Origin of the sequence: Micromonospora sp. NPDC047187 (genome assembly GCF_040643355.1) — a bacterium.
Classification (GTDB): Bacteria; Actinomycetota; Actinomycetes; order Mycobacteriales; family Micromonosporaceae; genus Micromonospora; species Micromonospora salmantinae.
In genome coordinates this window covers 229,688-323,204 of the sequence record NZ_JBEYUF010000006.1, presented here as the reverse complement: position 1 = coordinate 323,204, position 93,517 = coordinate 229,688, and the positions used below count along the sequence as shown (strand labels likewise).

Sequence of the window (93,517 nt, the reverse complement as noted above, 5' to 3'; positions counted from 1 at the left end):
CCTACATCACCTCCCGACCTCACACAATCTACAGCTCGCCGCGCGCCTCCTTAACCCCCCCGCCCCCCACCCCCCCCGCCCCCCCGGCGCGCGGGGCGGGGCGCCGGGTCTCTGTCCGCCCGGCGCGCCGGAGGCGACGGGGGCGCCGCGAGGTCGGCGGTCCAACTGGCCGTCCTCGACCGGTTCGTACCCGGTCGGGCACCGCATGGTCGGTCACCTGCCGGTTGGGCGCTCCTCGGCAGGCTCGCGACGGTCGTCACCCTTCCGCGCGGCTCATCCCCATTCCGGCCACTCCGGGCCGGTCCCTGCCGCACAATCCCACGTTTGCCGAGCGTGTGCCAGGGAAGCAAGCACCGTGACGGACATCTCGGACACCCTGGCCAGCATGCCCAGCCCGGTCGATCCGGAGCCGACCGGCATCGAGCTGGAACAGACCCTCTTCGAGGTCAAACGCGTGATCGTCGGGCAGGATCGCCTCGTCGAACGCCTGCTCACCGCCCTGGTCGCCAACGGACACTGCCTCCTGGAGGGGGTACCCGGCGTGGCCAAGACACTGGCCGCGCAGACCCTCGCGACAGTGGTCGGCGGCACCTTCTCCCGGATCCAGTTCACCCCGGACCTGGTGCCCTCCGACATCGTCGGCACCCGGATCTACCGGGCGTCCAAGGAGACCTTCGACATCGAGCTGGGCCCGATCATGGCCAACCTGGTGCTGGCCGACGAGATCAACCGGGCCCCGGCCAAGGTCCAGTCGGCGCTGCTGGAGGCGATGGCCGAACGGCAGGTCTCGATCGGCGGGCGCAGCTGGCCGGTGCCGGAGCCGTTCCTGGTGCTGGCCACCCAGAACCCGATCGAGTCCGAGGGGGTCTACCAGCTCCCGGAGGCACAGCGTGACCGGTTCCTGATGAAGGTGGTGGTCGACTACCCCAGCGACGCCGACGAGCTGGCCATCCTCTACCGGATGAGCACCGACCGGCCCACCCCGCGTCCGGTGCTCGACGCGCAACGGCTGCGGGACCTCCAGATCCACGCCGAGCGGGTCTTCGTCCACCACGCGTTGGCCGAGTACGTGGTGCGGCTGATCCTCGCCACCCGCGACCCGGGCCGGTTCGGGCTGCCGGAGATCGCCCCGCTGTTGGCGTACGGGGCCAGCCCCCGGGCCACCCTGGGCCTGGTCGCCGCCGCCCGGGCACAGGCCCTGCTGCGGGGACGGGAGTACGTGCTGCCCGAGGACGTCCGCGAGCTTGCCGTCGACGTCCTCGCCCACCGGCTGGTGCTCTCCTTCGACGCGGTGGCCGACGGGGTGTCGGCCGAGAGCGTGGTGCGACGGCTCGTCGAGGCGGTGCCGCCGCCCCGGCTGGCCACCGGGCACCCGCAGCAGACACCGGATCTGGCGGCGGCATGAGACGCGCCGCCGTCGCGCCCGCCGACCCCGGCCTGGCCGAGCTGGCCCCGGACCAGCGCCTGCGCCGCCTGGAGCTGACCGTCACGCGCCGACTGAACGGCCTGCTGCACGGCCAGTACCGTGGTCTGCTGCCCGGTCCCGGCAGCGAACCGTCCGGCAGTCGCGAATACCGGCCGGGCGAGGACGAGGTCCGGCGGATGGACTGGGCGGTGACCGCCCGGACCGCAGTGCCGCACGTCCGGCAGGTCGACGCCGACCGGGAACTGACCACCTGGCTGCTCGTCGACGGCAGCGCCAGCATGGAGTTCGGCACCGCCGAGCTGGACAAACGGGAACTGGCGGTGGCCGCCGTCGCGGCGGTCGGCTTCCTGACCGCGGGCGTCGGCAACCGCCTCGGCGCCCAGGTACTGCGCGCCGACGGGGTACGCCGCTTCCCGGCCCGCAGCGGGCGTACCCATCTGCTCTCCCTGCTCCGCGCGCTGCTCGCCGCCCCCCGGGCCACCGCGCCCACCGACCGGCCGGGGCGTGGGCCGGAAACCCCACCGCCCGACCTGGCCGACGGCCTCGACGCTCTGCACCGCATCGCCAACCGGCGTGGGCTGGTCGTGGTGGTCTCCGACTTCCTCGACGGCCTGCCCGACGACCCCGGCCAGACAGCGCCCTGGGAGCGGACCATGCGCCGGCTGGCCGTCCGGCACCAGGTGCTGGCGATCGAGGTGACCGACCCGCGTGAGCTGGAACTACCGGACGTCGGCCTGATCACGCTCGTCGACCCGGAGACCGGTCGGCACCGCGAGGTGTGCACATCGGACAGTGGGCTGCGCGAGCGGTACGCCGAGGCCGCCACGGCCCAGCGCGAACAGGTCCACCAGGCGCTGCGCCGCAGCGGGGCCACCCACCTGCCGCTGCGCACCGACGGCGACTGGAGCGCGGACATCGTCCGGCACGTGCACGCCCAGCGTCGGCTGGCCGCCGCGCCGGTCGGCCGCCCCCGGGGAGGTGCCGCGTGATCTGGCAGTCGCCGTTGCGGCTCTGGCTGCTGCTCGGCGTGCTCGCCCTGGTCGTCGCGTACCTGGTGCTGCAACGCCGACGCAGCCGGTACGCGGTCCGCTTCACCAACCTGCGGCTGCTGGACCGGGTGGCGCCGGAGCGGCCCGCCTGGCGTCGACACGTACCGGCCGGGCTCTTCCTGGCCATGCTGGCGCTGCTCGTGGTCGGCTTCGCCCGACCGAGCGCCGAGGTCCGGGTGCCCCGGGAACGGGCCACTGTGATGGTGGCGGTGGACGTCTCCACGTCGATGCTCGCCACCGACGTCGAACCGGACCGGTTGGCCGCGGCGAAGGAGGCCGCCCGGCGCTTCGTCGAGGGCCTGCCCGACGAGTTCAACGTGGGTCTCGTCGCGTTCGCCGGCAGCGCCGCCGTGCTGGTGCCCCCGGGCATCGACCGGGACGCGCTCGACGAGGGGATCGACCGGCTCGCCGAGGGCATCACCGGTGTCCAGGGCACCGCGATCGGCGAGGCCATCAACACCTCACTCGGCGCGGTCAAGAGCCTGGACAGCGAGGCCGCGAAGGAGACCCCACCCGCCCGGGTCATCCTGCTCTCCGACGGCGCCAACACCTCCGGGATGGACCCCATGGAGGCGGCCGCGGAAGCGGTGAAGGCGGAGGTGCCGGTGCACTCGATCTCGTTCGGCACCCCGTCCGGGTTCGTCGACCGAGGTGGACGACCCATCCAGGTGCCGGTGGACGGACAAACCCTCAAGGCGGTCGCCGAGGAGACCGGCGGCATGTTCCACGAGGCCAGCACCACCGACGAGCTGCGAGCCGTCTACGACGACATCGGCAGTTCGGTCGGCTACCGCACCGAGCGGCAGGACATCTCGGCCCGGTTCATCGGCCTCGGACTGGTGTTCGCGATGGGTGCCGCCGCCGGGTCGATGCGCTGGTTCTCCCGGCTGCCCTGACCGCCGCGCACAACCGACGTCGACAGTGAGGAGTACGCATGGCAGTGCAGACCGGACTGGGCGAACCGCGCGGTCCCTGGTTCATCTCACCGGAACTCGACCCGGACGGGCGCGGGTGGTGGGACACGCCCGAGCGGGACCCGGGAGGGCGACGGCCTGGGCGGCTGCTCGCCGTGTTGGCAGTGGTGGCGGTCTCGGCCGTCTCCGGTGCTCTCGCCGGCGGCGTGGTGGCCAGCCGGGACGGGGCTGGGGGCCCGGCAGCGGCGTCCGCCGCCCCGGTGCCGGCCGAGCTGGTCACCGCGGCCGAGCGGACCGTACCCGGGGTGGTGTCGGTGCTGGCCGGCGGCACGACCGGCGGATCCGCGACCGGCGGGTCCGCGACCGGTTCCGGCTTCGCGGTGGACGACCAGCAGCACCTGATCACCAACGACCACATCCTGGCCAAGGGGGGTGGCGGGCCGGTGACAGTGGAGCTGCCCGACGGCCGCCGGTTCGCCGCCGAGGTGGTCGGACGGGAGCCGCGCAGCGACCTGGCGGTGCTGAAGGTGCCGGCATCGGCCGGTCTCACCCCGCTGCCCCTGGCCAAGCCCGGCGCGACCCGGGTCGGTGAGCCGGTGCTCGCTGTGGGGTCGCCGCTCGGTCTGGCCGGAACGGTCACCGCGGGCATCGTCAGCGCGCTCGACCGGCAGGTGCGGCTCGGCAACAACCGGCACACCGCGGTGCAGACCGACGCGTCCATCAACCCCGGCAACTCCGGTGGGCCACTGGTCAACGCGCGCGGGGAGGTGGTCGGGGTGAACACCGCCATCGCCACCATCGACGGAAACGGCTCGATCGGCATCGGGTTCGCCATCCCGATCGACCAGGTGCAGCAGACCGCCGACACGATCATCGGCAAGGGCGGCTGAGCTGCCCGAACGCCCTGACTGGGGCCACCACTGTCAGATATCCGGCCGGACGGCATCGGATCATGGAAATATTACGCTCGGTATGGATACTGGCGGAGGTGGAGCGTCCTCTTCTCACGGTCCTCCTGCTGGTGGGCCTGGTCATCGGATGTGCAGTGGGGTCGGCGTACGCCCGGGCACGACGCGGGTGGAACGATTACCAGACCGTCAAGAAATCGGTGCCAGGCGCCCGCCGGGGCGCCTGGTCGCTGATCCGCGGCGTCGTCGTGAAGGCCGCGGTGATCGGGGTGCTTCTCTTCGGCGCGGTGGCGTACGCGGCCGTCGGCTCCGACGAGGAGACCGCCGGGCCGGCACCCAGCCAGTCCCCGACGCAGAGTGAGCCTCCGCACCGATGACCCCCGGCGGGTCGTCGCGGGTTAGCCTCGGGGCGTGGACGACGGACTGCGGGTGACCGACCGGTGGGTCGTCCCCGCCGGGGAGCTACGGGAGCGCTTCTCCCGCTCGTCGGGGCCGGGCGGGCAGGGTGTGAACACCGCGGACTCCCGGGTCGAGCTGAGCTACGACGTGGCCAACTCGCCGGCCGTGCCCGAGTGGCTGCGGCCGCGGGCGCTGGCCCGGCTGGCCAACCGCCTGGTCGACGGGGTGCTGACGATCGCCGCCAGCGAGCACCGGGCCCAGCTGGCCAACCGGGAGGCGGCCCGGGCCCGGATGACCGCCCTGCTGCGGGAGGCCGCCGCGCCCCCACCGCCGACCCGCCGAGCGACCCGCCCGTCCCGTGGGGCCAAGGAACGCCGGCTGGCCGAGAAGAAACGCCAGTCCCAGCGCAAGCGGGACCGCCGCGCCGACGACGACTAGGCCGGGACGGCGACTAGGCCGGGACGACGACCAGGCCGGGACGACGACCAGGCCGGGACTACGACCAGGCCGGGACTACGCCTAGTCCGGGACGACTAGTCCGGGACGGCGGCGAGCAGCCGGTCGCGCAGCACGGCGGCCCGCTCGGCGAACCCGCGCTGGGCCGCCGCGTACTCCGCCCGGCCGTCCGGAGTCTCCACGCGCACCGGCGGGTAGCCCAATGCCGCCAGGTCGTACGGGCTGGCCCGCATGTCCAGCGTGCGGATGTCCCGGGCCAGGTCGAACGCGTCGGCCACCAGTTCCGAGGAGACCAACGGCGACAACTTGTACGCCCACTTGTACAGATCCATGTTGGCGTGCAGGCAGCCCGGCTGCTCGTGCGCGTGCTGCGTCTCCCGGGTCGGGGTGAGCAGGTTCAACGGGCGGGCCGGCGGGGTGAAGAACCGGAACGCGTCGAAGTGGCTGCACCGCACGCCCCGCTCCTCGACGATCCCGGCGGTGCGTTCCGCGCTGAGCCGCAGCGGCCAGGCGTTGTGCCGCAGCTCCTCCCGGGTCTGCCGGTAGACCATCGCCCACTCGTGCATCCCGAAGCAGCCGAAGTGCGGCGCACGTCCACGCGTCGCCTCGAGCAGGGAGCGGATCCAGGCGATCGAGTCGCCGCGCCGGGCGCGTACCCCAGCGGTGTCGAGGGTGACCCCGGCGGTGCCGGCGCGGTAGTCGCGGCCGAACTCGGCCGGATCGGCGTCCCGCAGCTCGACCCCGGGCCCCGGATGCCAGCGCCGCAGCTGGGCCGGGCGGTGCGAGTAGTAGGTGAACAGGAAGTCGGCCACCGGATGCCGCTCACCGCGCCGTCGCCGGGCCAGGTGCGGGGTCAGCCAGACGTCCACCCGCTCCTCGTGGGCCCGTCGGCGGGCCTGCCACTGCGTCGCGTCGAGCACGGCGGGGGCGAGGGCGGCGGTCACGCACCCAGGGTACGACCGCCGCCCGCACACCGATCAGGGCATCTGCACCCGGACCCCGGCGGAGAACACCCCGCTGCGCAGCTCCAGCTGCTGGGGCGGATCCCGCCCGTCCACGGTGAAGACCAGCGGGAGCACCATCCGGGTGCCCGCCGCCATCGGGTCGGCGAAGACGTCCCGACCCAGGTTCGCCGTCCGGGTGGCCGACTCGTCGGTGCTCACCCAGCGCCCGCCGGGCAGGTACGCCCGTTGCAGCTCGCTGTGCCAGGGCTGGTGGTCGCCGGTGACGTTGCGCACACCGACGGTGGCCTCGCAGCGTCGCCCGTTGGCCGGTGCGGCACCGCCGCCGTCGGCCTTCCCGGCGGTGCCGGGCGCGCCGCAGGTCATCCGGTACACGGTGAACTCGAACGCCGACTCGCGCAACGGCACGCCCAGCGACCCGTTGACCCCGGTGCCCACCCACGCGCCGCTGGTGGGCTGCTTCTGCGTGTCGATCGCGGCGACCTGCCGGGTCGCCGTCCAACCCGCGGTGCCGACCACACCGGCCAGCACCACGACGGCGGCGCCCACCAACATCCAGACCGGCGGGGTACGCCGACGCCGTACCGGACTCGGCGCTGCCGGGCGCGGGTAGACCGTCCCGCGGTCACCCTCGGCGCCGCCGCCGGTGGACAGCGCGGCGGCCGTCACCCGACGCCCGCGCCGACGTCGCCACACCCACACCAGGGCGGCGCTGATCAGCAGCAGGACCGCCAAGCCGGCGAGCAGCACCGGGTAGCGGCGCCACGGCGGCGCCTCGCCCACCTCGGCCGCCGGTGCCGCTGCCGCCTGCCAGGTGGCAGTGGCGCAGTCGTACGGCCGGCTGCCGTCACTGGTGAACGCGCAGGTCGGCGCGGTCAGTGGCCGGCCCGGCGCGGTCGCCGCGAGCGCGGTGCCCAGGGTGGTGGTGCTGTGCGCGGGCAGCCGCAACCGCCAGGTCACCTCGGTGGCCGATCCGCCGGCCGGGGTGGACCGGCCACCACCGCTGATCGCGGTCGTCGACGAGCCGGGCGGCAGTTCCTGACGCACTGTGGTCTCCAGCGGCGAGTTGCTCACGTTGCGCACCTGGATCCGGTACCTCGGTGCCGGGCTGCTCTCCGTCGCGACCGCCACAGTGACCTGTTGCGGGGGCGCCGACGCCGGCGCCCGGGCCGATGGTGCCATCGCCGGTGGCGCCGAGGGCGGGGTGGGCTCGGTCACCCGCGCGACCATCGCCACCGGCGGCCGGGTTCCCGCTGGTGCTGCTGTGGCGGCCGGTGGTGCTGGCGTGGCGGCCGTTGGTTGCGGCGTGGCGGCCGGTGGTCGTGGCGTGGCCGCCGTTGGTTGTGGCGTGGCGGCCGGTGGTCGTGGCGTGGCCGCCGCCTCCGGAGCCGCCGTCGGCAGGGCCGGCACGGCGGCGAGGATGCCGAGGCAGTGCACGAACACTGCTAGGGCTCTGTGGTGTCGTGTCGATGCAGGCATACGAACGAACCTCCGGAGCCGACGCTAGGGGCGAGCCACCTCCGTGCGGGTACGAAGTCGAGAAGTCCGCCCGGGTCACCTCCAGCTCCGATAGGGTGCCGCGCGCTGACGGGTTGAGCACACCCGAGTGCCGGTCCTGGCCGGTTGGGGCGTCGGCGGCGCTAGATTGGCCGGGTGCGTATCGCTCGTTTCGCCCATGCCAAGGGAATGTCGTTCGGTGCCGTCGAAGGCGAAGCGGAGGCCGGGCCGCAGGGCCTGACCATCGCCGAGATCGAGGGCCACCCGTTCGGCAATCTCTCCTTCAGTGGGGCCCGCTGGGCCCTCTCCGACGTCCGGCTGCTCTCGCCGATCCTGCCCAGCAAGGTCGTCTGCGTCGGCCGCAACTACGCCGACCACGCCGCCGAACTCGGCAACGAGGTGCCCAAGGAGCCGCTGCTCTTCCTCAAGCCGTCCACCTCGGTGATCGGCCCCCGGGACGCCATCCGACTGCCGATCTTCTCCAAGCAGGTCGAGCACGAGGCGGAGCTGGCGGTCGTGATCGGGGCGCCGGGTGCGCGCCGCGCCGACCGCGCCGCCGCCGAACGCGCCATCTTCGGCTACACCTGCGCCAACGACGTCACCGCTCGGGACCTGCAGCGTTCGGACGGGCAGTGGACCCGGGCCAAGGGCTTCGACTCGTTCTGCCCGATCGGCCCGTGGATCACCACCGGGCTGGACGTCTCCGACCTGGAGATCCGGTGTGAGGTGGGTCGCAACCCGGAGGAGATGGAGGTACGCCAACTCGGCCGGACGAAGGACATGGTCTTCGACGTGCCGGGCCTGGTGTCGTACATCTCGCACGTGATGACTCTGCTGCCCGGCGACGTCGTTCTCACCGGCACTCCAGCCGGGGTTAGCCCGCTTGTCGAGGGGGATACGGTCACCGTGCGGATCGACGGCATCGGCGAGCTCACCAACCCGGTGGTGCCCGTCGCCTGATCCGTCTGATGCCCCTGTTTCCGCAGCTCACGGGTGGTTCGGGGGGATCGGATTTGGCCTGCCGGCACCGGGAGGGTAAAGTTCACTCCCGGCGCCGCAAGGGGCCAATGGGGTATGGGGTAATTGGCAGCCCGACTGATTCTGGTTCAGTTAGTCTAGGTTCGAGTCCTGGTACCCCAGCGCTGCTGGAATTCGCGAGAATTTCCAGACGCTGGATTCTGACGGAGTTCGACTCCGCCCCTTCGGGGGCGGAGGGTGGTCTTCGGTAGAGTGCAGCTCCTCCACCGGTAAGGTGGGGGAGCAAAAGTTGTTCTGGCCCCGTCGTCTAGCGGCCCAGGACGCCGCCCTCTCAAGGCGGTAGCGCCGGTTCGAATCCGGTCGGGGCTACAGCGTGCACAGCCCGTCTCACCTCGTGAGGCGGGCTGTTTCGTGTCCGCCGCCGGGCCCTCGGGTGAGAGCGCACCCCGCGCTCGTGCCCGGGTGCGGTGCCGCTAGACTACATTCGCACCGCCCGCGAGGGTGGTGAACGGAAAAGTTCTGGCCCCGTCGTCTAGCGGCCCAGGACGCCGCCCTCTCAAGGCGGTAGCGCCGGTTCGAATCCGGTCGGGGCTACAACCAAAGGCTCATCTCGCGACGCGAGATGAGCCTTTCTCGTCCCCACCCACCCCTCGCCTTGGTGATCAAGAGCTTTGCGTCACGACACGCGGCAGGCGGTGACGCAAAGCTCTTGATCACCGGGAGCGGTCGGGTTGGGGCGGGAGGGCGCGGCGCGGGCAGGGTGGGAGGACGGGGGAGGGGCAGGGGTTGGGCAGGGGTGGGGGTTAGAGGCCGGATAGGCGTTGGCCGGCTCTTACTACGGCCATGGCGTGGCGTTCGCCGGGGCGGCGGCCCAGGCGCTCGATCGGGCCGGAGATGCTGACCGAGGCGATGACCCGGCCGGTGCGGTCGCGGATCGGGGCGGAGACGCTCGCCACACCGGCCTCCCGCTCGGCGACGCTCTGCGCCCACCCGCGTCGGCGTACCTCGGCGAGGGTGCGGCCGGTGAACTTGCTGCGCGGCAGCAGCGGCATCACCGCCTCCGGCGGCTCCCAGGCGAGCAGGATCTGGGCTGCGGAGCCGGCGGTCATCGGCAGTACCGAGCCGACCGGAACGGTGTCCCGTAGACCGCTGGCGCGTTCCGCCGCCGCCACGCAGATCCGCTCGTCGGCGCGGCGCAGATAGAGCTGTGCGCTCTCTCCGGTGGCGTCGCGCAGCGCGGCCAGCAGCGGCTCGGCGGCGGTCAGGAGAACGTCCGGCGCGGCGTTGGCCAACTCGCCCAGACGAGGGCCGGGCCGCCATCTGCCCTGGGTGTCACGCACCAGCATTCGGTGGATCTCCAGGGCCTGGGCCAGGCGATGTGCTGTGGCCCGGGGCAGCTTGGTGCGTTCGACGAGTTCGGCCAGGCTGGCGCCGTCCACGCAGGCGGCCAGGATGACCACCGCCTTGTCGAGAACGCCGACACCGCTCATACTGTGTCCCACAAGCCGAAACTTACCTCCCAGAATTTAGGATGTCCAGATGGTGGGAGTCACTCCTGAGCCGAGGACCCTGGCCGAGAAGGTCTGGGACGCGCACGTCGTACGGTCCGCCGCTGGTGAGCCGGACCTGCTCTTCATCGACCTGCACCTGCTGCACGAGGTGACCAGCCCGCAGGCCTTCGACGGGCTGCGGCTCGCCGGGCGCCGGGTGCGTCGTACCGACCTGACCCTCGCGACCGAGGACCACAACACCCCGACCGGGTACGCCGACCCGGCGTTCCGCCTCCGCCGTGGTGACCTGCTCACCATCGCGGACCCCACGTCGCGTACGCAGATCGAGACGTTGCGCCGCAACTGCGCCGAGTTCGGCGTGCGGCTGCACCCGCTCGGCGACGACAACCAGGGCATCGTGCACGTGATCGGCCCGCAGCTCGGTCTCACCCAGCCGGGCCTGACGATCGTCTGTGGCGACTCGCACACCGCCACCCACGGCGCCTTCGGCGCGCTCGCCTTCGGCATCGGCACCAGCGAGGTGGAGCACGTGCTGGCCACCCAGACGCTGCCGCAGAGCCGGCCGAAGACGATGGCCGTGAACGTCACCGGCCGGCTCGCGCCCGGCGTGACCGCCAAGGACCTGGTGCTCGCGCTGATCACGCAGGTCGGCACGGGTGGGGGTCGCGGGCACATCGTCGAGTACCGCGGCGAGGCGATCCGCGCCCTCTCCATGGAGGGGCGGATGACCATCGCCAACATGTCCATCGAGTGGGGCGCCAAGGCCGGCATGATCGCGCCGGACGAGACCACCTTCGCGTACCTCAAGGGTCGACCGAACGCGCCGCAGGGCGCGGACTGGGACGCGGCGGTGGCGTGGTGGCGGACGCTGCCCACCGACGAGGGCGCGCGCTTCGACGCCGAGGTGACCCTGGACGCCAGCCAGATCACCCCGTTCGTCACCTGGGGCACCAACCCCGGGCAGGGGGCGCCGCTGAGCGCCCCGGTGCCGGACCCTGAGGAGTTCACCACCGACTCGGAGCGCACCGCCGCCCGCCGGGCCCTGGAGTACATGGACCTGCGCCCCGGCACCCCGCTACGGGAGCTGCCCATCGACGTGGTCTTCGTGGGGTCCTGCACCAACGGCCGCCTGGAGGACCTACGGGCCGCCGCCGACGTGCTGCGTGGCCACCGGGTCGCCGACGGCGTCCGCATGCTCGTGGTGCCCGGCTCCGCCGCCGTGCGCGAGGCCGCCGAGGCCGAGGGGCTGGACAAGGTCTTCGCCGACGCCGGGGCCGAGTGGCGGTTCGCCGGCTGCTCCATGTGTCTGGGAATGAACCCCGACACGCTGAAGCCGGGCGAGCGCTCCGCCTCCACCTCGAACCGCAACTTCGAGGGCCGTCAGGGCCGGGGCGGGCGTACCCACCTGGTCTCCCCGCCGGTGGCCGCCGCCACCGCAGTGGTCGGCCGGCTGGCCGCCCCCGCCGACCTGTAGAAGGGACCGACGAGATGGACAAGTTCACCACCCACACCGGCACCGCCGTGCCGCTGCGCCGGTCCAACGTGGACACCGATCAGATCATCCCCGCCGTGTACCTCAAGCGGGTGACGCGGACGGGCTTCGCCGACGGGCTGTTCAGCGCCTGGCGGGAAGATCCGGCATTCGTACTCAACGATGAAAACTATTCTGGGGCGTCGATCCTCATCGCCGGCCCGGAGTTCGGCACCGGCTCCTCCCGGGAGCACGCCGTCTGGGCGCTACGGGACTGGGGCTTCCGTGCCGTGGTGGCCCCGCGCTTCGGTGACATCTTCCGCGGCAACGCCCTCAAGGAAGGTCTGTTGCCGGTCGAGTTGGAATTGAAAGCCGTCGAAGAGTTGTGGGACCTGGTCGAGGCGGATCCCACCACTGCGGTGACCGTCGACCTGACCGCCCGCCAGCTCAGGGCGGGGGACGCGAGCTGGTCGTTCCCGCTGGACGACTTCAGCCGTTGGCGGCTCCTGGAAGGCCTCGACGACATTGGACTCACCCTCCGCCACGCCGGCGACATCGACTCCTACGAGGCGCGCAGACTGCCGTTCCTGCCCTCGGTTGCATAGCCGTTAGGCCGCCCGCGCAGCGGATTTCACCCCCATCGGTCCATCCGGTGGGGGTGAATCCGTTACGACACAAGGGCTTTTTTCTACCGAATGTTTGTGTCCCGGCAGCACAGGGCATACCGTGCGCGCAGAATGGCTCGCGACGAGTCAGTTGCACAATCGGGAGGAAGTCGTGAACAAGGCCGAGCTCATCGAGGCGCTCGCCGTTCGCCTGGGGGACCGGAAGATGGCGACGGCCGCGCTCGACGCGGTCCTCACCGAGGTCCAGGCGGCGGTCACCAAGGGCGAGAAGGTGGCGATCACCGGATTCGGAGCATTCGAAAAGCGTGTGCGTGGCGCGCGAACAGCGCGCAACCCGCGTACCGGCGAGGCGGTGAAGGTCAAGAAGACGTCAGTCCCGACCTTCCGCCCCGGCGCCGGGTTCAAGGAGATGGTGGCCAGCGGCAAGGTGCCGAAGGCCACGGTGGCGACGAAGAAGACCGCCACCAGCACCGCCACGGCCAAGGCGGCGGGCACGAAGGCGACCGGCACCAAGGCGGCCACCGCCAAGGCGGCGGGCACCAAGGCGACCACGGCGAAGGCGGCCAGCAAGAAGACCGCCCCGGCCAAGGCGAGCAAGACCGCCACGGCGACCAAGACGGCCGCCAGCAAGAAGACCGCCCCGGCCAAGGCGAGCAAGACCACCACGGCGACCAAGACGGCCGCCAGCAAGAAGACCACCGCGGCGAAGAAGACCACCGCCGCGACCCGGTCGACCGCGGCGAAGAAGACCACCGCGGCGGCGAGCAAGAGCACGGCGGCCAAGAAGGCGCCGGCGAAGAAGGCTCCGGCCAAGAAGGCGGCCAGCAAGCGCTGACCGACCCGTACCGCAAGGGCGTCCACCAGTGGGTGGGCGCCCTTTCGGCGTACCGGGACGGATTTTCGGCGTACGGCGACCCGTTGACCCTGTTGGTTCGCTCGCGCAGAATCGCCGTGCCGGCCACCCCTGGGCCGGCCCGTCGACGGGAAATGGGGCGCCGGTGCGCTACCGCCAGCTCACCACCGGCACGCTCGTGCTGGGCGTGGTCCTCCTCATCGACGTGCTGCGGGTCTGGCTGCCCGGCATCATCACCATCTTCGGTCAGGCGGCGTCCACCCCGGCCGAGCTGATGGGGGCGTTCGCCCTCGGCTGGTTCGTGCTCGCGATGGGCGCACCCGCCGTGGTCCGCCGAGTCGGAGCCCGCCCGGTCACTGTCGTCGCCGCTGTCGCGCTCGCCGTCGCCCGGCTCGCGCTCACCGCCGCTCCCGGCGGGCGTACGCAGCTCTGGTTGGCCACCGCCGGGTTGCTCGCCGGGCTGGTCTGGCTGGTCGGCGTCGCCACCGTCACCGACCGCCCGGTCCCGGGGCTGGCGTTGGGGTTCGCTGTCAACGCGGCAGTGCACGCGGTGCTGGACACCGTCGACCTGGTCTGGCGGGGTGACTGGGTGGCCTGGCTGCTCAGCGCCGTCGCGGTGGCGGTGTTCCTGGTCGGCACGGCGCGATCCGGCCGGCGCGGTGGTGCAGGTGACGCCCTCGCTGGCCCCGCTGACGCCCCTGTCGGCCCCGCTGACGCCGCTGCCGGCCCTGGTGGTGGCCGAGCCTGGCTGCTGGCCGGTCCGGCGCTGCTGCTGGCCGGAATGGTGGCGCTCTCCCCGGCGCTGGCCCGGACCGGTATGTCGTACCTGGTCGCCGGGGACGGGGTGGCTCGTTCGCCGCTGTTCGGCCTGGCGCCGGTGCCGGTGGCGGTCGCCGGGTTCCTGTGCGCCGCGTTGACCCGGCCACCGGTTGGGTGGGGCCGGGCGTACGGTCCGGTGGCGCTGCTCGGCGGCGCCGTGCTGTTCGCCCTCGACCGGGGCGACCTGCTCGTGCCGGCCATCCTCCTCGCCGCGGTCGGCCTCGGCGCCTGCCTCGCGCTGACCGACGACGCCAGCCAGCCAACCAGCGACACCGCCAGCACCAGCGCCTCCCGGCGGGGGCACGCGGTCGCCGCCGGGATGCTCGTCTTCGCGCTGGGAGCGGTCGGCTACTACTCGGCCTACGACCTCGGCTACCCCAACGCGGCGGTGCCGGTGGTGGTGGCCGTGCTGATCGCCGCCGTGGCGTTCACCGCCCGCCCCGTCGTCCACCGGCTTCCCGGGCCGTTTCCGCCGCTCCGGGCCGCCGCCGCGGTCACCGCGCTGGCCCTGCTGGCCCCGGTGCTCGCCGACGAGGTGCCGGTGGCCAGCAACCGGGACGGCCCACCGGAACGGTTGACGGTGGTGGCGTACAACATCCGGATGGGGTTCGGGCTGGACGGCCGCTTCGACCTGACCGGCCTCGCCCAGGTCGTCGACCGGCAACGGCCCGACGTGGTGCTGCTCAGCGAGGTGGACCGGGCGTGGTTGCTCAACGGCGGGCACGACACCCTGGACCTGTTGGCCGACCGGCTCGCCATGCCGTACGTCTTCGGGCCGGCCGCCGACCCGGTCTGGGGTGACGCGGTGCTCAGCCGTTGGCCGGTACGCGATCCGCGAACCCTGCCGCTGGCCGCCGTCGGCGCACCCACCGGAGCGCAGGCCCTCGCCGTCACGCTGGACCTCGGTGACGGTGTCCGTACCGCAGTGGTGAGCACCCACCTGCAACCGCCGCCCGGCAAGGGTCCGGTGGTCCAGGCCCGCGCGGTCGCCGACTTCGCCACCCGGTACGCGGCCGGTCGGCCGTTGGTGGTGGCGGGTGACCTGAACACCGAGCCGGGTGACGAGGCGTTCGCGGAGTTCACCAGGGCCGGCCTGGTCGACGCGCTGGCCGCCGCCCGACCGCTGGCGACCAGCCCGGCGGACGATCCGCGCCAGCAGATCGACCACATCTTCGTCTCGCCCGGCCTGACCCCGACTGATCCGGTCGCGCCGCGCAGCACCGCCAGCGACCACCTGCCGGTCGCGGTGACAGTGACACTGCCGCCCCGCTGACCAGGCCGCGCCCGTCGAACGTGGGCCCTACAGGCGATCGGCGGCGAGCAGCCGGTCGGCGGCGAAGGCGAGCAGCCAGCCGCCGCCCTTCGGGGTGGTGAAGTCCTCATCGGTGCGGCCGGTCAGGCGCTCCAGGGCGCCCGGCAGGACCTTGCCCTGGCCGCACACCGCCGACTGGCCACCGGTGCCGGCCAGCTCCAGCAGTCGGGCGGCGGTGGCCAGGACCTGCTCGTCGCTCTGCTGGCCGGGTTGTGGCTCGTCCAGGTCGCCGCAGACCTCGATCGGCAGGTCGAGCAACGCGGCGGTCGGGTCGAGTGTCTGCACGCACCGTCGCGGCGACGCCGACACCAGTCGGGCCGGCCGGATCAGGGCGATCAGCTCGGCCAGCGTGCTCGCCTGGGCCCACCCCTCGGCGTCCAGCGGCCGCCCGACGTCCGGGCCGGACCAGGTGGCCCGCTTACCGGCGTGCGCGTGCCGGACCAGCGCGACCGTCGCCGTGACCGACGGCAGCGCGGCGAACGCCGCCAGCACCTCGGCGTCGTGCGGGTAGCTGACCAACCGGATCGCGTCGTCCACAGCGAGCCAGCGAATGTCGTCCACCTCGGTGTCCGGTTGGAAACCGCCGCTGGCCACCGCGAGCATCGACCAGTAGTCGACCAGCTTGGGTTGCCCCTCGCTGCGGTACCGCACCGACGGCAGCCGCACCTGCGGCACGCCCCGCACGTCGGCCTCCTCGGCCACCTCACGGACCGCCGCGGCCAGCGCGCGCTCGCCCGGTTCCAGCTTGCCCTTCGGCAGCGTCCAGTCGCCGTAGCGGGGACGGTGCACCACGCAGACGTGGACGCCGTCGTCGGTCGGCCGCCAGGCCACCCCGCCGGCCGCCCGGATGCCCGTCACGGCAGCCAACTGGTGCGCCGTCGCCGGGTGGCCCGGTGCCAGGCAGCCGGCAGCAGTCCCCGCATCCGGCGTACCGACTGGCGTTCCCGCTCGGCCAGCCGTCCGGCGGTGACCGCCAGCTCGTGGTCGTCCGGTCGCTCGGCGGCGATCTCCAACCAGGTGTCCGCCGCCACCGCCGCGTCCTGGTGCTCGCCGAGCACGTCCTGCACCCGGGCGAGCGCGCGGGCCAGCCGCCGTGCGCCCCTGCCGACCGTCGGTGCCACAGCGTTTGCCGCGTACCGGGCCTGCTTGGCCTCCTTGCGGACGGCGTGCCAGCGGTCGTCCGGCGACTGCGGGTCGAGCCCGCCGACGCCGCCCGGCCCGGTCAACCGCTGCCAGGGGCGGGCCACCAGCGCGGGTAGCGCCTGCGCGGCGGGCGCTGCCGCCCGGCGGGTGAACCGGGGCGCGCCGGCGGCCAGCACCAGGGAGTCCACCAGGGCCAGGTAGCGCGCGGAGCCCAGCATCTCGTCGATCGCGGTGAGCGCCCGCCCCTGCCGTTCGGCGAGCACCTCGTCGAGCCGGTTTACAGCGCCACTGTCGAGCGGGCTCAGCGGATCGGCGTCGGCGGTACGGCGCAGCCGCGCGCGAAGCACCTCGGCGTCGCGGGCCGCGCCGAGCACGTCGGCCAGCCAGCGCAACTCGCTGCGCAGCGGGCGGGACCAGGTCTTCCGCAGCAACGGTTTGAAGGTGCGCAGATCACTGCGCAGGCGTCGACAGGCCACCCGCATCTGGTGCACGGCGGTGTCACCACCGGCGGCCGGGGCCCGCAGCCGGACCAGCGGGTCGTGCGCCAACAGCCGGCGGATCTCCTTGCGTAGCGCCTCGGTCACCACGTCACCGGCGCTCGGCTCGGCGGTCAGCCCGGCCGGCGCGACCAGATCAGGATCGGCCTGCGCCGTCGCGCCCAGCGCCCGTACGTGCTTCGGCGTGAACGACCCGCCCTGGGCACCAGCCTCGCGCAGCACCCCGCCGACCAGGTCGAGCAGCTTCCGGTCGCCGGCCCTCAGCTCCACCTCCACCTCGCGGAACGTGTCGGTGGTGGCGCCGGCGTCGTCGAGCACTGTCACCCGGTCGTCCACCACCTCGGCCAGGACAGTCCCGGCCCGGTCGCACACCTCGTACGCGTGCCGCACCGTCCGCACCACCGTCACCGGAGCCAGCGGCGCCCCCCGGTGCAGGACGGTGACCAACTCCACCAGCTCCGCAGGCGGCTGCCCCTTCGGCCCGGGACGGGAGATCTCGTGCCGGACGCCCGGCGTCCCGGTCGGCAGCTTCACCGTCCACGGCAGCTCGTCGCCCCGGCGGTGGCGCAGCGAGGCACCGGCCCGGGCCAGCCGCAGGTCGACAGTGTCGAGGTAGCGGGCGACCAGCGTCACCGGTGGCAGTGCCCGGACCCGACCACCGGCCGGGGCCGTGCCGGCCAGGTCCGGCAGCACGTAGGCGTCGTCCACCTCGTACTTCTGCTCCTCCTCGACCATCAGCTCAGCCTATGCGGTGCGCGGTCAACTGGCCGTGCCACCGACGCGGCGCAGCAGCAGTTCCTGCAGATGGGCTCGGGGGGCGTCGTCACCGCCGGTACGCCGGGTCCAGGTCCCGTCGCCGGCCAGTTCGAACGCGTCCACTTCGGGGCTCATCGCGGCGGTGAGCACATGGTCCAACTCGGCGCGGGCGATCGGGTCGCTCACCCGCACCAGCGCCTCCACCCGCCGGTCCAGGTTGCGGTGCATGAGGTCGGCCGAGCCCATCCAGAACTCGGCCTCACCGTTGTTGCCGAACCGGAAGACCCGGGAGTGTTCCAGGAACCGGCCGAGGATCGAGCGGACCCGGATGTTCTCCGACAATCCCGGCACCCCGGGGCGCAGCGTGCACATGCCCCGGATGAGCAGGTCGACGTGGACGCCGGCCTGGGACGCGCGGTACAGCGCGTCGGTCACCCCCTCGTCGACCAGGGAGTTGACCTTGAACTGGACCAGGCCGGGCATGCCCAGGCGGACGTGCGAGATCTCCCGCTCGATCCGCTCGATGAGGCCGCTGCGGATGCCCTGCGGGGCCACCAGCAACCGCCGGTACGCGGTCTGCCGGCTGTACCCGGTGAGCACGTTGAACAGGTCGGTGAGGTCGGCGCCGATCTCCGGGTCGGCGGTGAGCATGCCGAAGTCCTCGTACAGTCGGGCCGTCTTCGGGTGGTAGTTGCCGGTGCCGATGTGGCAGTAGCGACGGATCTGGTTGCCCTCCTGCCGGACCACCAGTGCGGTCTTGCAGTGCGTCTTCAAGCCGACCAGGCCGTACACCACGTGGCAGCCGGCGCGTTCCAGGGTGCGGGCCCAGCCGATGTTTGCCACCTCGTCGAAGCGGGCCTTCACCTCCACCAGCACCACCACCTGCTTGCCGGCGGCGGCCGCGTCGACGAGCGCGTCGACGATCGGGGAGTCGCCGCTGGTCCGGTAGAGGGTCTGCTTGATGGCCAGCACGTTCGGGTCGGCGGCGGCCTGCTCGATGAAGCGCTGCACGCTGGTGGCGAACGAGTGGTACGGGTGGTGCACCAGGATGTCCCCGTCGCGCAGGGTGGAGAAGACGCTGCGCGGCACCTCGCCCTCGGCGAGCCGGGGATGGGTGGCCGGCACGAACGGCGGGTCCTTCAGGTCCGGCCGGTCCGCCTCGCCGTAGACCTGCCACAGCGCGGACAGGTCCAGCAGGCCGGGCACCCGCAGTACGTCCTGGTCGTCCATGTCCAGCTCGCGGACGAGCAGCTCCAACATGTGGTCGGAGATGGACGCGGCGACCTCCAGGCGGACCGGGGGACCGAACCGCCGACGGGCCAGCTCCCGTTCCAGGGCTTGGAGCAGGTCCTCGTCGCGGTCCTCGTCGACCTCCACCTCGGCGTTGCGGGTGACCCGGAACAGGTGGCACTCGACCACCTGCATGCCGCTGAACAGCTGCCCCAGGTGCACCGAGATCAGGTCCTCCACCGGCAACATCCGGACGCCCGGCTGGTCCCGGTCCACCCGGACGAAGCGGGGGACGTTGTTGGGCACCTTCACCCGGGCGAACAGCTCCGAGCCGCCGTCCGGGTCACGAACCGCGACCGCCAGGTTCAGCGACCGCCCCGAGATGTACGGGAACGGGTGCGCCGGGTCCACCGCGAGCGGGGTCAGCACCGGAAAGATGTGCTCCCGGAAGTAGGTGCGCAGCCGCTCCCGCTCGCCGTCGCCCAGCTCGCCCCAGCGCAGGATGCGGATGCCCTCGTCGGCCAGCCTGGGCAGCACGTCGTCGACGAAGCAGGCGGCGTGCCGGGCGCCCAGCGCTGCGGTCCGCTCGGCGATCAGCTCCAACTGCGTACGCAGGGGCAGCCGGTCTCCGCCGCGCACCGGCAGGCCGGCGGAGAGCCGCCGCTTCAGCCCGGCGATGCGCACCATGTAGAACTCGTCGAGATTGCTGGCGAAGATGGCCAGGAACTTGGCTCGCTCCAGCAGCGGGGTGCGCTGGTCCTCGGCCAGGGTGAGCACCCGGGCGTTGAAGTCGAGCCAGGACAGCTCCCGGTTGAGGAACCGGTCCTCCGGCAGCGGCGGGGCCGCCGGGGGCTCGTCGTCGTCCCCCGGTGCGGCACCGGTCGGCAGGTCGTTGGGCAGGACCGGGTGGACGTCACCGGCGGCCGGGCCGTCCGCTTCGATGTTCGGGGCGGGGTCGATGACCTCGTCCAGCCCGGAGGAGGCGGCACCGGGGTCGTCGGCGAGCGTGTCAGCGCGGGCGGCACTGGCACGTTCGGCGCGGGACGGGCGGAAGCGCCCATCGGTGCCGCGCGTACGGGAGCCATTGCGGAGGTCGGTGGCGGGCGGGTGGGCCGGTTGCTCGCGAGGGGTGCTCACCCGCTCATAATCACCCGATTACGGTAAACGCAAAATGAACTTGGGCTCGCCGGGTCAGATCATCGTCGGCAATGTCACTCGGACAACCTCGCCGTCGGGATCGGTGTCGATGCGAACCCGCTGCCCGAGCCGGAGAAGCCGCAGCCCGGAGGCGTCGAAGGCCCGGGCGGGGAAACGCATCTCGGTGCCGTCGTCGAGCAGCAGGACACCGCTGCGCGTCGCCGCGTCGTAGCTGGCCACCGTGCCTTGCATGCTGGCACCGTACACCCGGCGGTTGGCCCCGTGGCACCAGCTCAGCCCACCGGGCGGCTCAGCCTGCGGCGCGGGCGGGCCGACCGGCGGCCACCAGTGCGGCAGTGCGCGGCCCGAGCCCGAGCCGGGCGGCGGCGGCCAGGTCCGCGGCGGTGTCCACGTCCCGGCGCAGGCTGGGCCAGTCGCCGTCGAGCGGCAGCGCACCACTCGCCGCGTGCGCGACCGCCGAGCCCACCCCGAAACGCGGATCCAGCGGTACACCCGGCCCGGCGGTGAGCAGCACAGTGCCCCCGCCGGGCGCGTCCGGCAGGAACCGGCGTACCCCCTGTCGACCGTTCTGCGCCGCGAGCAGCGCGCCGGCCAACTCGGCCGGACGCAGCGCCGGCACATCCGCGGTGATCCCGGCCACCCATTCGCCGGCGGCAGTGGCCGCCCCGTGCCGGAACGCGGCGTTCAGGCCGGCGTCCGGCTCGTCCGGCAGCACCCGCGCGCCGGCGGCCCGCGCCGCCGCCGCCACCCGGGCGTCGTCGGTCACCACCAGGGCCTCGGCGACCGCCGGGCAGGCCAGCACCGCGCGGAGCGTGTCGGCCGCCAGGGCCAGCGCCAACTCCTCGTGCGGTACGCCGGGCAGCGCGCCCCGCAGCCGGCTCTTGCCCACGGCCAGCCGCTTAACCGGCACCACCACGGCCCACCTCGGCTGAGTCACGTCCGCAATCCTGCCAGCCGGACGGCGGGCCCCTCGCTGGCCGTACCGGGGGCGAGCAGGCATGATTTCCGCTGCGGGCGTCGCGGGCGGGATGTCGCGGCGGGGTTGGGGCGCGAAGAGGAGGCACAGTGGCACGGCGGAGGCTGGGGTTCTGGCAACGGTTCGCCGTGTGGCTGGTGAAGCCGGTGATGACCGTCTGGACCCGGCGTACCTGGCGTGGTCAGGAGCATCTCCACGGCGACGGCGGCATGATCATCGTGGCGAACCACATCTCCCACGCCGACCCGCTGGTGTCGGCGCACTTCATCTACGACTCCGGGCGTTGGCCGCAGTACCTGGGCAAGGCCAGCGTGTTCCGGGTGCCGGTGGTCGGCTGGATCCTGCACCGGTGCCGACAGATCCCGGTCGAGCGGGGCAGCGTGGACGCCGTCCGCTCACTGGACGCACTGGTCGCCGCGCTCGACGAGGGCGGCGCGGTCGTGATCTACCCTGAGGGCACCACCACGCGACAGCCGGAGCTCTGGCCGATGAAGGCCAAGACCGGTGCGGCCCGGCTGGCCCTGGCCACCGGCGCCCCGGTCGTACCGGTGGTGATGTGGGGGCCGGAACGGATCTTCGACCCGCGGACGACCCGTGTCAGCCTGCGACCCCGGATTCCGGTGACCGTTGCCGCCGGGGAGCCGATCGACCTGAGCCGGTGGGCGGACGCCGAGCCGACCCGGGCCACCCTCGAGGAGATGACGGACACCATCATGTTGCGGCTGCGGGACATGCTCGCCGAGATCCGTGGCGGTACCCCGCCGCCACTGTGGGAGCGACCGGCCCGGTCCTCCGTCGGCCGCGAGCAGCGGGACGACGCGGCATGAGCGGTCACGTCGCGGTGCTCGGTGCCGGTTCCTGGGGCACCGCGTTCGCCAAGATCCTCGCGGACGCGGGGCGGGACGTGACGGTGTGGGCCCGCCGGGCGCCGGTCGCCGAGAGCATCCGGACCGAACGCCGCAATCCGGAGTACCTGCCGGACCTGCTGCTCCCGGCCCGCGTCACCGCCACCGCCGACGCCGCCGAGGCGATCACCGGCGCCGAGGTGGTGGTGTTGGCGGTGCCGTCGCAGACCCTGCGCGGCAACCTCGCCGAATGGGCCGGGCACCTGCACCCGGACTCCACCCTGGTGTCGCTGATGAAGGGCATCGAACTGGGCACCACCAAGCGGATGAGCGAGGTCATCGTGGAGACCGCCGGGGTCGCCGCCGACCGGGTGGTCGTCGTGTCCGGCCCGAACCTGGCCCCGGAGATCGCCGCCGAGCAGCCCGCCGCGACAGTGGTCGCCGGGACGAACAGCGCCCGCGCCACGCTCGTCCAGTCGTCGATCCGGACGCCGTACCTGCGCCCCTACACCAACGACGACGTGATCGGTTGTGAGCTGGGCGGGGCGGTCAAGAACGTGATCGCCCTGTCGTACGGCATCGCCACCGCGATGGGTTTCGGCGACAACACCCGGGCCATGCTGATGACCCGTGGGCTGGCCGAGACGGCCCGACTGGGCGTGGCGCTCGGCGCGGACCCGATCACCTTCGCCGGCCTCGCCGGCATGGGCGACCTGGTCGCGTCCTGCTCGTCCCCGCTGGCCCGCAACCGCACCTTCGGCGAGCATCTGGGCCGGGGCGAGACCCTGGAGCAGGCGCAGACCGCCACCCGGCAGACCGCCGAGGGCGTGAAGAGCTGCCTGGCGATCCGCGACCTGGCCCGGGCGCACGGCGTGGAGATGCCGATCACCGAGCACGTCGAGCGGATCTGCCACGAGGGGATGGACCCGCGCCTCGCCGTGGAGACCCTGATGAGCCGCACCGCCAAACCCGAGTCGTACGAGTGAGGAACCCGATGAGCGAGTGGGGGGACGGCACCCGCTGCGTACGTGCCGGCCTGCCCGAGCCGGCACCGGGGGACCCGTTCCTACCCGGCCCGGTCTTCGCCGCGCCGTACCACCTCGACCCGTTCGAGGGTCAGGGCACGTCGCCGAACGGCTACGGTCGCCCCGACAACCCGACCCGCCGGCTGCTGGAGGCGGCGGTGGGCGAGCTGGAGGGCGGTGACTGCCGCGTCTTCGCGACCGGTCAGGCGGCCATCACCGGCCTGCTGCTCACCCTGCTGCGGCCGGGGGACACAGTGGTGCTCCCCACCGACGGATACTTCCCGGTCCGGGCGTTCGCCACCGGTGTGCTGGAGGCGATCGGCGTCCGGGTGCTGTTCGCGCCGACCGCCGGGCCGTACCCGTCGTTCGAGGGCGTCCGGCTGGTGCTGGTGGAGACGCCCGCCAACCCGGGCCTCGACGTGGTCGACGTGGCGGCCCTGGCCGAGCGGGCGCACGCCGCCGGCGCGCTGCTCGCTGTGGACAACACCACCGCCACCCCGCTCGGACAGCGTCCGTTGGATCTCGGTGCCGACCTGGTGGTCGCCTCCGGCACGAAGGCGCTCACCGGCCACTCCGACCTGCTGCTGGGCTACCTGGCCAGCCGGTCCACCGAGCTGATCGACGCGGTGACGACCTGGCGTACCACCACCGGGGCGGTTCCGGGCGCGTTCGACGCCTGGCTGGCCCACCGGTCACTGGCCACTCTCGACCTGCGGCTGGCGCGGCAGAGCGCGAACGCCGCGGCTGTCGTCGACCTGCTCGCCGGCCGGTCGGACGTGACCGGCCTGCGGTGGCCGGGGCGGCCGGACGACCCGGCGTACCCGGTGGCCTCGGCGCAGATGCGCCGGATACCGGGGGTGCTCTCGTTCGACCTGGGCGACGCCGACCGGGTGGGCCGATTCGTCGAGGCCGCCAAGCTGGTGGCGGCGGCGACCTCCTTCGGTGGCCTGCACACCACGGCGGACCGGCGGGCGCAGTGGGGCGACGACACCGCTCCAGGCTTCGTCCGGCTCTCCTGCGGCGCGGAGGACACCGCCGACCTGGTGGCCGACATCGCCGCCGCGTTGGATGTGGCGGGACCGGTCTGACGTCTCCCATGGCGCTTCCTTTCCCCACCGACCAGGCCGCCCTGGTGGGTCGGTTGCGGGCCGCCGGTTGCGTCTACGCCGAGGACGAGGCCGAGCTGCTGGTGGCCGCCGCGCGCAGCCCTGCGGCGTTGGCCGACCTGACCGACCGTCGGGTGGCCGGCGAACCGTTGGAGTACCTGCTCGGGTGGGCGGAGTTCTGCGGCCTGCGGATAGCCGTCGACGGGGGCGTCTTCGTGCCCCGGGCCCGGACCGCTCTGCTGGTCGAGGTGGCGGCCGAACTGACCGGCGCGGCGCCGGCCGTGGTCGACCTGTGCTGCGGCTCCGGGGCCACCACCGTCGCGCTGGCGCACCGGCTCGCGCCGCGCTGGCTGGCCGCCGCCGACATCGATCCGGCGGCCGTGGCGTGTGCGCGTCGCAACGTCGTCGGGTTGGACGCCGAGGTGTACGAGGGCGACCTCTTCGCGCCGCTGCCCCGGCAGTGGTGGGGTCGACTGGACCTGGTGGTCGCCAACGCCCCGTACGTGCCGACCGACGCGGTCGCGCTGATGCCGCCGGAGGCGCGGCTGCACGAGGCCCCGGTGGCGCTCGACGGCGGCCCGGACGGGCTCTCCGTGTTGCGCCGGGTCGGTGCCGACGCCGCCGGGTGGCTGACCCCCGGCGGCCACCTGGTGGTCGAAGCCGGCACCACCCAGGTCGACACGCTCTGCAAAGCGCTCAGCGCGGCCGGCCTGGTACCCACGGTGCGCCACGACGAGGACCTGGACGCCACAGCGGTCATCGCCCGCCGCCCCTGACCCACCCCCACCCCCACCCCGCCCCACCCGCGCGATCTTGCAGTTTCGGTTGTCCGGATGAGTGGGATGCACCTTGTGTCGGGACAGCAAGTGCAAGATCGCGGGGAGGGCGAGGGTCGCCCGGGCATGGCGGGGGAGGGGGGTTGGCACTAGCCTCGGCTCACACTCATGACGGCGGGAGGCGGTTTCGGTGGGCAGCGCAGGGGTGCCGGTGGTCGTCGGGCTGGACAACGGCGGCACCAGCAACAACGCCACAGTGCTGACGGTGGACGGCCGCTTCCTGGTGGACGGGCTGTTGGAGATCCCCAGCGAGGTGCGGGCCGGGCCGGAGGCGGCGATCGAGGCGTTGGCCCTGGCGCTGGACGGTGCCCTGGCGCATACCGGCGTGCCGCGCGACCTGGTCCAGGCGGTCGGGCTGGACACTCCCGGCCCGGCCAGCGCCGACGGCGTCATCTCGTCGCGGGGCTCCACCAACTTTTCCCAGCCGGCCTGGCGCGGCTTCGACGTGCGAGGGGCGCTGGAGCGACGGCTCGGGCTGCCGGTGATCTATCACAACGACGGCAACGCTGCCGCGCTCTACGCCCACCATGTCTACTTCGGCGCCGACGCGATGAACCGCTCCTCGGTGTCCCTGATCGTCGGCACCGGCCTCGGCGGCGGCGTGGTCGAGAGCGGTCGGGTGATCGCCGGCGCGGCCGGGATGGCGGGGGAGTTGGGCCACGTGCACATCCCGCTGAGCGGGCTGCTCGGCCCGGGTCAGCCGGAGCCCACCTGCGCCTGCGGCTTCACCGGAGATGTCGAGAGCGTCGCCTCGCTGACCGGCATCGAACGCAATCTGCTGCCGTACTGGCTGACCCGGTACCCCGACCACCCGCTCGCGGCCGAGTCGGTGGCCCGGGCGGCCAAGCTGGTCCGGGGGTACGGCGAGCGCGGGGACGCCCTCGCGCGGGGTCTCTTCACCCAGCAGGCGATGGCGCTGGGGCGGCTGTTCACCGTCGCCGCGAACTTCACCGACCCGCACGCGTACTTCGTCGGCGGCGGAGTGGTGGAGGCGGCACCGGAGTTCCGCGACTGGTTCCTGGCGACGGTCCGCGAGCACACAGTGCTCCGCGAGGAGCAGGCGGCGGTCGCCACCTTCGCCCTGGTGCCGGATCGGGACATGGCCGGTGCCCGAGGCGTCGCGATCGCCGCGCTGGAGGCGCTACGCGCCGTTCCGGAGCCCCGTCCGCTGGTTGCCTGAGCCGGCGCGGGCCTCGGCCCGCACCGGCTCGGCACCTCTGGTCAGCGCTGGGGTGGCGCCTGGGCGAAGGCGGCCCAGGCCGCCGTTGGGAACAGCAGGGCCGGGCCGGCCGGGTCCTTGGAGTCGCGTACGGCAACGAGCCGCGGGATCGCGGCCACCTCCACGCAGGCGCCTTCGTCGCCGCTGCGGCTGCTCTTGCGCCACCGCGCCGTGGCCAAGGCCGCTGTGATCATCGGGGTCATCGGTCCTACCGTCCCTTCAGGACTGACAGGAGCATCTCGCGGCTGTCCGCCGGGCTGAGCGCCACGCTTCGGAGATGCTCCATGATCTTGGTGCAGGTACGCGTCTCGCCGGCGCGGTCGAGGATCATCTGACCCGCGACGGTCTCCACCGACGCGATGATCGGGTCCTCCGGGTCGGCGAACTCGAGGATGTGCAGGGAACCCCGGGTGCCCCGGTGGTAGCCGGCGGAGAGCGGGATCACCTGGACGCTGATGTTCGGCAGCTCGGCCATCTTGACCAGGTGCCGTAGTTGCCCGTTCATCACCGACTGGTCACCGACCGGCCGGAGCAGGGCGCCCTCGTCGATGATCGCGTCGAGGATGGGCGGCTGGTCGGCGGTGAGCCGCTGTTGTCGGTCGAGCCGGATCTTGACCCGCTGCTCCACCAGGTCGTCGCCGAGGGTGTGCGGCCCGCCGCGCATCACGCCACGGATGTAGTCCGCGGTCTGCAACAGGCCGGGCACCACCGAGGGCTCGAAGTTGGCGATGGCTGTCGCCTCGGCCTCCAGCGCGATGAAGTCGATGGTGCGCGGATCCAGCAGGTAGGAGTACGACACCCACCAGCCGGGCTTGCGGGCGTCCTTGGCGAGCTGCACCGCCGCGGCCACCTCCTCGGCACTCACCCCGTACGACGTGAGCAGGGCGCGCACGGTGGCCGGGCTGATCAGGGTCTGGGCGTTCTCGTAGCGGGACAGGGTGCTGCGGGTGCTGTTGATTTCATCCGCCGCGGTCTCCAGCGTCAGCCCGGCGGCTTCCCGGTGGTGGCGCAGGGCGATGCCGAGCCGGCGGGCGCGGGCGGTCTTCGGAGCCATGCATCGATGGTCGCATACATTTGCGGGAACGTCTGCATGAGAGAACGTCGATGGGAGTTGCATTCACGCCTATACACGTGTCAATCTGTTATCGCGTCCTCACCGCCGGTTGTCGTGGCGACGGTGGTGGTGAGCGACCGGAGGGGATGGGGCGCGCGGCGATCGGGTTTCTCCCCCGTACCCGATCGTCGCGTGCCGCCCCTCCACCCGGCCTGCCGGAAGGAGACGACGTGCGAACCCGCCCGGAGCCCTCCGCCGTACCTTCGGGCGGAGTGCGATGACCCGTTTCCTCGTGGTGCTCACCGACGTGCGTCCCGTCGAGGGCGTCAACCGCAACGAGCGGGTCGCGCCGGAACGGCGCCGGCAGGTCGTCGGCGCCAGCAGCCGGGAGGCCGCCGACCGCATCGCCGGAGCGTTCATGGCGCTGGGCATGGTGCGGGCCGGCCGGCAGCGGGTGAAGGTCATCGCGGTCGGCCGCCGGCACTCCCGGGACTGAGCCGCCCCAGGTCAGCGGGCCGCGACGCCGCCACCGTCCGATCACGCACCGTATATCCTCTCCTGACCGATTGCCGTGTCGTGCCGCGGCTCGCCGGGTATCGCCGCGCCCCTCGGCCACGCACAGTAAGGTCAACCGGGTGAGCGCCACCGGCGAGCACGACCAGCCGCAGTCGCGTACGAAGAGGTGACCGGAGTGACCACCCCAGGCAAGACCCGCGTGGCGATCGTCTTCGGCGGCCGCAGCCCGGAGCACGGCATCTCCTGCGTCAGCGCCGGCAGCGTGTTCGGCGCACTCGACCCGGACGAGTTCGAGGTGGTGCCGGTGGGCATCACCCGGGCCGGCCAGTGGGTGCTGACCAACGGAGACCCCGCCCAGCTCGCGATCAACGCCCGTCAGCTGCCGGAGATCACCGCGGACTCGGGTGACGACATCGTGCTGCGCGCCGACCCCACCGGCAACGGACTGATGGTGCTCGACCCGACCGAGGGCCCCCGGGCGCTGGCCGACGTGGACGTGGTCTTCCCGGTGCTGCACGGCACCTACGGCGAGGACGGCACCATCCAGGGAATGCTGGAGATGGCCGGCATCCCGTACGTCGGGGCGAACGTGTTCGCCTCCGCGGCCGCCATGGACAAGGAGTTCACCAAGAAGCTCTGTGCCGTCGAGGGCATCCCGGTCGGCACGTACGCCGTGCTGCGCAACGGCATGACGCTCAGCGAGCAGGACAAGGAGCGGCTCGGCCTGCCGGTCTTCGTCAAGCCGTCCCGGGCCGGGTCGTCGTTCGGCGTCAGCAAGGTCACCGACTGGGCCGAGCTGGACGCGGCGGTCGCCGCCGCCCGGCAGTTCGACCCGAAGGTCATCGTCGAGGCCGCGATCGTCGGCCGCGAGATCGAGTGCGGTGTGCTGGAGGGCGAGGCCGGCGGCACCCCCGAGGCGTCCGTGTTGGCCGAGGTGCGGGTCGTCGCCGACCACGACTTCTACGACTTCGAGGCGAAGTACCTCGACGACTCCTGCGAGTACGACATCCCCGCCAACCTGCCGGAGAAGGTGACCCGCCAGGTGCAGGAGTACGCGGTCCGCGCGTTCACCGCGCTGGACTGCGCCGGTCTGGCCCGGGCCGACTTCTTCGTCACTCCCGAACTGGACGTCTACCTCAACGAGATCAACACGATGCCCGGCTTCACCCCGACGTCGATGTTCCCGCGGATGTGGGCGGCCTCCGGCCTGGAATACCCGAAGCTGGTCAACCGGCTGATCCGTACCGCCCAGCGGCGCGGCGTCGGCCTGCACTGAACCGTCCGAACCCCGCCCGCGTCGGTCAGCCGGCGCGGGCGGAGTCGGTTCGGGTTCAGCGCTGGCAGCCGGACGGGATCGCGCCGCCGGAGGGCACGCTCGCCACGATCGTGCTGGAGATCGTCGGCAACCACTGCAACGGCTGCTCGTACGAGCGCGGGACGCGCACGGTGATCAGCGTCTCCCGGTCGACAGTCGAGAGGACCGCCGCGTCGGCCTGCTCGGCCAGGTGCCAGCAGACCCGGTTGACCGTCCAGACCTCGTCGGTGCTGGGAAAGGCCGGCTCGGTGCCCCCGCAGGCAACGGTTATCGCGGGGTCGCCGTAGGCGGCGTTCTGCTCCGGGCCGGCGGTGACCGGCCGCTGGGCCAGGTCGCGGATGCTCGCCGGAAGCTGGGAGAGCAGGGCCCGGCAGACCGTGGCCGGCCGGGCGGCCAGCGCCGGGGCGGCCATCTCCACCGGGGTGGTGGACTGCACCCGGGCGGTGGTCGCGGAGGGCGTCGGCGCGGCGGCCGGCGTGTCCGGGCTGAGCTTGCTGAAGGCCAGCACGGCCACCAGCAGCGTGATCGGCAGCGCGATCAACGTGGCCAGCAGGGCGGCGCCACGCATGGTCCGATCGCGGCCGGCCGGCGCGGCGGCGGCCGGATCGGTCGACTCGCGGTTACCGTCAGCCGGCTCGGACGTCCCGTCGGCCGCGTCGCGTGCCCCGTCGTCGTCCAGAGCCGAGGAGGAGGTCGTCATCTCGTCCACTTACAGCCGCACCACCGAACACGTGAGGGTGCGGGTGATGCCGGGCACCATCTGCACCTTGCTGACGATGAGTTTGCCGAGCTCGTCGACGGTGTTCGCCTCGGTGAGGACGACCACGTCGTACGGCCCGGTGACGGCGTCGACGCGTACCACGCCGGGGATGTCCGCGATGAGACCCGCCACGTCACGTGCGCGGCCGACCTCGGTCTGGATGAGGATGTACGCCTGTACCACGACTCGACCTCCGTCCGTCGCCGCCCGGGAGCGGCCCGAAGGGTGAAAGTACCTTACGGACCAGGTCCGATCCCTATCGGTGGTCAAGGAGCAGCGGTGAGCGAGCACGGCGGAGCCGGGCAGCACGGGCGGAACGCCAGCGGTGGCGTCGGCGTGTCCGGGATCGGGGAGTTCGGGCTGATCGGGAAGATCACCGCCCGGCTGTCGTACGGGCCGACGACCCTGCTCGGGCCGGGCGACGACGCGGCGGTGGTGGCCGCGCCGGACGGCCGGGTGGCGGCCTCCACCGACGTGCTGGTCGACGGGCGGCACTTCCGCCGGGACTGGTCCTCGGCCCGCGACGTCGGGCACCGGGCGGCAGCCGCCAACCTGGCGGACATCGCGGCGATGGGTGCCACGCCGACCGCCCTGCTGGTCGCTCTCTGCATGCCGGCGGACCTGGACACCGCCTGGGCGGAGGAGTTGGCCGACGGGCTCTCGGCGGAGGCGGCGACTGTCGGCGCGAGTGTGGTCGGCGGGGACATGTCGGCCAGTCCCACCCTGACCGTCGCGGTCACCGCGCTGGGCGACCTGGCGGGCCGTCCGCCCGTGTTGCGCTCGGGCGCCCGACCGGGGGACGTGCTCGCTCTGGCCGGGCGTACCGGGTTCGCGGCAGCCGGGCTGACCGTGCTGACCCGGGGCTTCCGTACCCCTCGGCTGTTGGTCGAGGCGTACCGGCGGCCGCAGGTGCCCTACCAGGCCGGCCCGCAGGCCGCCCAACTCGGCGCCACCTCGATGATCGACGTGTCGGACGGGCTCCTCGCCGACCTCGGGCACGTCTCGGCGGCCAGCGGGGTGGCGATCGACGTACGCCGCGACGGGTTCGAGGTGCCCCGGCAGATGGCCGACGCGGCGCAGGCACTCGGCGTCGACCCGTACACCTGGATCCTCGCCGGTGGCGACGACCACGCGTTGGCCGCGACCTTCCCCCCGGCGGTGGTGCTGCCACCGGGCTGGCGGCCGATCGGTCTGGTCACCGACGGTGCCGGCGTGACTGTCGACGGCGTCGCCCACGACGGCCCGGCCGGCTGGGACCACTTCCGGTGAGGCCCGCGCGCGGCCGTATCCTGGATACCGTGAGTGAGATCGAGATCCGGGCGGTGCGGTTCGACGCACCGGTGGCGCAGCACCTGATCCGCGCCGCACTGGCCGACCTCGGTGCCCGCTACGGCGGCACCGGCGACGACACCCCGGTGGACGCGGCCGAGTTCGAGCCGCCCGACGGCGCGTTCCTGGTGGCCTACCTGGCCGGCGAGCCGGTCGGCTGCGGTGGCTGGCGCAGCCACGGGGCGGACACCGCGGAGCTGAAGCGGATGTACACGGCCCCGGCGGCACGGGGGCGGGGGGTCGCCCGCGCGGTGCTGGCGGCCGTCGAGCGCTCCGCCCGCGAGCACTGCCGCAAGCGAGTGGTCCTGGAATGCGGCGACAAGCAGCCCGAGGCGATCGCCATGTACGGCTCCGCCGGGTACGAGCGGATCCCGAACTTCGGCTTCTACAAGGACGCGGAGGGCTGCGTCTCCTTCGGCCGCACCCTCTGACCTGTGGATCAGCCCTTGCCGGGCCCGACCGGCCGGTGTGCCAGGTCACGGTGGGCCCGGCCGGGCCTGCGCGCCAGACGTTGACGGGCCGGCGTGCGGCGTCGCCCGCGGACACGACTAAGCCGGCGGACCCTCGGGGTCCGCCGGCTGAGCCGAACGAAAAGGTGGGTGCTACCGCGTCAGGCGCGGGTGACCTTGCCGGCCTTGATGCACGAGGTGCAGACCTTCAACTTCTTGGTGTTGCCGCCACCGGCCGGGGTACGCACCGACTGGATGTTCGGGTTCCAGCGGCGGTTGGTCCGCCGGTGCGAGTGGGACACGTTGTGGCCGAAGCCCGGTCCCTTGCCACAGACGTCGCACACGCTAGCCACGGGATACTCCTGGGATTGATACGTTCATGAGGTCGCCGGCAGGTGCTGCCCGGGCAACCTGGTCAGGTTACCCGATGACTCGCCGACCCGGCCAACCGGCCTGGTCCGGCGCTCGCCCGTGCCCCGGCTCACACCTGGTCGTGGGCCCGTCCGCCCAACGGCGGGCCGGCCCGGCGGCAAGGGTACCGGAGGCGCTCGTTCCCGCCGCGACCAGCGCCGGCCCGGGCCGGCGAGGACACGCCGGACGAGTCCGACGGGTGTCGGTGCGCGCCAGTAGGCTTCTGCCCGTGCTGGACACCCTCGACGCCGCCGCGGTCCGCCGCTGGTGCGCGAGCGGGCTGGCCGCACTGAAGCGTCACCAGGGCGAGATCGACCAGCTCAACGTCTATCCGGTGCCCGACGGCGACACCGGCACCAACCTGGTGCTCACCCTCACCTCGGCGCAGCAGGCCCTCGCCATGGATCTGGACACTCTCCCCGACAGCGGGCCGACGGCGCACGGGCACGCGCTGCGGCTGATGGCCCAGGGCGCGCTGCTCGGCGCGCGGGGCAACTCCGGGGTGATCCTCTCGCAGATCCTGCGTGGTTTCGCCGACCAGGTCGCCGGGGTGCCGACGGTGCGTGGCCGGGAGCTGGCCGCCGCGCTGCGCTCCGGCACCGCCGCCGCGTACACAGCGGTCTCCCGGCCAGTCGAGGGCACAGTGCTCACAGTGGTCGCGGCGGCCGCCGCCGCGGCCGAGGGCGCGGACAGCGACGACCTGCCGACGGTGGCCGGCGTCGCGGCCCGGGCGGCGGCCGAGGCGCTCGCCCGCACCCCGGAACAGCTGCCGGCGCTGGCCCGCGCGGGCGTGGTCGACGCCGGTGGCCGAGGGCTCTGCGTGCTGCTCGACGCCCTGGTCGAGGTGCTGACCGGGGAGCGCACGGTCCGGCCCGCGCCGACGCCGCGCTCCGCCCGCCCGGCGGCCACCGTCGCCCGCGAGACCGGTTCGGATGAGTACGCGTACGAGGTGCAGTTCCTGCTCGACGCCCGAGCCGAGGCCGTCGCCGGGTTGCGGCGGGCGCTCGACGCCCTGGGAGATTCGCTGGTCGTCGTCGGCGACGGGCGTGAACCGGAAGGCACCTGGAACGTGCATGTGCACGTCAACGACGTGGGCGCGGCGGTCGAGGCAGGTGTCGCCGCCGGCCGCCCGTACCGCATCTCGGTGACCCGTTTCGCCGACCACTCGGAGTCGCCCTCCGGCCCGGTGGTGGCCGGCCGGGCCGCGGTGGTGGTGGCCACCGGCGGCGGCATCGCCGACCTGTTCGCCGCGGAGGGCGCCACCGTCGTGCCGGGCAACCCGTCCACGGGCGAGCTGCTGGATGCCGTCCGCAGCACCGGTGCGGCCCGGGTGGTGGTGCTGCCCAACGACGCCAACACCGAGGCGGTGGCGAGCGCGGCCGCCCGCGAGGCCCATCGGCACGGCATCAAGGTGAGCGTGGTGCCGACCCGATCGCCGGTGCAGGCCCTCGCAGCCCTCGCGGTCCGCGACGGTGACCGCCGTTTCGAGGACGACGTCATCGCGATGGCCGAGGCGGCTGGCGCCTGCCGGTACGCCGAGGTCTGCCATGCCAGCCGGGAGGCGCTGACAGTGGCCGGCCCGTGCCGCCCCGGTGACGTGCTGGCGCTGGTGGAGGGGGAGGTGCACCTGATCGGCACCGACCTCACGGACACCTGCGCCGCAGTGGTCGACCGGATGCTCGGTGGTGGCGGCGAGATGGTCACCCTGCTGGCCGGGGTGGACGCTCCGGCCGGGCTCACCGACGCCGTCCGCGCGCACGTCGCGCGACGCTGGCCGTTCGTCGAGGTGCACGCGTACCCGGGCGGCCAGCCGTTTTATCCGCTCCTGGTAGGGATCGAATGAGCGAACCAGCCACTGTGGACACTCCGCTGAAGAAGCTGGTCGGGGACAAGACAGCCAAGGCGCTGGCCTCGCACCTCGACCTGCACACCGCGGGTGACCTGGTCTACCACTTTCCGCGTCGCTACGACGAGCGTGGTGAGCACACCGACATCCGCTCACTGGACGTCGGTGAGCAGGTCACAGTGCTGGCCCAGGTGCAGCGCACCGCGGTGCGCCCGATGCGTCAGCGGCGGGGCAACCTGCTGGAGGTGACCGTCGGCGACGGCTCCGGCGGGGTGCTGACGTTGACCTTCTTCGGCAACCAGGCGTGGCGCGAGCGCGAGTTGCGCCCGGGCCGGTGGGGTCTGTTCGCCGGCAAGGTCACCGAGTTTCGGGGAAAACGGCAGCTCAGCGGCCCGGAGTACGTCCTGCTCGGCGAGGGTGGCGACGGCGAGGCGGCGGTCAGCGACGACATCGAGGAGTTCGCCGGGGCGCTGATCCCGGTCTACCCGGCCGCCGCGGCCGTGCCGACCTGGGTGATCGCGCGCTGCGTGCGCGTCGTACTGGACACGTTCACCCCGCCGGACGATCCACTGCCGAGCGCAGTGCGGGCCAGCCGCAAGCTGGTCGGGCTGGGCGCCGCGCTGACCGAGATCCACCGGCCGTCCAGCAAGGAGGCGCTGCACCAGGCGCGGCGGCGCCTCAAGTGGGACGAGGCCTTCGCCGTCCAGGTGACCCTTGTGCAGCGCAAGCACCGGGCGGCCGACTGGCCGGCCCGGCCCCGCCCGGCGCGCCCGGGTGGGCTGTTGGAGGCCTTCGACGCCCGACTCCCGTACGAGCTGACGGCCGGTCAGCGTGAGGTGGGTGTGGAGATCGCGGCGGACCTGGCCACTCCGCACCCCATGCACCGGCTGTTGCAGGGCGAGGTGGGCTCGGGCAAGACGGTGGTGGCGCTGCGGGCGATGCTTCAGGTGGTCGATGCGGGCGGGCAGGCCGCGCTGCTGGCGCCCACCGAAGTGCTGGCCGCCCAGCACCACCGCGGCATGCTCGACCTGCTCGGGCCGCTCGGGCGGGCCGGTGAGCTGGGCTCCGCCGAACACGCCACCCGGGTCGAGCTGGTCACCGGCTCGTTGGGCGCGGCGGCCCGCCGCCGGGCGCTCGGCGAGGTGGCTAGCGGTGCCGCCGGCATCGTGCTCGGCACCCACGCCCTGCTGTACGAGGGGGTCGACTTCGCCGACCTCGGCCTGGTGGTTGTCGACGAGCAGCACCGCTTCGGCGTGGAGCAGCGCGACGCCCTGCGGGCCAAGGCCGACCAGCCGCCGCACGTGCTGGTGATGACGGCCACCCCGATCCCGCGCACCGTGGCGATGACCGTCTACGGGGACCTGGAGGTCTCCACGCTCTCCCAGCTGCCCCGGGGGCGGTCGCCGATCGCCTCGCACGTGGTGCCGGCCGCCGAGAAGCCGGCCTATCTGGACCGGGCCTGGCGTCGGCTGCGCGAGGAGGTGACCGCCGGCCACCAGGCGTACGTGGTGTGTCCGCGAATAGGTGACGGGCCGACCAGCGACGAGGAACCGCCACCCGAGGACGACAACGGGCGGCGGCCACCGCTGGCGGTGACCGAGGTGGCTCCGTTGCTGGCCGAGGGCCCGCTGCACGGCCTGCGGATCGGGGTGCTGCACGGTCGCCTGCCGGCCGACGAGAAGGACGCGGTGATGCGTTCCTTCGCGGCCGGTGACCTGGACGTGCTGGTGGCGACGACGGTGATCGAGGTCGGCGTGGACGTGCCTAACGCCACCGTGATGATCGTGCTGGACGCCGAACGGTTCGGTGTCTCCCAACTTCACCAGCTGCGGGGCCGGGTCGGTCGGGGTGCTGCCGCCGGGCTGTGCCTGCTGGTCAGCGAGGCGGCCGAGGGTTCGTCGGCGCGGGAACGGTTGGATGCTGTGGCGTCCACCAGCGACGGTTTCAAGCTCGCCGAACTGGATCTGGAGCAACGCCGTGAGGGCGACGTGCTGGGTGCCACCCAGTCCGGGCACCGTTCGCACCTGCGGTTGCTGTCCCTGCGACGCGACGCCGACCTGATCCGTGACGCCCGCGCCGAGGCGATCACCCTGATCGAGGACGACCCGGAGCTGGCCCGCAGCCCGGCACTGGCCGCCTCGGTGGCCGCACTGGTGGACGAGGACCGCGCGGAGTACCTGGAGAAGGGCTGACCACACAGGCCACTACATGGCTGAGGGCGCGCCGACCGGGTGGTCGACGCGCCCTCAACTGTCAGAGCGGGTTGGTTCAGGCGGTGAAGCGAACCCGACGACGACGGGCCACCACGAACAGGGCGGCACCGGCGGCCAGCAGCACCACGGCGCCGGCGATGATGCCGCCGGTGGCAGCACCGGTCAGCGGCAGAGCCGGCTCGTCCTTACCGCCACCCTGACCCGGGGCGCACTCGGCCGGCTGCTCCCAGGCGATCGGCGCGGTGTCGTCGAGGCCCTCGGCGGCCGGCGTGACGACCAGACCCTCGAACGCGTCGAAGGAGACGGAACCGGTCTCGCCCGGCTTCACGACCAGCGTCTTCACCTCGCCCTTGTTCGGGGTCAGGGTGAGCGTGACGGTCTCACCGTCGGCGGGGTTCTCGATCGCGAAGGTGAGCTTGTCGCAGGTCGACTCGACCGAGCCGACCGGCTCCGCCGGAGCCGGGGTGGCGGTCGGGGTCGGGCTCTGGGTCGGGGGCTGGCTCGGCGACGGAGAGACGACAGTGGGGGTCGGGGTGGGGGTCACCGACGGAGTGGCGGTCGGCGTCGGGCTGCTCGGCGAGGGCGTGGGCTCTGCCGCGCAGGTGCCCTTCGGCTCGGCGGCCACGGTCCGCTCCTCGGTCACGATCCGGTCGGAGCGCACCCACCGCGCCTCGACGGTCAGCTCGATCGTCGGCCGCTTCTGGTCGAAGCGGTGGGCCTGGGTGCCGGTGAGGAAACCCTTGCCCTTCGCCGGGAGAGTGGCGTCCTGCGCCAGGCCGCCGGTGAAGTCGCCCGGGACGGTCGACTCGAGCTTGGTGATCTTCGCGTCGATGTTCTCGCTGTTGCCGACCGTCCAGGTCACCTTGACCTGGCCGTCGGAGGTCAGGCAGTAGGTGCCGGAGGGCTCGGGGTGGTGGGCACTCGCGGGGCTCGCGAGGACGCCGACGCCGGCGATGCCGATCAACGCGCCCGCGGCGATGGCCGCGACGCGCCGGAACGGAGACTTGGGAGGGTTCACGCCTGCTCCTGGTGAGGGGGTACGGATCGCGTGGCGGGAGGCCGGGAGACATCGTGACCGGGGGGTCAATTGCTCACCGGGGCGTCGCGCGACGCGGTGGTGTTCCCGCGGCGAAAGCGGGGACAGGGGGAGACTGTACTGATGGGTGGTTAATGAGGGGAGTTCAGATCATTGCCATTCGGCAATGTAGTCGATTCGTGATCTTTGATGGACCGAATGTGTCGGTCCGGTCACTGGGGACGGTTCCGCCGCCGTGGCTCCACGGTGGATACCGCGCCGTCGGGGCTGCTCAGGTGCTCCGCGTCGTCGTCCGCCGGCAACTCCCGGCTCCGCGCCGTGCTGACCGGCTCCGCGCCGCATCGCGTAGCGTCGCGGGCATGAGCAGGAGGAAACGGTGACCCGGATCGTGGCCGGGACGCTCGGTGGCCGGCGGATCGCCGCGCCGCCCGGCGCCGGCACCCGACCCACCTCGGACCGGGTCCGGGAGGCGCTGTTCAGTGCCGTCCAGGCCGAGGTCGATCTCGACGGCGCCCGCTTCGCCGACCTGTACGCCGGCTCCGGCGCGGTCGGCCTGGAGGCGCTCTCCCGAGGTGCCCGGCACGTGTTACTGGTCGAGTCCGACCCGCGGGCGGCCCGGGTGATCCGGGAGAACGTGGCGGCCCTCCGTGCCGGTCCGGCGGCCCGTCTGGTCACCGGCAAGGTGGCGACGGTGCTGGCCGCCGGACCGGACGGCGAGCCGTACGACGTGGTCTTCGCCGACCCGCCGTACGCGCTGCCGGACGAGGAGATCACCGCGCTGTTGGCCGCGCTGGTCGACGGCGGCTGGCTGGCGCCCGACGCGTTGGTGGTGGTGGAGCGGTCCCGCCGCACCAGGGAGTTCGACTGGGTGGAGGGGATCACCGCCGAGCGCAGTCGCCGTTACGGCGAGACCACCCTTTGGTACGGTCGCCGATCATGAGACGTGCGGTGTGCCCCGGTTCGTTCGACCCGGTCACCAACGGACACCTCGACATCATCGGGCGGGCCAGTCGGCTCTTCGATGAGGTGATCGTCGGTGTGCTGGTGAATCAGTCGAAGAGTGGCCTGTTCACCGTCGAGGAGCGCATCGAGATGCTCCGCGAGGTGACCTCGTCGTACGGCAACGTGCGGGTCGAGTCGTTCCGAGGGCTGCTGGTGGACTTCTGCCGGGCCCAGCAGGCCAGTGTGCTGATCAAGGGCCTGCGGGCGGTCAGCGACTTCGACTACGAGCTGCAGATGGCCCAGATGAACATCGGTCTGGCCGGCGTCGAGACGCTGTTCATGCCGACCAACCCGCTCTACTCGTTCCTCTCGTCGAGCCTGGTCAAGGACGTCGCCAAGTGGGGTGGCGACATCTCCGCCCACGTCCCCGACCCGGTCCGCGAAGCCCTCCAGGCCCGCCTGGGCCCCCGCCGCTAAGCCGACCCTGGCTCCCCCTCACCCTCGCGATCTTGCACTTACGGCGCCCGCGTCGCCCCTTTCGCCGTGGTTTGACGCGACCGAAAGTGCAAGATCGGGGCGGTGGGAGCCGGGGGTAACTATGTCGCGACTCGCCGGGTTGGGGTGAGTGGGGCGGCGGTGGGGCCGGCACGACATGATTGGTGGCGCGGGGAACGGCCGTAGCCCGCATCATGGAGGTCGGCCGACGAACGACAGGAGTGAGGTAGCCGGTGGACCCGCTCGATCGCATCGACGAACTGATCGCCATCCTGGAGCAGGCCCGCTCCGTCCCGATGTCGCGCAACAACTGCATGGTCGACCGGGGTGAGATGATCGCTGCCCTCGATGAGATGCGTGCCGATCTCCCCGCCGACCTGCGTCGCGCCGCCGCGCTCCTGGAGGAGCGCGACAAGATCATGGAAGCCGGCAAGCGCGAGGCGGACCGGATCATCAGCGAGGGTGAGGCAGAACACGCCCGCCTGGTCTCGGTGAACGAGATCACCGTGTCGGCCGAGCACGAGGGCGCCCGGATCATCGGCGAGGCCCGCGCCGAGGCGCAGCGCCTGCGTGAGGAGGTCGACGACTACGTCGACACCGCGCTGGCCAACTTCGAGCAGTTCCTCACCAGGGCACTGGCCTCGATAGAGCGCGGCCGGGACAAGATGCACGCGCTGCGGGAGATCGGCACCTTCGCTGGGGATGAGGCGGAACGCCCGCTACCCTTCTGAGCGGCACCTCACCAGCCGACTTCTCAGGCGGGCGTCGCCCCCGGTTCGACGGTCCGGCGGTCGCCCAGGTAACCTTTTTTGTCGGCCTCTCACCGGCCGGAGTCTAACTATGCCCAAGCACTCGCCATCGACACTCAACCCCAGGTCGCCGCTGGTCCTCGACACGAGGGACCTGCCGCGTCGCCCTGGCGCGTTGCGTGAGGTCCAGCGGGTCGTGCCGGCACCGGCGGACCTCGGTGTGGAGTTGATCGGCGTGCCGGAGGGCGCGGACCTCGACCTCGATCTGAGGTTGCAGTCGGTGTCCGAGGGCGTGCTCGTCTCCGGGACCATCACCGGTCCCGTCCGGGGCGAGTGCGGCCGTTGCCTGCGCGAGATCAACGACTCGATGGGCGTGACGATCCAGGAGCTGTACGCGTACGAGGACAGCACCACGGACGCCACGACCGACGAGGACGAGGTGGGCCGGATGCAGGGCGATCTGATCGACCTGGAGCCGGCGCTGCGGGACGCGTTGGTGCTCACGCTGCCGACCAACCCGCTCTGCCGGGAGGACTGCCCAGGACTGTGCCCCGAATGCGGGGCGCACTGGGACGATCTGCCGGCCGACCACAGTCACCAGCAGATCGACCCGCGTTGGGCGGGCCTGTCGCAACTGACCGTTACAGAGGAGTAAGAACCGTGGCCGTCCCGAAGCGCAAGATGTCGCGCAGCAACACCCGGTCTCGCCGGGCGAACTGGAAGGCGACAGTGGTCGCGACCGTTGCGTGCCCGCAGTGCAAGTCCCCGAAGCTGCCGCACGCTGCCTGCTCCGTCTGCGGCACCTACAACGGCCGCCAGGTTCTCGAGGTCTGACCTGGACGCCGAGTGACGCCCCCGACCCCAGGTCGGGCGGCGCGCGCATCCTGGCATTCGCCCGGTGCTCCGGCTCCCTCCGACGCCGGCCGGACCGATCCGGCCGGCGTTCCGGTGGAGCCGGGCGCCGCGCGGATCGCCGTTGACCTCCTCGGCGGGGACGACGCTCCCGCCGTCGTGGTTGACGGCGCTCTGCGGGCCATGCGCGCCGACCCTGACCTGCACCTGCTTCTCGTCGGTCCGACCGAGGTCGCCGACGAGCTGATTGCTGCCCTCGATCCGGCGCAACGCGCCCGGATCACGGTGCGGCCCGTTCGTGATGTCGTCGGCATGGCCGACCATCCCAGCGCCGCCCGCTCCGAGAGCACCGTCCGGGCCGCGGTCACCGCCGTCCGGGACGGGACGGCCGACGCCCTGGTCTCCGCCGGCGCCACCGGTGCCACAGTCACCGCTGCCGTGCTCGGCCTCGGCCGCTCGCCGGAGATCCGCCAACCCGCGCTGGCCGCCACCCTGCCCGCCGTGGCGGGGCCCGTCGTGTTGCTCGACGTCGGCGGCTCCCTGGAACCCCGCCCGGCCACCCTCGCCCGTCACGCCGTGCTCGGCGCCGCGTACGCGGCGGTGGCCCACTCGATCGCCGCACCCCGCGTCGGGCTGCTCTCGGTCGGCACCGAGGCCGGCAAGGGCGACCGGGTCCGCCGCGCCACCGACCCCCTGCTCGCCGTCGAACCGCTGCCCGGCGGGGCGCGCTACGTCGGCCTGGTCGAGGGGTACGACGTGGCCCTCGGCACGCGCGCCGATGTGGTGGTCACCGACGGCTTCACCGGTAACGTGCTGCTCAAGGCCATTGAGGGCGCGTACGCGATGGCCGGCGGCCCACCTGCCCAGGGCGGCGCGCCCCGCGCGGCGGCCCTGCTGGGCGTCGCGGGGACGGTGGTCGTCTGTCACGGGTCCGCCCGCGCCGACGACGTCGCCTCCGGCATAGCTCTCGCCGCCCACCTGTGGCGGCGGCGCGCCACCGATCTGGTCTCCGCGTTGCTCGACCGCGACGCCGCGACGGGTCGCACCGACCGCTCCACCGACACCGAGGTACGCACATGAGCAACGACAAGCGGCGGCGGGCGTCCGTCGGTCACCTGGAAGCCGCCTTCGGAGTGAGCCTGGAACCCGAGCTGCTCCAGCGCGCGTTGACCCACCGGTCGTACGCGTATGAGAACGGCGGGCTGCCGACCAACGAGCGGCTGGAGTTCCTCGGCGACTCGGTGCTCGGCGTGGTGATCACCACGGCGCTCTTCCACAACCACCCTGATCTGCCTGAGGGGCAGTTGGCCAAGCTGCGGGCCAGCGTGGTCAACATGCGGGCGCTCGCCGACGTGGCCCGCGGTCTGGGCCCGGACGGGCTGGGCGCGTACCTGCTGCTCGGCAAGGGTGAGGAGACGACCGGTGGCCGGGACAAGGCGAGCATCCTCGCCGACACGCTGGAGGCGCTCCTCGGCGCGATCTACCTCCAGTACGGCCTGGACACCACGGGGATCGTCATCCACCGGCTCTTCGACCCGCTGATGGCCGAGTCGGCTGGTCGCGGGGCCGCCCTGGACTGGAAGACCAGCCTCCAGGAGTTGACGGCGGCGCTCGGTCTCGGCGTCCCGGAGTACCGGATCGAGGGCACCGGCCCGGATCATCTCAAGACGTTCACCGCCTGGGTGGTGGTGGCCGGCATCCGGTACGGCGGCGCCGAGGGGCGCAGTAAGAAGGAGGCCGAGCAGCGGGCCGCCGAGGCAGCCTGGCGGACGCTCGCCGAGCAGAACGGTCAGAACGGCGACGACGGCAAGGATGGTCGGGCCGGCGACGAGGGCCAGGGTGGTCGGGCCGGCGACGATCGTCAGGACCAACCGATCGGTCGGGACGACTCGGCCGACCGGGACGAGCCGTTCGGGCCGCTGGAGCGCGCCGAGCGGGCGGCTCAGGCCGAGCAGGCCGACCACCTGGCGCAGGCGCTGCCGGCCGGGGGCGCCGACGGTCACGAGACGGGTCGGCCGCGTGCCTGAGCTGCCCGAGGTGGAGACCGTCCGGCAGGGCGTGGCCCAGTGGGTCGTCGGCCGTCGGATCGCCTCGGTCGAGGTTCGTCATCCGCGTGCGGTCCGCCGGCACGCTCCCGGCGACGTGCACTTCGCCGACGTGCTCGCTGGCCGGACGGTGCTGGACGCCCGCCGTCGCGGCAAGTACCTGTGGCTGCCACTGGACAGCGGTGACGCGATCGTCGGGCACCTCGGCATGTCGGGTCAGCTGCTGCTCCAGCCACCCGGGACGACGGACGAGACCCACCTTCGGGTCCGGTTCCGGTTCAGCGACGACGGCCCGGAGCTGCGCTTCGTCGACCAGCGCACGTTCGGCGGGCTCTCGGTGAGCGAGGGCGGCGCCGAGTTGCCCGACGAGATCGCGCACATCGCCCGCGACCCGATGGACCCGGATTTCTCCGACGAGGCGTTCGTCGCGGCGCTGCGCCGCCGGCACACCGAGGTGAAGCGGGCACTGCTCGACCAGACCCTGATCTCCGGAGTGGGCAACATCTACGCCGACGAGGCGCTCTGGCGCGCCAAGCTGCACGGCGGCCGACCCACCGACGCGCTGACCGGCCCGGCCGCGCAGCGCCTGCTCGGCCACGTCCGCGACGTGCTCGCCGAGGCCATCAGCGAGGGCGGCACCAGCTTCGACGCCCTCTACGTGAACGTCAACGGCGAGAGCGGCTACTTCGACCGTGCGCTCAACGCGTACGGCCGCGAGGGCGAGCCGTGCCGGCGGTGTGGCGCGCCGATCCGCCGTGAGGCGTTCATGAACCGGTCCTCGTACAGCTGCCCGCACTGTCAGCCACGCCCCCGGGGTTCCCTTCGGGGATGACCCGGAGCCAGCTCGGGGGCAACGCCGGCGGGTCGCGGCGGGTCACTCCGGGGTGGACCCCGGTGTACGTCCGGATCGGGGTTCGACCCCGGCGAACGCACCCCCGCGCCCGGTCTGCTGGTTCCAGGGTGGGCCCAGGTCGATCCCCGATGTGACCGCCTCGTCACGCACCTAGCGTCAGCACCGTTGACAGGGGGTTGACGTGACAGGGGGACCCGAGATGGGGAGAAGACCGGTGACGGTGCGGCTGGCGCGGTGGAGCGCCGAGCACCCGTGGCGGGCGATCGCACTGTGGGCCGTGTTCGTGGCGGTGTGCTTCGTGGGCGGCAGCGCCGCCGGGCTCAACGAGGCCACCAGCGGTGACCAGGCGATCGGCGAGGCGGGGCGGGCCAGCCTCATCGTGGACGCCGGTGACTTCGACGACCCGGCCGTGGACAACGTCCTCATCACCTCCCGGGGTGGCGCGTTGGACCCGGCGGCGGCGAAGTCGGCGGCCGACGATGCGGCGGCCCGGCTGCGTACGGTCGCCGGGGTGGCCGGGGTCGGCCAGCCGGTCACCGCGCGGGACGGCTCGGCGCTGCTGCTGCCGATCACCATGTCGGGTGACCCGGAGACGGCCTCGGAGCGGGTGCAGCCGTTGCGCGACGCCACCGCCACGGTGCAGGCCGCGCATCCCGGGCTGCGCGTCGAGCAGGTCGGCGGACCGTCGATCGGCCAGGCCCTCGACGACACCCTGGGTAAGGACTTCAAGCGCGCCGAGCTGCTCAGTCTGCCGGTCACCCTGGCGATCCTGATCATCGCGTTCGGCGCGCTGATCGCGGCGAGCGTGCCGGTGCTGCTGGCACTCTCCTCGGTGGCCGCCGCGATGGGTCTGTCCACTCTCGCCTCGCACCTGGTGCCGGCCACCGACACGACGGCGCCGGTGATCCTGCTGATCGGCATGGCGGTCGGCGTCGACTACTCGCTCTTCTACATCCGTCGGGAGCGGGAGGAACGCGCCAAGGGTCGGTCCGGTCTGGACGCGGTGGAGATCGCCGCGGAGACCTCCGGGCACGCCGTGGTGGTCTCCGGCGTCGCGGTGATCATCTCGATGGCCGGGCTGCTGCTCGCCGGCGACGTGGTCTTCTCGTCCCTCGCCATCGGCTCGATCCTCGTGGTGGCCGTCGCGGTGACCGGTTCACTGACCGTCCTGCCCGCCCTGCTGGCCCGGCTCGGCCGTTGGGTGGACCGGCCCCGGGTGCCGCTGCTCTGGCGACTGACCGCACCGCGTACCGGCCGGCACGGCGAGCCCCGTGCGCCCCGGCTGTGGCCGGCGGTGCTCCGGCCCGCGCTGCGCGCGCCGGTGGCGACGCTTGTCATCTCGGTCGGGCTGCTGCTCGCGCTGGCCGCGCCGGCGCTCGGCATGAAGCTGAAGTTCCCCGGCATGGAGGACCTGCCCCGCACGACTCCGGCGATGCAGGCGTACGACCGGCTCACCGCCGCGTTCCCGAGCGCCGGGACCAATCACGTGGTGGCTGTCCGGGCGCCCGCCGACCAGGCCGACCGGGTACGCGCCGCCCTCACCGGCCTGTCCACCCGGGCGGCCGGCGATCCGCTGTTCGCCCCGGCCGAGGCGGACGGCCCGAAAATCGAGGTGTCGGCCGACCGGCGGGTCTCGGTGCTGGACGTCCCCACCCCGTACGCCAGTCGGGACGACCGGTCGGTGCAGTCGTTGGAAAAGCTGCGCGGGGACCTGGTCCCGGCCGAGCTGCGGGGCATTCCCGGCATCGAGTACGCGGTGGGCGGGGGCGTGGCCGACAGCGAGGACTACGCCCAGCACGTCCGGGACAAGTTACCGCTGGTCATGGGCTTCGTGCTGGTGCTGACCTTCCTCGTCATGACGTTCACCTTCCGGTCGGTGGTGATCGCGGCCAGTTCGATCGCGCTGAACCTGCTCTCCGCCGGTGCCGCGTACGGCCTGCTGGTGCTGATCTTCCAGGGCGAGTGGGCGCAGGGACTGCTCGGCTTCACGTCGATGGGTGCGATCGTGTCCTGGCTGCCGCTGTTCCTGTTCGTGGTGCTCTTCGGCCTCTCGATGGACTACCACGTCTTCGTGGTCAGTCGGATCCGCGAGGGCATCCGGTCCGGCCTGTCCAACCGCGACGCCGTGTCGTACGGGATCACCTCGTCGGCCGGGGTGGTGACCAGCGCGGCGATCGTGATGGTCGGGGTCTTTTCGATCTTCGCCACGCTGAGCACGATCGACATGAAGCAACTCGGCATCGGTCTGGCGGCGGCGATCCTGCTGGACGCCACCATCATCCGGGGAGTGGTGCTGCCGGCGTTGATGACGATGCTCGGCGACGCCAACTGGTGGGCCCCGCGCTTCCTGCGTCCCCGCCCAACGCCCGCGCCCACCGACCCGCCAGCCCCCGCCCCAGAGCTGGTCCCGGTCCCCTAACCACCCGAACCCCCTCCGCCCCCGCCCCGTCTGCCCTGCCCTCCGCCCTCCTGCCTGCCGGTCTTGCACTTTCTGTCGCGACGTAGCGGGGTCAACCCGGCAAATCGGGAACCGAAAGTGCAAGATCGCGGGGACGGGGTCAGGGGAGGGGGCAGGGTTCCCGGGAGGCGTCCAGCATGCGGTTCTTGCGGATCGACGCGAAGCCGTAGCCGACGGTGGTGACACAGAAGTCGTCGGTCGAGCCGGTGTACTCGACGTGGAAGACCGGCTTGCCGACGTCGCTGAACGGCAGCAGTTTGGCGCACTGGGCCAGCCGGACGCACTCCTCGTTGACCGCGAAGTCGAAGTCCGGGGCCAGCGCGGCGAGTTGCGGCACGTCGTTGACCAGCCCGGGGGAGAGGCTCAGCGAGCGGGCCAGCTCGGCGAGCCGGCGGTTGAACAGCAGTTGGTCGTCGAAGTCGAGCGGAAAGCCGGTGCGTGCCGTGTACCCGTCGGCGTCGAAGAGTGCCACCGCGCCGAAGCCCTTGCCCCGGCAGAGCCGGAACCGGTCGGCCAGCACCGGCCGGAGCGCGTCCCAACTCCGGACGTCCAGCCACCGGCTGTCGGGTCGACGCCCGCCGGCGCCCCGGACGACGTCCGGAAACCGGCTGGCGTCCGGGTCGTCGGAGCGGACCGATCCCACGTTCACCTGGCAGATCAACCGGCGGTCCCGGGAGCGCAGGTCGGCGGTCTGTGCGGCGGTGGTGGCCACCGGGTCGAGGAGGAAGACGTGGGCGTCCACCGCCGGGTCGAGCGGGCCGCTGAGCTGCCACTGCCACTGCCAGTGCCGGGCCTGCGTCGCCGGCCACGCGGTGGGCGCGCCGGGCGGGGTCAGTGCGGGCCGGCACCCGTACGCCGGCACCAGGAGCACGAGAGCGACGCAGGCGGACAGGAGGCGGCGCAGTGGGCGTACGGCGACGCGTCGCCGCGGCCGGATCCGCATCGGCAGCTCCCGGGTCCCGGGCGGCCGGTCGCCGCCCGCACCGGTACGCGGCCCCCACGCTCCGGCCCGACGTACCTCACCGGGTCAACGAGCGCGGGGGCGGGAACGACGCGCGGTCAGCGCGGCGCGGCGAAGACCTGCGTCCAGTACGGCCCGTTGCTGCTGGCGATGCCGACGCCGATCTCGGTGAACGCGCAGTTCAGGATGTTGGCCCGGTGGCCCGAGCTGTTCATCCACGCGTCCATCACCGCGGCCGGGGTCTTCTGGTTCCAGGCCACGTTCTCGCCGTACGTGCGCCAGGCGTAGCCGACCCGGTCCAGCCGGGCGCCGGCGTTGCTGCCGTCGCTGCCGGTGTGCGACATATCCTGGTTGTCGGCCTGGTCCTGGCTGTGCCGCTGGGCGGCCGTCATCAGCTTGTCGTCGATGCTCAGCGCCTTGCAACCGGCCTTGGCCCGCTCGGCGTTGACCAGGTCCACCACCTCGCGGGCCTGGGCGCTGACGGAGCCGCTGGAGCCGTTGGAACCGGTGGAGCCGCCGGTGTTGCTCGGCGCGCTGCTGCGCTCGACGCTGCGGCGCGACGCGGCGGTGCTCCGCGACGCCGCCGGGGTGGGCTTGACGACCTTGCTCGGCGACGGGCTCGGAGACGCCGGGGTGGGGATCGTTGACGGGGAGGGTGCGGCGAGGGTGTCCAGCGCCGGCTCTCCGGTCGGCGCGGCCGACGTGGCGAAGGTGTCGTCGACGGCTGTCGGCTGCGCGGCCCCGTCGTCACCGCCGGGCAGGGTGAGCGCGCCGACGCCGAAGCTCACCACGAGGGTGGCGGCCGCGGCGGCGCCCCCGATCATCAGCGGCCGGCGCCAGCGGCGTGGGGAGCGGTGCCGTCCCTCGCCGGGCCGCCCGGTCTCGGCGGTGCCGCGCCACTCGTCGGTGGTCTCCGGGTCGGTGTCGGTGTGCCAGCCGCCGGCCGTCTCGGTATGCCAGCCGCCGGTGGCGTCCTGGGCCGGGCGGTTGTCGTCCCAGCCGCCGGTCTGGTCTTCCGGCTGCGGGGCCGGCCAGGCGGCGGTGTGGGCGTCGGCGGGCGTCAAGGGGTCGGACTGCCGGCCGCCGCCGGTGGGCTGCTCCCGGTGCCACTCGTCGCCCGGCTGACCGGGCTCGTCGCCGAAGAGGTAGGCCGAGCGGGGCTCCGGGCGGTCGTGCAGCCAGGCCGGCTCGTCGGTCGGTCCCTCGGCGCGCCGGGGGGCGCCGTTCGGGTCCATCGGATCGGTCCAGCCGTACACGCCTATGCCTCCAGGGGTCGGTTGCGGGCCGGGGTGACGCTACGGCGCGCCTACGACCTGCGGCAACGTGGCTAAGAAAGAGTTAAGGGGAAGTCGGACGCCAGGGTGCGGACTTCCGTGAATCCGGGCGTACAGTAAAGGCGTCCGGACAGAGAGTGTCCGTGCCTTGCGGCAGCCCCCCGACAAGTGGACAGGTCGACGTAGAGATGATCTACGGCCTGCGAGAACTTGACGAAGGAGGGGTTTGCGGCTCAATATATAGGTGTCGCCAGTCGCGCCCGGTCATGCCCAGATACAGCCTGGAATGACAGCCGCGTACAAATGGGCGCGCGTTGGCCGGCCTTTCCGGCAGCGCATATCAAGGAGTCAGCATGGCGAAGGCCCTCTACGGCCACGTAGGTGCAGCGCCCGACCGGCGTCTGCTCGACGAGGTCACCCGACTGCGTGCCAGGGTTCAGGCACTGGAGTTCGAGATCACGCGTCTGCGTGCCGACAATGATCGGCTCGCGGCGGCTGCGGCGGAGGCGGACGATCTGCTCCGTCTGGCCGAGCCGGCGCTGACCTGATCTTCAGGTCGTAAAAACTGAATCGCACCATCGCAAAAATGCGCGCCGACACCTCTGTGCCGGCGCGTAACACTGTCCGGGGGTCTTTTCGGCGCCGACGATTCATGATCTTGCGGCAGATCGTGCGGGAAGCACGCCGCACAGTTACCGAAAAGCGCGTCGGCGGATAAGCCGATCATGAAAGGCGCTTGTCTTTCTCGCGGTCTCCCGGACAACAGCACGCCCACTGTCGACGCGACGCGGGGCGGGTCGCGTGCCGGGCCGCTCCGACCGGCGGGTTAGTCTGCGAGTTCACCCAGGTCCCCACAGCCGGCGACGGTACGGCGGCCACCGGACGAGGATCGAGTAGGTGTATCTCAAGAGCCTGACGGTGAAGGGTTTCAAGTCCTTCGCCTCCGCGACGACGTTGAAGCTGGAGCCCGGGATCACCTGTGTGGTGGGCCCGAACGGCTCGGGCAAGTCCAACGTCGTCGACGCCATCGCCTGGGTCCTCGGCGAGCAGGGCGCCAAGGCCCTCCGCGGCGGCAAGATGGAGGACGTCATCTTCGCCGGCACCGCCGGCCGGGCGCCGCTGGGTCGCGCCGAGGTCACCCTCACCATCGACAACACCGACGGCGCGCTGCCGATCGAGTACACCGAGGTCTCCATCACCCGCCGGATGTTCCGCTCCGGCGAGAGCGAGTACGAGATCAACGGCAACTCGTGCCGGTTGCTCGACATCCAGGAGCTGCTCTCCGACTCCGGCATTGGCCGGGAGATGCACATCATCGTGGGGCAGGGCCGCCTCGACGGCATGCTGCACGCCAAGCCGGAGGACCGCCGGGCGTTCATCGAGGAGGCGGCCGGCGTCCTCAAGCACCGCAAGCGCAAGGAAAAGGCGCTGCGCAAGCTCGACGCGATGCAGGTGAATCTCAATCGCCTGACCGACCTGACGGCCGAACTGCGTCGTCAGCTCAAGCCGTTGGGCCGGCAGGCCGAGGTGGCCCGGCGCGCCGCCGCCATCCAGGCCAACCTGCGCGACGCCCGGCTTCGGCTGCTCGCCGACGACCTCGCCACCCTGCGGACCACCCTCGACCGGGAGATCGCCGACGAGACCGCGCTGCGCGAGCGGCGCGAGCAGATCGAGGGTGAGCACGCCGAGGTGCAGGGCCGGCTCGGCGAGTTGGAGGCCGCCCTCGCGGAGGACGCGCCGCTGCTCGCCGCCGCCCAGGACACCTGGTACAAGCTCTCCGCCCTCCAGGAACGCTTCCGCTCGATCGAGCAGTTGGCCCGGGAACGGCTGCGGCACCTCAGCGCCACCGGCGACGACGAGCGGCCCGGCCGCGACCCGGACCAGCTGGAGGCCGAGGCGGAACGCGTCCGCGAGCAGGAGGAGGAGCTACGCGGCGCGCTCACCGACGACCAGATCCGACTCGCCGAGGCGGTCGAGCACCGCCAGGAGTTGGAGCGGCAGTTGGCCGCCGCCGAGCGTGAGCTGGTCGCCGCGGCCAAGGCCATCGCCGACCGGCGCGAGGGGATGGCCCGGCTCACCGGCCAGGTCAACTCCGCCCGGGCCCGGACCACCAGCGCCGGCGAGGAGATCGAACGCCTCGCCATCGCGCACGCCGACGCGCTGGGCCGCGCCGAGCAGGCGCAGGCCGACCTGGACGCGGTCGCCGCCCAGTCCACCGAGGCCGACCGGGACAACGCGGACCTGGACGCCCGGCACGCCGAGGCGGTCGCCGTGCAGGAACGGGCCCAGGCCACCGTCCGATCGCTGTCCGACGCCGAGCGGGCGGCGGAGAAGGACGCGGCCACCTGGAAGGCCCGCGAGGAGGCTCTCGCCCTGGGGCTGCGGCGCAAGGACGGCGCCGGGGCGCTGCTCGCCCGCGCCGGGGACGTGCCCGGTCTGCTCGGCAGCCTCGCCGGGTTGCTCACCGTCGCGCCCGGTCACGAGGCCGCGCTGGCCGCCGCGCTCGGCGGGCTCGCCGACGCGGTCGCCGTCAGCGGGGTGGACGAGGCCGTCGAGGCGATGCGGCTGTTGAAGATCTCCGACGCCGGCCGGGCCGGCCTGCTGGTCGGCAGTCCGGCCGGTCCCGGTATGACCGGCTCCGCCGACGCGCTGCGCCCGAAGCTGCCGGACGACGCCCGGTGGGCGCCCGACCTGGTGGAGTGCAGCGCCGAGCTGCGTCCGGCGGTGCACCGGGCCCTGCGGGACGTGGCGCTCGTCGACGATCTCGCCGCCGCCGCCGAGCTGGTCGCCAGCAACCCCGAGCTGCGGGCGGTCACCCCGGACGGTGACGTGGTCGGGGCGTACGCGGCGGCGGGCGGGTCGGCCAAGGCCCCCAGCTACATCGAGGTGCAGGCAGCCGTCGAGGAGGCCCGCGCCAACCGGGTCACCGCCGAACGCGCTGGCCTGGAGCTGCGTGATCAGTTGGTCGAGGCGCGCGCCGAGGTGGCGGCAGCCAAGGAGGCCGTGCAGCACGCCGCCGCCGAGAAGCGCGAGGCGGAGAGCCACCGCAACGCCGCCGCTCGCCGGCTGGCCGAGCTGGGCGCGGCGGCCCGTTCCGCGAAGGCCGAGACCGACCGGCTCGGCGACTCCCGCTCCCGCGCCGAGGCCGCCCGGCAACGGGACCTCACGGCGCTCGCCGAGCTGGAGGAGCGGCTACGGCTGGCCGAGGAGACCCCGGTCGACGCCGAGCCCTCGACCGAGGAGCGGGATCAGCTGGCGGCCATGGTGCCGCAGGCCCGGCAGAACGAGATGGAGGTCCGGCTCGCCGTGCGTACCGCCGAGGAGCGGGTCTCCTCGATCGCCGGCCGGGCCGACTCGCTCGCGCGGCAGGCCGCCGCGGAGCGGGCCGCCCGGGAACGCGCGGCGGCCCGCCGGGCCGCCCGCGCCCGGGGCGCGGGCATCGCCCGGTCCGTCGCCGGTGGCGCCCGGGAGGCGCTGACCCGGCTGACCACCTCGATCGCGACGGCAGCGGAGCACCGTGACGCGGTCGCCCTCGAGCGCGCCGCACGGGAGGCGGAGCTTCAGGAGGTACGCGGTGCCGCCAAGCGGCTCGGCGCGGAGTTGGAGCGGCTGACCAGCCAGGTGCACCGCGACGAGGTGGCCCGCGCGGAGCAGCGGCTGCGCATCGAGCAGTTGGAGGCGAAGGCCGCCGAGGACTTCGGGCTGGACGTGGAGACGCTGGTCGCCGAGTACGGTCCGACTCAGCCCGTTCCGCCGACCCAGGTGGACGTCGCGGCGGCCGAACGTGACGGTCTGCCGGTGCCCGAACCGGTGCGCTACGAGCGGCCGGTGCAGGAGAAGCGGGCCGCCAAGGCGGAACGCGAACTCGCCCTGCTCGGCAAGGTCAACCCACTCGCGCTGGAGGAGTTCGCCGCGCTGGAGGAGCGTTTCAAGTTCCTCTCCGAGCAGTTGGAGGACCTCAAGGCCACCCGTCGGGACCTGCTCACAGTGGTCAAGGACGTGGACGAGCGGATCCTGGAGGTCTTCGCCAGCGCCTTCGAGGACACCGCCCGGGAGTTCGAGCAGGTGTTCACAGTCCTCTTCCCCGGTGGCGAGGGACGGCTGATCCTCACCGAACCGGACGACCTGCTCACCACCGGCGTCGAGGTGGAGGCCCGCCCGCCGGGCAAGAAGATCAAGCGGCTGTCACTGCTCTCCGGTGGCGAGCGGTCGCTGACCGCGGTGGCCATGTTGGTGGCGATCTTCCGCGCCCGGCCCAGCCCGTTCTACATCATGGACGAGGTGGAGGCGGCCCTGGACGACGTCAACCTGGGCCGGCTGATCACGTTGCTGGCACAGTTGCGCGAGAAGAGTCAGCTGATCGTCATCACGCACCAGAAGCGGACGATGGAGATCGCCGACGCGCTCTACGGCGTGACCATGCGCAGTGGGGTCACTCAGGTGATCAGCCAACGGCTCAACCGGGCCGACGAGGACGACCAGCGGCACGGCCGCGGCGAGGAGAACGGGTAGTGGCTCGGGAACGCGCGACGGCGCTCCTGCTGGACTTCGACGGCGTACTGCGCCGGTGGGACCCGGCGGTGGCTGCCGTTGTCGAGCGGGAGTACGGCCTCTCCGAGGGCGTGCTCGGTGAGATCGCCATGCAGTGGGGGCGGCTCCAGCCGGTGCTCACCGGCCAGGTCAACCACGCCGAGTGGATGAACAGCGTGGCGGACGCCCTCGCCGAGTCGGTGGGCAGCCCGGAACGGGCCCGCGCCGCTGTGGAGCAGTGGCAGAGCTACCGGGGAGAGGTCGACCAGGAGGTGCTGGCGTTCGTTCGGGAGGTCCGTGCGGCGGGCGTCCGGGTCGGGCTGGGCACCAACGCCACCGACCTGCTCGACGCCGACCTGGCCGCGCTCGGCCTGGTCGGCGAGCTGGACGTGGTGGTCAACTCCTCGGTCATCGGCGTGCACAAGCCGGCTCCGGAATACTTCAAGGCCGCCTGCGTGGCCCTGGCCACCCCGCCGGCCCGGGTCCTCTGCGTCGACGACGAGGACTGGGCCGTGCGGGGTGCCCGGGCCGCCGGGCTGTCGGCGCACCGGTGGGGCGGCCACGCCGACCTGCGTTACCTGCGGGCGGCCCTGGACTATTGAGCGTTCGTCACTCGCCGGTGACGCCGTCGATGCGTTCCCGGATCAGGTCGGCGTGGCCGTTGTGCCGGGCGTACTCCTCGATCATGTGCACGTACACCCAGCGCAGGTTGAAGGTGCGCTTCTTCGCGCCGACCTCGGTGAACGTCTGGTCGAGCGAGTGGCCGGCGGCGGCCTCGCGGGCCAGCGCCACCTCGCGGTGGAAGATGGCGAAGTCGGCAGCGGCGTCGGCGGCGCTGACGTCGTGGTCGGCGTCCGGGTTGTCCGGGGTGAAGTACGGGTAGTCGACAGGCTCGCCGGCGAAGTTCTCCCGGAACCACCAGGCCTCCACCTCGGCCAGGTGCCGGACCAGGCCGAGCAGGGTCAGCCCGGACGGTTCCACGCTCGGCGTCCGCAACTGCTCCTCGGTCAGGCCGGCGCACTTGAGTAGCAGCGTCTGTCGGTGGTAGTCGAGCCAGCCGTCGAGCATGGTGCGCTCGTCGCCGACGTACGGTTCGGGGGTCCGGGTGATCTCCGGCGCGATCCAGGTCATGCCGCGCATCCTGCCCGGCACCTCGGACATGCCGCGACGGGTTATCAGGGCACCACGACTACCGGCCAGCGGCCGGCGCGGACCAGCCGGGTGGCGACCGAGCCGACCAGCCGGTGTCCGGCCTGCTCGGAGGCGCCGACGACCACCATGTCGGCCTGGAACTCGTCGGCCGCCGCGCACAGCTCGCCGTACGCGTCGCCGCGCCGCACCAGCAGGGTCACCGGAATGCCCCACTGCTCGGCCCCACGCCGGCACTCCCGGCGCAGCTCGTCGGCCAACTCGTCGTGGGTGCGCTGGACCGCGCCGGCGTCCATGCCGGGCACCAGGGCGGTCAGCCCGCTCGGCGAGCTGACGAAGACCACCACCAGCGCGGCGCCCTGCCGACGGGCCAGGCCGGCGGCGTAGGAGCCGGCCCGCTCGGAGGTCCGGGTGCCGTCGATGCCCACCATGATCACCCGAGGGCCGTCCGTCCCGCGCTCGAAGGGCAGCGGTCGGGTCCGGGGCCCGTACTCCTCACGGTCCGGTGCTCCCACGCCCATGGCTCTACCTCACCTCTGCTCGCCGGTACGGATCACGGGTGCGCCAGCGCCGGCGGCGACTGTCGATTCCCGCTCGACCTGGTCGGAAACCGGGTCGCCGTTGTGCTGGCGCAGCGGCACCTCCTTGATGAAGGCCACCGCGATCAGCGCGATCAGCGCGAACGGGGCGGCAGCCAGGAAGATGTCACCGGCACCGTGGCCGTACGCGCTCTCCACCACCGCCCGCAGCGGGCCGGGCAGGGTGTGCACGTCGGGCAGGGCACCGCCGCTGCCCGAGCTGGAGGCGGGGATGCCGAGTTGGGCCAGGCCGTCGGCGGTGTAGTCCTTGACCTTGTGGGCGAGCACCGCGCCGAGGGCGGAGACGCCGATCGCGCCACCCAGGCTGCGGAAGAACGCCACCACCGAGCTGGCCGCGCCGAGTTCGTGCGGGCCGACGGTGTTCTGCACGGCGAGGACCAGGTTCTGCATGGTCATGCCCAGGCCGACGCCGATCAGCAGCATGTAGACGCTGAGCAGTGTGAAGCTGGTGTCGGCGCGCAGGGTGCCCATCAGCGCGAAGCCGACGGTGAGCAACGCCGACCCGATCACCAGGTACCGCTTCCAGCGGCCGGTCTTGCTGATGACCCGCCCGATGACGGTGGAGGCGACCAGCAGGCCGAGGATCATCGGCAGGGTCATCAGGCCGGACATGGTGGGGCTCTGCCCGCGGCTGATCTGGAAGTACTGGCCCAGGAAGATCGACGCGCCGAACATGCCCACACCGACCGCGATGCTGGCGACGACGGCGAGGGTGATGGTGCGGTTGCGGAACAGCCGTGGCGGGATCATCGGCTCGGCGGCCCGGGTCTCGACCCGGATCGCCAACGCGCCGAGGACCAGCGCGCCGACGACCATGACGGCGGTCTGCCAGGAGGCCCAGGCGAACTGGTCGCCGGCGAGCGAGACCCAGATCAGCAGCACCGAGACGGCCGCGGTGATCAGGGTGGCGCCCCACCAGTCGATCTCGGCCTTCCGCTTGACCACCGGCAGGTGCAGGGTCTTCTGGAGCACGATCAGCGCGAGGATGGCGAACGGCACGCCGACGTAGAAGCACCAGCGCCAGCCGAGCCAGGAGGTGTCCACGATCACGCCGCCGATCAGCGGGCCACCGATGGTGCCGACGGCCATCACGGCCCCGAGGTAGCCGCTGTAGCGGCCGCGCTCGCGGGGCGCGATCATCGTGGCCATGATCACCTGGGCCAGCGCGGTGAGACCGCCGGCGCCGACGCCCTGGAGCACCCGGCAGGCGATCAGCTCACCGGTGCCCTGGGCGAGGCCGGCCAGCACCGAGCCCAGCACGTAGATCCCCAGGGCGAGCTGGACCAGTGTCTTCTTACTGGTCAGGTCGGCCATCTTGCCCCAGATGGGGGTGGTCGCTGTGGTCGCGAGCAGGGCCGAGGTCACCACCCAGGTGTACGCGGACTGGCCGCCGTGCAGTTCGGTGATGATCCGCGGCAGCGCGTTGGAGATGACGGTGGAGGACAGGATCGCGACGAACAGGCCCAGCAGTAGGCCGGAGAGTGCTTCCAGGATCTGCCGGTGGGTCATGGTCACGGCGGTCGCCTGGGGAGGCACTGTCGCCTGGCTCATCGTGTGTTGCCTCCGAGCGGAGTCGATGTGGAACGGCGGGGCTGGTACGCACGGGCCGCCTGTGAGTTGCCTGAGGCAACCGTATGCCTTGGTTGCCTGAAGCAACAACTTGTCGGACCGGTGCCCTATTCCCCCGCGTTGGGAGCTACTGCCAGGAGTCGTTGAACCGGCCGAGCAGCCGGGCGAACTCCTCGACGTCCCGCTCCGGCCAGCCGTCCAGAGCGCGCAGGAACTCGCCCAGCCGGGCCGCGCGGGCCACGTCGAACCGGCGCTGCCCCTCGTCGGTGAGGCTGATCTGCGCGGCCCGCCGGTCACTCGGATCAGGGTCGCGGTGCACCAGGCCGAGGACTTCCAGGGCGTTGATCTGCCGGCTCAGCGTTCCCTTGCCCACGCCCAGCCGCGCCGCCAACTCGGTCAACCGGATCGACCCGCTACGCCGCAACCAGAGCAGCAACCCGTAGGTGTTCGGCTCCAGGTTCGGGTGCACCTCCCGGGCGATCTCCCAGGAGACCGCCCGGCCGCGGCGCAGCAGAGCGGTCAACTCGTGCTCAACCGCCCGGATCGGCTCCGGCAGGTGCTCGTCCACGGCGTAGAGACTACGGCGCGGCCGGCTCGCCGTCGCCGGAGAGTCGACGCCGCATCACCGGGCGTAGATGCCCGTCCTTGGTGGTGCCCTCGATGACCACGTCGGCCCCGCGCCCGTGATGGGTAAGGGTGGCGACGGCGTTGCCGAAGTACGGGCCGGCCAGCTTGCGCCAGCGCACCCCCGGCCGGCGTACGCCCGCCGAACGGGCCAGCGCCCGGGTGGCCCCGGCCGGACCGGGCGACCAGCCCAGCCGCATCAACGGACGGATGCCCGCCGGGACCTGGTTGTGGATCGGCGAACAGGTGAGCTGGTGCACCGGAGTGACCACCGCCGGATCCGCGAACCGGGCCCGCGCCACGTACGAGTGGTGCACGTCACCGGAGAGCACGCTGATCGACGCCGGTGGGGCGTACGCCGGGCCGGCCCCGATCCGCGCGCCGGACTGTCGCGGCGTGCCGGTGCCGATGCGGGCGAACGTCTCCGCGAGCGCCTCGAAGGACCGCCGGAACGCCGCCCAGTGCTCCAGGTCCAGGGCGCGGCGCAGCTTCTCCGCCCCACGCGCCACCCACGGTCGGCGTGAGTCCGCCAGTTTCTCGTTCCACGCCTCGATGTGGTGGATGCCCTGCGGCAGCAGCCAGGGCAGCGAGGCGCCCACCACCAGGTGGTCGTAGACCCCGTGCGCCTGGTCCAGGAACCAGGCCCACTCGCCGGGCGGCAGCATCGCCCGGCTGTTGGGCTCGAGCACCCGGCTGCACCGGTTGTCCAGCATGACCAGCCGGGTCCGGCCCAGGTCCAGTACGTAGCTCCACTGATACTGCACCGCGCGCCAGCGCTCGGTGTCGTGCGCCAGGTCGGACTCCTGGTCGACCCGGTGGCCGAACTCGCGCAGCACGCTGGTGGCGTCCTCGGCGGCGGCGACCTTCGCGAAGACCGGATCGGCGACGATCTCGTCGGGGGAGAGGTTGCCCAGGTGCTGGTAGACCCAGTAGGAGGCGAGCCCGCTGCCGATCCGCTCCTGCCACCACGGCTGCTCGCGCACCTCGGCCCGCCACGCCGCCGAGGTGTTCCAGTCGTCGATGATCTCGTGATCGTCGAAGATCATCACGCTGGGCACCGTGGAGAGCAGCCAGCGGATCTCCGGATCACGCCAGGACTCCAGGTAGAGCTTGGTGTACTCGTCGAAGCTCACCACCTGATCGGCCGGAGCGCCCTTCGGTCGCCGCCGCCGTCGCCGCAGCAGCCGGCGCACGGTCGGCGAGGTGACGTCGGCGTAGACCTGGTCACCGAGCAGCACCAGCAGGTCGGGCAGCGGGTTCGACTCCGGGTCGGCCATCAACCGCCGGGCGTACGCGTCCAACGCGTCAGGTGGCAGCTTGCGGGTGGTGGCGTGCTGGGTGGTCTCGCGACACGAGCCGAAGATCAGATTGACCGGCTGGTCCCGATCGTCGGCGGCCCGGGTGCGGATCACGCTCGGCGGGAACCCGCTGCTCGGCACCGGCCAGACGATCTCGTCGTCGACCAGCACCTCGTAGGTGGTCTCGCTGTCCGGGGCAAGACCCTCCACCACCACGAGGGCGTAGTGGTGGTCGTACGCCGAGAAGGTGGGCGCGGTGCCGGTGGCGCCGCTGCCGGTGCGGACGGTGACCACGGCGGGTGCCGCCGTCTCCACCCAGATCGTCGCCCGGGTGTCCACCACTCGCCGCAGAAGTGGGCCGATGAGGAGGTGTGCGGCGGGCATGCGGCCGAGCCTACCGCCGGTCCCCGGCACCGGCCGGGCGCGGCGGCTGAGACTCCGGGCACGGCTCGGGGTGCGGTGGCTGGGACGCCGCCGCCGCCATCTGACAGGATTCCGGCATGGCCGAATATCTCGTCCTCGCTCTGGTCCTGCTCGGTGTGCTGATCGCCGGCACGGTCGGGCTGGTCGTGCCGCGATTGCGGCGGCGGCCTGAGCCCCCGCTGCCACGCACCGAGGTCGACACCAGGGCTGAGGAGGATCTCGCCGGCCCGCCGGTCGAGGCACCGGAGTCCGATCTGTCCACCGGCGTCCTGGTCGAGCCGCCGCCGGTGCTCGAACCGCAGGTCGAGGTCCCCGAGCCGACCGCCGGGCGGCTGGTCCGGCTCCGCTCGCGGCTGTCCCGCTCACAGAACGTGTTCGGCAAGAGCCTGCTCGGCCTGCTCGCCCGTGACCACCTCGACGAGGACGTCTGGGAGGAGATCGAGGACAGCCTGATCACCGCCGACGTCGGCGTCGACGCCACCCGCGACATCGTCGACCGGCTCCGCGAGCGCACCCGGGTGCTCGGCACCCGCTCGGCATCCGAGCTGCGGGCACTGCTCGCCGCCGAGCTGGTCAACGCGCTCGACCCGAGCCTGGACCGCTCCTTGCGGACCGCCCCCAAGGACGGCGTGCCGGCGGTCGTCCTGGTCGTCGGCGTCAACGGCGCCGGCAAGACCACCACCTGCGGCAAGATCGCCCGGGTGCTGGTGGCCGACGGTCGCAGCGTGCTGCTCGGCGCGGCGGACACCTTCCGGGCCGCCGCGGCCGACCAACTGGAGACCTGGGGTTCGCGCGTCGGAGCGGAGACCGTGCGGGGGCCCGAGGCCGCCGACCCGGCCAGCGTCGCGTTCGACGCCGTCAAGCGCGGCATCGACACCGGCGTGGACACAGTTCTCATCGACACCGCCGGCCGCCTGCAGAACAAGGTCGGCCTGATGGACGAGCTGGGCAAGGTCAAGCGCGTGGTGGAGAAGCAGGGCCCGATCGACGAGACACTGCTCATCCTGGACGCCACCACCGGGCAGAACGGCCTGGAGCAGGCCCGGGTCTTCACCGAGGTGGTCAACGTGACAGGGGTGGTGCTGACCAAGCTCGACGGCACCGCCAAGGGCGGCATCGTGATCGCCGTGCAGCGCAAGCTCGGCATCCCCGTGAAGCTGGTCGGCCTCGGCGAAGGCAAGGACGACCTGGCCCCGTTCGACCCGGCGCAGTTCGTCGACGCGTTGCTGGGGACCGAGGCCACCGGCCGGGACGCGTAGTCTCGGGTGACCACTGACGATCGCGCGTACGCGGGCTGGCGCGACCCCGGCCATCCTTCGCAGCGCCTCGGGAGGCCGTACGTGACCTCGCAGGAGATCCCGCTGCACGGCGGCAACGTGAGCACCGTTGTCCGCGTGGGTGACACGGTTCGGCGCAACGCCGGGCCGTGGACCCCGTCCGTGCACGCGCTGCTGCGCCACCTGGAGTACGTGGGGTTCACCGGCGCTCCGCGGGCGCTCGGGATGGACGAGCGTAACCGTGAGGTGCTGTCGTACCTGGAGGGGGAGTGCGGAGAATATCCGCTCGCCCCGCACTGGGTGACCGACGAGGCCCTGGTCACCGTCGCCACCATGCTGCGCATGTTCCACGACGCGCAGTACGGCTTCACTCCTCCGCAGGCGGCGGTCTGGCGCTCGTTCGGGCCCCCACCACCGGACACCGAGGTGATCTGCCACCACGACGCCGCGCCGCACAACGTGATCTGGCGTCCGGACGGCACCCTCGGGCTGATCGACTTCGACCTCGCCTCACCCGGAGCACGGATCTACGACGTGGCGTACGCGGCCTGGACCTGGGTGCCGATCTTCGCGGACCGGGACTCGATCACGCTGGGCTGGAAGCACCCGGACCGGCCCCGCCGCCTCCGGCTCTTCGCCGACGCGTACGGGCTGATCCCCCGGGACCGGCACCGGCTGATCCGGACCATCCGCAAACGGATCGTGGACCACGTCGAGGGGATCCGGCGGATGGCCGCCGCCGGCGAGCCGGCGTTCGTCCGGATCGTGCACAAGGGCCATCTGCGTCGACCGATGCGCGATCTGCGGCTGCTCGACTACGAGCGGCACACCCTGGAGAACGCCCTCCGCTGAGCGCCGGTCGGGCGATGCTCGGCCGGGCCCGTCAAGCGCACCGGTCGATGGCGTTGACCGGTCAGCCATCGACGATCGCCGTCCGGCCGATCCACAGTCGTCCATGCTGATGACTGTGCGGAGTTCGTGACACGTCCGAAACAACCCGTCACGAAACGGAAACCCGCACGGGACCCAAAGTGAAACAGCCGGCCGCGAAGCTTCCGCGCAACCGGCCTACGGGCGACGCTGCCCCGGAAAGCCGCGAAGGAGGACTTCACCTTTAGGAGGCCAGCGTGCCTGAAGCACCGACGATCGACGGCGCCAATACCACGTGGCTGCTGGTTTCGACCGCGCTCGTGCTGCTCATGACCCCCGGACTGGCGCTGTTCTACGGCGGCCTCAACCGGGCCAAGGGCGTACTCAACATGATGATGATGAGCTTCTCGGCTATCGGGCTCATCTCTATTCTGTGGTGGTTCTACGGATTCAGCGTCGCCTTCGGGACCGACGTGAACGGCTTCTGGGGCGACCCGGGCGCGTACCTCGGCACCAAGACCTTCCTCGCCGAAACCGACCTGTGGGGTGCCACGGCGGAGAACCCCAGCGGCATCGGCGTCCCGCTCTACGTGTTCATGGCCTTCCAGATGGTCTTCGCGGTGATCACCGTCGCGCTGATCAGCGGTGCCATCGCCGACCGGGCCAAGTTCGCCGGCTGGCTGCTGTTCGCCTTCGGCTGGGCCACCCTGGTCTACTTCCCGGTCGCCCACTGGGTGTGGGGCGGCGGCATCATCGGCGGCGACATCCACGCACTGGACTTCGCCGGTGGCACCGCGGTGCACATCAACGCCGGTGCGGCGGCCCTGGCCGTGGTCCTGGTCCTCGGTAAGCGGCTCGGTTGGCCGCGTGAGGGCATGAAGCCGCACAACATCCCGCTTGTCGCGCTCGGTGCCGGACTGCTGTGGTTCGGCTGGTTCGGGTTCAACGCCGGCTCCGAGCTGACCGTCGACTCGGTCGCCGGCCTCGCCTTCATCAACACCCAGCTCGCCACGGCGGCGGCGGTGCTCGGCTGGATCGCTGTCGAGTGGGTCAAGACCCGGAAGCCGACGATGGTCGGTGCCTCGTCCGGTGCCATCGCCGGCCTGGTCGCCATCACCCCGGCCTGTGGCTTCATCGCACCGTGGGCGTCCGTCCTGCTCGGCATCGTCGCCGGCGCGGTGTGTGCGCTCGCCGTCAGCCTCAAGTACAAGCTCGGCTACGACGACTCGCTCGACGTGGTCGGCGTGCACTTCGTCGGTGGTTGGATCGGGTCGCTCTGGCTCGGCCTCTTCGCCACCAACTCGGTCAACGCCGCGATCACCGACGTGGTGGGCGCCTCCGACGGCCTCTTCTACGGCGGCGGCGCGACCCAGCTCGGGCGGCAGGCCCTCGCCGGCCTGATCGTCACCGCCTGGTCGTTCGGCATCGCCTGGGTGCTCGCCTTCGTCATCGAGAAGACGATCGGCTTCCGCGTCACTGGCGAGGCGGAGGTCGAGGGCATCGACATCGCCGAGCACGCCGAGAGCAGCTACGACCTGTCCCCGGCCGGCGGCGGCACGGGCAGCGCGTTCGCGATGGCCGGCATCGGCACCCCCGGTGGCGGCGCGACGAGTGGTGCCAAGCCGGAGGCGGAGCCCGCCGAGCCGGTCAGCGAAAAGGTCGCCGGTTAACGTTCCTGGGATGGAGGGGTTGGACATGAAGCTGGTGACCGCAGTCATCAAGCCGTACCAGCTGGACGCGGTGAAGGAGGCCCTGCACGCCCTCGGGGTGGCCGGGCTGACCGTCAGCGAGGTTCAGGGGTACGGGCGGCAGAAGGGGCACACCGAGGTCTACCGGGGTGCCGAGTACACGGTCGAGTTCCTGCCCAAGATCAGGGTCGAGGTGCTCACCGACGAGATCGACGTCGACAAGGTGGTGGACGCCATCGTCGGAGCGGCCCGCACGGGCAAGATCGGTGACGGCAAGGTCTGGGTCACCGGTGTCGAAGAGGTCGTCCGGGTACGTACCGGCGAACGCGGCCTCGACGCACTCTGACCTCGACCTCGACTGACATGACCTCGTTGATCAAGAAGAACGCGTCAGGACCCGCCGACGACGGCGACGCGAACCTCTTGATCAACGAGGTCGTCGGCGTTCCCGGGGGGATCGGGGAAGCGGCCCGGCGGGGGCGGGCTGCCGCGTACGACTCGTTCTTGCGGGGGTTGCTGCCTGCGCGGGACGGGGTGGCGCTGCTGGCCGTCGGGGGCTTGGGTCGGCGGCAGTGTGCTCCGTACAGCGACCTCGACCTGGTGCTGCTGCACGCCGGGGTGCCCGGCACTGACGAGTTGGCCGCCTCGGTCTGGTACCCGATCTGGGACGCGGGCCTGCGGCTCGACCATTCGGTACGCACCGTCGCCGAGGCGCTCTCGGTGGCCCAGGACGACGTCAAGGTCGCCCTCGGGCTGCTCGACGCCCGGCTGGTCGTGGGGGACCAGGCGCTGGCCGACGGGCTGATCCGCACCGCCGCCGATCACTGGCGGCGTACCGCCGTCCGGCACCTGCCCGGCCTGCGGGAGGTCACCGAAGCCCGTTGGCAGGCTCACGGCGAGCTGGCGTTCCTGCTGGAGGGTGACCTCAAGGAGGCCGCCGGTGGTCTGCGTGACGTGGGGCTGCTGGGGGCGATCGCCGCCGCCGGCATCACCGACGCGCTGCGCCCTGCCGTACGCGCCGCCCACCTGCGCCTGTTGGACACCCGCGACGCGCTGCACCAGCAGGTCGGCCGACGGGTCGACCGGCTGGTCGCCCAGGAGCGCGACGGAGTGGCCACCCTGCTCAATCTGGAAGACGGCGACGCGTTGCTGCGTCGGGTCGCCGGTGACGCCCGCACGGTCAGCCACGCCCTGGACGACGCCTTCCGGGCCGCCGACCGGCTGCGCTCCGGCCGCTCCCGCGGCGGCAACGGCCGCCCGGCCCGCCGCCCGGTCGCCCGCGACGTCGTCGAACACGACGGCGAGTTGGTGCTCGCCCGCACGGCGATCGGGGCACGCCCCGACCCGAGCCTCTCGCTGCGGGTGGCCGCCGCGTCGGCCACGACCCGAATCCCCATCGCGCGGGCCACCTGCGAGTGGCTGGCGGCGTACTGCCCGCCCCTTCCGGCCCCCTGGCCGGCCGAGGCCCGGGCCGCGCTGATCACCCTGCTCGGCGCCGGTGCCGGCCTGGTGCCGGCCTGGGAGACCTGCGACCGGTACGGGCTCGTCGACGGCTGGCTGCCCGAGTGGACCCGGCTGCGCAGCCTGCCCCAGCACAACCCGGTGCACCGCTTCACCCTCGACCGGCACCTCGTGCAGACCGCGCACGAGGCCAGCCGGCACGCCCGCGAGGTGGAGCGCCCCGACCTGCTGCTCCTCGGCGCTCTCCTGCACGACATCGGCAAGGGCCTCCCCGGTGACCACAGCACCGTCGGTGTGCCGGTTGCCCAGGCGGTGGCCACCAGGGTCGGCCTGCCCACCGCAGAGGTCGAGCTGATCGGCAAGCTGGTCCGGTTGCACCTGCTGCTGCCCGACGTGGCCACCCGCCGGGACCTGAGCGACCCGGTCACCATCGCCTCGGTGGCCGAGGCGGTCGGCGATACCGGCACCCTCGACGTGCTGCACGCGTTGGTCCGCGCCGACGCGGCGGCAACCGGGCCGGCGGCCTGGTCGGACTGGAAGGGCCGGCTCGTCGCCGAGCTGGTGGCCCGGGTTCGCACCGCGCTGGACACCGGCGTACTCCCCGAGCCACCCGCACCGGACCCGGAGCTGCTGGCCGGTCCACTGCCGGTCGTCCACCTGACCGGCGACCGGGTGTCGGTCGCGGCGGCCGACCGGCGGGGTCTGCTCGCCACGGTGGCCGGCTGCCTGGCGCTGCACCGGCTGGAGGTGATCTCCGCGGACGCCTCCGCCGTCGACGGCCGGGCCCTGGTCGAGTGCCGGGTGCAGCCTCGCTACGGCCTCCCGCCGGACCCGGTCCCGCTCCGCGCCGACCTGCGCCGGGCGGTCGCCGGCGACGTGTCGGTCACCCAACGGCTGCGCGGCCGTGCGCTCGCCAGCCGTGGCGGTGGCGCGGCTCCACGAGTGGTCTGGCACCGCGAGGCGGCCACCGACGCCGTACTGCTGGAACTGCGCGCCGCCGACGCCGCCGGGCTGCTCTACCGGGTCGCCTGCGCGCTCGACGAGGCCGGCGCCCTGGTTCGCGCGGCCCGCATCTCCACCCTCGGCGCCGACGTGGTCGACGCCTTCTATCTGGTGGGCGGTTGGCCGGACGACGCGACCCGAGCCCGACTGGAGGCTGCGGTCCTGGCCGCCGTCTGATCTCGCCTCATGCTCCGCATCTCCCAGTGCCGCAGGCGTCAACCCCGCTTCAGCCGCAGCCAATCGGTTCCAGGCCGCGAGCAGCCACCGGTGCGCGGCTGCCAAGCGAACGTCCGCAATCCGACTGAAGCCGATGCTGATCAGTCGTCTATAGGAGCATCAACGCAAACTCGGCCGTCAACACGAGGTATGTCCCGGTGACTGTCTGTCCTGGCTGGGCGAAGTGCCCGGCGGGGTGCCTCAGCGAGCCTCTGCCGGTGCACGTAGGCGCCATCGGCGCTGGCCAGGTCGCCTGGCTGGTAGTCAGCACGAACGAAGAGTTGAACGAGTCGTCCACCGGCAATCTGAGTAATAGACCTGTGTCGAATCACGCACCATGCTGGTGCGCTCGACGCGTGTCTCTGTTTCAACGGCGGAGCCGACCCTCAAGAATCTAGCCGTCGTCTCCTCTGAGGCGCCTTCCCGAAGGGCACGTCAGCCAGATGTCAGCAGAAGCTCAGCGTGGGGCGTTAAGAACATCGGCAAGCACCGAGCCATCAGCGGCAGGGCAGCCAGGGGTCGCAAGACCTGGGGAGGGCCGGATCCAACCCGAGGTGCTCTTCTCGGTGCTCGGTCCCGTGGAGGTACACGTCAGCTCGGACAAGGTGGTCCACCTGACCGGCAAGGCCGCAGCCGTGACGGCGGCCCTTGCGTTGGCCGCGCCTCGTCCTTTGGAGAAGGGGCTCCTTCTCGCATTGGCCTGGGGGGAGCGCCTTACTGATGTCAACGTCGTTGAGTCGACGGTCCGAACGATCCGTAAGAAGGTGGAGCTGAGTCCGGGCCAGGGAATTGTTACGCAGGGGGCGAGGTACCGGCTCGATGCGCCGACAGATCTTGCGCAGTTCAACGCGCGCGACAAGCAGGGCGACATGTGGGTCAACGAGGGCCAGGTTGAAGAGGCTGCCGAGGAGTACGCCGCAGCCCTTCGACTGTGGCGCGCCAAGTTCCCGAAAGAGCTGTATGAGTCCGAGGACCTGAGGCCGTACGTCGACGCGTTCGAGCACACGAGGAGGGGGGTCCAGCTGAAGCACCTGCGGGCGCTTCTGGACACCGACCGCTTTGGTGAGCTGCTCGGTCATGCCGAGCAGTTGCTCGCCGAGGATCCCTTCTGGGAGGAGGCCTTGGAGGTGAGGATTGAGGCGCTGTACCACCAACAGGGTGCACGAACCGCCGGCGAGGCATGCCGTGGCGCGATCGAAATGCTCCGTAATGAGGGCATAGAGCCTTCGGCGCATCTCCAGGAGCTCCATCGCCTCGTCCTCAACAACGAGTGGTTGAGGTCTCCCCAGCGCGTGGAGCGGCGTCGCCTCGCGGGCAAGCCGACGACGGGGGAAATTCCTCGGCAGGCGAGGTCAGCTCTCAGCGCTGAGCTGGAGGTGGTGGCTGAGCCTGAGGAGGTGGCCGGACCGAACACGCTCGACGCCGCGGCGTACAACTCCCTCCGGCCGGATAGCGTCGCCTTCACTGACAACTTGCCTCCCGCGACCTACTCGCACTTCATCATGCGGCACGGACTGTGGAAGCAGATCGCGGAAGCCACCGCGCAACGACTGCCGATCATCGCGTTGATCGGGATCGGCGGCACCGGAAAGTCGTCACTCGCTCGTGAATTCGCGGCAGCACAACGGTTCGCCCAGGAGTCGACGTTCGTCGCGGTGGTCTGGGTCTCTGACCGGGAACGGCCGGGCACCACGACTCTGGGCAGAGTGCTGGATCTCATCGCGTACGTCACCGACCATCGTGGAATCGCGGGCCTCGAGCCGCAGCTCAAGGTTTTCGAGGTGACTCGGATGCTGCGGAACATCCGGACGCTCGTCGTCATCGACAACTATGAAACGATCGAGGACCAGGATCTCGCCAGCTGGCTGCGAACCGTCCCGGAGCCGAGCAAAGTGATCATAACGACGATCGCTCGGCCAAAGAATCTCGGATCCTATTGCGAAGACATTGAGGTGCGCGGCCTCACTGCCGTCGAAGCAGCAACGTTCTACACAGAAGCGGTGCGCCGACTCGGTTTGACGGACATGGCTGAGGATGCTGGAGCGCGAGACACGCTCGTGTCGGCGGCGAACAGCAATCCCCGCCTGATCGAGTGGGCGCTGGGGCAGGTGAAGCGCCGTGGACGCAGCGTGCAGAGTTTGGTCGAGCAGATCTCGGGTCTTGACGACGTCGACCACGTGGGGGAGCGGCGACGCGTTGACGTCGTCCTGCAAGATCTGCTTCGCGGCAGTTGGTCCTCCATGTCCGAGTCCGCTCGGCTGGTACTCGCCACCGCAACCTGTTTCCCGTACGGAGTCGATGCGGACACCATCGATGAGATATGTGCTAGGCCGCCCAATTTCGAGGACGCGCTTGAGGAGTTGTGTGACCTCTATTTCCTGTCACGCCTCACCTATCCGGGCCGCAGCGGTTCGTGGTATCGGGTTGAGCCGCTGGCGGCCAGCCGGTCCGATCCCGAGGGTATGTTTCAGCAGGTCCGCGTCGCCTGGCTCGACTGGTGCGAGCGCTTCACGGAGCGGATTGGATTCTGCCCGGGCGAGATCGAGCGGCTGGCTCTGCTAGATACCCCCGGAATGCGCCTGAACATCGAATATGCACTTGCCTGGGCGATGCACCACGGTCGCTTCGACAGTGTGATCGCCATTGCCAGGAACGTTCGCTATTACTACTACGTTCGGGGGTTCTGGTCGAGTAGTCCGAACGTGCATCTGCTTCGGGCGGAGGCGGCCCGTCACGCGAATGACGCGGAGGCAGAGTTTGACGCTCTGGTGTACCAACTCAACATCGCGTCCAAGCAGGAGAATGCCGCTGCCGTTGAGCAGGCGATGCCTCGGTTGCAGGAACTGCTCGCTCAGGCCGAACGGTTCGACGTGAGGGTGTTGGCCGAATATCGGCACGCGTACTCGCTGTACCTGCTCGCAGAGGGGCGGTTGCAAGAGGCGGAAAGCGGCTGGCGGGCGAACTTGCAGGAGTCGGACGTCCTTGGGCCGGAAAATCACAATGCGAACGTGCGTTGGCTGGCGGTCTGTCTGGCCCGGCAGGGCTCGCACCGGTACGACGAGGCGATGGAGTTGTTCGAATGGGCCAGGGAGCACGCCCGGGAGAAGTCCTATCAGCGGGCAGAGATCCTGATAGATCTGCAGATAGCCGAGCTGCGTCTGAATGATGCCGCAACGAAGAATGACCTCGATAGCGTCAGAGCGAGCCTGGACCGGCTGAGGTGGACGGTGGAGAAAGTTTCGGACCGGCGGTACGAGGCTGACCTTCACCGACTCTGTGGACAGTGCGCGCGCCTCCTGGGGGACACTGCGACGGCCACGGCCGAGTTTTCCCTGGCCGCCGACCTTTATGAGCGCCTCGGACTTGGGCGACGCGCCATCACTCTTCGCGCGGAGGTGGACGCATGAGGTCGCTCGGCCCTCTGGACAGCACCCAGCTGCAGTTGCTGCCCGAACTGAAGCGGACCGAGGAGTTGCTGGGCTGGGCATCGAGTGAGGCCTCGGGCCGTTCGTGCGATGCGGAAATCGTGACGATGCCCGATCTGGGTGTGCCCCATAATGTGCGACGTATTCACGGGGGCTTTCTGACTGGCGCGCTCTACCGCTGGGAGTCCTCGGTTCCGTTCGTGCCGGTCGACACCACCGTCAACCTGTGTGGCGTGAGCATGTTTCGCACGAATGCGGAGTTCGCTGACCGGCAAAGCTTCGCCAACGCCGTCGAACGTGCCAAGGCAATTGTTGAACGTGATTCAAGTTTTAGTTGGAACTTTGACACGGGAAACCATTTCGTCATCCTGGCGGAGGTGCGAGAGGATGGTGCGCTGCCGCGCGGCAGATACCTTGTTCTGCATGCTTCCGCAGCCGAGTTCAAGAAACAGTACAACGGGCTGTACCCTGCGCCGGGAAACTGGTACTCGGACAACATCCGTACTTTTCAGGCGAAGGACGGGCGATACCTGCGATACATCTCTGGCAAATCAGCCGAGAACTTCGGGCGAATCGTCAACATGCTCGAAAGCTACCAGCGGCAGCGACAGCGCATGTGTGCGGAGCTTGTCGTCGGCGGAGCAGGGCTCGGCGAAGAGATACTTTCCGTCCTTCACTACGGCATGCCCGACTCCAACAGCGTGGCGATCGGTTGTCAGTGGTTGCCAGCGATCCAGCCCATCTATCTCCTGCTGACGCGTCCATCCGAGCCAATTTACCTCATTGAGGCATCGAGCGGGGGCGACAATGAGGTCGCTACGCAGCATGGGGCACGGATGCTGACCCCGCATGGTCTCGGCGTGGAAGCCACCGCGCCACTGTCAATTCAGCGAGGTAGGGCCCACCTTGAGATAGCCGGTCGTCGGTACCCCCTCTCGGCCTCTCTTGCGGGTCAGCCATTTTTGTCCATCCGGCAGTTCAACGAAGACCTGACGCTACGCAATGTTCTGCGCGATTGTCCGGGCAGGGTCATCGCGAAGTTGGAGCAAGTGTTCTCGCACCACCGAACAGGAGACATGTGATGGCCGAACTGGATCCGCAGGCCCAAGCCCTGGTTGCTGCCGCCGCATCGAGCGGTCTACCTCCCGTCTACACGCTACCCCCGCAGGAGGCGAGGGAAAGGATGCGGTCCGCCTTCATCAATGGTGAGCCGGAGCCGATCAAACAGATAGTCGATCTGGTGATCCCAGGCCCTCTGGGTGGTCTGCCGGTTCGCGTCTACCGCCCCGACGACCGCGATGACATTCCGGTGGTGCTGTTCTTTCACGGTGGCGGGTGGACGGTCAACGACTTGGACACCCACGATCGGCTCTGTTCCCTCCTCAGCAGGGGCGCCGGAGCCGTCGTCATCTCCGTAGACCACCGTCGCTCGCCGGAGCACAAGTACCCGGCGCCGGTTGAGGACGCCTACGCGGCATTACTCTGGGTCGTTTCCAATTCTGATGAGCTAGGTGTGGATGTAGGAGCGTTGGCAGTCGCGGGGGACAGTTCGGGTGGCACAATTGCGACGGTGCTCGCGATGTTGTCGCGGGATCGTCGTGGACCTGCGATCGCCTGCCAGTTGCTGATGTATCCGGTGACGGATTATCCCGACCCGCTACCTCCCTCGTACATCGAGCGTGGCACCGGCTACTCGCTCAATCACGATTTCATGGACTGGTCCTGGCGGAACTACCTGCCGGCCGAGTGGTCCCGCGACGACGTGTACCTGTGCCCGCTCCGCGGAAACTTGGCCGGCCTGCCGAGAACCTTGCTGCTGACTGCTGAATTTGACCCCTTGCGAGACGAAGGCGCCGCCTACGGTGCGCGCCTTGCCACGTCGGGCGTCAGTGTGGATCACTGGCATTTGGAGGATCAAATGCACGGTTTCGCCATGCAGACTCGCGCTATCACTCGTGCGGCGGCGGTGGTTGGCGAGGCTTCCAGATGGCTGGGTAGAGCACTTGATGGCGCCAAGGCGAAGGTGGTCTGAGGTGGCTGAGTCACGGCAACTCGTATTCTTGAGGCACGCCCCCACGATCAGTAACCATAAACAGGTCTACATGGGCAGTCTGGACGTACCCGCATCGCCGGAAGGGCTACAGCTCGCTGCGGCCAGTGCCGAGGACTGGGATTCGTTCAATTTTACGGTGTGTTACTGCTCGCCTCTGTCCCGGGCCAGTGCGACGGCCGAGATGCTATTTCCGCAGCTGATACCGGTCCCCGATGTGCGACTGTCGGAGCGCCACCTAGGTGAGTGGCAAGGGATGCCAAAGGGTGAGGTCCGGAGCCGATTCCCGCAGGCTTTCCTCGCGAGTGGTCACCTTGATCCCGGTTTCACACCGCCCGGGGGTGAGAGCCTGGAGGCCTTCTCGGCTCGCATCGAGGGATTCCTTGCCGATGCAGGTTCGCGGGGCGAGCCCGAGGTCCCCGCCGTGGTTTGTCACAATGGCTGGATACGGACCGCGCTTCACCTGATCGGCCAGATTCCCCTGCACGAGATCTACGCTGCCGACGTCGAGTTCCTAGTTCCCACGGTTGTAGACATTGTCAGCCCTCGTGGGGCAGGGGCGACGCGGTGAGCTGGGTGCTTCAAGGGCGGCGTGCGCGGCCGTAATGCGAAAGGAAATTCTGCTCTTCGAGGCGGCGTGGGGGCGTGGGGGTCAGCCGTTCTACGTCCTTCATGAGCTCGTCAATCGAATCCGGTTCCTCTGCCTGCGTGTCCTGACGCGCCGGATGCAGGCCGGATCGCACACGTGGCAGATCATCCAGGCGAAACTAGCCAGGACGTCGTCGGTCGGATCGGACCTGCAGATGCGATCGTGGTTCTATGCCAAGACACTCGGGGCCTGCCAAGGGGACCTGTGCGTGTTTCCGGACGTCACAATCTATTATCCGGCGAACGTGTTGGTGGGTCACAATGTCTTCATTAATCGAGGTGTGTTCATCACCGCGCCCACTACGGTCACTATTGGCAGCGCCGTGCTGATCGGTCCCTACTGCGTGATTAATAGTGGTAACCACCGGTACGCGAGGCCTGACGTTCGGATCCGAAATCAGGGCCATGATCTGGCTCCGATCTCGATCGGCGACGACGTGTGGCTGGGTGCGCACTGCTGTGTCTTGGCGGGGGTGAATATTGGCGCTGGCGCGGTCGTCGGTGCGGGGGCCGTCGTGACCCGGGATGTCGAACCGTTCACAGTGGTGGCCGGCGTCCCGGCGAGAGTGATCGGGAGGCGATCGTCAACGGTGCCAGAACAATAGAGTGGGCGCCGACTGGCCAAGCCGGCGCCCACTGGTCAGTTGGCTCCTCGGCTACCCGAAGATCCGGGAGAGAAGGAACCAGTCAAACATGATGACGGTGATGAGCATCGAGGCGCGAAACGCCTTCGGCCAGCTCTGCAGCGCCTGGGTCAGCACCCGCGCGGTGTTCGTGGACGGGGTGCCCGAATTGTTGGCCATTGGTGTCACCTCCTCTCCTTTGCTCGAGGCCGTAATCAACGTCCACAGTGTTGCGGGCAGCGCTGACGTCGGACCTGCTCGTCGATGGTGCCCCTCTGACGTCTGACTGATCGGCTCGCTGACGTCGGTGGCCACAGGGCAGGACGCTGACCTCACGCTGACCGTCCCGGAGCGTGGCAGGCAGGAGTGGTGCTGAGCGGTGAACTGGCCGCGGCGGGTACGTACGAGGACGTAGTGGTGACGCCGCTCGCGAGCGCACGACGGTCCGGCTCGGCGCGGGCAGAATGACGACCATGCGACTCGGCGGGCAGGGGCGGCAGACGGTGAGCGATGCCGCGCTCGCCCTGGTGCTGCTCGGGTTCGGGTTGCTCGCCACCGGTCTGGCCGGGGACAACCAGCCGGGGTCGAGGCCGGTGGACGCCGCCAGTCGGGTGCTGATCGCCGTCGCCGCGCTCGCCCTGCTGGTCCGGCGGCGTGCTCCGGTCGCCGCCCTCGCCGTGGTCACCGTGGCCACCTCGACGTACCTGCTGATCGGCTACCCGTACGGGCCGATTCTGGTCACGTTCCTGGTCGCGGTCTACACCGTGGCCGTGCGGCTGCCGGTGCGACCGGCGGCGCTCGCCACCGGTGGCGCGTTCGCTCTGTTGTTGGCGCACGTCTTCTTCGGGCGGGGGCCGGCGCCGGGTTGGACGGGAGTGCTGCCCGCGTCGGCCTGGGTGGTCGTACCGTTCGCGGTGGGGGTGGTGGTGCGGGTGAGCCGTGAGGCGACCGCGCGTACCCGTGCCGAAGAGGCCCGCGGCCGAGTTGAGCAGGCGCGACGGCAGGCCGACGAGGAGCGGCTGCGCATCGCGCAGGAGGTGCACGACGTGGTGGGGCACGGGTTGGCCGCGATCAGCATGCAGGCGGAGATCGCCCTGCACCTGCTGCCGAAGCGGCCGGAACAGGCGGAGATGGCGCTGACCGCGATCAGCCGGACCAGCCGCGAGGCGCTGGACGAGCTGCGGGTCACCCTGGGCGCGGTGCGGCGGGGTGCCGAGCGCGAACCGGTACCCGGCCTGGCCCGGCTCCCCGCGCTGCGCGACCGGCTCGCCGGGGCGGGGCTCGCCGTCGAGGTGCGCGTGGTCGGCGACCCCCGGGAGGTGCCGGCCGCTGTCGACCTGGCCGCGTACCGGGTGGTGCAGGAGGCGTTGACAAACGTGCTGCGTCACGCGGGGGTGGCGAGCGCGGAGGTGACAGTGGACTACCGCGTCGACGAGGTGACCGTCGAGGTCACCGACCGGGGGGCGGGTGCCGGCCGCGCCGGGACGGCTCCGGCCGACGCCCAGGGTGGCCACGGTCTGGCCGGGATGCGCGAGCGGGTCGCGGCGCTGGGCGGGCGGTTGACCACCGGGCCGCGCGCCGGGGGCGGGTTCCGGGTGTACGCCGGGCTGCCCGTGGAGCCGACGACGTGATCCGGGTGCTGATCGCCGACGACCAGGACCTGGTCCGGCTCGGGCTGCGCGCGCTGGTGGAGAGCGAGGACGACCTGGCGTTGGCCGGCGAGGCGTCCGACGGGCTGCGGGCGGTCGAGTTGGCCCGCCGGGAACGGCCGGACGTGGTGCTGATGGACATCCGGATGCCCGGCATCGACGGCATCGAGGCGACCCGCCGTATCGTCGCCGACCCCGATCTGACCGGCACGCGGGTGGTGGTGCTCACCACCTTCGAGCTGGACGAGTACGTCTTCGACGCGCTGCGGCACGGTGCGAGCGGTTTCCTCACCAAGGACACCAGGCCGGCTGAGCTGCTGCGCGCGATCCGGCTCGTCGCCGAGGGGGAGGCGCTGCTGTCGCCGTCGGTGACCCGTCGGGTGGTGCGGGAGTTCGCCATTCGGCCGTCCCGGGTGCTTCGTCCGCATCCTCGGCTGGAGGCGCTGACCGATCGGGAGCGTCAGGTCGTCGGTCTGGTCGGTGAGGGCCTGAACAACGAGGAGATCGCCGCACAGTTGGTGGTCAGCCCGGCGACCGCGCGGACCCACGTCAGCCGGGCGATGGGCAAGCTGGGAGCCCGGGACCGGGCCCAGCTCGTCGTGTTCGCGTACCAGTCGGGGTTGGTGTCGGGGTGAGGCCCAGGCCGGGCGACAGCGGCCCTACGGTCGGGCGGTTACCCTAGCGGTGGCCGGACTCCGCAGTGCCGGCCGCGTTGTGCCCGCCGGAACACTGACAAACGGGATGTTCGCGTGTTTGACACCTTGAGTGACCGCCTGTCCGGGATCTTCACCAAGCTCCGCGGCAAGGGGCGGCTCACCGACGCCGACATCGACGCCACCGCGCGCGAGATCCGCCTCGCGCTGCTGGAGGCGGACGTCGCGCTGCCGGTGGTCAAGGGGTTCATCGCGGCCGTCAAGGAGCGGGCCCGCAGCTCCGAGGTCTCCCAGGCGCTGAACCCGGCCCAGCAGATCATCAAGATCGTCAACGAAGAGCTGATCAAGGTGCTCGGCGGCGAGGGGCGACGGCTCCAGTTCGCCAAGCAGCCGCCGACGGTGATCATGTTGGCCGGCCTGCAGGGTTCCGGTAAGACGACCCTCGCCGGCAAGCTGGCCCGCTGGCTCAAGGGGCAGGGGCACCAGCCGCTGCTCGTCGCCGCCGACCTCCAGCGCCCCAACGCCGTCGGGCAGCTCCAGGTGCTCGGTGGCCGGGCCGGCGTCGAGGTGTACGCCCCGGAGCCCGGCAACGGCACCGGTGACCCGGTGCAGGTGGCCCGCGCGTCGATCGAGCACGCGAAGCGCGCCGCACGCGACATCGTCATCGTCGACACCGCCGGCCGGCTCGGCATCGACGCCGAGATGATGCAGCAGGCCGCCGACATCCGCGACGCCGTCTCGCCGGACGAGGTCATCTTCGTCATCGACGCGATGGTCGGTCAGGACGCCGTCCGCACCGCCGAGGCGTTCCGCGACGGCGTCGGCATCACCGGTGTGGTGCTCTCCAAGCTCGACGGCGACGCCCGTGGTGGTGCCGCGCTGTCGGTCCGCGAGGTCACCGGGCAGCCGATCCTGTTCGCCAGCACCGGTGAGAAGCTGGAGGACTTCGACGTCTTCCACCCCGACCGGATGGCCAGCCGGATCCTCGGCATGGGCGACGTCCTCACTCTGATCGAGCAGGCCGAGCAGGCCTTCGACTCCGATCAGAAGGAGAAGATGACCGCCAAGCTGATGGGCGGTGAGCAGTTCACCCTGGACGACTTCCTCGACCAGCTCATCGCGGTGCGGCGGATGGGCCCGATCGCCAACGTGCTGGCCATGATGCCCGGCATGGGGCAGATGAAGGACCAGCTCGCCGACCTGGACGACAGTCACTTCGACCGGGTCACCGCGATCATCCGGTCGATGACCCCGGGCGAGCGGACCAACCCGAAGATCATCAACGGTTCCCGCCGGGCGCGCATCGCCAACGGCTCCGGGGTCACCGTGATGGACGTCAACCAGCTGCTGAACCGCTTCGCCGACGCGCAGAAGATGATGAAGCAGATGGGCGGCATGATGGGCCTGCCCGGCGGTGGCCGCCGTAAGGCGACCAAGTCGCCGAAGAACAAGCGCAAGGGCACCAAGGGCGGCGGTCGTCCGCGTACCGGCGCCGGTGCCGGGCTCCCGGGCGGTTTCCCGGGTGGCATGCCGCAGCTCCCGCCGGGAATGGACCCGAACGACCTTGCTGGCGGCCAGGGTCTGCCGCCCGGCTTCAAGCTCCCGAAGATCGACTTCAACAAGCTCGGCAAGGGTGGCGACAACCGCCCTCGCTGACCTCTGTGCTCGTCGAGGACCACCTGCTCGCCCCCGACGGGGAGTGATCGGGTAGGACTGTGCGCATGGCTCAACATGTGCGCGGCGTGCTGCTCCCCGACGACGAGGTGCGGGATCTCTGGCTGGTCGGCGACCGGGTGACCTTCACCCCGGTGCCCGGTGCGGAGACCGTCGTCGACGGCGGTTTCGTGCTGCCGGGGCTTGTCGACGCGCACTGCCACATCGGCATCGCCCGAGGTGGCGCCCCGATCACCTCGCTCGACCAGGCCCGCGCGTTGGCCCACGTCGACCGGGACGCCGGGGTGCTGGCGATCCGGGACGCCGGCTCGCCGTACCCGTACCCCGAACTCGACGACGAGCCGGGCCTGCCGCGACTGGCCCGCGCGGGCCAGCATGTCGCCCCGCCGAAGCGCTACCTGCGCGACATTGGCGTGGAGGTCGACGCGACCGAGGTGGCCGCCAATGTGGCCGCGCAGGCGCGGGCCGGCAACGGCTGGGTCAAGCTGGTCGGCGACTGGATCGACCGGGGCGTCGGTGACCTGGCGCCGGCCTGGGACGCGGACACCCTGACCGCCGCCGTGCGGGCGGCGCACGACGCCGGGGTACGCGCCGCGGTGCACACCTTCTCCGAGTCGGCCGTCGAGATCATGGTGCGCGCCGGGGTGGACTCGGTGGAGCACGGCACCGGGCTCAGCCTCGACCTGATCGACGAGATGGCCCGCCAGGGCACCGCCCTGGTCCCCACAATGATCAACATCGCCACCTTCGGGGGCATCGCCGAGCAGGCGCGGGGCAAGTTCCCCGGGTACGCCGACCACATGCTCGCGCTGCGCGACGGCTTCCCCGAGGTGGTGCGTGCCGCGTACGAGGCTGGGGTGCCCATCTACGTGGGCACCGACGCCGGTGGCGGCATCGATCACGGGCTGGCCGCCGAGGAGATGCTGCTGCTGCACGAACGGGCCGGAATGGCGCCCATCGACGTCCTCGCCGCCGCCTCCTGGGGCGCCCGCGCGTGGCTCGGCTTCACCGGCCTGGTCGAAGGCGGCCTCGCCGACCTGACCGTCTACCCCGAAGACCCCCGTAGTGACCTGCGCGTCGTCCGTGCCCCGTCCCGCACGATCCTCCGCGGCCGCGTCGTCCGCTAACCCCGAGAGCGTCGCCCCGGCCGCGCCGCACCGCGCCGCACCGCCGCGCCGGGCTGTTCCGGGCCGTGCGCGGCGTCGGCGGGTGGGCGGGTGCGCGGCGTCAGGGGGCTGGGCGGGCGGCGGCGCTGAAGAGGCGTACGGCGAGGTCGGCGAGGGCCGTGGCGGTCTGCTGGATCGGTTCACGGGGGAGCACGATGTGGCTGACCACCAGGCGGACGATGGTGTCGGCGGCGAAGGTCAGCGCGGCGTGATTCGCTCCCGGCAGGTGGTCGCCGGCCCAGTCGATCAGAGCGCCGGACGCCTCGGTGAGCACCACCTCGGCCCGGGTGGTGAGGTACGGCAGCAGTTCGTCCGAGCCGCCCCGGGCGCTGGTCAGGATCGCCTTGATCAGCGGATTCTCCGCAGCCGTGGTGAGGGTGTGCGCGATGGCCGCGTACGCGCCGGCCCGTACGTCGGTGCCGTGGGCGAGCAGAGCGGCCCGGACGGCGCCGACGAACCGGTCCACCTCGGCGCGGGCGAGCGCCTCGGCCAGCCCTGCCTTGCTGCCGAACTCGTTGTAGACGGTCTGTCGGCTCACCCCGGCGGCGTTCGCGACGGCACCCATCCGGACGCCGTCCCATCCGGTCGCGACTGTCAGCGCGCGGGCGGCGTCGACGATGCCGGCCCGTACCGGGGTGGGGCCCCTCTGCTCAATCATGGTGGTCGAAGTGTAGGGCTGGCGTGTCGGCCGGACCGGTCGACGATCGGGCTGGTCGGCTGGCGGTGTCGGGTCACCCAGCGCACCCGGTTCGCGGCCGGGTGCGCCAGATCGGGGGTTCGGGGTCGGGGGTGGGAGCCGCTCCGGCGTGCCGATCGAGGAAGGTCTTGACGGCGGACGCCAACGATGCCGCGCCCGAGCGCACCGCCCTGACGGGCGGCGCATAGGATGTGCGGTCATGGCACGCGTGCTCACTCCCCGTGCGGAGGATTTCCCCCGCTGGTACCAGGACCTGATCGCCAAGGCGAAGCTGGCCGACAACGGCCCGGTTCGCGGCACCATGGTCATCCGACCGGCCGCCTACGCGATCTGGGAGCGTATGCAGGCTGAGATGGACGTTCGGATCAAGGCGGCGGGTGCGGAGAACGCGTACTTCCCGCTGTTCATCCCCGAGAGCTACCTCAAGCGCGAGGCGCAGCACGTCGAGGGCTTCTCGCCGGAGTTGGCGGTCGTCACTCACGGTGGTGGCAAGCCCCTGGCCGAGCCGGTGGTGGTGCGCCCGACGAGCGAGACGGTCATCGGCGAGTTCATGGCCAAGTGGATCGACTCGTACCGGGACCTGCCGCTGCTGCTCAACCAGTGGGCGAACGTGGTCCGGTGGGAGCTCCGTCCGCGGATCTTCCTGCGTACCAGCGAGTTCCTCTGGCAGGAGGGGCACACCGCGCACGCCACCCGTGAGGACGCCCGGGCGTACGCGCGGCGGATCCTGCACGAGGCGTACGAGGACCTGATGGTCAACGTGATCGGCATTCCGGTCGTGGTCGGCCTGAAGACGACGCGCGAGCGCTTCGCCGGCGCGACGGCCACGTACACCTGCGAAGGCATGATGGGCGACGGCAAGGCGTTGCAGCTGGGCACCAGCCACGAGCTGGGCCAGAACTTCGCCAAGGCGTTCGACATCAGCTACTCCTCCAAGGAGGGCGGCCGGGAGCACGCCTGGACCACCTCCTGGGGCACGTCCACCCGGATGCTCGGCGGCCTGATCATGGCGCACGGCGACGACAACGGCCTGCGCGTGCCGCCGAGGCTCGCGCCGATCCAGGCGTACGTCATGATCGTGAAGGACGGCGACGGCGTCGGCGAGGCGGCGGCCAAGCTGCGCGACGGCCTGCGCGACGCCGGTGTCCGGGTCGCGCTCGACGACCGGACCGACACCCCGTTCGGCCGCCGGGCCGTCGACGCCGAGCTGCGTGGCTATCCGGTACGCGTCGAGGTCGGCCCCCGTGACCTGGCCGTGGGCAACGCGACGGTGGTGCGTCGGACCGACGGCTCCAAGACCCCGACGCCGGTGGCGGACGTGGTCACCGCGGTGCTGGCCGCCCTCGAGACCGACCAGCAGGTGCTGCACGACCAGGCGCTGGCCAACCGCGAGTCGCGCACCGTGGAGGTGGCCACCCTGGCCGAGGCGATCGAGGCCGCCGCGACCGGCTGGGCGCGGGTGCCGTGGTCGGCGGTCGGCGTGGCCGGCGAGGCGGAGGCGAACGGTCAGGGCGTCACGGTGCGCTGCCTGCTGCGCGCCGACGGCTCGGTACCGGACTCGGAGGACGAGCCGGATCTGGTCGCCATCCTCGCCCGCGCCTACTGAGGTGCGGCCGGGCAACCCCGTCGACCGGTTCGAGCCGGGTCGGCTGATCATGCATCGGAACGTGCGGCACGGCCGGATCGGGTGGGTCCGGCCGGCCCGCGTGGTCAGCGACGACGATCGAGGGTTGTTGGTCTGGATCGCCCGGGACTCGCCGGTGGCCCACGAGGTGACCGAGGCCGGGCTGGGGATGCGGGCGATGCCGTTCGCCGAGTGGATCTCGTCGACGTACCGGTTGGCGGAGGGTCGCTGGGACGGCCCGCCGCTGTTGAAGTTCCTGCCCACGGGGGCGGCGTACTCCGTCTGGTGGTTCCGGGACGCCCAGGGCCGGTTCGCCCACTGGTACGTCAACCTCGAGGAGGCCGGTGTCCGCTGGGACGACGGCCTGGCGGCCGGCGTCGACGTGGTGGACCAGGACCTGGACGTGGTGGTGTGGCCGGACCGCAGCTGGGAGTGGAAGGACGAGGGCGAGTTCGTCGAGCGGCTCGCCTTCGGCGCCGACTACTGGGTGACCGACGAGAAGGCGGTCCGCGCCGAGGGGGAGCGGGCGATCGCGCTCGCCGAGGCCGGCGAGTTCCCCTTCGATGGCACCTGGTGTGACTTCACACCCCCACCAGAGTGGGGCATACCGAACAAATTGCCGCCTGGATGGGATCGTCCACCGGTGCGCTGAGCGGTATCCCCGGTCACCGACAACGCGGTGTACGGGTCCGGTGCGGGAGATCGGCAGCGGATCTGGCAGAATAGGTCGCTGGTATCCGGCGCGCGTCCGGCGCCCTCTAACCCGGGCACGTCGCCAGTCCACCGAGTAGTCTCCGGCCCAACCCCACGGGTCCGGTCGGCGCTCACCCATGCACACCGCCCGCCTGGGCCGGTGAGATCGCAACAGGAGCGAAACAACTGTGGCCGTAAAGATCCGGCTCCTGCGGATGGGCAAGATCCGCAACCCGCAGTACCGCATCGTCATCGCCGACTCGCGCACCAAGCGCGACGGTCGGGCGATCGAGTTCGTCGGGGTTTACCAGCCCAAGGAAGACCCCTCGATCATCGAGGTCAAGTCGGAGCGGGTCCAGTACTGGCTGTCCGTCGGCGCTCAGCCGAGCGAGGCGGTGCAGCGGCTGCTGGAGCTGACCGGTGACTGGCAGAAGTACAAGGGCCTGCCGGCCCCGCCGCCGCTCCTGGTCGCCCCCGAGCGGGCCGACCGCAAGGCGGCGTACGAGGCTGAGGCGAAGGCCGCCGCCGGGCTCGCCCCGGAGACCCCGGCCAAGCCGGCCAAGAAGGCCGCCAAGGCTGCCGAGGCTCCGAAGACCGAGGCTCCGAAGACCGAGGCTCCGGCTGAGGCTCCGGCCGCCGAGGCGCCGAAGACCGAGGCTCCGGCCGAGGCCCCGGCCGCTGCCGACGCCGGTGAGCAGGCCTGACATGCCACTGCGTCCGGCGTTGGAGCACCTGGTCAAGGGCATCGTCGACCACCCGGACGACGTCCGGGTGAGGCTTGTCGATTCCCGTCGGGGCAAGCGGCTCGAAGTCCGCGTGCACCCCGAGGACCTCGGCACTGTGATCGGGCGGTCCGGCCGGACCGCCAAGGCGCTGCGCCAGGTGATCGGCTCCATCGGCGGCCGCGGGGTTCGCGTCGACATCGTCGACTCGTACTGATGCAGCTCGTCGTCGGCAGGATCGGCAAGCCGCACGGTGTCCGCGGTGAGGTCACCGTGGAAGTGCGGACCGACGAGCCCGAGGCACGGTTCGCCCCCGGCACGGTGCTGCGCACCGAGCCGGGGGCGACGCCCCCGACTGCGTCCCCGCGCAGCAGCGGTGTGCTGCGCACCGAGCCGGGGGCGACGCCCCCGACAGCCAGCGATGAGCCCGGGGTGCCGTTCCGGGTTCCCGCCGAGCTGACCATCGAGGAATCCCGCTTCCACCAGGGTCGGGTGCTGATCGCGTTCGAGGGCATCCCGGACCGCAACACCGCCGAGGCGCTACGCGGAACGCTGCTCGTGGTGGACAGCGCCGACGTGACCCCACCGGACGACCCGGAGGAGTTCCACGACCACCAGCTGGTCGGGTTGGCCGTGGTGACCCCGGCCGGCGAACGCCTGGGCGAGGTCGCCCGCATCGACCACGCGCCCTCGTCCGACCTGCTGGTGCTGCGACGCCCCGAGGGGCGTACCGCGTTGATCCCGTTCGTCCGGGCGATCGTTCCGGAGGTCGACCTGGCCGGCGGACGTGTGATCGTCGACCCGCCAGCCGGACTGCTCGACCTTTAGGACCAGCCCGCATGCGCGTCGACGTCGTGTCGATCTTTCCGGAGTACTTCGCCCCGCTGGACCTGTCGCTGATCGGACGGGCGCGGGCCAACGGCGTACTCCAACTCGCCGTGCACGACCTGCGGACCTGGACCCACGACGTGCACCGCACCGTCGACGACACCCCCTACGGTGGCGGGCCGGGAATGGTGATGCGCCCCGAGCCGTGGGGGGAGGCACTGGACGCCCTCGCGCCGCTCGACGCCCCGCCGCCACGGCTGCTGGTGCCGTCGCCGGCCGGTGCCCCCTTCACCCAGGCCATGGCGTACGAGCTCGCGGCCGAGTCGCATCTGCTCTTCGCCTGCGGCCGTTACGAGGGGATCGACCAGCGGGTCCTGGCGCACGCCGCCACCCGGATGCCGGTCACCGAGGTGTCGCTCGGTGACTACGTGCTCTTCGGCGGCGAGGTCGCGGTCCTGGTGATGCTGGAGGCGGTCACCCGGCTGCTGCCGGGGGTGCTGGGCAACGCGGGCTCGTTGGACGAGGAGTCGCACGCGCACGGGCTGCTGGAGGCGCCGATCTACACGAAGCCGCCGAGTTGGCGAGGGCACGACGTGCCGGAGGTGCTCCGCTCCGGTGACCACGGCAAGATCGCCCGCTGGCGGCGCGAGGAGGGTCTGCTGCGCACTGCCGCCCGCCGGCCGGACCTGCTGGCCGCGTTGCCCGCCGACCGGCTCGACAAACGGGACATCGCGGCCCTGGACCAGGCCGGATTTCAACCTCCACCGGGGGATGTGGCAAAGTAGGGGGGTTGCCGCATCCGTCCGCGCCCGCGGTCGGCTGCGAGGATCCCCGACCGGGGTCGGTCCGCCGATCACCACCCGGGAATCAGAATCACCCACCCGCGCACCGAGTGACGGTGCGCCGTGAGCCTTACGAGGACGCAGCGATGAACATCCTGGACGCCCTTGACGCCCAGTCGAAGCGGACCGACCTTCCCGACTTCCGGGCCGGTGACACCGTCAAGGTGCACGCCCGCGTCGTCGAGGGCAACCGGTCCCGTGTCCAGATCTTCCAGGGCGTCGTGATCCGCCGCCAGGGTGACGGTCTGCGCGAGACCTTCTCGGTCCGCAAGGTCAGCTTCGGTGTCGGCGTCGAGCGGACCTACCCGCTCAACGGCCCGGGCATCGACCGGATCGAGATCGTGACCCGCGGTGACGTGCGTCGCGCCAAGCTCTACTACCTGCGCGAGCTGCGCGGCAAGAAGGCCAAGATCAAGGAGAAGCGGGAGAAGCAGCCCAGCTGACTTCCCGCTCGCCACGCCGCCCGAGCTGCGCGTATGCCGTACCGACCAGAGCGCACTACCCTGGTCGATACGGGCGCAGCGAGGCAGCGGTCCCGCCCAGGTGGCGGGTAGTTGTCCACTACCGCCCGTGGAGCCTCGACGAGGCTCCCGGGCGGTGGTGTTTTCTGCGGACCGGGGAGTGGCGTGGTGCAGACGCTTGACGAGGACGGCACCGTCGATCCGTGGCGCCGACGGGCTCGCCGCACCCGCCGGCAGATGCCTCTCTGGCAGGAGTTGCCGCTGCTGCTGGTGGTCGCGTTCTGCCTCGCGGTGCTGATCCGTACCTTCCTGCTCCAGGCCTTCTTCATTCCGTCCGGCTCGATGGAGGACACCCTCCTCGTCGGTGACCGGGTGCTGGTCAACAAGGTCGTCTACGACGTTCGTGACCCGCTGCGCGGCGAGGTGGTGGTCTTCCGGGGCACCGACCGCTGGGCGCCGCAGGTCGACGAGCAGCCGAAGCCCGGCGTCGGCGGCCGGCTCGCCCGCACCGTCGGCGACCTGGTCGGGGTGAGCCGCCCCGGCGAGAAGGACTTCATCAAGCGGGTGATCGGTCTCCCCGGTGACCGGGTCGAGTGCTGCGACAGTCAGGGCCGGGTGACAGTCAACGGCACGCCGCTCAACGAGTCGTACGTCCTGCGGGACTCACCCCTGGACCTGCCACCCAACCCGGCGGAGTGTCGCTCCCGGCGCTTCGACGAGATCGTCGTGCCACCCGGTCAGCTCTTCGTGATGGGTGACCACCGCGAGGTCTCCCAGGACGCGCGTTGCCAGGGGCCGGTGCCGATCGACAACGTGGTCGGCCGGGCCTTCATGGTGGTCTGGCCGTCGTCGCGGTGGAGCGCGCTGTCGGTGCCGTCGACGTTCGAGGACGTCTCCGGGCCAGCCACGGCGTCCCCCGGTGCGACTCCGGCGCGACCGACTCCGCAGGGCGGTGTGCTGCTGATGCTTCCGTTGGCAGTCGCACTAGGCGGTTCCCGCGCGTTCCGGACGGTGCCGTCCAGCCGGGCAACGTAGGCTCCTTGGCGTGATTGACGAGCAGACCGACAAGCCGCGCAGCTCCTTCTGGAAGGAGCTGCCGATCCTGCTGGGTGTGGCGATCCTGGTCGCGGTGCTGGTCCGCGCCTTCGTGCTGCAGACCTTCTTCATCCCCTCCCCGTCCATGGAGAACACTCTCAAGATCGATGACCGGGTGCTGGTCAACAAGCTGGTCTACGACTTCCGGTCACCGCACCGCGGCGAGGTGATCGTGTTCAAGGCTCCGACCGCGTGGAGCGGTAACCCCGACGGTGAGGACTTCATCAAGCGGGTGATCGGCATCCCCGGCGACCACGTGGTCTGCTGCGACCCCGAGGAACGGCTGATGATCAACGGCAAGTCGCTGGACGAGCCGTACATCTTCTCCATGGACGGGATTCGTGACAAGGCCGCCGACCAGGAGTTCGACATCACCGTGCCGGAGGGCCGGCTGTGGGTGATGGGCGACCACCGGTCGGCCTCCGGCGACTCACTGGAGCACTGGCAGCAGTCCCAGCAGAACATCACCGAGGCCACCATCCCCGAGGACGACGTGGTCGGGCGGGCGTTCACAGTCTTCTGGCCGGTCAACCGGGCCACCTGGCTGACGGTGCCCGACGGGTTCGACGGCATTCCCAAACCGTAGGCCGACGGGGCGTGGGCGATCCGTCCTCGGTCTGGCAGGCTGGTGCGGTGACCGTCTACACCCCTCGACGCGCGGCCCGCGTGCTGCTCGTCGACGCGGCCGGCCGGGTCCTGCTGTTCGAGGGCTTCGACCCGGCCCGACCCGGGCACCGATACTGGTTCACCCCCGGCGGTGGGCTCGATCCGTCGGAGTCCCCGGCGGCGGGCGCGGCCCGGGAGTTGGCCGAGGAGACCGGCCTGCGGCTCGACCCGGCCCAGTTGGGCGAGCCGGTCTGGTCCGACGCGACCGAGTTCTCCTTCGACGGCATCTGGTACCGCCAGGAGCAGGATTTCTTCCTCTTCCGGGTGGACTCCTGGCGGGTGGACACCACGGGCTTCAACGACATCGAGCGACGCAGCATCGCCGACCACCGCTGGTGGGTTCCGGACGAGTTGGCGGCCAGCGGTGACCGGTTCTACCCGCCCGAACTGCCCGCCCTGCTGACCCGGCTGGGGCAGTCGACCGCCGCCGGCCAGGGCGAGGCGTCGTGCTGACCCCGCCGCGCACCGTGGTGCGCCGCGAGGCCGGCCTGTACGCCCTGGAGCGGGCGTTGCAGCGGCGTGGCTTCCGGCACGTCGCCGGCGCCGACGAGGCGGGCCGGGGGGCGTGTGCCGGTCCGCTGGTCGCCGCCGCGGCGGTGCTGCCCGAGGGGCGACGCGGCGAGATCGAGGGGCTGGCCGACTCGAAGCTGCTCACCCCGGCCAGCCGGGAACGGGTGTACGCGGAGGTCGTGGACCGGGCGCTCGCGTACGCCGTGGTGGTCATCCCGGCCGAGGAGGTCGACGCCCGGGGTCTGCACGTGTGCAACCTGGCCGCGATGCGCCGGGCGCTCGCCTCGCTCACCACCCGCCCGGAGTACGTGCTGACCGACGGGTTCGGCGTGGACGGCCTGGGTGTGCCCGGGCTGGCGGTGTGGAAGGGCGACCGGGTGGCCGCGTGTGTGGCGGCGGCCAGTGTGCTGGCCAAGGTCACCCGGGACCGGCTCATGGTGGAGTTGGACGGGGTGTTCCCGGCGTACGGCTTCGCCGAGCACAAGGGCTACATCACCCCGGAGCACTCGGCGGCGCTGCGGGAGCACGGGCCGTGCCGGGAGCACCGGTTCTCGTACGTCAATGTCGCAGCGGTCTCCGGCCGCGACGGCCGGCCGCCGCGCGCCCGACGGCCCGGCGGCCACGGCTCGGATGAGCCGATGGAGCGCTCGTGGGCGTCAGGGGGTACCGTCGGCGTGGCGTTGGGCGAGCAGCCTCGGCCTCCGACGCCGGTGGGGGAAGATGTGGCCATGGAAGGCGGAGTGCGATGAGCGCGGAAGATCTCGAGAAGTACGAGACCGAGATGGAGCTGCAGCTCTACCGGGAGTACCGCGACATTGTCCGCCAATTCTCCTACGTGGTGGAGACGGAGCGTCGGTTCTACCTGGCCAACCAGGTCGACCTGCACGTGCGTAACTCCGACGGCGAGGTCTACTTCGAGGTCGAGATGCACGACGCCTGGGTGTGGGACATGTACCGTCCCGCCCGCTTCGTGAAGAACGTCCGGGTGATGACCTTCAAGGACGTCAACGTCGAGGAGCTGGAGAAGCCCGACATCTCACTGCCCGCCGACTCCGGCTTCGGCGGCTGAGCGCACCCGAGCCGCCGGGCCGTGCCACGGGTCCCCCATCCGTGGCGTGACCCCCGCCGCCGATCACTCGGCCGGCACCACGACCTCGACCCGCTGCACCATGTTGTTGGCGAAGCCACCACGGTTCCACTGTTGCTCGACCGGCTGGGTCCGCCCGGACGCGTCGGTCGCCCGCGCGCCGAGCACGTACCGGCAGCCGGGGGTAGCCACCCACTCGTGCCGCCAGCGCCGCCAGGCGAAGTCCCCCGCGTTCGCCGGGTCCAGCTCGGCCGGCGCCCAGCTCTGCCCGCCGTCGGTGGTCACCTCCACAGCGACCACCGGGGCGTGCCCCGACCAGGCCCGACCATCCAGCGTGCACGGGCCGGGTCGCAGCACCCGACGGCGGGACATGAAGTCCGGGAAGCCGGGCGGGCGGACCAGCGCCCGCGGCTCGATGCGGGTGACCGGCACACCCGGGTCGGCGGCGTCGCGGCGTACCCGGTAGGCCACCGCGTTCTGGTACCCCTCGAACGGCTCGGTCCGCAGCTCGATCGAGTGGACCCACTTCACGTGCGCCATGCCGTACCAGCCCGGCACGATCAGCCGCAGCGGCGCACCGTGCTGCGGCAGCAGGGGAGCGCCGTTCATCTCGTACGCCAGCAGCACCTCCTCGCGCAGCGCGTCTGCGACCGGAAGCGCCCGCTGGTAGTCCTGCTCGATCCCACGTTCCACACCGTGATCGGCCCCGGTGAAGACCACGTCCACCGCGTCCGGGTCGACGCCCGCCTCCCGCAGCAGCGGAGCGAGGGGAGTGCCGGTCCACTCCGCGTTGCCGACCGCCTCGACAAGCCAGGGCTGGCTGACCGGCCGGGGGTGCAGCAGGGCCCGCCCGTTGCCGGCGCACTCCAGTGTCACCTGCCGGGTGACGCGGGGCCGTTCGCGCAGGTCGGCGAGGGTGACCGTCAACGGACGGTCCACCGCGCCGCCGATGGTCAACGTGTGCGCCGCCGGGTCGAGCTCCGGGATGTCGTAGTGGATCAGCAGGTAGTGCAGCCCGGCCGGGGTGACGTCGTAGCGCAGCGCCTCCAACGGGATGCCGTGGTTGCGGGCCGCGAGCTGCAACTCCTCGGCGCTGATCGTCTCCTCCGGCTCCGCGAGCCGGGACGGGCCGCTCACCTCGGCCACCGTGGGCCCGGTGGGGGACGACGTCCGGTCATCGAGAGTGGTCATGCGGCCTCCCCGGTACAGACGGCGGCACCCGCCGTACGCGGCCCAGCCTAGGCCCTCGGTGGCGGCCCGAAAACGGCACCGAAGGTACGGCCAGTGCTCGCGCGGCGGGCCGTGGACAGCGTCCCGCCGTCCCGGGGGCATAGCAGATCATCGAGGGCGTCGGGTGGTCGTCCACAGCACCTCCGGTTGTCCACAGCCCCGTCGGCCGGGCCGGCGGAGAACCCCACGTCGGCCGGAGGCTGCCGTCATGCGACAGCCATCCGTCCGTTCAATCCGCCGCACGGTGTTGCTCTGCGCCGCGCTCCCCCTCGCACTGACCGTCCAGCTCTGCGGGCTGGCGGTGCTGCTAGCGGCGGTGCCCGGCCAACCCCCGACCCCGACCGTGCCGGTCGCGGCCCTGGGGGAGCCGGTCGCCGACCCGACCGTGCCGGGCGCGGCCTTGGCCGTGCCGGTCGCCGACCCGCCGCCCGCCGGGCGGTTCCGCTGGCCAGTCGACGGGCCACCCCGTCCGGTGCGCCGGTTCGACAGGCCGCCGCGACCGTGGCTGCCCGGCCATCGCGGCGTCGACCTGGCCGCCCCGGCCGGAGCGGTGATCCGCAGCGCCGGGCCGGGCACAGTGCTCTTCGCCGGCCTGGTGGCCGGTCGACCGGTGGTCACCGTGGGGCACGCCGACGGGCTGCGGACCACCCACGAACCGGTCCAACCCGCCGTGCGCCCCGGTCAGCCGGTCACCGCCGGCGCGCCGCTGGGCGAACTGCTGCCCGGGCATCCGGGTTGCCCGGCCGAGGCGTGCCTGCACTGGGGCCTACGTCGGGGCGATGAGTATCTCGACCCGCTGGCCCTGCTCGGCCTCGGCCCGGTGCGCCTACTCCCGGTCGCTCCGGTCTCGGTGTCCGCTCGCGGCCGGTCCGGTCCCGACGTCCGCTCCCACGCGGCCGGTCAGCGCTGGGCGAGCAGTGCCGGCAGCCGTGCGGCCAGCCGTTCGTACTCGTCGGCGGCGTTGTAGACCTGGCCGGTGAGCCGCAGCCACCCCCGGCCGCTCCAACTCATCACCGCCACCTCGGCGGCGAGCCGCTCACCGATCCGCGCCTGCAACGCCCGCGCCGCGTCGATAGTGGTGCCCGTGCCGGCCGGCAGCGGGATGAGGCGCAACGCCACCCCCGGTCCGCCGGGGTCGGGCAGATCGGCGGGAGCCACCCCCAGGGCGTCCCCCACCACCCGCTGGCCGTACGCGGCGAGCGCCGCGTTGTGCGCCCGCACCCGGTCGACGCCGAGACTGCGCATCGTGAACAGGCCCGCCGGGGCGGCCAGCCAGGGCGTGTAGTCGAGCGTCGCCTGCCACTCGAGCCGGGCCGGGAAACCCGACTCCTGCTCCCAGGACACCACCAACGGCTCGATCCGGTCCCGCCACTGCGGTGCCACCGCCAGCAGGGCGGTCCCGCGCGGGGCGTACGCCCATTTGTGCAGGTTGCCCACCCAGAAGTCCGCGCCGATGCCGGCCACCGGGGTGGGCAGCATGCCCGGGGCGTGCGCGGCGTCCACCAGGACCGGCACGCCGTGCTCGTGGGCCACGCCGACGATGGCGGCGGTCGGAAAGAGCTTGGCGGTGGCCGAGGTGAGCTGGTCGACGACGAGCAGCCGGGTCCGCCCGGGGCGCAGGCCGGCGCGGACGCTCTGCACGATCTGCTCGTCGGTGGCGGCCAGGGGGATCGGCAGGACCCGGCTGACCGCTCCGGTGCGGCGGCACTCGCGCTGGATGGCCAGGCTCACCGCCCCGTACCCGTGGTCGGTGCTCAGCACCTCGTCGCCGGCCTGAAGGCCCACCGACTGGAGCACCACGGCGACGCCGGTGGTGGTGTTGCCCACCAGGGCGCTGCCGTCCGGGTCGGCGCCCAGGAACCCGGCGAGGTGCCGGCGGGTGTGCGCGATCCGGTCGACCAGCCCCTGGGTGAAGAAGCGCAGCGGGTTCGCCTCCATCTCGTCGCGCAGCCGCTGCTGGGCGCGCTGCACGCCGATCGGCACCGCGCCGAACGAGCCGTGGTTGAGGTGGCTGACCGCCGGGTCCAGGGAGAAGAGCAGGCGGGCGCCCGGGATCGGCTCAGGAGGATTCGGGACGCTCACTTGATGATCGTAACCGCCACGCTCGCGCCCTCCGGCCCTTGATCAGGCCCGCGGGTGCGCCTCGCGGTCCTTCATCAGGCGCGCGGGTGCGCCTGCCGGTACGCGGCACGCAGCCGCTCGACCGAGACGTGGGTGTAGATCTGCGTACTCGCCAGCGACGAGTGGCCGAGCAACTCCTGCACGGCGCGCAGGTCGGCGCCTCCCTCCAGGAGGTGGGTGGCCGCGGAATGGCGCAGATCGTGCGGGCTGGTCCGGGGCAGCCCGACGGTCTCGGCGTACGCACCGACGATCTGACGTGCGGTCGTCGGGTTGAGCCGACCACCCCGGGCACCCAGCAGCAGCGCGTCGCCGGAGCGGGCGCCCACCATCACCGGGCGGCCCCGGCGCAGCCAGTCGTCCAACGCCCGCTGGGCGGGCACCCCGTACGGCACCGAGCGCTCCCGCCCGCCCTTGCCGAACACCCGGATCACCCGCCGGCCGTGGTCGACATCCCCGACGTCCAACCCACACGCCTCGCTGACCCGTACGCCGGTGGCGTAGAGCAGCTCCAGCAGCACCCGGTCCCGTAGCGGCACCGCCTCGGCCCCGTCCGTTGCACCCGACGCCGGCCCGGCCGCCGCGTCCGTCCGCTCTGCGTCGGCGCCTGCCTGGTTGGTGAGCGTGGGATCCGTGCGCGCCGGGTTGGTGGGCGGCGCCTGCCGGGACGGTGCCTCGACCAGAGCGGCGGCCTGGTCGGCGCGCAGCACGCTGGGCAGCTCCCGGTGCGCGCGAGGGCTGGCCAGTGCGGCGCCCACGTCGGCGGGGAGCAGACCGGCTCGGTGTGCCCACGCGCTGAACGCCCGCGCCGACGCGGCCCGCCGGGCCAACGACGTGCGGGCCGCACCGGTGGTGCGCTGCTTCGCCAGCCAACTGCGCAGCACCGACAGGTCCAGCTCGGCGAGGTCGACGCAGCCCATCCGGACGGCGTGGTCGAGCAGCGAGACCAGATCGGTGACGTACGCGCGGACGGTGTGCGCCGACCGGTTGCGGACCCGGGACAGGTGCTCGGCGAAGTCGTCGACAGCGTCGCGCAACGCTGGCGGGAGTGCCTGGTGCATGGCCCGGGTGCCCCGGTCCGGTCGGCTCATCGTGGCCGCGCCGACGTACCGGCCGGTTCCTCGGCCCCGGCACCCTCACTGACGGCTGACACGGCACCAGCCTACGGCCGGTCCGCCTCGGCCACCGGACACGACGGTGCCGGTGTCCACCCCCGACTACCGGCGGTTGTTCCTCTTGCTCAGGAACACGACCAGGCCGACAACGAGCACGGCGGTCACGACGAGACAGCAGACCACGCTGATGTGCCACGGCTTGATTGCACCCATGACCGGGCACGGTACCGGCAGTTTCGGATGGCCGGGCTCCCGACCGCGAGCGGCTACGGGCATCCTGGCCGGGCGGCGGTGACAAATCCGCTCAGGCGACAGGTCGACCGGGCGTCTCCGCCGCCGCACGCTTCTGCTTGGCGGGCGGGGCGAGGGCGTAGCCGTCGTCGCGACGCACCACCATGGTCAGCTCCTCCAGCAGCGACAGCTTGCGCAACGCGGTCCGTAGGTCGACGCCGGCGCGGGCGGAGAGCCGGTCCACGCCCATCGCGCCTCGGCGGGGCAGCGCCTCCAGCAGCGACCGCGTGTCGTCGTCCAGCGCGTCGGTGGCCCGCTGCGGTCCACGCGCAGGCGGGGCCAGGTCCGCGCCGATCCGACCCACCTCCTCCAGTACGTGCGCCACCCCGGTGACCAGCCGGGCCTTGTCGGGGAACTCGCGCAGGAACTCGTGGGCCCCGACGGACATCGCCGAGGTCACCGGCCCCGGCACCACCATGGCCACCCGATTGGCGTGGACGGCTCGCCGCGCGGTCTGCGTCGCGCCACTGCGCGCCGACGCCTCCACCACGACGGTGCCCCGGGTGCCTGCGGCGATCACCCGGTTGCGGATCAGGAACCGGGGCCGCAGCGGCTCGGCACCGGGCGGCCACTCGCTGACCAGCAGCCCCGTCTCGGCGATCCGGTCGAAGAGCGCGGCGTTGCCCATCGGGTACGGGCGGTCCAGCCCGCAGGCGAGCACCGCGACGGTCAGACCGCCAGCGGTGAGGGCGCCCCGGTGGGCGGCGGCGTCGATGCCGAACGCCCCACCGGACACGACCGTCCAGTCCCGCTCGGCCAACCCGTACCCGAGCTCGGTCGCGACGTGCTGCCCATAGCCGGTGGCCGCCCGCGCCCCCACCACGGCCACCGAACGATCCAGCGCCTCGCCGAGCGGCCAGCTCCCGCGTACCCAGAAGCAGAGCGGTGGGGCGGTCTCACCGTCCACCCGGCGGCTGACGTCCGGCAGTCGCAACGTGGCCAGGCTGGCGACCTGGGCCGGCCACTCCTCGTCGTCCGGCGTGACCAGCCGGGCACCCAGTCGGTCCGCCCGGTCCAGGGCCTCCGCGGCCACCGCTCGCGCGTCGCCGGCCGCCGAGCGTGCGGCGACAGTGGTGTGCAGCCAGCCGTTCGGGCTGCCGCCGTCGAGCAGCAGATCCAGGGTTTCCACCGGGCCGTGCCGTTCGACCAGGTGATGCACCGCGCGCGTGCCCGGCTCCGCCAACCAGGTCAGGGCGACCCGGGCCAGCCTTCGTTCCTCCTCGGCGCTCATGTCGCCTCCCCCGTCCGTAGTTGAAGCGCTTCCCGGACGTCGTCCTGGTCAGGTCGGTCGCGACCGTCCAGATCAGCGATGGTCCAGGCCATCCGGATCACCCGGTCGAAGCCGCGCGCCGACAGCGAGCCGGAGTCGAGCCGGCCCCGCAACTCCACTGTGACCCCGGCCGGCAGTCGCCACGGCGGTCGGCGCAGGTGCGGCCCTTCCACCTCGGCGTTGAGCCGTCGGCCGAGGCCGGCCCAGCGGGCGGCCGCCGCCTGCCGGGCCGCCGCCACCCGGGCGGCGACCGTTGCCGAGGTCTCGACATCGCCGTCGGTCGCCATCAGCTCGGCCGCCCGCACCGGCATCAGCCGCACCTGGACGTCGATCCGGTCGAGCAGCGGCCCGGAGAGCCTTCCCAGGTAGCGGCGGCGAACCAGCGGCGAACACTCGCAGTGCGCGTCGCCGGCCGGTTTCGCGCACGGACACGGATTGGCCGCCAGCACCAACTGGGTGCGGGCCGGGTACACGGTGCCGCCCCCGCTGCGGCTCAGCTGGATGCGGCCGTGCTCCAGCGGCTGGCGCAGCGCCTCCAGCGCACCCTTGCTGAATTCGGGAGCCTCATCCAGGAAGAGCACCCCGCGATGCGCCAGCGACACCGCGCCGGGTCGGGCCAGCCCTGAGCCGCCCCCGACCAGCGACGGCACGGTCGCGGTGTGGTGCGGCGCCTGGAACGGCGGGCGACGCAGCAGCCGACCACCCGGCGGCAGCAGCCCGGCGACCGAGTGCAGCGCGGTGACCTCAAGCGCCGCGTCGTCGTCCAGCTCCGGCAGGATCGACGGCAGCCGTTCGGCGAGCATCGTCTTGCCGGCGCCCGGTGGGCCGAGCAGTGCCACGTGGTGCCCGCCAGCCGCGGCGACCTCCAGGGCGCGGCGACCCAGCTGCTGCCCGGCGACGTCGGCGAGATCCGGCCCACCGGCCAGCGGCTCCGGGATGTCCGCCGGTGGTTCGATCAGCGGGGTCCCGTCCCGAACGAAGGCGACGAGCCGGTGCAGGTTGTCCACGGCTCGCACCCGTACCCCGGGGATGACGGCGGCCTCGGCGGCGTTGCCGACCGGGACGATCACCCGTGCGACGCCGGCCTGGGCTGCGGCGGCGACCATCGGGAGTACGCCGCGCACCGGCCGGACCGTCCCGTCGAGCCCCAGCTCGCCGAGGACCACCACCCCCTCCAGCGGGAGCAGCGGCAACTCACCCGAGCCGCCCAGCAGCGCTGCGGCGATCGCCAGATCGAAGGCCGACCCGAACTTCGGCAGCGTGGCTGGCAGCAGGTTGAGGGTGATCCGCCGGTTGGGCCAGCGCTGGCCGGAGTTGACCACGGCGGCGCGAACCCGGTCGCGGGCCTCGTGCAGGGCGGTGTCCGGCAGGCCGGAGATCACCACCGCCGGCAGGCCGGCGGCCAGGTCGGCCTCCACTTCGACGAGGTGGCCGGTCACCCCGACCAGCCCCACGCAGAGCACCTTCGCGTAGCTCACGGCGCGTCACCGATCCTCCGGGTACGCATGTCAGAACGCGCCCTTGAGGTGGTCGACCTGCGCCGGACCGGCGTCGGGCAGCCGCACCGACAGCACGTCGAAGCGCACCTCCTCGGCGGTCGTACCGGTCTCGCTCAGCCACCGCGCGGCGAGCCCTCGCAGCCGGCGGGCCTTGGCCGGTACGACCGCCTCGGCCGGGGTGCCGAAGGCCTCACCCCGGCGGGTCTTCACCTCGCAGAAGGCGAGCACGGGCCCGTCCCACGCGATGATGTCGATCTCCCCGGCCGGGCAGCGCCAGTTTCGGGCGATCGGGCGCAGCCCCGCCTCGGTCAGGTGCCGGGCCGCACATTGCTCGCCGTACGCGCCAACCGCCTGGTTCCGCTTCGTCATGGCCGGCACGGTGCCCGCCGGAGGGTGATCGCCGCGACCCGGCGGGGGCCCAGCTGTGGACGACGGGGGTGCTGTGGACAGTCGGACGATCATGCCCCCGGTGTGCTAGCGGCGTTGGGCCTCCGACCGAGGCTGGTAGCGCGGCCGGCTGCGCTCCACCGACGGGCCACCATGATCAGGTGATGAGAAGTAGGTGTCAGGACCGCCGCTGACCTACTTTCCATCACTTGATCACGGTGCAGGGGCCGGCACCGGCGCCACCTCGGCGCGACTCGT

The 93,517-nt window shown here is 71.9% G+C and carries 89 protein-coding genes, 3 tRNA genes and 1 pseudogene; 64 read left to right on the top strand and 29 right to left on the bottom strand.

What is annotated here, in order from left to right:
• Positions 1-355 precede the first annotated feature (355 nt).
• The 6 genes from ABZ794_RS14120 (at position 356) to arfB (ending at position 5,134) form a co-directional block, all read left to right on the top strand.
• Positions 356-1,405 carry a MoxR family ATPase gene (locus ABZ794_RS14120; RefSeq protein WP_210786400.1) on the top strand — a complete coding sequence of 350 codons (1,050 nt, stop codon included), beginning with the start codon at positions 356-358 and terminating at the stop codon, positions 1,403-1,405.
• Positions 1,402-2,415, top strand: coding sequence for a DUF58 domain-containing protein (locus tag ABZ794_RS14115; RefSeq protein WP_210786401.1), 1,014 nt, complete (start codon positions 1,402-1,404; stop codon positions 2,413-2,415). The genes ABZ794_RS14120 and ABZ794_RS14115 overlap by 4 nt, the downstream gene beginning before the upstream one ends.
• On the top strand, positions 2,412-3,371 hold the full coding sequence (locus tag ABZ794_RS14110; protein ID WP_210786402.1) for a VWA domain-containing protein: 960 nt from the start codon (positions 2,412-2,414) through the stop codon (positions 3,369-3,371). Before ABZ794_RS14115 ends, ABZ794_RS14110 begins: the two co-directional genes overlap by 4 nt.
• A gap of 38 nt (positions 3,372-3,409) precedes the next feature.
• Positions 3,410-4,279: a trypsin-like peptidase domain-containing protein gene (locus tag ABZ794_RS14105; RefSeq protein ID WP_210786403.1), complete on the top strand. Its 870-nt coding sequence runs from the start codon at positions 3,410-3,412 to the stop codon at positions 4,277-4,279.
• Between the two features lie 98 nt (positions 4,280-4,377).
• Complete coding sequence (locus ABZ794_RS14100) at positions 4,378-4,674, top strand: hypothetical protein (protein WP_210786404.1); 297 nt, start codon at positions 4,378-4,380, stop codon at positions 4,672-4,674.
• A gap of 34 nt (positions 4,675-4,708) precedes the next feature.
• A complete protein-coding gene (arfB, locus tag ABZ794_RS14095) occupies positions 4,709-5,134 on the top strand; it encodes an alternative ribosome rescue aminoacyl-tRNA hydrolase ArfB (RefSeq protein WP_210786405.1) in 426 nt (141 codons plus the stop codon).
• 95 nt (positions 5,135-5,229) lie between these two features.
• Here the strand turns inward: arfB and ABZ794_RS14090 are convergent, their stop codons facing one another.
• Both ABZ794_RS14090 and ABZ794_RS14085 read right to left on the bottom strand, forming a co-directional pair.
• Positions 5,230-6,096 carry a 3-methyladenine DNA glycosylase gene (locus ABZ794_RS14090; protein WP_357515765.1) on the bottom strand — a complete coding sequence of 289 codons (867 nt, stop codon included), beginning with the start codon at positions 6,094-6,096 and terminating at the stop codon, positions 5,230-5,232.
• A gap of 33 nt (positions 6,097-6,129) precedes the next feature.
• Complete coding sequence (locus ABZ794_RS14085) at positions 6,130-7,593, bottom strand: hypothetical protein (RefSeq protein WP_357515763.1); 1,464 nt, start codon at positions 7,591-7,593, stop codon at positions 6,130-6,132.
• Between the two features lie 174 nt (positions 7,594-7,767).
• Between ABZ794_RS14085 and ABZ794_RS14080 the strand changes: the two genes are divergently transcribed.
• The 4 genes from ABZ794_RS14080 to ABZ794_RS14065 all read left to right on the top strand — a co-directional run bounded on the left by ABZ794_RS14080 (position 7,768) and on the right by ABZ794_RS14065 (position 9,183).
• Positions 7,768-8,571, top strand: coding sequence for a fumarylacetoacetate hydrolase family protein (locus ABZ794_RS14080; protein ID WP_091393135.1), 804 nt, complete (start codon positions 7,768-7,770; stop codon positions 8,569-8,571).
• Positions 8,572-8,679: 108 nt separating this feature from the next.
• Positions 8,680-8,751, top strand: a tRNA-Gln gene (locus tag ABZ794_RS14075).
• 134 nt (positions 8,752-8,885) lie between these two features.
• Positions 8,886-8,958 (top strand) — tRNA-Glu (locus ABZ794_RS14070).
• 152 nt (positions 8,959-9,110) lie between these two features.
• A tRNA-Glu gene (locus ABZ794_RS14065) sits at positions 9,111-9,183 on the top strand.
• Positions 9,184-9,392: 209 nt separating this feature from the next.
• On the opposite strand, the gene ABZ794_RS14060 is transcribed toward ABZ794_RS14065, so the two are convergent.
• Positions 9,393-10,079 carry an IclR family transcriptional regulator gene (locus tag ABZ794_RS14060; RefSeq protein ID WP_007456408.1) on the bottom strand — a complete coding sequence of 229 codons (687 nt, stop codon included), beginning with the start codon at positions 10,077-10,079 and terminating at the stop codon, positions 9,393-9,395.
• A 49-nt stretch (positions 10,080-10,128) separates the two neighbouring features.
• Between ABZ794_RS14060 and leuC the strand changes: the two genes are divergently transcribed.
• The 4 genes from leuC to ABZ794_RS14040 all read left to right on the top strand — a co-directional run bounded on the left by leuC (position 10,129) and on the right by ABZ794_RS14040 (position 15,142).
• Positions 10,129-11,574 carry a 3-isopropylmalate dehydratase large subunit gene (gene leuC, locus ABZ794_RS14055; RefSeq protein ID WP_279516866.1) on the top strand — a complete coding sequence of 482 codons (1,446 nt, stop codon included), beginning with the start codon at positions 10,129-10,131 and terminating at the stop codon, positions 11,572-11,574.
• A gap of 14 nt (positions 11,575-11,588) precedes the next feature.
• A complete protein-coding gene (gene leuD / locus ABZ794_RS14050) occupies positions 11,589-12,176 on the top strand; it encodes a 3-isopropylmalate dehydratase small subunit (protein ID WP_357515761.1) in 588 nt (195 codons plus the stop codon).
• Between the two features lie 172 nt (positions 12,177-12,348).
• Complete coding sequence (locus ABZ794_RS14045) at positions 12,349-13,032, top strand: HU family DNA-binding protein (RefSeq protein ID WP_328650599.1); 684 nt, start codon at positions 12,349-12,351, stop codon at positions 13,030-13,032.
• Positions 13,033-13,195: 163 nt separating this feature from the next.
• A complete protein-coding gene (locus ABZ794_RS14040) occupies positions 13,196-15,142 on the top strand; it encodes an endonuclease/exonuclease/phosphatase family protein (RefSeq protein WP_357515759.1) in 1,947 nt (648 codons plus the stop codon).
• Positions 15,143-15,169: 27 nt separating this feature from the next.
• Here the strand turns inward: ABZ794_RS14040 and ABZ794_RS14035 are convergent, their stop codons facing one another.
• From ABZ794_RS14035 to cofC, 5 genes are read right to left on the bottom strand one after another with little or no spacing between them, the layout of a single operon-like run.
• A complete protein-coding gene (locus ABZ794_RS14035; RefSeq protein WP_210786412.1) occupies positions 15,170-16,048 on the bottom strand; it encodes an NUDIX hydrolase in 879 nt (292 codons plus the stop codon).
• Entirely contained in the window at positions 16,036-17,556 is a 1,521-nt protein-coding gene (locus ABZ794_RS14030) for a CYTH and CHAD domain-containing protein (protein WP_357515757.1), read from the bottom strand. The genes ABZ794_RS14035 and ABZ794_RS14030 overlap by 13 nt, the downstream gene beginning before the upstream one ends.
• A gap of 24 nt (positions 17,557-17,580) precedes the next feature.
• A complete protein-coding gene (locus ABZ794_RS14025; RefSeq protein WP_357515755.1) occupies positions 17,581-19,944 on the bottom strand; it encodes an RNA degradosome polyphosphate kinase in 2,364 nt (787 codons plus the stop codon).
• A 54-nt stretch (positions 19,945-19,998) separates the two neighbouring features.
• The gene (locus ABZ794_RS14020; protein ID WP_030335323.1) at positions 19,999-20,196 is read right to left on the bottom strand and encodes a hypothetical protein; all 198 of its coding nucleotides are present in this window, start codon (positions 20,194-20,196) and stop codon (positions 19,999-20,001) included.
• 58 nt (positions 20,197-20,254) lie between these two features.
• On the bottom strand, positions 20,255-20,902 hold the full coding sequence (gene cofC, locus ABZ794_RS14015; protein ID WP_210786415.1) for a 2-phospho-L-lactate guanylyltransferase: 648 nt from the start codon (positions 20,900-20,902) through the stop codon (positions 20,255-20,257).
• Positions 20,903-21,030: 128 nt separating this feature from the next.
• Here cofC and ABZ794_RS14010 point away from each other — a divergent pair, with 128 nt between their 5' ends.
• From ABZ794_RS14010 to ABZ794_RS13990, 5 genes are all read left to right on the top strand, one after another.
• Positions 21,031-21,768, top strand: coding sequence for a lysophospholipid acyltransferase family protein (locus ABZ794_RS14010; protein ID WP_210786416.1), 738 nt, complete (start codon positions 21,031-21,033; stop codon positions 21,766-21,768).
• Positions 21,765-22,772, top strand: a complete 1,008-nt coding sequence (locus tag ABZ794_RS14005) for an NAD(P)H-dependent glycerol-3-phosphate dehydrogenase (RefSeq protein ID WP_210786417.1) — start codon at positions 21,765-21,767, stop codon at positions 22,770-22,772. The genes ABZ794_RS14010 and ABZ794_RS14005 overlap by 4 nt, the downstream gene beginning before the upstream one ends.
• 8 nt (positions 22,773-22,780) lie before the next feature.
• Positions 22,781-23,899: a cystathionine gamma-lyase gene (locus tag ABZ794_RS14000; protein ID WP_210786418.1), complete on the top strand. Its 1,119-nt coding sequence runs from the start codon at positions 22,781-22,783 to the stop codon at positions 23,897-23,899.
• 8 nt (positions 23,900-23,907) lie between these two features.
• A complete protein-coding gene (locus ABZ794_RS13995) occupies positions 23,908-24,693 on the top strand; it encodes a putative protein N(5)-glutamine methyltransferase (protein ID WP_357515752.1) in 786 nt (261 codons plus the stop codon).
• Positions 24,694-24,883: 190 nt separating this feature from the next.
• Positions 24,884-25,933: an ROK family protein gene (locus ABZ794_RS13990; RefSeq protein WP_210784403.1), complete on the top strand. Its 1,050-nt coding sequence runs from the start codon at positions 24,884-24,886 to the stop codon at positions 25,931-25,933.
• A 41-nt stretch (positions 25,934-25,974) separates the two neighbouring features.
• On the opposite strand, the gene ABZ794_RS13985 is transcribed toward ABZ794_RS13990, so the two are convergent.
• Complete coding sequence (locus tag ABZ794_RS13985; RefSeq protein WP_210784402.1) at positions 25,975-26,175, bottom strand: DUF397 domain-containing protein; 201 nt, start codon at positions 26,173-26,175, stop codon at positions 25,975-25,977.
• A 5-nt stretch (positions 26,176-26,180) separates the two neighbouring features.
• Positions 26,181-27,026, bottom strand: coding sequence for a helix-turn-helix transcriptional regulator (locus ABZ794_RS13980; protein ID WP_091393087.1), 846 nt, complete (start codon positions 27,024-27,026; stop codon positions 26,181-26,183).
• Between the two features lie 277 nt (positions 27,027-27,303).
• Here ABZ794_RS13980 and ABZ794_RS13975 point away from each other — a divergent pair, with 277 nt between their 5' ends.
• Together ABZ794_RS13975 and ABZ794_RS13970 are read left to right on the top strand one after the other, a co-directional pair.
• The gene (locus tag ABZ794_RS13975) at positions 27,304-27,522 is read left to right on the top strand and encodes a hypothetical protein (RefSeq protein ID WP_030335309.1); all 219 of its coding nucleotides are present in this window, start codon (positions 27,304-27,306) and stop codon (positions 27,520-27,522) included.
• Positions 27,523-27,717: 195 nt separating this feature from the next.
• Complete coding sequence (locus tag ABZ794_RS13970; protein ID WP_210784401.1) at positions 27,718-28,818, top strand: D-alanine--D-alanine ligase family protein; 1,101 nt, start codon at positions 27,718-27,720, stop codon at positions 28,816-28,818.
• A gap of 55 nt (positions 28,819-28,873) precedes the next feature.
• On the opposite strand, the gene ABZ794_RS13965 is transcribed toward ABZ794_RS13970, so the two are convergent.
• Together ABZ794_RS13965 and ABZ794_RS13960 are read right to left on the bottom strand one after the other, a co-directional pair.
• Positions 28,874-29,557 carry a DUF3515 family protein gene (locus tag ABZ794_RS13965; RefSeq protein ID WP_210784400.1) on the bottom strand — a complete coding sequence of 228 codons (684 nt, stop codon included), beginning with the start codon at positions 29,555-29,557 and terminating at the stop codon, positions 28,874-28,876.
• 9 nt (positions 29,558-29,566) lie between these two features.
• The gene (locus tag ABZ794_RS13960) at positions 29,567-29,800 is read right to left on the bottom strand and encodes an Lrp/AsnC ligand binding domain-containing protein (RefSeq protein ID WP_030487446.1); all 234 of its coding nucleotides are present in this window, start codon (positions 29,798-29,800) and stop codon (positions 29,567-29,569) included.
• Positions 29,801-29,896: 96 nt separating this feature from the next.
• On the opposite strand from ABZ794_RS13960, the gene ABZ794_RS13955 reads away from it, so the two are divergent.
• Together ABZ794_RS13955 and ABZ794_RS13950 are read left to right on the top strand one after the other, a co-directional pair.
• Complete coding sequence (locus ABZ794_RS13955) at positions 29,897-30,886, top strand: thiamine-phosphate kinase (protein WP_210784399.1); 990 nt, start codon at positions 29,897-29,899, stop codon at positions 30,884-30,886.
• 29 nt (positions 30,887-30,915) lie between these two features.
• Positions 30,916-31,377 carry a GNAT family N-acetyltransferase gene (locus tag ABZ794_RS13950; protein ID WP_210784398.1) on the top strand — a complete coding sequence of 154 codons (462 nt, stop codon included), beginning with the start codon at positions 30,916-30,918 and terminating at the stop codon, positions 31,375-31,377.
• A 179-nt stretch (positions 31,378-31,556) separates the two neighbouring features.
• Here the strand turns inward: ABZ794_RS13950 and rpmB are convergent, their stop codons facing one another.
• Positions 31,557-31,748: a 50S ribosomal protein L28 gene (rpmB, locus tag ABZ794_RS13945; protein ID WP_011905179.1), complete on the bottom strand. Its 192-nt coding sequence runs from the start codon at positions 31,746-31,748 to the stop codon at positions 31,557-31,559.
• A gap of 287 nt (positions 31,749-32,035) precedes the next feature.
• Between rpmB and ABZ794_RS13940 the strand changes: the two genes are divergently transcribed.
• A complete protein-coding gene (locus ABZ794_RS13940; protein WP_210784397.1) occupies positions 32,036-33,649 on the top strand; it encodes a DAK2 domain-containing protein in 1,614 nt (537 codons plus the stop codon).
• On the top strand, positions 33,646-35,844 hold the full coding sequence (gene recG, locus ABZ794_RS13935; protein WP_357515748.1) for an ATP-dependent DNA helicase RecG: 2,199 nt from the start codon (positions 33,646-33,648) through the stop codon (positions 35,842-35,844). Before ABZ794_RS13940 ends, recG begins: the two co-directional genes overlap by 4 nt.
• Before the next feature lie 76 nt (positions 35,845-35,920).
• Here the strand turns inward: recG and ABZ794_RS13930 are convergent, their stop codons facing one another.
• Positions 35,921-36,883 (bottom strand): LPXTG cell wall anchor domain-containing protein, encoded by a 963-nt coding sequence (locus ABZ794_RS13930; RefSeq protein ID WP_210784395.1) that lies wholly within the window; start codon positions 36,881-36,883, stop codon positions 35,921-35,923.
• A 394-nt stretch (positions 36,884-37,277) separates the two neighbouring features.
• Between ABZ794_RS13930 and rsmD the strand changes: the two genes are divergently transcribed.
• From rsmD to ABZ794_RS13885, 9 genes and pseudogenes are all read left to right on the top strand, one after another.
• Positions 37,278-37,841, top strand: a complete 564-nt coding sequence (gene rsmD, locus ABZ794_RS13925; protein ID WP_210784394.1) for a 16S rRNA (guanine(966)-N(2))-methyltransferase RsmD — start codon at positions 37,278-37,280, stop codon at positions 37,839-37,841.
• Positions 37,838-38,320 (top strand): pantetheine-phosphate adenylyltransferase, encoded by a 483-nt coding sequence (coaD, locus tag ABZ794_RS13920; RefSeq protein WP_030335289.1) that lies wholly within the window; start codon positions 37,838-37,840, stop codon positions 38,318-38,320. The genes rsmD and coaD overlap by 4 nt, the downstream gene beginning before the upstream one ends.
• Before the next feature lie 251 nt (positions 38,321-38,571).
• A complete protein-coding gene (locus ABZ794_RS13915) occupies positions 38,572-39,069 on the top strand; it encodes a hypothetical protein (RefSeq protein ID WP_030335287.1) in 498 nt (165 codons plus the stop codon).
• 109 nt (positions 39,070-39,178) lie between these two features.
• Positions 39,179-39,742: a YceD family protein gene (locus ABZ794_RS13910; RefSeq protein ID WP_110562455.1), complete on the top strand. Its 564-nt coding sequence runs from the start codon at positions 39,179-39,181 to the stop codon at positions 39,740-39,742.
• 5 nt (positions 39,743-39,747) lie between these two features.
• On the top strand, positions 39,748-39,921 hold the full coding sequence (gene rpmF, locus ABZ794_RS13905) for a 50S ribosomal protein L32 (RefSeq protein WP_030335284.1): 174 nt from the start codon (positions 39,748-39,750) through the stop codon (positions 39,919-39,921).
• A gap of 114 nt (positions 39,922-40,035) precedes the next feature.
• A complete protein-coding gene (locus ABZ794_RS13900) occupies positions 40,036-41,019 on the top strand; it encodes a phosphate acyltransferase PlsX (protein ID WP_357515746.1) in 984 nt (327 codons plus the stop codon).
• Positions 41,016-41,723, top strand: a pseudogene (gene rnc, locus ABZ794_RS13895) (ribonuclease III); the annotation flags it as partial. The gene ABZ794_RS13900 and the pseudogene rnc, both read left to right, overlap by 4 nt.
• Before the next feature lie 235 nt (positions 41,724-41,958).
• Positions 41,959-42,816 (top strand): bifunctional DNA-formamidopyrimidine glycosylase/DNA-(apurinic or apyrimidinic site) lyase, encoded by an 858-nt coding sequence (gene mutM, locus ABZ794_RS13890; RefSeq protein ID WP_238691297.1) that lies wholly within the window; start codon positions 41,959-41,961, stop codon positions 42,814-42,816.
• A 220-nt stretch (positions 42,817-43,036) separates the two neighbouring features.
• Positions 43,037-45,256 carry an MMPL family transporter gene (locus ABZ794_RS13885; RefSeq protein WP_210784392.1) on the top strand — a complete coding sequence of 740 codons (2,220 nt, stop codon included), beginning with the start codon at positions 43,037-43,039 and terminating at the stop codon, positions 45,254-45,256.
• 139 nt (positions 45,257-45,395) lie between these two features.
• On the opposite strand, the gene ABZ794_RS13880 is transcribed toward ABZ794_RS13885, so the two are convergent.
• Together ABZ794_RS13880 and ABZ794_RS13875 are read right to left on the bottom strand one after the other, a co-directional pair.
• Positions 45,396-46,238 (bottom strand): endo alpha-1,4 polygalactosaminidase, encoded by an 843-nt coding sequence (locus tag ABZ794_RS13880; protein WP_210784391.1) that lies wholly within the window; start codon positions 46,236-46,238, stop codon positions 45,396-45,398.
• Positions 46,239-46,354: 116 nt separating this feature from the next.
• Positions 46,355-47,512 (bottom strand): CAP domain-containing protein, encoded by a 1,158-nt coding sequence (locus ABZ794_RS13875; protein WP_210784390.1) that lies wholly within the window; start codon positions 47,510-47,512, stop codon positions 46,355-46,357.
• A 371-nt stretch (positions 47,513-47,883) separates the two neighbouring features.
• Here ABZ794_RS13875 and ABZ794_RS13870 point away from each other — a divergent pair, with 371 nt between their 5' ends.
• The 3 genes from ABZ794_RS13870 to ABZ794_RS13860 all read left to right on the top strand — a co-directional run bounded on the left by ABZ794_RS13870 (position 47,884) and on the right by ABZ794_RS13860 (position 52,662).
• Complete coding sequence (locus tag ABZ794_RS13870) at positions 47,884-48,078, top strand: hypothetical protein (protein ID WP_007456482.1); 195 nt, start codon at positions 47,884-47,886, stop codon at positions 48,076-48,078.
• A 349-nt stretch (positions 48,079-48,427) separates the two neighbouring features.
• On the top strand, positions 48,428-52,042 hold the full coding sequence (gene smc / locus ABZ794_RS13865; protein WP_210784389.1) for a chromosome segregation protein SMC: 3,615 nt from the start codon (positions 48,428-48,430) through the stop codon (positions 52,040-52,042).
• A complete protein-coding gene (locus ABZ794_RS13860) occupies positions 52,042-52,662 on the top strand; it encodes an HAD-IA family hydrolase (protein WP_210784388.1) in 621 nt (206 codons plus the stop codon). The genes smc and ABZ794_RS13860 overlap by 1 nt, the downstream gene beginning before the upstream one ends.
• Positions 52,663-52,669: 7 nt before the next feature.
• On the opposite strand, the gene ABZ794_RS13855 is transcribed toward ABZ794_RS13860, so the two are convergent.
• The 5 genes from ABZ794_RS13855 to ABZ794_RS13835 form a co-directional block, all read right to left on the bottom strand.
• A complete protein-coding gene (locus tag ABZ794_RS13855) occupies positions 52,670-53,191 on the bottom strand; it encodes a DinB family protein (protein ID WP_210784387.1) in 522 nt (173 codons plus the stop codon).
• Positions 53,192-53,235: 44 nt separating this feature from the next.
• Positions 53,236-53,724 (bottom strand): universal stress protein, encoded by a 489-nt coding sequence (locus ABZ794_RS13850; protein ID WP_210784405.1) that lies wholly within the window; start codon positions 53,722-53,724, stop codon positions 53,236-53,238.
• Positions 53,725-53,739: 15 nt separating this feature from the next.
• Entirely contained in the window at positions 53,740-55,359 is a 1,620-nt protein-coding gene (locus tag ABZ794_RS13845; RefSeq protein ID WP_210784386.1) for an MDR family MFS transporter, read from the bottom strand.
• Positions 55,360-55,504: 145 nt separating this feature from the next.
• The gene (locus tag ABZ794_RS13840; RefSeq protein ID WP_238681244.1) at positions 55,505-55,945 is read right to left on the bottom strand and encodes a MarR family transcriptional regulator; all 441 of its coding nucleotides are present in this window, start codon (positions 55,943-55,945) and stop codon (positions 55,505-55,507) included.
• Positions 55,946-55,955: 10 nt separating this feature from the next.
• Entirely contained in the window at positions 55,956-57,683 is a 1,728-nt protein-coding gene (locus tag ABZ794_RS13835; protein WP_210784385.1) for an alkaline phosphatase D family protein, read from the bottom strand.
• A 116-nt stretch (positions 57,684-57,799) separates the two neighbouring features.
• Between ABZ794_RS13835 and ftsY the strand changes: the two genes are divergently transcribed.
• The 10 genes from ftsY (at position 57,800) to ABZ794_RS13785 (ending at position 70,964) form a co-directional block, all read left to right on the top strand.
• The gene (gene ftsY / locus ABZ794_RS13830; protein ID WP_112603473.1) at positions 57,800-58,981 is read left to right on the top strand and encodes a signal recognition particle-docking protein FtsY; all 1,182 of its coding nucleotides are present in this window, start codon (positions 57,800-57,802) and stop codon (positions 58,979-58,981) included.
• A 6-nt stretch (positions 58,982-58,987) separates the two neighbouring features.
• Positions 58,988-59,851, top strand: a complete 864-nt coding sequence (locus ABZ794_RS13825) for an aminoglycoside phosphotransferase family protein (RefSeq protein ID WP_181518597.1) — start codon at positions 58,988-58,990, stop codon at positions 59,849-59,851.
• 275 nt (positions 59,852-60,126) lie between these two features.
• The gene (locus tag ABZ794_RS13820; RefSeq protein ID WP_210784384.1) at positions 60,127-61,539 is read left to right on the top strand and encodes an ammonium transporter; all 1,413 of its coding nucleotides are present in this window, start codon (positions 60,127-60,129) and stop codon (positions 61,537-61,539) included.
• A 25-nt stretch (positions 61,540-61,564) separates the two neighbouring features.
• Positions 61,565-61,903: a P-II family nitrogen regulator gene (locus ABZ794_RS13815; RefSeq protein ID WP_172862163.1), complete on the top strand. Its 339-nt coding sequence runs from the start codon at positions 61,565-61,567 to the stop codon at positions 61,901-61,903.
• A 17-nt stretch (positions 61,904-61,920) separates the two neighbouring features.
• A complete protein-coding gene (locus tag ABZ794_RS13810; protein WP_238691301.1) occupies positions 61,921-64,197 on the top strand; it encodes a [protein-PII] uridylyltransferase in 2,277 nt (758 codons plus the stop codon).
• A 593-nt stretch (positions 64,198-64,790) separates the two neighbouring features.
• Positions 64,791-67,643: a BTAD domain-containing putative transcriptional regulator gene (locus tag ABZ794_RS13805; protein WP_357515740.1), complete on the top strand. Its 2,853-nt coding sequence runs from the start codon at positions 64,791-64,793 to the stop codon at positions 67,641-67,643.
• Complete coding sequence (locus ABZ794_RS13800) at positions 67,640-68,743, top strand: hypothetical protein (protein ID WP_238691303.1); 1,104 nt, start codon at positions 67,640-67,642, stop codon at positions 68,741-68,743. Before ABZ794_RS13805 ends, ABZ794_RS13800 begins: the two co-directional genes overlap by 4 nt.
• On the top strand, positions 68,743-69,693 hold the full coding sequence (locus tag ABZ794_RS13795; RefSeq protein WP_210784380.1) for an alpha/beta hydrolase: 951 nt from the start codon (positions 68,743-68,745) through the stop codon (positions 69,691-69,693). Before ABZ794_RS13800 ends, ABZ794_RS13795 begins: the two co-directional genes overlap by 1 nt.
• Positions 69,668-70,282: a histidine phosphatase family protein gene (locus ABZ794_RS13790; protein WP_357515739.1), complete on the top strand. Its 615-nt coding sequence runs from the start codon at positions 69,668-69,670 to the stop codon at positions 70,280-70,282. Before ABZ794_RS13795 ends, ABZ794_RS13790 begins: the two co-directional genes overlap by 26 nt.
• Entirely contained in the window at positions 70,248-70,964 is a 717-nt protein-coding gene (locus ABZ794_RS13785; protein WP_357515737.1) for an acyltransferase, read from the top strand. The genes ABZ794_RS13790 and ABZ794_RS13785 overlap by 35 nt, the downstream gene beginning before the upstream one ends.
• Before the next feature lie 51 nt (positions 70,965-71,015).
• On the opposite strand, the gene ABZ794_RS13780 is transcribed toward ABZ794_RS13785, so the two are convergent.
• Complete coding sequence (locus ABZ794_RS13780; RefSeq protein WP_357515735.1) at positions 71,016-71,162, bottom strand: hypothetical protein; 147 nt, start codon at positions 71,160-71,162, stop codon at positions 71,016-71,018.
• A 293-nt stretch (positions 71,163-71,455) separates the two neighbouring features.
• Between ABZ794_RS13780 and ABZ794_RS13775 the strand changes: the two genes are divergently transcribed.
• The 4 genes from ABZ794_RS13775 (at position 71,456) to ABZ794_RS13760 (ending at position 76,085) form a co-directional block, all read left to right on the top strand.
• Positions 71,456-72,613 (top strand): sensor histidine kinase, encoded by a 1,158-nt coding sequence (locus ABZ794_RS13775; protein ID WP_357515733.1) that lies wholly within the window; start codon positions 71,456-71,458, stop codon positions 72,611-72,613.
• Entirely contained in the window at positions 72,610-73,266 is a 657-nt protein-coding gene (locus ABZ794_RS13770) for a response regulator transcription factor (protein WP_210784376.1), read from the top strand. Before ABZ794_RS13775 ends, ABZ794_RS13770 begins: the two co-directional genes overlap by 4 nt.
• 114 nt (positions 73,267-73,380) lie before the next feature.
• Complete coding sequence (ffh, locus tag ABZ794_RS13765; protein WP_210784375.1) at positions 73,381-74,940, top strand: signal recognition particle protein; 1,560 nt, start codon at positions 73,381-73,383, stop codon at positions 74,938-74,940.
• Between the two features lie 65 nt (positions 74,941-75,005).
• On the top strand, positions 75,006-76,085 hold the full coding sequence (locus ABZ794_RS13760) for an amidohydrolase family protein (RefSeq protein ID WP_357515731.1): 1,080 nt from the start codon (positions 75,006-75,008) through the stop codon (positions 76,083-76,085).
• 100 nt (positions 76,086-76,185) lie between these two features.
• Here the strand turns inward: ABZ794_RS13760 and ABZ794_RS13755 are convergent, their stop codons facing one another.
• Positions 76,186-76,782 carry a TetR family transcriptional regulator gene (locus ABZ794_RS13755; protein ID WP_357515729.1) on the bottom strand — a complete coding sequence of 199 codons (597 nt, stop codon included), beginning with the start codon at positions 76,780-76,782 and terminating at the stop codon, positions 76,186-76,188.
• 238 nt (positions 76,783-77,020) lie between these two features.
• On the opposite strand from ABZ794_RS13755, the gene proS reads away from it, so the two are divergent.
• From proS to ABZ794_RS13695, 12 genes are all read left to right on the top strand, one after another.
• Positions 77,021-78,427, top strand: coding sequence for a proline--tRNA ligase (gene proS / locus ABZ794_RS13750; RefSeq protein WP_238691308.1), 1,407 nt, complete (start codon positions 77,021-77,023; stop codon positions 78,425-78,427).
• A 49-nt stretch (positions 78,428-78,476) separates the two neighbouring features.
• A complete protein-coding gene (locus tag ABZ794_RS13745) occupies positions 78,477-79,097 on the top strand; it encodes a DUF402 domain-containing protein (RefSeq protein WP_357515727.1) in 621 nt (206 codons plus the stop codon).
• 229 nt (positions 79,098-79,326) lie between these two features.
• Positions 79,327-79,842 carry a 30S ribosomal protein S16 gene (gene rpsP, locus ABZ794_RS13740; RefSeq protein WP_357515725.1) on the top strand — a complete coding sequence of 172 codons (516 nt, stop codon included), beginning with the start codon at positions 79,327-79,329 and terminating at the stop codon, positions 79,840-79,842.
• Entirely contained in the window at positions 79,817-80,077 is a 261-nt protein-coding gene (locus ABZ794_RS13735; RefSeq protein WP_186718042.1) for an RNA-binding protein, read from the top strand. Before rpsP ends, ABZ794_RS13735 begins: the two co-directional genes overlap by 26 nt.
• Positions 80,077-80,688, top strand: a complete 612-nt coding sequence (gene rimM, locus ABZ794_RS13730) for a ribosome maturation factor RimM (protein ID WP_357515723.1) — start codon at positions 80,077-80,079, stop codon at positions 80,686-80,688. Before ABZ794_RS13735 ends, rimM begins: the two co-directional genes overlap by 1 nt.
• Positions 80,689-80,699: 11 nt before the next feature.
• A complete protein-coding gene (gene trmD, locus ABZ794_RS13725) occupies positions 80,700-81,473 on the top strand; it encodes a tRNA (guanosine(37)-N1)-methyltransferase TrmD (RefSeq protein ID WP_112588424.1) in 774 nt (257 codons plus the stop codon).
• 143 nt (positions 81,474-81,616) lie between these two features.
• On the top strand, positions 81,617-81,973 hold the full coding sequence (gene rplS / locus ABZ794_RS13720; RefSeq protein ID WP_007456548.1) for a 50S ribosomal protein L19: 357 nt from the start codon (positions 81,617-81,619) through the stop codon (positions 81,971-81,973).
• A 183-nt stretch (positions 81,974-82,156) separates the two neighbouring features.
• A complete protein-coding gene (gene lepB, locus ABZ794_RS13715; protein ID WP_210784368.1) occupies positions 82,157-83,026 on the top strand; it encodes a signal peptidase I in 870 nt (289 codons plus the stop codon).
• A 10-nt stretch (positions 83,027-83,036) separates the two neighbouring features.
• Complete coding sequence (gene lepB, locus ABZ794_RS13710) at positions 83,037-83,672, top strand: signal peptidase I (protein ID WP_210784367.1); 636 nt, start codon at positions 83,037-83,039, stop codon at positions 83,670-83,672.
• A 47-nt stretch (positions 83,673-83,719) separates the two neighbouring features.
• A complete protein-coding gene (locus ABZ794_RS13705) occupies positions 83,720-84,205 on the top strand; it encodes an NUDIX domain-containing protein (RefSeq protein WP_357515720.1) in 486 nt (161 codons plus the stop codon).
• Complete coding sequence (locus ABZ794_RS13700) at positions 84,199-85,011, top strand: ribonuclease HII (protein WP_210784365.1); 813 nt, start codon at positions 84,199-84,201, stop codon at positions 85,009-85,011. Before ABZ794_RS13705 ends, ABZ794_RS13700 begins: the two co-directional genes overlap by 7 nt.
• A complete protein-coding gene (locus tag ABZ794_RS13695; RefSeq protein WP_007075222.1) occupies positions 85,008-85,331 on the top strand; it encodes a DUF2469 domain-containing protein in 324 nt (107 codons plus the stop codon). Before ABZ794_RS13700 ends, ABZ794_RS13695 begins: the two co-directional genes overlap by 4 nt.
• A gap of 63 nt (positions 85,332-85,394) precedes the next feature.
• On the opposite strand, the gene ABZ794_RS13690 is transcribed toward ABZ794_RS13695, so the two are convergent.
• Entirely contained in the window at positions 85,395-86,540 is a 1,146-nt protein-coding gene (locus ABZ794_RS13690) for a sulfite oxidase (protein WP_210784364.1), read from the bottom strand.
• A 247-nt stretch (positions 86,541-86,787) separates the two neighbouring features.
• On the opposite strand from ABZ794_RS13690, the gene ABZ794_RS13685 reads away from it, so the two are divergent.
• Positions 86,788-87,546 carry a peptidoglycan DD-metalloendopeptidase family protein gene (locus tag ABZ794_RS13685; RefSeq protein WP_357515717.1) on the top strand — a complete coding sequence of 253 codons (759 nt, stop codon included), beginning with the start codon at positions 86,788-86,790 and terminating at the stop codon, positions 87,544-87,546.
• On the opposite strand, the gene ABZ794_RS13680 is transcribed toward ABZ794_RS13685, so the two are convergent.
• The 5 genes from ABZ794_RS13680 to ABZ794_RS13660 all read right to left on the bottom strand — a co-directional run bounded on the left by ABZ794_RS13680 (position 87,480) and on the right by ABZ794_RS13660 (position 93,241).
• Positions 87,480-88,661: an aminotransferase class V-fold PLP-dependent enzyme gene (locus tag ABZ794_RS13680; RefSeq protein ID WP_357515715.1), complete on the bottom strand. Its 1,182-nt coding sequence runs from the start codon at positions 88,659-88,661 to the stop codon at positions 87,480-87,482. The genes ABZ794_RS13685 and ABZ794_RS13680 overlap by 67 nt on opposite strands.
• 74 nt (positions 88,662-88,735) lie before the next feature.
• The gene (locus ABZ794_RS13675) at positions 88,736-89,788 is read right to left on the bottom strand and encodes a tyrosine recombinase XerC (RefSeq protein WP_357515713.1); all 1,053 of its coding nucleotides are present in this window, start codon (positions 89,786-89,788) and stop codon (positions 88,736-88,738) included.
• A 328-nt stretch (positions 89,789-90,116) separates the two neighbouring features.
• Positions 90,117-91,334, bottom strand: coding sequence for a DNA-processing protein DprA (dprA, locus tag ABZ794_RS13670; protein WP_357515711.1), 1,218 nt, complete (start codon positions 91,332-91,334; stop codon positions 90,117-90,119).
• On the bottom strand, positions 91,331-92,851 hold the full coding sequence (locus ABZ794_RS13665) for a YifB family Mg chelatase-like AAA ATPase (protein ID WP_357515709.1): 1,521 nt from the start codon (positions 92,849-92,851) through the stop codon (positions 91,331-91,333). Before ABZ794_RS13665 ends, dprA begins: the two co-directional genes overlap by 4 nt.
• Positions 92,852-92,881: 30 nt before the next feature.
• A complete protein-coding gene (locus tag ABZ794_RS13660; RefSeq protein ID WP_210784358.1) occupies positions 92,882-93,241 on the bottom strand; it encodes a YraN family protein in 360 nt (119 codons plus the stop codon).
• Positions 93,242-93,517 lie beyond the last annotated feature (276 nt).

Bases quoted from the DNA above. Each gene is read 5' to 3' on its own strand.
- ABZ794_RS13965 (WP_210784400.1), bottom strand. From the start codon at position 29,557: ATGACGACCTCCTCCTCGGCTCTGGACGACGACGGGGCACGCGACGCG.
- ABZ794_RS13795 (WP_210784380.1), top strand. From the start codon at position 68,743: ATGGCCGAACTGGATCCGCAGGCCCAAGCCCTGGTTGCTGCCGCCGCA.
- ABZ794_RS14000 (WP_210786418.1), top strand. From the start codon at position 22,781: ATGAGCGAGTGGGGGGACGGCACCCGCTGCGTACGTGCCGGCCTGCCC.
- leuD (WP_357515761.1), top strand. From the start codon at position 11,589: ATGGACAAGTTCACCACCCACACCGGCACCGCCGTGCCGCTGCGCCGG.
- coaD (WP_030335289.1), top strand. From the start codon at position 37,838: ATGAGACGTGCGGTGTGCCCCGGTTCGTTCGACCCGGTCACCAACGGA.
- ftsY (WP_112603473.1), top strand. From the start codon at position 57,800: ATGGCCGAATATCTCGTCCTCGCTCTGGTCCTGCTCGGTGTGCTGATC.
- ABZ794_RS13810 (WP_238691301.1), top strand. From the start codon at position 61,921: ATGACCTCGTTGATCAAGAAGAACGCGTCAGGACCCGCCGACGACGGC.
- recG (WP_357515748.1), top strand. From the start codon at position 33,646: ATGAGCGAACCAGCCACTGTGGACACTCCGCTGAAGAAGCTGGTCGGG.
- rplS (WP_007456548.1), top strand. From the start codon at position 81,617: ATGAACATCCTGGACGCCCTTGACGCCCAGTCGAAGCGGACCGACCTT.
- ABZ794_RS14030 (WP_357515757.1), bottom strand. From the start codon at position 17,556: ATGGTCGAGGAGGAGCAGAAGTACGAGGTGGACGACGCCTACGTGCTG.
- ABZ794_RS13780 (WP_357515735.1), bottom strand. From the start codon at position 71,162: ATGGCCAACAATTCGGGCACCCCGTCCACGAACACCGCGCGGGTGCTG.
- leuC (WP_279516866.1), top strand. From the start codon at position 10,129: ATGGTGGGAGTCACTCCTGAGCCGAGGACCCTGGCCGAGAAGGTCTGG.
- ABZ794_RS14085 (WP_357515763.1), bottom strand. From the start codon at position 7,593: ATGCCTGCATCGACACGACACCACAGAGCCCTAGCAGTGTTCGTGCAC.
- ABZ794_RS13815 (WP_172862163.1), top strand. From the start codon at position 61,565: ATGAAGCTGGTGACCGCAGTCATCAAGCCGTACCAGCTGGACGCGGTG.
- ABZ794_RS13910 (WP_110562455.1), top strand. From the start codon at position 39,179: ATGCCCAAGCACTCGCCATCGACACTCAACCCCAGGTCGCCGCTGGTC.
- trmD (WP_112588424.1), top strand. From the start codon at position 80,700: ATGCGCGTCGACGTCGTGTCGATCTTTCCGGAGTACTTCGCCCCGCTG.
- rimM (WP_357515723.1), top strand. From the start codon at position 80,077: ATGCAGCTCGTCGTCGGCAGGATCGGCAAGCCGCACGGTGTCCGCGGT.
- ABZ794_RS14020 (WP_030335323.1), bottom strand. From the start codon at position 20,196: ATGCAAGGCACGGTGGCCAGCTACGACGCGGCGACGCGCAGCGGTGTC.
- ABZ794_RS13835 (WP_210784385.1), bottom strand. From the start codon at position 57,683: ATGCCCGCCGCACACCTCCTCATCGGCCCACTTCTGCGGCGAGTGGTG.
- dprA (WP_357515711.1), bottom strand. From the start codon at position 91,334: ATGAGCGCCGAGGAGGAACGAAGGCTGGCCCGGGTCGCCCTGACCTGG.
- ABZ794_RS13855 (WP_210784387.1), bottom strand. From the start codon at position 53,191: ATGACCTGGATCGCGCCGGAGATCACCCGGACCCCCGAACCGTACGTC.
- ABZ794_RS13885 (WP_210784392.1), top strand. From the start codon at position 43,037: ATGGGGAGAAGACCGGTGACGGTGCGGCTGGCGCGGTGGAGCGCCGAG.
- ABZ794_RS13675 (WP_357515713.1), bottom strand. From the start codon at position 89,788: ATGAGCCGACCGGACCGGGGCACCCGGGCCATGCACCAGGCACTCCCG.
- ABZ794_RS13995 (WP_357515752.1), top strand. From the start codon at position 23,908: ATGGCGCTTCCTTTCCCCACCGACCAGGCCGCCCTGGTGGGTCGGTTG.
- ABZ794_RS13745 (WP_357515727.1), top strand. From the start codon at position 78,477: ATGCATCGGAACGTGCGGCACGGCCGGATCGGGTGGGTCCGGCCGGCC.
- ABZ794_RS13775 (WP_357515733.1), top strand. From the start codon at position 71,456: ATGCGACTCGGCGGGCAGGGGCGGCAGACGGTGAGCGATGCCGCGCTC.
- ABZ794_RS14005 (WP_210786417.1), top strand. From the start codon at position 21,765: ATGAGCGGTCACGTCGCGGTGCTCGGTGCCGGTTCCTGGGGCACCGCG.
- ABZ794_RS13660 (WP_210784358.1), bottom strand. From the start codon at position 93,241: ATGACGAAGCGGAACCAGGCGGTTGGCGCGTACGGCGAGCAATGTGCG.
- ABZ794_RS13755 (WP_357515729.1), bottom strand. From the start codon at position 76,782: ATGATTGAGCAGAGGGGCCCCACCCCGGTACGGGCCGGCATCGTCGAC.
- ABZ794_RS13690 (WP_210784364.1), bottom strand. From the start codon at position 86,540: ATGACCACTCTCGATGACCGGACGTCGTCCCCCACCGGGCCCACGGTG.
- ABZ794_RS14060 (WP_007456408.1), bottom strand. From the start codon at position 10,079: ATGAGCGGTGTCGGCGTTCTCGACAAGGCGGTGGTCATCCTGGCCGCC.
- proS (WP_238691308.1), top strand. From the start codon at position 77,021: ATGGCACGCGTGCTCACTCCCCGTGCGGAGGATTTCCCCCGCTGGTAC.
- ABZ794_RS13975 (WP_030335309.1), top strand. From the start codon at position 27,304: ATGACCCGTTTCCTCGTGGTGCTCACCGACGTGCGTCCCGTCGAGGGC.
- ABZ794_RS13685 (WP_357515717.1), top strand. From the start codon at position 86,788: ATGCGACAGCCATCCGTCCGTTCAATCCGCCGCACGGTGTTGCTCTGC.
- ABZ794_RS13880 (WP_210784391.1), bottom strand. From the start codon at position 46,238: ATGCGGATCCGGCCGCGGCGACGCGTCGCCGTACGCCCACTGCGCCGC.
- ABZ794_RS13800 (WP_238691303.1), top strand. From the start codon at position 67,640: ATGAGGTCGCTCGGCCCTCTGGACAGCACCCAGCTGCAGTTGCTGCCC.
- ABZ794_RS13760 (WP_357515731.1), top strand. From the start codon at position 75,006: ATGGCTCAACATGTGCGCGGCGTGCTGCTCCCCGACGACGAGGTGCGG.
- ABZ794_RS13845 (WP_210784386.1), bottom strand. From the start codon at position 55,359: ATGAGCCAGGCGACAGTGCCTCCCCAGGCGACCGCCGTGACCATGACC.
- ABZ794_RS14105 (WP_210786403.1), top strand. From the start codon at position 3,410: ATGGCAGTGCAGACCGGACTGGGCGAACCGCGCGGTCCCTGGTTCATC.
- ABZ794_RS13695 (WP_007075222.1), top strand. From the start codon at position 85,008: ATGAGCGCGGAAGATCTCGAGAAGTACGAGACCGAGATGGAGCTGCAG.
- ABZ794_RS13870 (WP_007456482.1), top strand. From the start codon at position 47,884: ATGGCGAAGGCCCTCTACGGCCACGTAGGTGCAGCGCCCGACCGGCGT.
- ABZ794_RS14115 (WP_210786401.1), top strand. From the start codon at position 1,402: ATGAGACGCGCCGCCGTCGCGCCCGCCGACCCCGGCCTGGCCGAGCTG.
- ABZ794_RS13790 (WP_357515739.1), top strand. From the start codon at position 69,668: ATGGCGCCAAGGCGAAGGTGGTCTGAGGTGGCTGAGTCACGGCAACTC.
- ABZ794_RS13980 (WP_091393087.1), bottom strand. From the start codon at position 27,026: ATGGCTCCGAAGACCGCCCGCGCCCGCCGGCTCGGCATCGCCCTGCGC.
- ABZ794_RS13985 (WP_210784402.1), bottom strand. From the start codon at position 26,175: ATGACCCCGATGATCACAGCGGCCTTGGCCACGGCGCGGTGGCGCAAG.